This is a genomic window from Kribbella sp. NPDC043289, assembly GCF_056436705.1.
In genome coordinates this window covers 1,708,176-1,822,319 of the sequence record NZ_JBWKCB010000001.1, presented here as the reverse complement: position 1 = coordinate 1,822,319, position 114,144 = coordinate 1,708,176, and the positions used below count along the sequence as shown (strand labels likewise).

Annotated in this window: 105 protein-coding genes (1 of these 105 cut by a window edge); 45 read left to right on the top strand and 60 right to left on the bottom strand. The window is 69.0% G+C overall.

The genetic code is table 11. The features are described 5' to 3' along the window. The 4 genes from AC0662_RS08620 to phnA form a co-directional block, all read right to left on the bottom strand. Nucleotides 1-18: the beginning of an aldehyde dehydrogenase family protein gene (locus tag AC0662_RS08620; protein WP_452196687.1), read on the bottom strand. 1,446 nt of this gene lie to the left of the window's left edge; only the first 18 of its 1,464 coding nucleotides appear in the window; its start codon is at nt 16-18; its stop codon lies off the left edge, out of view. After that, nucleotides 15-1,136 carry a zinc-binding dehydrogenase gene (locus AC0662_RS08615; RefSeq protein WP_452196686.1) on the bottom strand — a complete coding sequence of 374 codons (1,122 nt, stop codon included), beginning with the start codon at nt 1,134-1,136 and terminating at the stop codon, nt 15-17. The genes AC0662_RS08620 and AC0662_RS08615 overlap by 4 nt, the downstream gene beginning before the upstream one ends. 25 nt (nt 1,137-1,161) lie before the next feature. Then, a complete protein-coding gene (locus AC0662_RS08610) occupies nt 1,162-2,466 on the bottom strand; it encodes an MFS transporter (RefSeq protein ID WP_452196685.1) in 1,305 nt (434 codons plus the stop codon). Nucleotides 2,467-2,558: 92 nt separating this feature from the next. Beyond that, the gene (gene phnA, locus AC0662_RS08605) at nt 2,559-3,917 is read right to left on the bottom strand and encodes a phosphonoacetate hydrolase (RefSeq protein WP_478299417.1); all 1,359 of its coding nucleotides are present in this window, start codon (nt 3,915-3,917) and stop codon (nt 2,559-2,561) included. A gap of 173 nt (nt 3,918-4,090) precedes the next feature. Between phnA and AC0662_RS08600 the strand changes: the two genes are divergently transcribed. Then, on the top strand, nt 4,091-6,301 hold the full coding sequence (locus tag AC0662_RS08600) for an alkaline phosphatase family protein (protein ID WP_478299415.1): 2,211 nt from the start codon (nt 4,091-4,093) through the stop codon (nt 6,299-6,301). 12 nt (nt 6,302-6,313) lie between these two features. On the opposite strand, the gene AC0662_RS08595 is transcribed toward AC0662_RS08600, so the two are convergent. The 3 genes from AC0662_RS08595 to AC0662_RS08585 form a co-directional block, all read right to left on the bottom strand. Beyond that, entirely contained in the window at nt 6,314-6,643 is a 330-nt protein-coding gene (locus AC0662_RS08595; RefSeq protein ID WP_452196682.1) for an STAS domain-containing protein, read from the bottom strand. Then, nucleotides 6,640-8,730: a SpoIIE family protein phosphatase gene (locus AC0662_RS08590; RefSeq protein WP_478299413.1), complete on the bottom strand. Its 2,091-nt coding sequence runs from the start codon at nt 8,728-8,730 to the stop codon at nt 6,640-6,642. The genes AC0662_RS08595 and AC0662_RS08590 overlap by 4 nt, the downstream gene beginning before the upstream one ends. A gap of 288 nt (nt 8,731-9,018) precedes the next feature. Next, nucleotides 9,019-9,594 (bottom strand): CGNR zinc finger domain-containing protein, encoded by a 576-nt coding sequence (locus AC0662_RS08585; protein WP_452196680.1) that lies wholly within the window; start codon nt 9,592-9,594, stop codon nt 9,019-9,021. Nucleotides 9,595-9,687: 93 nt separating this feature from the next. On the opposite strand from AC0662_RS08585, the gene AC0662_RS08580 reads away from it, so the two are divergent. After that, nucleotides 9,688-10,851, top strand: a complete 1,164-nt coding sequence (locus AC0662_RS08580) for an epoxide hydrolase family protein (protein WP_478299411.1) — start codon at nt 9,688-9,690, stop codon at nt 10,849-10,851. A gap of 318 nt (nt 10,852-11,169) precedes the next feature. Beyond that, entirely contained in the window at nt 11,170-13,929 is a 2,760-nt protein-coding gene (locus AC0662_RS08575) for a helix-turn-helix transcriptional regulator (RefSeq protein ID WP_478299409.1), read from the top strand. A 27-nt stretch (nt 13,930-13,956) separates the two neighbouring features. Here AC0662_RS08575 and AC0662_RS08570 read toward each other — a convergent pair whose 3' ends face one another. The 4 genes from AC0662_RS08570 to AC0662_RS08555 form a co-directional block, all read right to left on the bottom strand. Continuing rightward, nucleotides 13,957-14,634 carry a sigma-70 family RNA polymerase sigma factor gene (locus AC0662_RS08570; RefSeq protein WP_478299407.1) on the bottom strand — a complete coding sequence of 226 codons (678 nt, stop codon included), beginning with the start codon at nt 14,632-14,634 and terminating at the stop codon, nt 13,957-13,959. A gap of 123 nt (nt 14,635-14,757) precedes the next feature. Next, nucleotides 14,758-15,177, bottom strand: coding sequence for a DUF4345 family protein (locus tag AC0662_RS08565; protein ID WP_452196675.1), 420 nt, complete (start codon nt 15,175-15,177; stop codon nt 14,758-14,760). Then, the gene (locus AC0662_RS08560; protein ID WP_478299405.1) at nt 15,174-15,899 is read right to left on the bottom strand and encodes an SDR family oxidoreductase; all 726 of its coding nucleotides are present in this window, start codon (nt 15,897-15,899) and stop codon (nt 15,174-15,176) included. Before AC0662_RS08560 ends, AC0662_RS08565 begins: the two co-directional genes overlap by 4 nt. A 68-nt stretch (nt 15,900-15,967) precedes the next feature. After that, nucleotides 15,968-17,698: an L-aspartate oxidase gene (locus AC0662_RS08555; RefSeq protein ID WP_452196673.1), complete on the bottom strand. Its 1,731-nt coding sequence runs from the start codon at nt 17,696-17,698 to the stop codon at nt 15,968-15,970. A 188-nt stretch (nt 17,699-17,886) separates the two neighbouring features. Between AC0662_RS08555 and AC0662_RS08550 the strand changes: the two genes are divergently transcribed. From AC0662_RS08550 to AC0662_RS08530, 5 genes are all read left to right on the top strand, one after another. Further along, nucleotides 17,887-20,040, top strand: a complete 2,154-nt coding sequence (locus tag AC0662_RS08550; protein ID WP_478299403.1) for an AAA family ATPase — start codon at nt 17,887-17,889, stop codon at nt 20,038-20,040. Between the two features lie 138 nt (nt 20,041-20,178). Beyond that, nucleotides 20,179-20,625, top strand: a complete 447-nt coding sequence (locus AC0662_RS08545) for a helix-turn-helix transcriptional regulator (protein WP_478299401.1) — start codon at nt 20,179-20,181, stop codon at nt 20,623-20,625. A gap of 137 nt (nt 20,626-20,762) precedes the next feature. Further along, on the top strand, nt 20,763-21,644 hold the full coding sequence (locus AC0662_RS08540; protein ID WP_478299399.1) for an aminoglycoside phosphotransferase family protein: 882 nt from the start codon (nt 20,763-20,765) through the stop codon (nt 21,642-21,644). Nucleotides 21,645-21,664: 20 nt separating this feature from the next. Beyond that, nucleotides 21,665-22,087: an SMI1/KNR4 family protein gene (locus tag AC0662_RS08535; RefSeq protein WP_478299397.1), complete on the top strand. Its 423-nt coding sequence runs from the start codon at nt 21,665-21,667 to the stop codon at nt 22,085-22,087. Nucleotides 22,088-22,120: 33 nt separating this feature from the next. Further along, nucleotides 22,121-22,747, top strand: a complete 627-nt coding sequence (locus AC0662_RS08530) for a DUF2461 family protein (RefSeq protein ID WP_478299395.1) — start codon at nt 22,121-22,123, stop codon at nt 22,745-22,747. Nucleotides 22,748-23,559: 812 nt separating this feature from the next. On the opposite strand, the gene AC0662_RS08525 is transcribed toward AC0662_RS08530, so the two are convergent. From AC0662_RS08525 to AC0662_RS08510, 4 genes are all read right to left on the bottom strand, one after another. Beyond that, a complete protein-coding gene (locus AC0662_RS08525; protein WP_478299393.1) occupies nt 23,560-24,135 on the bottom strand; it encodes a nucleotidyl transferase AbiEii/AbiGii toxin family protein in 576 nt (191 codons plus the stop codon). A gap of 338 nt (nt 24,136-24,473) precedes the next feature. Next, nucleotides 24,474-25,079 (bottom strand): response regulator transcription factor, encoded by a 606-nt coding sequence (locus tag AC0662_RS08520; protein WP_478299391.1) that lies wholly within the window; start codon nt 25,077-25,079, stop codon nt 24,474-24,476. Then, entirely contained in the window at nt 25,076-26,179 is a 1,104-nt protein-coding gene (locus tag AC0662_RS08515; protein WP_452196667.1) for a sensor histidine kinase, read from the bottom strand. Before AC0662_RS08515 ends, AC0662_RS08520 begins: the two co-directional genes overlap by 4 nt. Then, nucleotides 26,176-27,297, bottom strand: a complete 1,122-nt coding sequence (locus tag AC0662_RS08510; protein ID WP_478299389.1) for a sensor histidine kinase — start codon at nt 27,295-27,297, stop codon at nt 26,176-26,178. The genes AC0662_RS08515 and AC0662_RS08510 overlap by 4 nt, the downstream gene beginning before the upstream one ends. Nucleotides 27,298-27,393: 96 nt before the next feature. On the opposite strand from AC0662_RS08510, the gene AC0662_RS08505 reads away from it, so the two are divergent. The 3 genes from AC0662_RS08505 to AC0662_RS08495 all read left to right on the top strand — a co-directional run bounded on the left by AC0662_RS08505 (nt 27,394) and on the right by AC0662_RS08495 (nt 30,533). Next, entirely contained in the window at nt 27,394-27,783 is a 390-nt protein-coding gene (locus tag AC0662_RS08505) for an SgcJ/EcaC family oxidoreductase (RefSeq protein WP_478299387.1), read from the top strand. Nucleotides 27,784-27,860: 77 nt separating this feature from the next. Then, nucleotides 27,861-30,017: a glycosyl hydrolase family 95 catalytic domain-containing protein gene (locus tag AC0662_RS08500; RefSeq protein WP_478299385.1), complete on the top strand. Its 2,157-nt coding sequence runs from the start codon at nt 27,861-27,863 to the stop codon at nt 30,015-30,017. Nucleotides 30,018-30,113: 96 nt separating this feature from the next. Continuing rightward, nucleotides 30,114-30,533 carry an RNHCP domain-containing protein gene (locus AC0662_RS08495; protein WP_478299383.1) on the top strand — a complete coding sequence of 140 codons (420 nt, stop codon included), beginning with the start codon at nt 30,114-30,116 and terminating at the stop codon, nt 30,531-30,533. Nucleotides 30,534-30,536: 3 nt separating this feature from the next. On the opposite strand, the gene AC0662_RS08490 is transcribed toward AC0662_RS08495, so the two are convergent. The 6 genes from AC0662_RS08490 to AC0662_RS08465 all read right to left on the bottom strand — a co-directional run bounded on the left by AC0662_RS08490 (nt 30,537) and on the right by AC0662_RS08465 (nt 35,008). Beyond that, the gene (locus AC0662_RS08490) at nt 30,537-31,433 is read right to left on the bottom strand and encodes a M56 family metallopeptidase (protein WP_478299381.1); all 897 of its coding nucleotides are present in this window, start codon (nt 31,431-31,433) and stop codon (nt 30,537-30,539) included. After that, nucleotides 31,430-31,804, bottom strand: coding sequence for a BlaI/MecI/CopY family transcriptional regulator (locus AC0662_RS08485; protein ID WP_478299379.1), 375 nt, complete (start codon nt 31,802-31,804; stop codon nt 31,430-31,432). The genes AC0662_RS08490 and AC0662_RS08485 overlap by 4 nt, the downstream gene beginning before the upstream one ends. A gap of 68 nt (nt 31,805-31,872) precedes the next feature. After that, nucleotides 31,873-32,583, bottom strand: a complete 711-nt coding sequence (locus AC0662_RS08480; protein WP_478299377.1) for a class I SAM-dependent methyltransferase — start codon at nt 32,581-32,583, stop codon at nt 31,873-31,875. 214 nt (nt 32,584-32,797) lie between these two features. Then, entirely contained in the window at nt 32,798-33,265 is a 468-nt protein-coding gene (locus AC0662_RS08475) for a cupin domain-containing protein (protein ID WP_452196658.1), read from the bottom strand. Between the two features lie 26 nt (nt 33,266-33,291). Next, nucleotides 33,292-34,419, bottom strand: a complete 1,128-nt coding sequence (locus tag AC0662_RS08470) for an SLAC1 family transporter (protein ID WP_478299375.1) — start codon at nt 34,417-34,419, stop codon at nt 33,292-33,294. Nucleotides 34,420-34,438: 19 nt separating this feature from the next. Continuing rightward, nucleotides 34,439-35,008 (bottom strand): peroxiredoxin family protein, encoded by a 570-nt coding sequence (locus tag AC0662_RS08465; RefSeq protein WP_478299373.1) that lies wholly within the window; start codon nt 35,006-35,008, stop codon nt 34,439-34,441. 170 nt (nt 35,009-35,178) lie between these two features. Between AC0662_RS08465 and AC0662_RS08460 the strand changes: the two genes are divergently transcribed. The 3 genes from AC0662_RS08460 to poxB are packed head-to-tail and all read left to right on the top strand — an operon-like array spanning nt 35,179 to nt 38,764. Beyond that, nucleotides 35,179-36,447, top strand: a complete 1,269-nt coding sequence (locus AC0662_RS08460; protein WP_452196655.1) for an acetamidase/formamidase family protein — start codon at nt 35,179-35,181, stop codon at nt 36,445-36,447. Continuing rightward, nucleotides 36,447-36,974 carry a hypothetical protein gene (locus AC0662_RS08455; protein WP_478299371.1) on the top strand — a complete coding sequence of 176 codons (528 nt, stop codon included), beginning with the start codon at nt 36,447-36,449 and terminating at the stop codon, nt 36,972-36,974. The genes AC0662_RS08460 and AC0662_RS08455 overlap by 1 nt, the downstream gene beginning before the upstream one ends. Before the next feature lie 53 nt (nt 36,975-37,027). After that, the gene (gene poxB, locus AC0662_RS08450) at nt 37,028-38,764 is read left to right on the top strand and encodes a ubiquinone-dependent pyruvate dehydrogenase (protein WP_478300207.1); all 1,737 of its coding nucleotides are present in this window, start codon (nt 37,028-37,030) and stop codon (nt 38,762-38,764) included. 6 nt (nt 38,765-38,770) lie between these two features. On the opposite strand, the gene AC0662_RS08445 is transcribed toward poxB, so the two are convergent. From AC0662_RS08445 to AC0662_RS08400, 10 genes are all read right to left on the bottom strand, one after another. Beyond that, nucleotides 38,771-42,157: a beta-N-acetylglucosaminidase domain-containing protein gene (locus AC0662_RS08445; RefSeq protein WP_478299369.1), complete on the bottom strand. Its 3,387-nt coding sequence runs from the start codon at nt 42,155-42,157 to the stop codon at nt 38,771-38,773. Nucleotides 42,158-42,309: 152 nt separating this feature from the next. Then, a complete protein-coding gene (locus AC0662_RS08440; protein ID WP_478299367.1) occupies nt 42,310-43,473 on the bottom strand; it encodes a nitric oxide synthase oxygenase in 1,164 nt (387 codons plus the stop codon). A 6-nt stretch (nt 43,474-43,479) separates the two neighbouring features. After that, entirely contained in the window at nt 43,480-44,025 is a 546-nt protein-coding gene (locus tag AC0662_RS08435) for a DivIVA domain-containing protein (protein ID WP_452196650.1), read from the bottom strand. Continuing rightward, nucleotides 43,973-45,277, bottom strand: coding sequence for a globin domain-containing protein (locus AC0662_RS08430; protein WP_478299365.1), 1,305 nt, complete (start codon nt 45,275-45,277; stop codon nt 43,973-43,975). The genes AC0662_RS08435 and AC0662_RS08430 overlap by 53 nt, the downstream gene beginning before the upstream one ends. Nucleotides 45,278-45,697: 420 nt before the next feature. Then, nucleotides 45,698-45,934 carry a hypothetical protein gene (locus AC0662_RS08425; protein ID WP_452196648.1) on the bottom strand — a complete coding sequence of 79 codons (237 nt, stop codon included), beginning with the start codon at nt 45,932-45,934 and terminating at the stop codon, nt 45,698-45,700. Next, a complete protein-coding gene (vanX, locus tag AC0662_RS08420) occupies nt 45,931-46,542 on the bottom strand; it encodes a D-Ala-D-Ala dipeptidase VanX (protein WP_452196647.1) in 612 nt (203 codons plus the stop codon). The genes AC0662_RS08425 and vanX overlap by 4 nt, the downstream gene beginning before the upstream one ends. After that, nucleotides 46,539-47,576, bottom strand: a complete 1,038-nt coding sequence (gene vanA, locus AC0662_RS08415) for a D-alanine--(R)-lactate ligase (protein ID WP_478299363.1) — start codon at nt 47,574-47,576, stop codon at nt 46,539-46,541. Before vanA ends, vanX begins: the two co-directional genes overlap by 4 nt. Next, nucleotides 47,567-48,610, bottom strand: coding sequence for a D-isomer specific 2-hydroxyacid dehydrogenase family protein (locus AC0662_RS08410; RefSeq protein WP_452196645.1), 1,044 nt, complete (start codon nt 48,608-48,610; stop codon nt 47,567-47,569). The genes vanA and AC0662_RS08410 overlap by 10 nt, the downstream gene beginning before the upstream one ends. Before the next feature lie 79 nt (nt 48,611-48,689). Beyond that, nucleotides 48,690-49,832 carry a lipid II:glycine glycyltransferase FemX gene (locus tag AC0662_RS08405; RefSeq protein ID WP_452196644.1) on the bottom strand — a complete coding sequence of 381 codons (1,143 nt, stop codon included), beginning with the start codon at nt 49,830-49,832 and terminating at the stop codon, nt 48,690-48,692. Continuing rightward, nucleotides 49,829-50,440 carry a M15 family metallopeptidase gene (locus AC0662_RS08400; protein ID WP_478299361.1) on the bottom strand — a complete coding sequence of 204 codons (612 nt, stop codon included), beginning with the start codon at nt 50,438-50,440 and terminating at the stop codon, nt 49,829-49,831. The genes AC0662_RS08405 and AC0662_RS08400 overlap by 4 nt, the downstream gene beginning before the upstream one ends. 87 nt (nt 50,441-50,527) lie before the next feature. Between AC0662_RS08400 and AC0662_RS08395 the strand changes: the two genes are divergently transcribed. Then, a complete protein-coding gene (locus AC0662_RS08395) occupies nt 50,528-51,211 on the top strand; it encodes a response regulator transcription factor (RefSeq protein WP_478299359.1) in 684 nt (227 codons plus the stop codon). Next, complete coding sequence (locus AC0662_RS08390; RefSeq protein ID WP_478299357.1) at nt 51,204-52,289, top strand: sensor histidine kinase; 1,086 nt, start codon at nt 51,204-51,206, stop codon at nt 52,287-52,289. Before AC0662_RS08395 ends, AC0662_RS08390 begins: the two co-directional genes overlap by 8 nt. Before the next feature lie 22 nt (nt 52,290-52,311). Here the strand turns inward: AC0662_RS08390 and AC0662_RS08385 are convergent, their stop codons facing one another. After that, on the bottom strand, nt 52,312-53,049 hold the full coding sequence (locus tag AC0662_RS08385; RefSeq protein WP_452196640.1) for a VOC family protein: 738 nt from the start codon (nt 53,047-53,049) through the stop codon (nt 52,312-52,314). Nucleotides 53,050-53,155: 106 nt separating this feature from the next. Between AC0662_RS08385 and AC0662_RS08380 the strand changes: the two genes are divergently transcribed. The 5 genes from AC0662_RS08380 to dhaK all read left to right on the top strand — a co-directional run bounded on the left by AC0662_RS08380 (nt 53,156) and on the right by dhaK (nt 57,083). After that, entirely contained in the window at nt 53,156-53,716 is a 561-nt protein-coding gene (locus AC0662_RS08380) for a DJ-1/PfpI family protein (protein WP_478299355.1), read from the top strand. A gap of 67 nt (nt 53,717-53,783) precedes the next feature. Beyond that, complete coding sequence (locus tag AC0662_RS08375) at nt 53,784-54,641, top strand: class II fructose-bisphosphate aldolase (protein WP_478299353.1); 858 nt, start codon at nt 53,784-53,786, stop codon at nt 54,639-54,641. Further along, nucleotides 54,638-55,441 (top strand): HAD-IA family hydrolase, encoded by an 804-nt coding sequence (locus AC0662_RS08370; RefSeq protein WP_478299351.1) that lies wholly within the window; start codon nt 54,638-54,640, stop codon nt 55,439-55,441. Before AC0662_RS08375 ends, AC0662_RS08370 begins: the two co-directional genes overlap by 4 nt. Further along, entirely contained in the window at nt 55,438-56,091 is a 654-nt protein-coding gene (gene dhaL, locus AC0662_RS08365) for a dihydroxyacetone kinase subunit DhaL (protein ID WP_452196636.1), read from the top strand. The genes AC0662_RS08370 and dhaL overlap by 4 nt, the downstream gene beginning before the upstream one ends. After that, on the top strand, nt 56,088-57,083 hold the full coding sequence (dhaK, locus tag AC0662_RS08360; RefSeq protein WP_452196635.1) for a dihydroxyacetone kinase subunit DhaK: 996 nt from the start codon (nt 56,088-56,090) through the stop codon (nt 57,081-57,083). Before dhaL ends, dhaK begins: the two co-directional genes overlap by 4 nt. Before the next feature lie 28 nt (nt 57,084-57,111). On the opposite strand, the gene AC0662_RS08355 is transcribed toward dhaK, so the two are convergent. Then, nucleotides 57,112-58,374 carry a GAF domain-containing protein gene (locus AC0662_RS08355; protein WP_478299348.1) on the bottom strand — a complete coding sequence of 421 codons (1,263 nt, stop codon included), beginning with the start codon at nt 58,372-58,374 and terminating at the stop codon, nt 57,112-57,114. Between the two features lie 131 nt (nt 58,375-58,505). Between AC0662_RS08355 and AC0662_RS08350 the strand changes: the two genes are divergently transcribed. Beyond that, on the top strand, nt 58,506-59,333 hold the full coding sequence (locus tag AC0662_RS08350) for a sugar phosphate isomerase/epimerase family protein (RefSeq protein WP_478299346.1): 828 nt from the start codon (nt 58,506-58,508) through the stop codon (nt 59,331-59,333). After that, nucleotides 59,330-60,391, top strand: coding sequence for a Gfo/Idh/MocA family protein (locus tag AC0662_RS08345; RefSeq protein ID WP_478299344.1), 1,062 nt, complete (start codon nt 59,330-59,332; stop codon nt 60,389-60,391). Before AC0662_RS08350 ends, AC0662_RS08345 begins: the two co-directional genes overlap by 4 nt. A 21-nt stretch (nt 60,392-60,412) precedes the next feature. Here the strand turns inward: AC0662_RS08345 and sigJ are convergent, their stop codons facing one another. Beyond that, a complete protein-coding gene (gene sigJ, locus AC0662_RS08340; RefSeq protein ID WP_478299342.1) occupies nt 60,413-61,276 on the bottom strand; it encodes an RNA polymerase sigma factor SigJ in 864 nt (287 codons plus the stop codon). A gap of 74 nt (nt 61,277-61,350) precedes the next feature. Between sigJ and AC0662_RS08335 the strand changes: the two genes are divergently transcribed. After that, complete coding sequence (locus tag AC0662_RS08335) at nt 61,351-62,508, top strand: NAD(P)/FAD-dependent oxidoreductase (protein ID WP_452196630.1); 1,158 nt, start codon at nt 61,351-61,353, stop codon at nt 62,506-62,508. On the opposite strand, the gene AC0662_RS08330 is transcribed toward AC0662_RS08335, so the two are convergent. Beyond that, nucleotides 62,501-63,697, bottom strand: a complete 1,197-nt coding sequence (locus tag AC0662_RS08330) for a GAF domain-containing protein (protein ID WP_452196629.1) — start codon at nt 63,695-63,697, stop codon at nt 62,501-62,503. The genes AC0662_RS08335 and AC0662_RS08330 overlap by 8 nt on opposite strands. Nucleotides 63,698-63,844: 147 nt before the next feature. On the opposite strand from AC0662_RS08330, the gene AC0662_RS08325 reads away from it, so the two are divergent. From AC0662_RS08325 to AC0662_RS08315, 3 genes are all read left to right on the top strand, one after another. Next, the gene (locus AC0662_RS08325) at nt 63,845-65,674 is read left to right on the top strand and encodes a flavin-containing monooxygenase (RefSeq protein ID WP_478299339.1); all 1,830 of its coding nucleotides are present in this window, start codon (nt 63,845-63,847) and stop codon (nt 65,672-65,674) included. A gap of 441 nt (nt 65,675-66,115) precedes the next feature. Continuing rightward, nucleotides 66,116-67,432, top strand: coding sequence for an SNIPE associated domain-containing protein (locus AC0662_RS08320; RefSeq protein ID WP_478299337.1), 1,317 nt, complete (start codon nt 66,116-66,118; stop codon nt 67,430-67,432). 96 nt (nt 67,433-67,528) lie between these two features. Beyond that, a complete protein-coding gene (locus AC0662_RS08315) occupies nt 67,529-69,487 on the top strand; it encodes an APC family permease (protein ID WP_478299335.1) in 1,959 nt (652 codons plus the stop codon). Between the two features lie 3 nt (nt 69,488-69,490). On the opposite strand, the gene AC0662_RS08310 is transcribed toward AC0662_RS08315, so the two are convergent. Continuing rightward, nucleotides 69,491-70,243, bottom strand: coding sequence for a MerR family transcriptional regulator (locus AC0662_RS08310; RefSeq protein WP_452196625.1), 753 nt, complete (start codon nt 70,241-70,243; stop codon nt 69,491-69,493). A gap of 38 nt (nt 70,244-70,281) precedes the next feature. Between AC0662_RS08310 and AC0662_RS08305 the strand changes: the two genes are divergently transcribed. Then, a complete protein-coding gene (locus AC0662_RS08305) occupies nt 70,282-70,551 on the top strand; it encodes a hypothetical protein (protein WP_478299333.1) in 270 nt (89 codons plus the stop codon). 64 nt (nt 70,552-70,615) lie between these two features. Next, nucleotides 70,616-71,629, top strand: a complete 1,014-nt coding sequence (locus AC0662_RS08300; RefSeq protein ID WP_478299331.1) for a LacI family DNA-binding transcriptional regulator — start codon at nt 70,616-70,618, stop codon at nt 71,627-71,629. A gap of 88 nt (nt 71,630-71,717) precedes the next feature. On the opposite strand, the gene AC0662_RS08295 is transcribed toward AC0662_RS08300, so the two are convergent. Together AC0662_RS08295 and AC0662_RS08290 are read right to left on the bottom strand one after the other, a co-directional pair. Continuing rightward, nucleotides 71,718-74,543 (bottom strand): alpha-glucuronidase family glycosyl hydrolase, encoded by a 2,826-nt coding sequence (locus AC0662_RS08295; protein WP_478299329.1) that lies wholly within the window; start codon nt 74,541-74,543, stop codon nt 71,718-71,720. Then, nucleotides 74,540-76,780, bottom strand: coding sequence for a family 43 glycosylhydrolase (locus tag AC0662_RS08290; RefSeq protein WP_478299327.1), 2,241 nt, complete (start codon nt 76,778-76,780; stop codon nt 74,540-74,542). The genes AC0662_RS08295 and AC0662_RS08290 overlap by 4 nt, the downstream gene beginning before the upstream one ends. Nucleotides 76,781-76,951: 171 nt before the next feature. Here AC0662_RS08290 and AC0662_RS08285 point away from each other — a divergent pair, with 171 nt between their 5' ends. Next, nucleotides 76,952-78,067 (top strand): heavy-metal-associated domain-containing protein, encoded by a 1,116-nt coding sequence (locus AC0662_RS08285; protein ID WP_478299325.1) that lies wholly within the window; start codon nt 76,952-76,954, stop codon nt 78,065-78,067. A 121-nt stretch (nt 78,068-78,188) separates the two neighbouring features. Then, entirely contained in the window at nt 78,189-79,616 is a 1,428-nt protein-coding gene (locus tag AC0662_RS08280; protein ID WP_452196619.1) for a GntT/GntP/DsdX family permease, read from the top strand. Nucleotides 79,617-79,666: 50 nt separating this feature from the next. Here the strand turns inward: AC0662_RS08280 and AC0662_RS08275 are convergent, their stop codons facing one another. Together AC0662_RS08275 and AC0662_RS08270 are read right to left on the bottom strand one after the other, a co-directional pair. Continuing rightward, nucleotides 79,667-80,773 carry a mandelate racemase/muconate lactonizing enzyme family protein gene (locus AC0662_RS08275; RefSeq protein WP_452196617.1) on the bottom strand — a complete coding sequence of 369 codons (1,107 nt, stop codon included), beginning with the start codon at nt 80,771-80,773 and terminating at the stop codon, nt 79,667-79,669. Further along, nucleotides 80,770-81,711: a LysR substrate-binding domain-containing protein gene (locus tag AC0662_RS08270; RefSeq protein ID WP_452196616.1), complete on the bottom strand. Its 942-nt coding sequence runs from the start codon at nt 81,709-81,711 to the stop codon at nt 80,770-80,772. The genes AC0662_RS08275 and AC0662_RS08270 overlap by 4 nt, the downstream gene beginning before the upstream one ends. A 300-nt stretch (nt 81,712-82,011) precedes the next feature. Between AC0662_RS08270 and AC0662_RS08265 the strand changes: the two genes are divergently transcribed. Then, a complete protein-coding gene (locus AC0662_RS08265; protein WP_452196615.1) occupies nt 82,012-83,949 on the top strand; it encodes a LuxR C-terminal-related transcriptional regulator in 1,938 nt (645 codons plus the stop codon). Between the two features lie 6 nt (nt 83,950-83,955). On the opposite strand, the gene AC0662_RS08260 is transcribed toward AC0662_RS08265, so the two are convergent. Further along, complete coding sequence (locus AC0662_RS08260; protein WP_452196614.1) at nt 83,956-85,320, bottom strand: dihydrolipoyl dehydrogenase family protein; 1,365 nt, start codon at nt 85,318-85,320, stop codon at nt 83,956-83,958. Between the two features lie 186 nt (nt 85,321-85,506). Between AC0662_RS08260 and AC0662_RS08255 the strand changes: the two genes are divergently transcribed. From AC0662_RS08255 to AC0662_RS08245, 3 genes are read left to right on the top strand one after another with little or no spacing between them, the layout of a single operon-like run. Continuing rightward, nucleotides 85,507-85,803, top strand: a complete 297-nt coding sequence (locus AC0662_RS08255) for a muconolactone Delta-isomerase family protein (RefSeq protein WP_452196613.1) — start codon at nt 85,507-85,509, stop codon at nt 85,801-85,803. Then, complete coding sequence (locus tag AC0662_RS08250; RefSeq protein ID WP_478299321.1) at nt 85,800-87,326, top strand: DHA2 family efflux MFS transporter permease subunit; 1,527 nt, start codon at nt 85,800-85,802, stop codon at nt 87,324-87,326. The genes AC0662_RS08255 and AC0662_RS08250 overlap by 4 nt, the downstream gene beginning before the upstream one ends. A gap of 32 nt (nt 87,327-87,358) precedes the next feature. Then, nucleotides 87,359-88,087, top strand: a complete 729-nt coding sequence (locus AC0662_RS08245) for an SDR family oxidoreductase (protein ID WP_478299319.1) — start codon at nt 87,359-87,361, stop codon at nt 88,085-88,087. On the opposite strand, the gene AC0662_RS08240 is transcribed toward AC0662_RS08245, so the two are convergent. The 9 genes from AC0662_RS08240 to AC0662_RS08200 form a co-directional block, all read right to left on the bottom strand. After that, nucleotides 88,084-90,870: an ATP-binding protein gene (locus AC0662_RS08240; RefSeq protein ID WP_478299317.1), complete on the bottom strand. Its 2,787-nt coding sequence runs from the start codon at nt 90,868-90,870 to the stop codon at nt 88,084-88,086. The two genes, AC0662_RS08245 and AC0662_RS08240, sit on opposite strands and share 4 nt — an antisense overlap. A 74-nt stretch (nt 90,871-90,944) precedes the next feature. Beyond that, nucleotides 90,945-91,631, bottom strand: a complete 687-nt coding sequence (locus AC0662_RS08235; protein ID WP_452196609.1) for an urease accessory protein UreD — start codon at nt 91,629-91,631, stop codon at nt 90,945-90,947. Beyond that, the gene (gene ureG, locus AC0662_RS08230) at nt 91,615-92,331 is read right to left on the bottom strand and encodes an urease accessory protein UreG (RefSeq protein WP_452196608.1); all 717 of its coding nucleotides are present in this window, start codon (nt 92,329-92,331) and stop codon (nt 91,615-91,617) included. The genes AC0662_RS08235 and ureG overlap by 17 nt, the downstream gene beginning before the upstream one ends. Continuing rightward, on the bottom strand, nt 92,324-93,352 hold the full coding sequence (locus AC0662_RS08225) for an urease accessory protein UreF (RefSeq protein WP_478299314.1): 1,029 nt from the start codon (nt 93,350-93,352) through the stop codon (nt 92,324-92,326). Before AC0662_RS08225 ends, ureG begins: the two co-directional genes overlap by 8 nt. Then, complete coding sequence (locus tag AC0662_RS08220) at nt 93,352-95,049, bottom strand: urease subunit alpha (RefSeq protein ID WP_452196606.1); 1,698 nt, start codon at nt 95,047-95,049, stop codon at nt 93,352-93,354. The genes AC0662_RS08225 and AC0662_RS08220 overlap by 1 nt, the downstream gene beginning before the upstream one ends. Beyond that, entirely contained in the window at nt 95,042-95,626 is a 585-nt protein-coding gene (gene ureB / locus AC0662_RS08215) for an urease subunit beta (protein ID WP_452196605.1), read from the bottom strand. The genes AC0662_RS08220 and ureB overlap by 8 nt, the downstream gene beginning before the upstream one ends. Before the next feature lie 11 nt (nt 95,627-95,637). Next, the gene (locus tag AC0662_RS08210) at nt 95,638-95,940 is read right to left on the bottom strand and encodes an urease subunit gamma (RefSeq protein WP_452196604.1); all 303 of its coding nucleotides are present in this window, start codon (nt 95,938-95,940) and stop codon (nt 95,638-95,640) included. After that, on the bottom strand, nt 95,937-97,574 hold the full coding sequence (locus AC0662_RS08205) for a purine-cytosine permease family protein (protein ID WP_452196603.1): 1,638 nt from the start codon (nt 97,572-97,574) through the stop codon (nt 95,937-95,939). The genes AC0662_RS08210 and AC0662_RS08205 overlap by 4 nt, the downstream gene beginning before the upstream one ends. Nucleotides 97,575-97,676: 102 nt before the next feature. Then, nucleotides 97,677-98,072 (bottom strand): MarR family winged helix-turn-helix transcriptional regulator, encoded by a 396-nt coding sequence (locus AC0662_RS08200; protein WP_452196602.1) that lies wholly within the window; start codon nt 98,070-98,072, stop codon nt 97,677-97,679. A gap of 106 nt (nt 98,073-98,178) precedes the next feature. Between AC0662_RS08200 and AC0662_RS08195 the strand changes: the two genes are divergently transcribed. Then, entirely contained in the window at nt 98,179-99,240 is a 1,062-nt protein-coding gene (locus tag AC0662_RS08195; RefSeq protein ID WP_452196601.1) for a substrate-binding domain-containing protein, read from the top strand. Nucleotides 99,241-99,274: 34 nt separating this feature from the next. Next, nucleotides 99,275-100,087 carry an alpha/beta fold hydrolase gene (locus AC0662_RS08190; protein ID WP_452196600.1) on the top strand — a complete coding sequence of 271 codons (813 nt, stop codon included), beginning with the start codon at nt 99,275-99,277 and terminating at the stop codon, nt 100,085-100,087. Here the strand turns inward: AC0662_RS08190 and AC0662_RS08185 are convergent. Beyond that, nucleotides 100,026-102,206, bottom strand: a complete 2,181-nt coding sequence (locus tag AC0662_RS08185) for a glycoside hydrolase family 2 protein (protein WP_452196599.1) — start codon at nt 102,204-102,206, stop codon at nt 100,026-100,028. The two genes, AC0662_RS08190 and AC0662_RS08185, sit on opposite strands and share 62 nt — an antisense overlap. 55 nt (nt 102,207-102,261) lie before the next feature. On the opposite strand from AC0662_RS08185, the gene lhgO reads away from it, so the two are divergent. Beyond that, complete coding sequence (gene lhgO, locus AC0662_RS08180) at nt 102,262-103,455, top strand: L-2-hydroxyglutarate oxidase (protein ID WP_478299310.1); 1,194 nt, start codon at nt 102,262-102,264, stop codon at nt 103,453-103,455. Between the two features lie 347 nt (nt 103,456-103,802). Beyond that, nucleotides 103,803-104,624 carry an amino acid-binding protein gene (locus AC0662_RS08175; protein ID WP_452196597.1) on the top strand — a complete coding sequence of 274 codons (822 nt, stop codon included), beginning with the start codon at nt 103,803-103,805 and terminating at the stop codon, nt 104,622-104,624. Nucleotides 104,625-104,634: 10 nt separating this feature from the next. Here the strand turns inward: AC0662_RS08175 and AC0662_RS08170 are convergent, their stop codons facing one another. Continuing rightward, a complete protein-coding gene (locus AC0662_RS08170; RefSeq protein WP_452196596.1) occupies nt 104,635-105,132 on the bottom strand; it encodes a flavodoxin domain-containing protein in 498 nt (165 codons plus the stop codon). Between the two features lie 250 nt (nt 105,133-105,382). Between AC0662_RS08170 and AC0662_RS08165 the strand changes: the two genes are divergently transcribed. Continuing rightward, nucleotides 105,383-105,904 (top strand): pyridoxamine 5'-phosphate oxidase family protein, encoded by a 522-nt coding sequence (locus AC0662_RS08165; RefSeq protein ID WP_452196595.1) that lies wholly within the window; start codon nt 105,383-105,385, stop codon nt 105,902-105,904. 158 nt (nt 105,905-106,062) lie between these two features. Here AC0662_RS08165 and AC0662_RS08160 read toward each other — a convergent pair whose 3' ends face one another. After that, nucleotides 106,063-106,266 carry a hypothetical protein gene (locus tag AC0662_RS08160; protein ID WP_452196594.1) on the bottom strand — a complete coding sequence of 68 codons (204 nt, stop codon included), beginning with the start codon at nt 106,264-106,266 and terminating at the stop codon, nt 106,063-106,065. A gap of 199 nt (nt 106,267-106,465) precedes the next feature. On the opposite strand from AC0662_RS08160, the gene AC0662_RS08155 reads away from it, so the two are divergent. Continuing rightward, a complete protein-coding gene (locus AC0662_RS08155; RefSeq protein ID WP_452196593.1) occupies nt 106,466-106,741 on the top strand; it encodes a DUF1876 domain-containing protein in 276 nt (91 codons plus the stop codon). Between the two features lie 17 nt (nt 106,742-106,758). Here AC0662_RS08155 and AC0662_RS08150 read toward each other — a convergent pair whose 3' ends face one another. The 3 genes from AC0662_RS08150 to AC0662_RS08140 form a co-directional block, all read right to left on the bottom strand. Next, complete coding sequence (locus AC0662_RS08150) at nt 106,759-106,965, bottom strand: hypothetical protein (RefSeq protein ID WP_478299307.1); 207 nt, start codon at nt 106,963-106,965, stop codon at nt 106,759-106,761. A 155-nt stretch (nt 106,966-107,120) separates the two neighbouring features. Then, nucleotides 107,121-107,330, bottom strand: a complete 210-nt coding sequence (locus tag AC0662_RS08145) for a hypothetical protein (RefSeq protein ID WP_452196591.1) — start codon at nt 107,328-107,330, stop codon at nt 107,121-107,123. 128 nt (nt 107,331-107,458) lie between these two features. After that, the gene (locus AC0662_RS08140) at nt 107,459-108,472 is read right to left on the bottom strand and encodes a lysylphosphatidylglycerol synthase transmembrane domain-containing protein (RefSeq protein ID WP_478299305.1); all 1,014 of its coding nucleotides are present in this window, start codon (nt 108,470-108,472) and stop codon (nt 107,459-107,461) included. Between the two features lie 150 nt (nt 108,473-108,622). Here AC0662_RS08140 and AC0662_RS08135 point away from each other — a divergent pair, with 150 nt between their 5' ends. Genes AC0662_RS08135 through AC0662_RS08120 form a run of 4 tightly spaced genes read left to right on the top strand, consistent with a single transcriptional unit; the run spans nt 108,623 to nt 111,168 of the window. Further along, nucleotides 108,623-109,048, top strand: coding sequence for an Hsp20/alpha crystallin family protein (locus AC0662_RS08135; protein ID WP_452196589.1), 426 nt, complete (start codon nt 108,623-108,625; stop codon nt 109,046-109,048). A 59-nt stretch (nt 109,049-109,107) separates the two neighbouring features. Beyond that, nucleotides 109,108-110,352 (top strand): type III sulfide quinone reductase, selenoprotein subtype, encoded by a 1,245-nt coding sequence (gene sqr / locus AC0662_RS08130; protein ID WP_478299303.1) that lies wholly within the window; start codon nt 109,108-109,110, stop codon nt 110,350-110,352. After that, nucleotides 110,349-110,642, top strand: a complete 294-nt coding sequence (locus AC0662_RS08125; protein WP_452196587.1) for a TusE/DsrC/DsvC family sulfur relay protein — start codon at nt 110,349-110,351, stop codon at nt 110,640-110,642. Before sqr ends, AC0662_RS08125 begins: the two co-directional genes overlap by 4 nt. A gap of 16 nt (nt 110,643-110,658) precedes the next feature. Then, the gene (locus AC0662_RS08120) at nt 110,659-111,168 is read left to right on the top strand and encodes a DsrE/DsrF/DrsH-like family protein (protein WP_452196586.1); all 510 of its coding nucleotides are present in this window, start codon (nt 110,659-110,661) and stop codon (nt 111,166-111,168) included. A gap of 19 nt (nt 111,169-111,187) precedes the next feature. On the opposite strand, the gene AC0662_RS08115 is transcribed toward AC0662_RS08120, so the two are convergent. The 4 genes from AC0662_RS08115 to AC0662_RS08100 are packed head-to-tail and all read right to left on the bottom strand — an operon-like array spanning nt 111,188 to nt 113,939. After that, complete coding sequence (locus AC0662_RS08115; protein WP_452196585.1) at nt 111,188-111,940, bottom strand: SDR family NAD(P)-dependent oxidoreductase; 753 nt, start codon at nt 111,938-111,940, stop codon at nt 111,188-111,190. Next, nucleotides 111,927-112,364 carry a hypothetical protein gene (locus AC0662_RS08110; RefSeq protein WP_452196584.1) on the bottom strand — a complete coding sequence of 146 codons (438 nt, stop codon included), beginning with the start codon at nt 112,362-112,364 and terminating at the stop codon, nt 111,927-111,929. Before AC0662_RS08110 ends, AC0662_RS08115 begins: the two co-directional genes overlap by 14 nt. A 1-nt stretch (nt 112,365) precedes the next feature. Then, nucleotides 112,366-113,148 (bottom strand): universal stress protein, encoded by a 783-nt coding sequence (locus AC0662_RS08105; RefSeq protein WP_452196583.1) that lies wholly within the window; start codon nt 113,146-113,148, stop codon nt 112,366-112,368. Continuing rightward, nucleotides 113,145-113,939, bottom strand: a complete 795-nt coding sequence (locus AC0662_RS08100) for a 2-oxo acid dehydrogenase subunit E2 (RefSeq protein ID WP_452196582.1) — start codon at nt 113,937-113,939, stop codon at nt 113,145-113,147. Before AC0662_RS08100 ends, AC0662_RS08105 begins: the two co-directional genes overlap by 4 nt. Nucleotides 113,940-114,144 lie beyond the last annotated feature (205 nt).

Sequence of the window (114,144 nt, the reverse complement as noted above, 5' to 3'; positions counted from 1 at the left end):
CTTGAAGTCGAGGCTCACGAGGAGTGGCTCCTTGCTGAGAGTGGGAACGCGATGGCGATACGCGGGGCGTCGGCGGTCTTGGCGCGGGCGACCGCCGCGTCCACCTGGTCCAGTGGGTACGGCACCGGGATCAGGTCGGCGAACAGTTGTTGCGCCGTGGACCGCTGCAGGAAGTCGACTGCCTCGGCGAGGTCGTCGAGCCGATAGTTGTGGCTGCCGACGACCGTGGTGAGGTTCTTGACGAAGCTGCTCGGTTCGAAGCTGATCTCGGGAGCGGGGGAGACCGAGCCGACCAGCGCGATCCGGCCGGCCAGGGCGACCACCTCGAATGCCGACTGGACGGCGCGACTGTTGCCGGACAGTTCGAAAACGACATCAGCGCCGTACTGCGTTGCCGCGTCGGCCAGCTCGTGCGGTTCGACGGTGTGCGTCGCGCCGAAGCGTTCGGCGAGTTCCCGGCGTACCGGATCGACGTCGGAGGCGATCACCGTGGTGCAGCCGCGGTCGCGAGCGTAGGCAACGGCGGTGAGGCCGAGCATGCCGCACCCGAGCACCACGACTGTGTCGTCGGCATCCAGCTCGACGCGGCGGGCTGCGCAGACCACGGTCGCGGTGGCGCAGTTGGCCGGCGCGGCTACCGCAGCTGGGAGGTCGTCCGCGAGTCTGACTACTCCGGTTCCGGCGAGGAGATGGACGTGGGTGCCGAATCCGCCGTTGAGCTGCCAGTGGTCGTCGATGGCCTCGTGACCGTACTTGCGGACAGTCAGACACTTCTGCGGAGTACCGCGTCTGCAGCGCCGGCACGTGCCGCACGACGTACCGATGGTCCAGGTGATGCGGTCGCCTACGCGAATCTGCTGACCGTCGGCGCCGGTGACGACGCCACCCGTGCCAACGACATGACCGATGGCCTCGTGTCCGAGGACTGTCGGCAACGGAGTCGGGCGGTCACCGTTGATCGTGTGCAGGTCGCTACCGCAGATGGTCGCGAGCTCGGTCCGGACCAGAATCTCGCCCAGGCGCAGGTCGGGCAGGGGCAGTGGGTCGACCGAGAAGCCCTCGTCGACGCCGGACCACACCGCAGCCGCGGCGTGTGCTGTCGACCTGCTGCTCGTGCCGTTCGCTGTCGTGGTCATTGCGCGGTCCTGTCAGGTTGGTGGTTCAGCGGCGGATGGTCGAGGCGACCAGCGCGCTGGCGGTGCAGGAGACAGCCACGATGGGGAAGATCAGGCCGGCGTCGCCGCCGTTGCTCTCCATGATGTGCCCGATGAGCGGTTCCGCCGCGCCGGCGAAGAGGTAGGCGAAGAAGTTCACGACGCCGGTCGCCGTACCGGCCATCACCTTGCCGGCCAGGTCCGGGCAGAGCGCCCAGAACGACGACTGCGGGCCGTAGACGAAGAACCCGCACAGGAACAGCAGGACGATGCCGAGCCCGATGCCGGGTTGCAGTACCCACATGAGTATGGAGCTGACCGCGCCGAGCAGCGTGAAGAGCATGATCGGACGGTCGCGGCGGGAGCCGAACAGGCGGTCGGACACCTGCCCGTTCACCAGAGCTCCGACGGCCATGCCGACGGGCAGCGCGACGGTGATCCAGATCGCGTTGTCCGTGGCCTTCCACTTGTCGCCGAGGAAGTAGACGGGTACCCAGACGAGCAGGCCGTACCGCGCCGCGTTCTGGAAGCCGATCGAGATGCCGGTGAGCCAGATCTTCGTGATACCGAGGACGGTGCGGTAGCGCTGCATCGAGGTGGCGTCGTCGACCGCGGGGCCGTCGTACGCGACGTCGTCCTTGTCGCGGGCGAACGACGGCGGCGGGGTGACGCCGGCGGCTGCCGGGGTGTCGCGGGCGAGGAGGTAGAAGACGACACCTCCGAGAAGCATCAGGAGTACGGGGAGGCGGAACAGCCACTGCCACCCGTCCTTCCCGAAGGCGTTGATGGTCAGGGTCGACGTCACGTAGACCAGGACCGAGGAACATCCGGCGGCGAGGGTGTAGAAGCCGAAGCTCTTGCCGCGTTCGTGGTGACTCCACCAGTTGGAGATCACCCGTCCACCGGCCGCCCAGCCCATCGCCTGGACGAATCCGTTCGCCGCGAGCGCCAGCGCCATCCCCACGAAGGAGTGCATGAAGCTCGCCAGGAGGCAGAACGTGGTCGACAGGATCGCGCCGAGGGCCATCAGCCGGCGTCCGCCGAACTTGTCCGCCAGGTTGCCGTTGACCATCTGACCGATCGCGTACGACCACAGCGCGATGCCGCTGATCGTTCCGGTCGTGGTCTTCGTCCAGCCGAACTCGGCCTGAATTCCGGGGATCGCGAAGCCGAAGGCCTGCCGGCCGGTGTAGAAGAACAGGTAACAGAACATGGCGGCGAGCAGCATCCGCCAGGCAAGACGCCGGAACGCGGCGTCGTCGAGGGGTTTGCCCTGCTGGGGTCCGGTGGTGGCGTCAAGGCGGCTGGACATTGTCGCGGGCCTTTCTCAAGCGGAGGAGGGCGGCCTCAAGGGTGAGGCGGGCGGCCTCGAGGGGAAGGCGGGGCGGCACCCACGCCGGTGGTTCAGCTCGGCGACGTGGTCGCGAGCGCTTGTTCGGTGACGAGCGTCGTAGCGGCCCAGAACGCGTCGTAGTTGTGGATGAACGCGGGCCGGCCCCACGGCTCGTCGAGCTGCTCGGGCCGCGGCAGCACGCGATTGATGAGGAACGGGATCTGCAGTTCGCCGAGCGCCCCGTGGGAACGCAATGGGGCGTCGCTGAGACCGGTGAGGTCGTGCCAAGCGGCGTACCGTCCCACGGCGGTCCCCGCTTCGCCGAGTACGACGATGTCGCCGATCCGGTCCGGCGGTAGCGCGAAGGTCGACGCCGCTTCGGCGCGGTCGTACGCCGCCTGCACGCCGTCGAGCGCACGCAAAGCCTCGATCGTGGAGTTGAGGTCGGCACCATCCGGCAGGTAAACACTGGCGAAGGAACCGAGTGCGCCGTGGTGAACGGTGTACGGGTCGGTGATCGGAAGGACGACCCGCAGGCCATCGCTGCCGGGTTCGGCGTCCGTGCTGCCGAGGATCTCGCGGACCGCATCCTCCACGAAGAGAACGTTCGCCGTACCGTCGGCGCCGGTCTTGGCGCTCATGCCGTGATCCGCGGTGAGGACCACGATCGCACCGAGTGCCTCGAGCTGACCGGCGTAGTGGTCGATCTGGGCGTAGAGGTCGTTGGCGGCCTCGGTGCCGGGTGCGTGTTTGTGCTGGATGTAGTCGGACAGCGAGAGGTACATCAGGTCGGCGCCACGAGTCCTGAGAATCTCGACACCCGCCGCCAGCGCGAAGATCGAGAGGTCGGCGGAGTAAACACTCGGCAGCGGTTTGCCAACCAGGGCGAGAACATCGTCGATACCGTTGTCCTCGATCGTTGCCTCGTCCGCCTTCTCGGCCGACAGGCAGATACCGCGGCGCGCGGGCGTGACGAACTCGCCGGATCCGTCCAGGGCCGGGCCGTCCTCCACGAGTCCGGCGCCGAGCAGGCGGCGGAGCTTGTCCTTGGCGGTCACCACGACGACGTCGAGTCCGGCGTCGTTGGCGGCGGCGAACAGCGTGGGGGCGCGCAGGAACTTCTTGTCGTTCATGAGCACCTCTTCGCCGGTGCTCGTGTCGAAGATGTAGTTCCCGCTGATGCCGTGCACGGCGGGCGGTCGGCCGGTCGCGATCGACACGTTGTTCGGGTTGGTGAGGGCGGGCATCGCGCAGTGCGCCTCCCACGACGTACCGCGGCCACTCTCGAGAACCCCTGCCAGCCAAGGCATCCGGTCTGCCTTGATGGCCTCGAGGTGGTACTCCGGCTCGCTGCCATCGATGCAGATCACGACGACCGGGGCACCCGGAGTCGTGTACGTCCGGTTGTTGACGCTGAAGGTGGTAGTCAAAAGAGGGCTCCCGCGCTGGATTGTTCGGTTGCGACGAAGCGTCCAACGCCGACGACGCCGACCGGAACCCCGGAACGACCTATCGCGCCCATAACCAAATGCGGCGTACTGCCGCGGATCTTTCGGTGCCAGGGTTGCCGCATCATCCGTCTGCCGGCCTAAGGAGCCAGTTGATGCGATTACGTCTCGCCGCGTTGCCCACCGCGGTCGCCTTGCTCTTCGCAGGGCTCGTGGCGCTCCCAACCACCGCCACCGCCGCCACTGTCGGTACAGAGAACTTCGACAGCCTGACCTCCGCACTCCAGCCCAGGACCACCGAGACCGGCATCCCGGCCGGCCTGCTCGGGTGGACCCGAGCCACACCCAACGGGTGGACGATCACCTCCGCGGACACCATGACCGGAAAGGGCATGGACGAGTGGCGCGGCTGGTCCTTCCCGACACCGCAGTTCTGGTCAGCAGCGCAGACCGGTCAGGGACGGGAGAACTTCACCAAGTCCAGTGGCGTGCTGGCCGTGGCCGACACCGACGAATGGGACGACGCCAACAGTCCCGGTGACCAGCGCTTCGAGAGCACCTTGACGTCGCCCGCCTACCCGGTAGGCGGCAAATCGACGGTCTACGTCAACTACGACCAGAACTATCGCCAGACCGGTCCCCAGGTCGCGGCGCTCGACATGTCGTTCGACGACGGGACACCGCAGCGGCAGTTCACCTACAGTACGGCGACCCTCGGTAACCAGGTGTACCGCGAGAACGAGACCATCGCCGTACCGGTGAAGGTTCCGGCCGGTGCTCGGTCGGTGAAGATCAGCTGGGTCATCGAGAACGCACACAACGACTGGTATTGGGCGATCGACAACATGAGCGTGAGTGACGAGGCGCGCGCCGGGGCCATTCCGCCGCTGCCGAAGGTACAGACCCCCGACGACCTCCCGGACGGGACGAGCCGCAGCAAGGTCCTGTTCGTCGACATGGACGGCATGCGGTGGGACAGGATGCAGCAGGCTGGTACGCCGAACCTCGCCGCGGCCGGTGCGGCGGGACAGTTCGGGCCGGCGTACATCCAGGACAACGCGATCGCGGGCACCAACTCCGGTCCGGGGCACAGCAGCATGCTGACCGGTGTGTGGCCGGACAAGCACAACGTCCTCGACAACTCGTTCAACGGCTATCGCAAGAGTCAGTACCCGGACTTCATCACGCGCGCTGAGGGTCTCCGCCCCGAGCTGTCGACGTTCACGACGCTGGACTGGACGCCGCTGAACACGTACCTGATCGACCGCCCGGACGTGAAACTGCAGCAGAACGGCGCCAACCAGCAGATCACTGACCGGCAGAGCACGGACGCCGCGCTCGACGTGCTGAAGAACCACAACCCCGACCTGATGATGGTCTATCTCCACGACGTCGACGCGACCGGCCACAGCCTGGGATCGGACAGTCCCGACTACATCGACGCGATCCGCCGGGTGGACGCGAAGTTCGGCGAACTCGTGGCGGGAGTCAAGGCCCGCGCCACCTACCGCGACGAGCAGTGGCTGATCGTGGCGGCCACCGACCACGGTCAGACCGGCTTCGGCCACGGCGGCGACCAGCACACCTCACGGCAGGGCTGGATCCTCGCGACCGGACCAGGAATCCCCAAATCGTCAACGCTGCGGCGGGAGTGGCGGCAGGTGGACATCATGCCCACCGTGTACAGGCACCTCGGCCTCCCGATCGACCCGAACTGGGGACTCGACGGCGTCGCCATCGGCAGCAAGAGCGCCGACCCCTTCGACACCGTGAAAGCCACGTCGGGTGTGGTCGACGAGTCGCCTAAGCCGGCAGGCGTCGGGGGCTGGACTACCGCCGTACCCGAAGGGTGGTCGCGCGTCGACAAGACCCCGGTGGACAGTGGCGTGACGGAGTACCGCGGGTGGCGGCTGATGACCGGCGAGTTCTGGACGACGTCGGAAGAGGGACAAGGGCGCGGCTCGTTCGTCCGCGGACGGGACGTGATCGCTGTCGCGGACCCGGACGAGTGGAACGACAAGGGCGATCCGGCCGCGAACGGTGCGATGTTCGACAGCACGCTCACGACGCCGTGGATGTCGGTGCGTGGCGAGTCAGGGGTCCAGGTCGACTATCTGAGTCACTACAAGCAGGTCGCCGCCGGTCAGCCACAGAAGGCCGAAGTCGTCGCGGAGTTCGACAACGGCGTGCAGCGGGTGCTCTGGTCCGCCGATGCGGCTGACGGCGCAACCTTCGACATCAGCAAGGCGATGCATCTGGTCACAGCGGTGCCGTCAGGTGCGAACAGGGTCCGCGTGAGTTGGCACCTGACCGCCGGCAACAACGGCTATTGGGCCATCGACGGGACCAGACTCCGGGCGCTCTAAACGCAATATGCATCATTCGAGCGTGGGCTGGACCGGGATGGTCTGAGGGACGCCGGTCAGCTCGAGAGCGGCTCGGAGCGGGGAGTCCAAGGGGACGACGAGGCGGAGTTCTTGGCGGCGGTGGGTGACTCGTTCGGCGAGCCGGAACAGCATCGCGATTCCTGAGCTGTCGAGGTACGACGTTCGGCTCAGGTCGACCACGATGACCCGGACGTCGGCGGAGGCGACGCGGCTGATCGCGTCGCGCACCTCGACGGCGTTTGTGAGGTCGACTTCGCCACACACTCGCACAACCTGTACGCCGTCAATCGTTCGAGCGTCCACCACCGCGTACTCGGTCACTCGTCGTCCCCTGCCACCACGGTGCGCCGCATGCGGACCGTCGTGCCGTCCGGGCTGCTCTCGACGTGCACGGACTCCATGAGTCCGCGGATCAGCGTGAGGCCCCGGCCTCCGCCACGGTCGGCTGGGTTCCGCCACTGACCGTGGTCGCGCACGGTCAGCTCAACCGAGCTGACCACGAGTCGCGCCTCGACATGCAGGTCGCCAGGCGAGGCGCCGTACGCATGCCGTACGACGTTGCTGCAGGCCTCCCCACAAGCAATCGCGATCTCGCCGGCTTCGCGCGCGCCGACGCCCGATTCGCGCAGCCAGCGGCCCAACGCGTGCCGGACCTGGAAGAGCACGCGGGCGTCGGCCGGCACGTCGAGGGTCAGGGGCGTTCCGGCCAGCACCAACGACTGGAGCGCGACCAGTGCGATGTCGTCGGAGGCCTCGCCGTTCTCCGGGACGGCTGCCAGAACCTGGTCACAGAGCGCGTCGAGGTCGGCCGAGCCGACGCCCGACGCTTCGGCGCGCAGCCGATCGAGGCCGTCCTGGATCGACAGCGCGCGCTTCTCGACCAGCCCGTCGGTGTAGAGCAGGAGAGTGGCGCCCGGCCGCAGTTCCTGTGTCACCTCGGAATAGTCCCGCTGGGCGAGTACGCCGAGCGGAGGGGCCAGGCCACCCTCGAGGTACCGCGAGCCCTCGGGGTCGATCAAGAGGGCGGGCGGATGACCGGCGTTCGTGAACCGGATCGTGCCGATGTCCGGGTCGTAGAGGACGTAGAGCAGCGTCACCATCTCGGCTACGGGCAGCTCGCGAGCCAGCTCGTGCAGGCCGTTCATCACGCTGACCGGCGAGGGATCGTGTACGGCGTACGCCCGGACCGCCATCCTCAGTTGTGCCATCGCTGCCGCTGCCTGCAGACCGTGCCCTGCGACGTCACCGATGACGAGAGCGATCAGGCCGCCGCGAAGCTGGATCACGTCGTACCAGTCGCCGCCCACATGCAGGTCAGCGGTCGCCGGGACGTAGCGGACGGCCACTGCCACGCCGGGGATGTCGGGCATCCGTTCGGGGAGCAGGCTGCGTTGCAGTGTGTGGGCGATCTGGTGCTCGCGCCGGGTCTTGGCCTCCTCCAGGTTGAGCTGCTGTTGCGTCGCGTGCCGCTCGTGGATCTCATGCCGCAGGCGGTCGCTGGTCGCCGAGAGCTCGGCCGTGCGGTTCTTGACCCTGCCCGCCAGGTCGGCGGCCGCGGACATCAACGCGCGAGCGAACTGCAGACGCTCCGTCACGAGCGCCGCGAGGAAGAACGACGTGAGCGCGACGGTGGCGTTGAAAGCCTGCAGGGTGAGCATCTGCCCCAACAACGGCTGACCCGCAAACGCGCCGCGCCCGTGCGTTGCCGACCAGGTCGTGATCAGTGAGGCGATCAGCGCGGCAGGAGCCGCGCCGCGCAACTGCAGACGCCACGAGGCCCATCCCAGTAAGGGCAGCACCAGGAACAACAGAGGCAGGGTGGTGTACGCCGCCCACGACGCCAGCACCGTGGTGAGCGCAAGGATGACCGCCGCTTCGAGCCAGCGCAACGCCGGCCATCGCTCGAGCTCCCAGAACAGGGGGATGCACAGCAGGAAAGGGGCGACGGCGAGCACCCCCATCGCGTCGCCGGTCCACCACACCACCCAGGCGCCGACCAGCTTGTCGGTGCCGATCGCCTTCGACGACACGAGCGCGAGTACGCCGATGGTCGCGCTGATCGTCATGCTCGCCAGCGCACCCAGGAAGACGATCGCGAGTGCGTCCCGCTGCCGATCCAGCTGACGCCGGAACCCGACGCGCTCGAGGATGATCGCCGCCACGAGGGGCGCGAGCGTGTTGCCGACGGCAGTGACCAGGGCGGGCGCCGGGCCGGTGCTGATCGGCAGGTTCACGGCCAGTGCGGCGAGCGTGACGCCCGGCCACACCGACCTCCCGAGCAGCAGGAAGGCCGCCAGCGCGATACCGCTGGGTGGCCACAACGGCGTGATGTTGCGCTCGACCAGCGACAGCCGCAGACCCAGGCGCGCACCGAAGTAGTAGGCGGCGCCGACCAGGACGATGGCCACAGTGGTCCGTCCCAGGTCCACCGGTAGGCGGAGCCTGAGCGCTTTCGAGGTCCACGACACTGGCGCGCGCCCAGCCATGGCTGTTCTACGGCGCCACCAGTCGCGGCACTGCCTGTGACGCGTCGAGGTCGGCCGGGGCGGCGTACCTGCTCGTCGCTTGGGGTGTAGTCACCTTGTTCAACTCTCCGGGTCCAACTCTCCGGCCGGGGCCCAGCGCCTCATTGCCTTAGCTCATAGGACGCTCGAAACCGGGCTACGTCAAGCACAGCACGAGCCGTACAGGAGGGGTTACTCCGCTGGGGCGGAGGCCTTGCGGTGGGCGGCGTTGTAGCGGGCTTTCTTCTGGCGGTTGCCGCAGATGCCCATGTCACACCATCTGCGGGTGCGGCTCTGGCTGGTGTCGAAGAAGGCTGCTTGGCAGGTTGGTGAGGCGCACAGCGCCAGCTTTCCGTCGCGTTCGCCGGCGATGATGCTGATCGCGTCGGCGGCGATCACGCTGAGCGCGTCCTCGACGGGGGATGTCGAGCTGAGCTGCCAGCGCCGCTGTCCGTCGTCCGTCAGGATCGCTGCGGCGCGGCCCTGGGCGCTGCGGTCGTTGATGACCTGGACAGCAGATGCGGGGAGAGCGTCCCGGACTGCGGCCGCGGTGGCGGCGGCGTGGATCGCTTCTCTCAGTTCCTGCGCGAGGGCGAGCTGGGCGGTGCTGCAGGAGTCGACGGCGAGGCCGCTCACGGTCAGCCAGTCGACGAGTCGGTGCGGCGTGGGAATGCGCTCCACGGCGTCGCCGTGACGCTCCGAGAGAGTCCCGGTGAAGCTCGTGGCCAGCACCGTACCTAGGCGAAAGTCGGGGAACGCGGGAGACATGGAACCACCTTAGCTGGTTGCGGCGTCGGTTGGGTGCGTGTTAGAACCGTCTTAGACGGTTCTCGACAGATTTCACGCTGACCAGGAGGTCTCATGTCCGGTCATGTCCAACCATTCGAAGCTCAGGTGACCGACGCGGAGCTTGGCGATCTACGCGCGCGTTTGGCCGCGGCGCGGTTGCCGGAGGCCGAGACGGTCTATCGCGCCGGGCCCGACCCTCGCCGGTGGGACCAAGGCGTTCCGCTCGCCGATCTGGTCGAGCTGGTGGAGTACTGGCGCACCGAGTACGACTGGCGGTCGTTCGAAGCCCGCCTCAACGAGATCGGTCAGTTCCGCACGACCATCGATGGGCTGGGAATCCACTTCCTGCACCGCAGGTCCGCGCGTGCGGATGCCACTCCACTGATCCTGACGCACGGCTGGCCGGGCAGCGTCGCCGAGTTCGTCGACGTGGTGGACGAGCTGGCGGATCCGAAGGATGCGGATGCGCCGGCGTTCCATGTCGTGGTCCCGTCGCTTCCGGGCTTCGGGTACAGCGACAAACCGACCACGACCGGGTGGGGGACCGAGAAGATCGCGGCTGCGTGGGTCGAGCTGATGGGGAGGCTCGGCTACAACAGGTTCGCTGCGCACGGCGGCGACTGGGGCGGCAACATCACCACGGTCCTCGGCGGCAGGTACCCGGCGCACGTTCTCGGCATCCATACGACGTTCGCGGAGTCGCCGCCCGGGTTGACGACGGACGGACTGACTGCGGTCGAGCGCGCGTGGACCGAGGAAACCCGTCACTTCTGGCGCCACAGAGCGGCGTACGCGAAGCAGCAGGCGACCCGGCCGCAGACGATCGGCTACTCGCTCGTCGACTCACCGGTCGGGCTGCTGGCCTGGATCCTCGACAAGTTCGCCGAGTGGTCGGACACCGCGGACAGCCCGTTCGAGACGATCTCCAGGGACCGCGTTCTCGACGACGTCACGCTGTACTGGCTGACGCGCTCCGGTGCGTCGGCGGCCCGTATCTACTACGAGAGCCACAACTCGCTCGATCCGGAACTGCGGGTCGACGTACCGTCGGCGATCAGTGTGTATCCGCGGGACATCGAGAGGTATCCGCGGCCGTGGGCGCAGCAGCGGTACCGGCAGATCGTCCGATGGGGGTCGCCCTCCAGCGGCGGGCATTTCCCGTCGCTGGAGGTTCCCTCATATTTCGTGAAGGACCTGCAGGAGGGCCTCGCCGCCGTGTTGGCCGCTCATCGCTGATCCGACAGTGCGATCGCTTCCTGGAACGCAGTCAGGATGTAGTCGGGCACCTTGAGCCCTTGCCGTCTGTTGTTCACCCCGACCGGCTTGAACGATCGACGAGTCGCGAGTAGGCCACCACCGCCGCGAGCGCTCGGTGGCAGCGCCGGTGAGGTAGTGCTGGACGTTCCGGCTCGTCTGCTCACGTAGTCGGGTCATGGTCTCCGGTCCTTGCAAGTTGCCCAACGCAACGGTTAGCCCCCGGTGTTCAGGAAGACCGCGGTCGGGCCCGTTCTGTGACGCATGGCGCGAGCGAGGTGGCCGCAGTACGCTCGGTCGGTGGCACCGAGCCGGTCGGGCGCCGGGCTGGTTGGGCGGCGAGACGAGTGTCGGGTCCTGGACGACCTTGTCGCGGGCGCCAGGGCGGGTCGTAGCGCGGCCCTGGCCTTGCGTGGCGAGGCGGGCATCGGCAAGACCGAACTGCTGAATTATCTGCTCCAACGGTCCGCCGGCTGCCGGATCGTGCGGGCCGCCGGCATCCAGTCCGAGATGGAACTCTCGTACGCCGGTCTGCACCAGATGTGCTCGCCCTTGCTCACCGGCCTGGACCACCTTCCGGAGCCGCAACGCGACGCCCTTGCCACGGCGTTCGGACTGCGCGCCGGGACCCCGCCGGCACCGTTCCTCGTCGGCCTGGCCGCACTGAGCCTGCTGGCGCAGGCGGGCGGGGACAAACCGCTGGTGTGTCTGGTCGACGACGCGCAGTGGCTTGACCATTCGTCGGCGCTGACGTTGGGATTCGTCGGCCGCCGGCTGCTCGCCGAGTCGGTCGTGCTGGTCTTCGCCGTCCGGGAGCCGACGCAGCGTGAAACGCTCGCCGGTCTCCCCGAGCTGCCACTCAACGGGTTGCTGGAGCGCGACTCCCGGAGGCTGCTCGACTCGATCGCCGCGGCGCCGCTCGACGAGCAGATCCGGGACCGGATCCTCGCCGAGGCTCGCGGCAACCCGCTCGCCCTGATCGAGCTGCCACGCCGATGGACGGCGGCGGAGTTGAGCGGCCTCACCCCGGTTCGGGCACAAGAGTTGTCGAGCCGGCTTGAGCGCGAGTTCGGCCGCCGGCTCGAGTCGCTTCCGGCGCAGACCCGGTCGCTGATGCTGATCGCGTCCGCCGAACCGGTCGGCGACGTCGAGCTGTTGCGCCGCGCGGCCGGGCGGCTGGGCGTCGACGTCGACACCGCGGCAGCCGGCGCCGCCGAGCTGATGACCCTGAACTCTCGCGTGCGGTTCCGGCATCCGTTGGTGCGCTCGGCGACGTACCGGACCGCGTCGGTGACCGATCGGCGGGCGGTGCACCGGGTGCTGGCCGAGTCGATCGATCCGGATGTGGATCCGGATCGCCGCGCCTGGCACCGTGCACAGGCCGCCTCCGGCTCCGACGAGGACGTCGCGGTGGAACTCGAACGATCGGCAGCTCGTGCCCAGGCGCGCGGAGGCCTCGCCGCGGTCGCCGCGTTCCTTGAACGGGCGGCCGAGCTGACCGGCGATCCCGGCCGGCGCTCGGCGCGTGCGCTCGAAGCCGCGCAGGCGAAGTACCAGGCCGGAGCGTTCGAAGCCGTGACCGAGCTGCTCGCGACGGCGAGCGTGGCTCCGACGGACGAGTTGGCGCGCGCACGGATCGAGGTACTGCACGCCGGCCTCGCGTTCGCGCAGGGCCGCGGCCTGGAAGCGCCGGCACCCTTGCTCGCTGCGGCGCGGCGGTTGGAGAAGCTCGACGTACACCTGGCTCGTGACACCTATCTGGACGCTGTGTCGGCGGTGATCTTCGCCGGGCATCTCGCCCGGCACCCGGGACGCCAGGAGATCGGGACGGCGGCGCGGGCTGCGCCGCCGTCGCAGGTACGGCGTGCAGCGGACGAACTGCTCGACGCGTTGGGGGTCCGCCTGACCGACGGCTTCACGGCCTCGGTGCCGATGATCGAGAGCGCCCTGACCGCGTTCTCGAGCGACGACCTGGCCGTCGACGAGTCGCTGCGATGGCTGCTGCTCGCCGGTGTCATCGCCGCCGATCTCTGGGATCTCGAACGCTGGCAGGCGGTCACGACCCGGCACGTCGCACTCACCCGGCAGACCGGTGCGTTCAGCGGGCTCCCGCTGGCCCTGGACTCGTCGGCCGTCGTCCTCGTGTTCGCCGGCGAGCTGACGGCGGCCGCGTCTGCGGTCGAAGAGGTCCGAACGGTGAGTACGGCGATGGGCACCGTCCAACCGCCCTTCGGGGCACTCGCACTCGCGGCGGTCCGGGGTCGCGAGCGCGAGGCCCGCCCGCTCATCGAGGCCACCGTCACCGAGGGGGCGTTGTACGGCCAGGGCCTCGGGATGACCGTCGCGAACTGCCATCACGCAGTGCTGTGCAACGGCCTGGCGCAGTACGACGAGGCGATGACCGCGGCTCGTGCCGCGGCGAGGCATCAGGATGCGTTCGGTGCGCCGCGATGGGCGCTGGCCGAGTTCATCGAGGCGGCGGTGCGGCGTGGCTCGCCCGATGACGCGCCGGAGGCGCTGGAGCAGCTGTCCGAGGCTGCCAGGGCCAGTGGCACGGACTGGGCGCTCGGCGCCGAAGCGTGCGCGCGGGCGCTGCTCAGCAAGGATGCCGTCGCCGAGGACCTCTACCGCGAGGCGATCGACCGACTCGGCCGGACCAGGGTCCGCGTGAACCTCGCTCGCACGCACCTTCTGTACGGCGAATGGTTGCACCGGGCGAACCGTCGTACCGACGCTCGCGAGCAGCTCACCACCGCCTACGACATGTTGAGCACATTCGGTGCGGACGCGTTCGCGGAGCGCGCCCGTCGTGAGTTGGCGGCCGCCGGGACGAAGGTCCGGGAACGCCGCGTGACGAAGTACCTGGCGCTCACTGCTCAGGAGGAGCAGATCGCTCGGCTCGCCGGTGACGGGCTGACGAATCCCGAGATCGGTGCCCGGTTGTTCCTCAGCCCGCACACCGTCGACTGGCACCTTCGCAAGGTCTTCTCGAAGCTCGGCATCGCCTCTCGCCGGGAGATCGCGCACCGACTGACGCAGGGGGCCGTCGCAGGATCGTGATCCGACCGCCTGGTGACACCTGGTCGGTCAGCCGGCCAGGTCGGCGGCGAGGACGTGTTCGAGATTCGCGAGTTCACCGGCCCGGGAAGCTTCGAGGAAGGCGAGCAAGAACGCCGGGTGAGTCCTGGGCGCGCTGGTCACCGGTCGCACGGCGGCGAGTCGCCGGCGGGCGCGGCTGACCACCTGCCTGGTGTTCGCCGGGTGCAGGTGGAGGAAGTCGGAGAGCTGTCCGTACGGGTAGCCGAAGGCGTCGTGCAGGACGAGTGCGGCGCGCTGTCTCGGATCGAGGCTCCCGGCGACCAGCCTCAGCGCCTCCTCGACGGCGACGCGTTGCTCCGCGCGGGCCGCCGGGTCGTGGCTGGAGTCGGCCAGGTCTCGGTCCGGGGCTGTCATCGCGGTCTCGTGGCGGTGGTGCGCGGATCGGCTGACGTTGATCGCGAGCCTGCTGGTCATGGTCACCAGCAGCGCCTTTGGATCCACGATCGTCGTCCGGTCCAGGCGCTGCCACCGGATCCAGATCTCCTGGACGACGTCCTCGGACTCGTTGGCATCGCCAAGGATGCGGTGAGCAACCGCCACCAGGAGCGAGCGGAGCGTGAGGAAGATCGCGACCGCCTCCTCGAGATCGCCTCCCAGTGCGTGCTCACCGCCTTCGACCGCGGCTCGTCCAGCCTCGGCCCGCTGCGTCGACTGTCTTGTGTCCATTGCGTCCGGCCTCCCGTCGATGACAGGGTTCGCACCACCTTGTGCTTCACACTGCAGTGCGATTGCCGGGACTGCACCACGTTCGGTACGTAGGACTCCGCGTGGTCCTGGCCGGTCACGTGGTCATCGTGACCACGTGGGGGAGCGGTCGCCGGCGTCCAGGTGGCGGACTCCCGGGAGGGCGCTCACGGGGAGGACGAACATCAGGCTCACCGCCAGGCCGAGCACGACCGACCAGCCCACCGCGTCGGCACGCAGGTGACCGAGGTGGAAGATCATGTGCGGCAGCGCGAACGCGGCGTACGCGATCAGGGCGACGCCCACGAGGTACCGGTCGAGCCGGATCGCGGCGGCGGCCATCACCAGGCCGAGGCCGAGCGACGCACTGCCGAAGTCACGGAACGCGTGCTCGGCGTACGGCGGGTCCCAGTCGACTGTCGGCACGTTGTCGTAGAACGACCGCGGGGCGAACGTCAGCCAGACGCCGAGGGTCAGCTGGAGGGCCGCCAGGATCACCAGGACTGCCCGGACGTACGTTCTCATCCGAAGTACTCCGCGAACGTGATCCGGCCGTACGTCGGGCCGTCGACCATCGCCTCGCCGTTCGCGAACGCGCGGAAGACCTTGCCGCCGAGCCGCACCGGGACGATCGGGCGGCGCGAGCCCTTCGCCTGCTTCCAGATCCGGGCCAGGTCGTGCACCGTCCGCCGCTCGGGACCGCCGATGTCGGGCGCATGACCCTTCAGCGGTACCTGCCCGACCAGTTCGGTCAGTCTGCTCGCCACGTCCTCGACCGCGATCGGCTGCAGGGACATCGTCGGCGCGAACAGGACCGGCGAGTAGCGCTGTGCGCTGAAGACGCGATCGATCAGGTCGTGGAACTGGGTCGCGCGCTGGATCGTGTACGGCACGTGCGACTCGCCGACGATCTGTTCGACCGCGAGCTTGGTCTTGTAGTACGACAGCGGGATTCGGTCGATGCCGGCGATCGACATCACCACCAGGTGCCGGATGCCGGCGGCGGCCTCGACCAGGTTGCGGGCCTGCTGCACGTCGCCGCGGCCGAGGCTGGTGGCCAGGTGCACGACGACGTCGACGCCGTCGAACGCGGTCTGCAGGCCGACGCCGGTGGTGAGGTCCGCGACGGCGCGGTCCGGCCCCTGCTTCCGGCTCAGCACGCGGACCCCGTGCCCGGCCGCGCGCAGGTGGCTGACAGTAGGGCGACCGAGGTGGCCGGTGCCGCCGGTGACGAGGATGGAACTCATGTCGGTGTCCTTTCTTTGCCAGTGAAGATCGGACAGCCCCCCGATTTGTGACAGCCGCTCCAGGACGCTCATTCGACCAACTTGCCCTCGGACGAGACCTGCCGCATCAGCTGCCGGAGCTCGGCCGGGATCGGTGGGATCGGCTCCTTCGTGACGTCACCCGGTCCCGACCAGACCAGGTTCACCTGGAGCGACGGGTCCAGATCGGGGAAGTCCGCACGGTTGTGGCAGCCGCGTGACTCGCGTCGTGCCAGAGCCGCGTCGAGTGTCGCCCGGGCGGCCAGCACCGACGCCTTGAGATCGAAGGCATGGGCCAGGTCCTGGTAGCCCGCGATATCGGGATGCACGCCGAGATCACCGATCCGCTCCTCGAGGTCGGCCAGCTCCGAGAGACCGGCCAGCAACCCGGTCTCGTCGCGGACGACGCCGGCGCGCGCCGTCATCGTGTCCCGGAGGGCCCGCTGCAGAACGCGCGCGTTCTCCGGCCCGTCGACGGCCAGCAGCCCATCGATCTCCGCGCGCGCCTCGGCCACGGCCGCGGCCGATCGCACCTGCGCCGGCCGGCCGATCGAGTACTTCGCGGCTTCGCCGGCCACGATCTGCCCGTACACCAGCAGTTCGATCAACGAGTTCCCGCCGAGCCGGTTCGCGCCGTGCAGACCGCTGGCGGCCTCACCGATCGCCCACAGGCCGTCGACGCCGGTGCCGTGGTCGTCGGAGCGGACCCAGACGCCGCCCATCGAGTAGTGCGCGGTCGGCGCGATCTCGATCGGCTGCTGGGTGATGTCGAGCATCTGCAGCTCGAGCAGTGTCTGGTAGACCCGCGGCAGCCGCCGCATGATCGTCTCGCGGGGGAGCTGGGACACGTCCAGCCAGACACCACCGTTCGGGGTGCCGCGGCCTTCCTTGATCTCGATGTACTCCGCGAGCGCGACCCGGTCCCGCGTCGACAGCTCCATCCGCTCGGCGTCGTACCGGGCCATGAACCGTTCGCCGAGCGCGTTGCGTAACTGACCGCCCTCGCCACGTGCGGCCTCCGAGACCAGGGTGCCGGCCGCGTTCTCGGGCTCGAGCAGGCCGGACGGGTGGAACTGCACGAGTTCGGGATCGCGGAGTTTTCCGCCGGCCAGCAGCGCCAGCCGGAACGCGTCGCCGGTGTTCTCGTCGCGCCGTGACGACGTACGGCGCCAGATCCGGGTGTGCCCGCCCGCCGCCAGGATCACCGCGTCGGCGTGGATCACGTACCGCCGGCCGGTGGCGAGGTCGAACCCGTAGGCGCCGAACACCGCGTTGTCCTTCACGAGGATCCGCGTCACGTAGACGGTGTCCAGGATCGGTACGCCGAGCTGGACCGCGCGATTGATCAACGTGCGCTGGATCTCCAGACCGGTGTAGTCACCGGCGAACGCGGTCCGGCGGTACGTGTGTGCGCCGAAGAACCGCTGCGAGATCCGCCCGTCGCCCTCCCGTGCGAACGGCATCCCCCAGCGCTCCAGGTCCTCGATGCCGCGGACGGCACCCCGGGCGACGATCTCGACCGTGACCGGGTTCGCGAGCAGGTAGCTCTCCTGGAGCGTGTCGGCCGCGTGCTGCTGCCAGGTGTCCTCCGGATCCATCGTGGCGAGCGCGGCGTTGATGCCGCCGGCGGCGAGCGACGTGTGCGCGTCCGATCGCGGTCGTTTGCCGAGGGCAAGGACCTCGACGCCTTGCTCGGCGAGCTCGATCGCTGCGCGGAGACCGGCACCACCGGTCCCGATTACGAGGACAGAGGTGGCGATCTGCTGTTCGGCGTTGCTCATCTGATCTCCTTCGGAGCGCGGGGTCCCTCATGGATGAGGACAACGCCGAGTGGCGGTTTGTGACTGTCGCTCGCGCGAATGCGTCGGACGTCACGTGTCCGAAGCGGTCGAGGCCGGATTACGGAACCCGTCGGTCTCTGTGCCGGCGCGACGACCACCCCTAGTCTTCGAGGTTGGGGGGTGGACCCTTGACCAGCACGGTGCCGGAGCTGCGCGGACGGCGTACGGAGTGTGCGCGCCTCGAGCAGCTGGCCGGCGGGGTGCGATCCGGTGCGGGACAGGTGCTGGTCGTCCGTGGCGAGGCCGGCATCGGCAAGTCCGCCCTGCTCGAGTACCTGGCCGCGCACGCCGACGGCTGCCGGGTGGTTCGGGCGTCCGGGGTCGAGTCCGAGATGGAGCTGCCGTTCGCCGGCCTGCACCTGTTGTGCCTGCCGTTGCTCGACCTGTGTGACCGGCTGCCTGGGCCGCAGGCGGAGGCGCTGGAGGTCGCGTTCGGAGTGAGCAGCAGTGGTCCGCCGGACCAGTTCCTGATGGGCGCGGCGATGTTGGGCCTGCTGTCGGCGGCCTCCGATCGAGAGCCGTTGGTCTGCGTTGTCGACGACGCACAGTGGCTCGACCAGGCCTCCGTCCGGACCCTCACCTTCGTCGGCCGCCGGCTCTTCGCGGATCGCATCGGCCTGGTGTTCGCGGTGCGCGAGCCGGTGACCGGACCCGAGTGGCACGGGTTCCCCGAACTGACGGTCACGGGTCTCACCGATGAGTACGCCGGTGCGCTGCTCGACTCCGTCGTACCCGGGCGGCTCGACACCCACGTCCGCGACCGCATCGTCGCCGAGACCAGGGGGAACCCGCTGGCCCTGCTGGAGTTGCCGAGAGGACTGACCGCGGCGCAGCTGGCCGGCGGGTTCGAGCGGCCGGACGCGCGTCTGCTCGCGAGTCGGATCGAGCAGAACTTCGCTCGCCGGGTCGAAGCGCTGCCGGAGGACTCCAAGCGCGTTCTGCTGACCGCGGCGGCCGAACCCGCGGGCGACGTACCGTTGGTCGTGCGCGCGCTCGCACTGCTCGAGCTGCCCTTGAGCGCGGCGGCGCCCGCGGAGGCCGCAGGGTTGATCGACTTCGCCTCCCGGGCGCTCTTCCGGCACCCGCTTGTGCGCTCGGCGACGTACCGGGCCGCGGACCCGGCGGACCGCCGTACCGTCCATCGGGCGCTGGCTGCGGCCACCGATCCGGGACAGGATCCCGACCGCCGCGCTTGGCATCGAGCGCAGGGTGCCGACGGACCCGACGAGGAGATCGCCGCCGAGCTGGTCAGCTCCGCCGACCGTGCGCGACGTCGCGGTGGTGTAGCGGCCTCGGCGGCGTTCCTGCAGCGATCGACGGCGCTCACGCCCGATCCGATGACGCGCTCGATCAGGGCGCTCGCTGCTGCCCAGGCGAGCCTGGCGGCGGGTGCGTTCGAGACCGCGCTCGGGCTCCTGAACATCGCCGAACAGCGGCCGGCCGACGAGCTTCACCAGGCCCGGGTGAATCTCCTGCGCGCGCAGGTCACCTTCAGTTCTGGGCACAGCCTGGAGGCTCCGCCGCGGCTGCTCGAAGCCGCCCGGCGACTGGAACCGCTCGACCTCGGGCTCGCCCGCGACACCTACCAGGAAGCCTTGGCCGCCGCTCAGTTCGCCGGCCGCTTCGGCGGTCGGACAGGGATCGCGCAGATCGCCCGAGCCGCCAAGACGGTCCCCAGCGCGACACCGGAGCGGAAGCGGGACCTCGTGTACCGGGCAGTGTCGACGCTGTTCGCCGACGGCCACGCTGCTGCGAGGACACACGCCGCGGAAGCGATGGCTGCGTTCGCGACAGAGGACGACACGACCGACCTGGACGACCTGCCCTGGATGTGGCTGGCCGCGCTGCTGCCGATCAATCTCTGGGACGACGAGCACTGGCATCTGCTCACCGCACGGCATCTCCGGATCGCTCGTGAGCTGGGCGACCTCAACCAGTTGCCACTCGCGCTCCACCATCGCGCGATGCTGAACCTGTACGAGGGGGAGCTGACGGCCGCGGCGGCGCTGCTGACCGAGGTACAGACTGTCAGCGAAGCGACCGGCGCCGGTCTGGCGGCGTACGGCCAGATAGGACTGGCGGCCTGGCGCGGACTGCCCGGTGCGGGGTTGATGATTGCCGCGAGCATCGAGGACTCGGAAGCTCGCGGTGAGGGCGGTGCGGTGACCTTCGGGCAGCTGATCAATGCGGTGCTGCACAACGGGCTGTCGGAGTACACGGTCGCGTTGCGGTCGGGACTGGAGGCGACCGCTTATCCCGCGGAGCTCAGCCAGTCCAGCTGAGCGCTGCCGGAGCTGATCGAGGCCGCGTCCCGCGCCGGACAGCCGGATGCGGCGGCCGATGCGTACGCCAGGTTGCAGCTGCAGGCTCAGGCTTGCGGTACCGACTGGGGTCTCGGGGTGCTAGCACGGTCGACCGGGTTGCGATCAGGCGGGAGCGCGGCGGAGGCGGCGTACCAGGAGGCCGTCGAGCGCTTGGGGCGGACGCGGATGCGGATGGAGCTGGCGCGGGCACATCTGGTGTACGGCGAGTGGCTGCGCCGCGAGCGGCGCCGCGAGGACGCGCGAGGCGAGCTGCGGGCGGCCCACAAACTGTTCGCGGCCGCCGGTGCCGAGGCCTTCGCGGAGCGCGCCGCTCGACAGCTGGCGCAGGCAGGGCAACCGGTAGGCGACCCGCGCGCCGGTAACGGGTCGGCCCGGGACCTGCTCACTGCGCAGGAGGCCCAGATCGCCGAGTTGGCCGGATCTGGCCTGACCAATGTGGAGATCGGCACCCGGCTGTACCTGAGCCGGCACACCGTCGACTTCCACCTCCGCAAAATCTTCACCAAGCTCGACATCACGTCCCGCAAACAACTCCGCCCTTAATTGCTGCACCTTGCCGATGGGGAGCGCCTCGGCATGAGCCTGTCGGTCACCTACGATCGCGGCGCGGATGGGTGGCTCCGGAGCGGAGGATGACGGTGAAGACGGACAATCGCACGCAGTTCCGCGGCTGGTGACCCATGGCGCACAAGGTTGAGTTTCGGTTGTCGGAGAATCCGTGGGCGCCGACGGCGGTCATCGAAGAGGTGAACGCACGCACGGGCAGCGGTCTCCTGCTGACCGGGCTGGCGGATCAGGTGGGTGGCTCCAGCAGCGCCGCGTTTGTGGCGTGGCCAGATGGTCGCGAGTCAGCGATGACCCGCACTCTCACTCCGTTGCCCGTTATGCGACAGACGGCGGCGGTGCTCAACGACGTACGCCGACTGGGGTTGCCTGTTCCTGCGCACGAGCTCGTGATGGAGCTTTCTGATGGGTACGTCGTTGTGGTGCAGGAGCGACTGCCCGGTCATCACGTTGATGCACTCGACCAGAACACGGCAGCCGCGATCGTTGCGATGAACAATCGCTTTGCCGGGGTGTTGCGTGATCATCCACAGGTTCCGCGGCCGCGAGCCTTTCCGGACACGACTCGCGGGTACGGCGCCTTCGGGCACACCGTCGGGCGTCTTGGCGAACGGGGTCGACGGCTGCTGGAGCGACTGCTCGCAGTCGACGGCGGGCGACCGTTTCGCATGCAGGGCGACGACCTGGTGCACACCGACTACACGCCAGGCAACGTCCTGTTCGATGCCGCAGGCAACGTCACCGGCGTAGTCGACTGGAACGCAGGAGCATCCCGCGGCGATCGGCACTACGCACTCCTCGGCCTGCAATGGGGCAGCAGCGGCGAGACGGCCGGCGCCCACCAGGTCGAGGCCGAGCTAGCCACCCTCACCCCTGCCACCAGACGCACCTACGAGGCCCACTGGATGATCGACAAACTCCACGACTCAATCCTCAAAGCCTTCCCACCGGACCGCATCGAGACCGACCTGACCCGAGCCGAGCAAACCCTCGGTTGAGGCATGAAAGGCTGATCGGCATGTGTGGGGTGGACTGGCGGGGGATTTTGCAGGATCACGATCGGCTCGAGTTGCAGCGGGCCGCTGATCCGCGCGAGATCGCGGCCGCCGAGCGTCGGCTCGGGATCAGGTTGCCGACTGAGCTGCGAGAGCTGTACTCCGCGACGGACGGCATCTTCGACAACTCGGGTCAGTGGTTCGTCGTGTGGCAGCTGGCCGACGTCGTGCGGTGGAACCTCGATGCGTGGAACGGAGGGGAGCCCGCGGCGCGGCGGAGGTTGCTCGGGTTCGGGGACGACGGGACCGGCGATCCGTTTTGCGTCGCGTTGGATGGTGAGCCTGGCGTCTTCATCTGGTCTCCGATCGGGCAGGAGGCGCGCCTGCTCGCGGCAGATTTGCGGGAGTTCTGGTTGAGATGGCTGGCGGGGAAGATCACGACCTGATGGGTGGGCACGAGGCTCGGTAGGGTGCTGGGTGTGGGATTTGAGGGGTGGCCGCGGGCGGCGTTGGAAGTGTTGGTGCGGCTCGAGGGGGAGCCGTCCGTGGCGGTCCGGCGGGAGTGCCGGCGGGAGCGGGAGGAGTTGGTTCGGCAGCCGATGATCGGGTTGCTGAATGCGGTGGCCGACGCGGATCCGGAGTACGAGGACTTCTCGGTCTGGGGTTATGGCGAGGTGCTGCTGCAGGCGTGGCAGCGGCAGAACGCGATCATCCGGCTGGCTCGGAACGTCGAGTTGGGGGTCGGGTTCGATCTCGACGGTCTCGAGGTCGGCGTGGCGTGGTGGTACGGGCCGTCGGCGCAGATCGAGCGGTACCGGGCCGCGGTGGCGGATCCTGGGTCCGGGCGGCGGCTGGTAGCGATCGTCTGGCGGCTCGAGGAGCAGGGCTTCGTGATCTCGGGCGACCTACTGAAGCGGCCACTGCGTGGATACCCGGCCGATCACCCGCGGGCCGAGTTGCTGCGTCACAAGTCCCTCATCGCACGCCGGCCCCTCGGCTGCGACGAGTGGATCCACACCCCCGCCGCAACCGACCGAGTACTAGCCACCCTGTCCGAGCTACGCCCACTCGCCCACTGGCTGGTCAAACACGTGGCAAATCCGTAAACCACCCGCCCGCGGTGTCGGCTTGGACCGCGCTGGCCACACAGCCGTCCGGACTTCCCAGCAGCCGATCGCGCCAACCAAACCAGCCCGCACTACCCACACCGGCCCGCGCTGCCTGCCAACGCGCATCACTCACACCAGCCCGCGCTGCCTGCAGACGCGCGCCGCCCACGCCTAACGTGCGCCGCCGACGCCCAGGTCAGCATGGCGTCGGGCTGCGGATCGACATCATCCATCAGGTGCGACGCGATCGCGGACACGACGTACGACGCGGCGTTCGACGACGATCGCGAACGGCGCGGTGAGGACGCCCGCGCTCTGTCTGCCAGCCTGCCGCCCACGTCAGCCCGCGTCGCCTGCCCGACGCGCACCATCCACCCGCGATCTCGGAGGGGATAACCCCGCGAGGTGGGGGTTCTGCCTTCCCGCACCAACAGACAACCCCCAACGTCAACGGATATCCCCGGCTCGCGCACCGTGCGGCGAGGCCCTGGGGTGCGCTGCGGCTGTCGATGTTCGAAGTCGTCTGCGCAGATGTCCGTACTCGTGGGCAACGGGCGATGCGGAGCTTGCTGCCGCTGGCTAGCTCGGGAGTAGTCCTGGTGGGAGTTCGTGGTTGCGACGGCCCATTGCGAGGTTTCTGCTGCTTTCAGCCACTGCCCTGGTGTCATCGGCGGAAGTACGGTGAACGGCGTTGCAAGCCCAGAGTGTCCAGCAATGAGCGGCGGGCCCGCCCTCGTACGGTCGTGATCGCGGTGATGGATGCCGCTTGCGACCGGGCTGCTGCCTGATGCAGGTTCACCGCGCGAACCTCAAGGAGCGCTCAGCCAGTTGTCTAGTGCTGCCCCGAGATCCCGTCCGCGATGGTAGCCGCGCTGGGTGATCACAGCTGTGAGGTGACGTGCCTCCTCCAGATCCTCAGCGTTGGCATGCTGGAGCAGCGTGCGGAGGTCTCGGTCCCTTTTCTCACTGGACCGCCAGAGCAACTTGACCGCGATCAGGTGCCCGATGCGAGCGACGGGGATGTTCAGGTCCGGTGGAACTTGCAGGGGTTCCGCCGCTTCCGCAACTTCGGCTTCGACGCTGCAACTCGCGAAGAACAAGTCGAGGGCCACGTCCTCGTGAACGGCAGTGCAGTCCAGCCGCACGGTCGCAAGGCGGCCGGTCTGGTCGTGCACGATCGCTTCCTTCAATCGGTAGCCGACGGCGAGTAAGTCGTCGACACGCGCCTTCGCCGTCGCGTCGTCGGGTACGGCGACGGCGATGTCGATATCCGCGGTGGGTCGTGGCTCCGCCCGTACGCATAGGGCGAGTCCACCGACCAGCGCCCAGGGCGCCCCCAGGTCATGAAGATCGCCAACGACATGTGGGAGGGCCTCTTCGATCATGGCCAGAAGGATTCACCCAAGGGGTCGGACACGGCAAGAGAGTTCACGCGACCTTCTCAACGGTCCGCATGTCCGACAGCACAAGCCGCTCGCGGCCGCAATCGTGACCGATCCAAGGCGCGGCGCTCGCGGTACGTGGTGCGGCCGGAGCATGCGGGCTGGGTGGGGTGGGAGCGTCGCGGACCGGCAGCTCGACAGGAGGTGTCTGGTGCTGGGGTAGTGCACTTAGGCGTGGAACGGTTGGCGTGTACGGCGTCTCGCAGGTGTACTACCTGTCGAGCTGCCGACTGAACCCGCCGACTGAACCCACCGAGCAGCTCGGGTGTGGCGTCGTGGGGTTAGATCCAGCCGGCGTCTTGGGCTATGCGGATTGCGTCGAGGCGGTTGCGGGCGCCTACTTTGGTGATGGCGTGGGAGAGGTAGTTGCGGACGGTTGCGGGGGAGAGGGCGAGTTCGTGGGCCATCTGCTCGGTCGGGTGTCCGCTGCGCGCGGCGCGCAGTACGTCGGTCTCGCGGGTGGTGAGGGGTGAGTCGCCGACCTCGATCGCGGTGGCGACGAGTTCGGGGTCGATGACGCGTTGTCCGGCGGCGACGCGGCGGATGCCGTCGATGAGGTCGGAGGCGGGTGCGTCCTTGACGACGAAGCCCCGAACGTGTGCCTTGAGCGCGCGCAGCAGGTTCCCCGGTTGCCCCAGTCCGGTGAGGATGACGACCCGACAGTCCGGTACGTCGACATGGAGCCGCTCGGCTGCGGTCAGACCGTCGAGCCCGGGCAGGTCGATGTCCAGGACGGCGATATCAGGCTGCAACTCGCGAGCGGCGTCCAGAACCAAATCACCGCGGTCGAGCTCGGCGACGACCTCGAAGTCGGGCTGGAGCGACAGCAACGCAACCAGCGCGGCGCGAATGATGTGCATGTCCTCGGCGATCAGCAGCCGAATCATGGCGTGTCCTCCGCGATCTCGACTGTCAACCGAAACTGGTCGCCGCTGCGACTGGTACGCACCGAACCGGAGAGGTCCGCGACCCGCTCCGCCAGCCCCGCCAGCCCACTACCTCCGACACTCCCTTGTACGTCGGGAGCGCCATCGTTCACGATCTCGAGCCGGACCGTTCGCCCGGCCGATGACGTTGTGAGCGAGCAGGTGCTGGACCGACTGTGCCGGAGCAAGTTCGTGACCCCTTCGCGGATCGCCCACCCGAACACCTGCTGGCCGACCGCGGTCGACGGCAGTACCGCGGCATCGACGGACACCCGAACGTTCGCAGCGGTCAGCAAGCGCGTGGCCCCGGCGAGCTCCGTCTCCAGCGAGACCTCGTGATCGTCGCGGGTGACCGCCTGCAGGTCGCGCAGCGCGTGGCGGCTGACTTCGGCGGCCTCGGCGATCTCACGGCGCGCGCGGACCGGATCCTGATCGAGCAGTGCGAGTGCGAGGTCACCTTTCAGCGAGACGGCCGACAGGCTCTGTCCGAGCAGGTCGTGCAGATCGCGGGAGAGCCGGAGCCGTTCGTGCTCGACGGCCGAGTCGGCGAGGGCGAGGCGACTCGTGCGGAGCTCTGCGGAGAAGCGGACGAGTTGCGGAGCGGCGTACAGCGAACCGGCGGCGACCGACAGTCCGACGAGGTCGTAGATCACCTGCAGCACAACGGTGGACGAACCGCGGTTGTTGATCGTGTCGGCGGCGACCGGTGCTATGAGCAACAAAGCGGCGACCACCAGCCGTGCGCGGCGATGACGCCGGAGCACCATCGCGGACGACGCGGCGGCGAAGCACTGCATGCTGATCCAGTTCCAGCTCCACCACGGCAGCGGGGCGTAGACAGCCATCAGCAGTACTGCGTAGATCACCGGCCAGCCCCGCGGGAGGCCGCCCTTCGACGCCGCGACGGCGAGGCGGAGTTGGGCGATGCCGATGATCACCGCGAGGGCCAGAACGAGGAGCGGTTGTCCGGCCGTCGCGTCGGTCGCGTTCAACGTATACGTCACCGGAGGCACGAGCCAGGCGAGCGTGACCGCGACGACAGGCCAGGTATGCCGGCTCACGTCGAGCCCTCCTGGTCGACGCGCACGCCATCGCGCGTGACGGTCAATCGGTAGCTGCCGGAACCCTCGGCCAACAGGCGGCCGACCGCCACGCGCAACTCACGTCCGATGCGCGCAGCGTCCTCCGGGTCGAGATCGTCGATGCTCGCCGTGACCTGCACCCGTACGCCGCCCGCGCTCAGCAGCTCGACGGCGCTGTCGATCGAGGCGGCGACCGATGGTTGCCGGTAGCTCTTGATCAGGCGCCGCGCGCGGGTGAGCGTCGTCCGCGCGATCTCGACGGTTCCTTCCACCGCCGACCGCGTGGTCGCAGGGTCGGCGAAAGCCCGGTCCGACCGATGCGCGATGGCGACCAGCTCGGTCCCTACCGTACGACGCAACTCCTCGTCGATCCGGAGACGCTCGGTGACGACCGCGTCCGCGGCCAATCGCCGGCGGGTGGCATCGAGCTCACGCGCCGAGTCGATCAGCCGCAGCAACACGTATGGTCCCAGCACCGCGTTGACCGGGAGCACACCCCACACCCACAGCTCAGGGTGCCCGGACCAGCGCGCGAGCGGGATCGGCGCGAGCCACAGAACGGCGTACAGGATCCATGACCAAGGCGTCGGTACGACGATCAGGACTGCGAGGGCCAGCGCGGACAGGGCTCTCGGCCACCACGGGCTGGCCCAGGGGAGCGCGCCGACGATGAGGACGGCGATCGCGGCGAGCAGACCGTACGCATACGTTCGCGGCCGCTGATCGAGTCTGCCGGTGATCCGCATCCAGACGAGGTGCAGGAACAGTGGGACGTACAGGACGGTCGTGACCACGTCGACGGTGAGGACCGGCCACGGCGTGCCGGCGAGTGCGGCCGCGGTGAGGCTGACGGCGGGCAGGCAGATGCTGAAGGCAAGCACACCGGCGCTCGTCAGCCGGATCAGCCGATCTTGCCGCGGCTCGGCCGCCATCGCCCCCACTCCGGCCCCCGTCTCTTCCGGCCGGCCGCCCGTGCCGGATCGCGACCAGGATGACATCCCCGGCCGGGCGAGGGCGAGAGCTGCGGTCATCCCGGCAGCATGCCGCGACACCAGTTGTCCGCGGTAGACGCCGATGTCGCCGGGCGGTGATGGCATTTGTCATCGCCAACTGGGGACATCGCGATCTCCCGCGCGCACCGGGTGCCGATCGAGAGTGGTGCACGTATTTCCAATACTTCGAAAGGCATCACGATGACCACCGTGCTCGACACCGACCTGCAGGCAGTCTTCGACCAGATCTACACCGCCTGGGCGGCGGGCGACGCCGACGCGTTCGCGGCCGTCTACACCGACGACGCCACCGTCACGATGCCCGGCGTCTTCCACCAGGGCCGCGACGCCGTCCGCGCGAGTATGGCCGCCGGCTTCGACGGCCCGTTGAAGGGCAGCCGCGGCGTCGACACCCCGCAGGACGTCCGGGTCGCGGGCGACACGGCGATCGTCGTGAGTCGCGCGGGCATCGTGCCGGCGGGCGCGACCGACCTACCCGCCGGGCGTGACGTGGTCGCCACCTGGGTGCTGACGAAGCAGGACGAGCGCTGGCTTGTGGCGGCGTGCTGCAACACCCCGGCGCAGCGGTAAGCAGCCCTTCCGGCCGGCCTGTGCGCGGGATTAGTTGACTGCGTAAAGTATGGGCAGCCGGACTGGAGGGGCGTTTGATGGTGAGCTGGAAGCAGCAGGCGGGGGAGTGGCGCGACGAGGCGTACCTCGGGGCGGTGTCGCACGCCATGCCGGATACCGCGTTGCTCGGGAACGGCGATGTGGGCGTGACGTCGGTCGGGAAAGCCGGCGTGAAGGCCTTCAGCCTCTCGAAAGGCGATTTCTGGAATGCGCACCCGGAGCCGCTGCCGGCCGTGCTCGGGGGCGTGGCACTGAGTGGTTCGTGGTCCGGGTTCCACGAGACGCAGCACATCGTGGAGCCTCGGATCGTCAGCGAGCTGGGTACGTCGCTGCGGATGGAAACGTGGCTCGCGGCCGAGCGGAACGTGCTCGTCACGGAGATCACGTCCCGCGATGAGGCGCCGATCGAGCTGACCGTTCGGGTCTGGCCTGGCCCGTGGCGGGAGAAGGACGAACAGGCGGCGTACCGGAATGCCTGTGGTGCCTCGGGCGATGTGCTGTGGGCGTCACGCGCGACCGCGGAGGGCGGCGCCTGGGTGTCTCGGGCGGCGTTCGCGACGCGGCTGCTCGGCGCTGCGGATGCGGGCCGGCCGCAGGTTGTGGGAGCGGGGATCGAGCAGCGATTCACGGTGGCGGCCGGCGCCACGATGTGGGTAGTGACCTGTGTCGCGGGTGGTGGGCGGGACGCCGTCGAACCGGAGCTCGACGCCGTCGCCGAGGTCACGGCGCTCGGTGTGCGCGACCTCGAGCGGGTACGGCGTGACAGCCGCCGCTGGTGGGAGACCTATTGGCAGCAGTCGTCAGTGGATCTCGGGGACGACCTGATGGAGCGGTTCTACTACGCCGCGCAGTACTTCCTCGGTGCGTCGAGCCGCCCCGGCAAGGTTGCACCCGGGCTGCACGGGATCTGGACCACGACCGACTTCCCGGTGTTTCACGGCGACTACCACCTGAACTACGACGCCCAGGCGCCGTACTACGGGGTCTACTCGAGCAACCGTCCCGAGCTCGTGCTGCCGTTCTTCCAGGTGATCGAGGACTACCTGCCGGAGGCGCGACGTCGTGCGCGCGAGGATTTGGCGCGGGTTCAGCTGGAGTACATCGCGACGCGCTTTCCCGACGGTGGTCTGCCCGGGGGAGCGCTGTTCCCCGTTGGCCTCGGACCGTACGGTTCGACGACCGACGACGTGTACCTGAACCAGGTGTCGAACGTGCTGTTCACCGCATCGCAGTACGTCGAGTACTTCGACCACACGCAGGACACCGAGTTCCTGCGCGACACGGCGTACCCGTTCTTGCGGGACGCCGCCGAGTTCTTCGCGCACTATCTCGAGTGGGACGAGGGTCGGTATCGCCTGTGGAGTGGGCCGCACGAAGGCTCGTGGGGCTCGAACTCGTCGGTCGACATCGCACTGCTGCGCCAATTGCTGACGTTGCTGGTCGAGCACGAGGCGGATCTGACGGCGGTTGATCCGAAATGGCGGCACATGCTCGAGCATCTGCCGTCGACGCCGACCGCGGTGGTCAACGGCCGCATCGTCTACGCCCTCGCGGACGCGGGCACGCTCAAGGGTGACGATCCCCGCGACATCCGGCCCGGCGACAACACCGTGAACTTGGAATTCATCCACCCGGCGGGTCAGAGTGCCGATCGGCAGATCGCGATCGACACGCTCGACGCGATGGATTCGTGGGACCAGGAGAACAGCTTCCCGAAGGTCTTCACGCAGGCCGTGCGTGGCGGTTACCCGGCGGAGAAACTGCTCGACATCCTGCGCTCCGTCATCGAGCGCCGGCAGGCCCGGAACCTGCGAATCACCGACGGCTGGCACGGCATCGAGAAATCGGGAGCGACGGAGGCGATCAACAGCATGCTCGTTGCCACCCGCAACGATGTCGTCAGTGTCTTCCCGCACTGGCCGACGACCCGCGACGCGTCCTTCACAACGCTGCGCCAGAAAGGCGGTTTCCTGATCTCGGCGGCGCAGCAGGACGGGCGAGTGACGTTCGTCGAAATCGTCAGCTTGGCCGGCCGTCCGCTGCAAGTCCGCAATCCGTGGCCCGAAGCCGCCGTACTCCGCAATGGGCAGCCCGAGCCGGTGAGCGATCAGGAGATTCTCCGGTTCGACACGGATCCGGGCGACCGGATCGAGCTCACCGCGGTTAATCAATTGACGTCCACTGAGGCGTCCTGATCTGCTGAGGGTACGTACGCCGGACCAGCCGGCGGGAACCGGAAGGAGGAAGCCGATGTCTGTTCTGTCCAGCTTCGCTCTGAAAGGTTCTCTGGTTTGGTATTCGCACGTTCGTTCAGCTGTGAACACTGTGGCGTAGAGGTTTCCCTCGACGCCCCCGGCACCACCCATCGCAATCATTGCCCGAGTTGTCTGTGGTCGCGGCATCTCGACCGCAACGTGCCGGGTGATCGCAAGGCCGACTGCTCCGGCGGGATGGAGCCGATCGCGGTCACGGTCCGCGGCGAGGGCCGGTGGGTCCTCATCCACCGATGTACCAATTGCGGTCGGCTTCGCCTGAACAAGACCGCCGGCGACGACAACGTCCTGCTGCTGATGCGGCTGGCCGCGCTGCCCCTGACGATGCCCTTCATCCCGTTCGCCGCGGAGCCCGCGACCGCCAGCAACGGCAACGGCAACGGCAACGGCGCGCCCCCACCCGCGAGGAAGCCGAGGGCGCGGAAGGCGAAGACCTGACGGTCAGAAGAACACGTCGGCCGCGGAAGTTGCCAGCACCAGCGGTACGCCGATCAGCAGCGGCGTCAGCGCCGCGATCGCGATGACCAGTGGCGACCATCGCCGCGGTGGCGGGTCGAGCAGGCGCTCGACCCGGACGAGGGCCTGGCCGCCCGTCGCGGCCAGGCTGCCGTTCGGTGTGGCCGGGCCGAGCAGCCCGATCGCGGTAGCCAGCGAGCTGCCGTCCACCTGGCGACGAGCGCTGTCATCGGCGAGCAGTTCGACCAGGTCGGACGTCGCGGCGCGCAGCTGTTCGAGCGCCGTGATCCGCGGAAACGCCTCGACGAGCAGCGTGGCCCAGCCGACCAGCAGGTGATGGCGCCCGGTCAGATGTGCACGTTCGTGGGCGATGACGGCGTCGAGCTGCCGTGGTTCCAGCAGCTTGACGGCGTCCTCGGTGATCACCACGTGACCCGTGCCTGCCACGCAGTACGCGGCTGGTGCCGGCGCCGCGATGACGGTCGCGTCGAGCTCCGGGTCATGACGGCCGAGCAGCGACAGCAGGTCCAGGTGGCGTTGGCGCGTAGTACGGCGGGTGCGCCGCAGGCTGATCGCCGCGCGGACGAGCCGGCCGGACACGATCAGCGTGATCAGCAACCCGGCCAGGACCGGGCTGAGCACGTCGATCAGCGTGAGGGCGTGGACGTGCTTGCCGTGCGGCAGGTAGCGCACCGCGGACATCAGCTTCAGTGCCGCCAGGCCGATCGCGAAACCGGCACAGCCGATCGAGGTGTGCCACAACCCGAGTGCGAGCGCCGGCGAGCGGCGCGCGAGGCTCGACCGGGACAGCAGTCGCGGTCCGACGGTGGTGACGGCGGCGGCGTAGCCGGTCAGCAGCACCGCGTGGATCGCGACGTTCATGGTGCACGCTTGTCTGTGCGCTGCCGGCTCGACAGGGCTTCCCGCACCGCGGTCGCCTCCTCTTCGGTCATGTGATCCACGAAGCGGAACAGCGTGGCGATCTCGTCGCCGCTGCCGGCCAGGACCTGGCGCATGAGTTCGGCGCTGTAGTCCTGCCTGGTCGAGACCGGCCGGTACCGGTAGGCCTTGCCTTCGAGTTCCCTCGACAGCCAGCCCTTCCGGTACAGGTTGTCCATCACGGTCATCACCGTGGTGTAGGCGAGCTGACGCTCGGCGGCGAGGTCGTCGAGGATCTCGCGGACCGTCGCCGGATCGTCCCGGCTCCAGAGCCGATCCATGACGACTGCCTCGAGATCGCCGAATCCACGCACCCGCTACCCGCCCCCGGTCTCGCTGTCATCCCCGTTGTGTCACCCCGCGCTGACCCCGGCCGTACGGCTCACTTGGTGCGGAAGACCAGCAGTTCGGTCCGGCCGTCGCTCAACGGCACGAACTCGCTGCCGACCAGCTCCAGGCCGCGCCGGCCCAGGAACTCCACCACCCAGTCGCGCGGTGTCAGTTGATAGATGTTCGCACGCGACGGCTCGTCGAGCCAGGTCTTCGTCACCACGTCGTTCAGGCATTCCTCGGTGATCACGTCGAACGCGACGACGCCACCCGGCCGGACGACCCGGGCCATCTCCGCGATGTAGCCGAAGGAGACGACGAAGGGGAGGTAGACGAACACCTTGTGTGCATGCACCAGGTCGACCGACGCGGATGTCGTCGCGTCCAGCGAGTGACCGTTGGTCGGCCTGATGATGAGCTGCGGCCGGAGTTGGCGCAGGTACCGCACCCAGTCAGGCGCTGTTTCATACACCTCGTACGCGTCAGGTTGCAGCGCGTCCATCACCCTGGTCAGGTACCGGCCCGAGCCGGCACCGATCTCGCAGACCCGGCCGATCCCGCTCTCGAGCTGCCCGAGCCGGAGCATCGCGGCGACGGTCTCGGCCGTCGAACCGGGCTCGGCGCTGAACGCATCGAGGTAGTCGCCGACCGACACTCCGGCCTTGTCTGCCGCCGCGATCGTCTTCCGTGCGGGCAGGAACGCCCCGACCGCCGGATCGCTGCTGTACCCCCGAACGAGTTGTACCCCCGCCGGCCGGAGCACTCGATTCACCCCGGTCCGTGCACTCGCCAATAACGACATAACGCCCCCTAGAAAACAGCGGCCTCGGCCGCACCCCCCTGGCCCACCGTCCAGTCCCCACCGCAGCAAGCCAGCTGTCTACGATGCAGGATAGTACTAACATCCATAGTTGATGCAAGACCCACATCGAGAGCAGCAACGGGACCGAAAGCTGCCAGGAGTACCTGCAAGTGGGTCAGCCGGGCGATCGCCCGTCGGGGAGGTCCGCGAAGTGCACGTCGTACCGGTCCCGTTCGGGGATCAGGGACGGGAACTCTGCTTCACCACGGCTGATCGCGGCGAGCTGCTCGACGTACCCGAAGCGTTCGATACCAGGGCTGAGTACGACGAACACGTCGGCGACCTCGCCGTGGGCCGCACCGAAGACATGCACCAGTCCGGGCGGGACGATGACGAGCCCGCCCTTGCCGACGGTGGTCAGGGTCTCGCCGAGACGGAAGAGCATGGTCCCGTCCAGCACGTAGAAGACTTCGTGCGAGAGCTTGTGGTGGTGCGGCGGTGCACCGTCGGCGCCGGTGGTCAACGTGAGCCGGCTCGCGCTGACCGCACCGCCGTCGGCGAGCAGTTCGAAGGCGCCGTCCGAGAGCGATGCTCCGGTGGCGGAGCCGGGTTGCACGACCAGGGCGGGGTTCTGGGCTTCCATGGGTGCCTCCTACGGTTGGAGCCCGCTCACGCCGGGGCGTCGGCGTTGGTCACGGGCTTCAGCTGGGTTGGTGCGGCGGCGGGGAGGTTGCGGTTGAGGAGAGCGCGGAGGGTTTGCGGCCAGGCGTAGAGGAACAGGGCGCAGAGACCGGCGTAGCAGACGACTGTGAACCAGCTGAGCGCTTCGATCCCGGTATGGCGGCTGATGACGGCCATGCCGGTGACGATGGTGCCCCAGGAAAACGGTGTTGCCCACCAGGCCATGGAGAACGTCAGGCCCTTGCCGAAGGCCCGGACGAGCATGGCCACGCAGACGGCTGCCCACAACAAGGTGAAGCCCATGATCGGTACGCCGGCGACGACGGACAGGGTTTGCAGACCGGTGTCGAACGGGGCGGGGAGACCCGCATTGGTCGCCTGGTCGCCCAGGTTCCCGAGGGCGTTGACGGCTTGCCCGAACGGGGCGATGGCGATGAACAGCAGCGGCGTCAGCTGGATCGGCAGCGGCCCGTGGACGAACAATCGCTGCATCACGAGCGGCAGGACCACGAGCGTCATGATCAGGTCGAGGCCGAACATCGCGTACAGGCACACGACGAACAGCGCCTTGCCCTGGCCGGCGGACTGGTGCTGGAGAAGCGGCAGGGCGAACGCGGCCGAGACCATGGTTCCGGTCGGCGGCAGGAGCCAGGCGGGGGACTGGCCGACGATGCTCAGGTCCTGCTTGATGATCATCAACAGCGTCAGTCCCACTGCGCACTCGAGACCCACGACGGTGCCGATCGTCCACAACGTCGCGCTGAGCCCGATCGCCAGGCTGTCCGGGAGGAACGTGTGCCCGACGGTGTAGCAGACCAGGCCGGTGGCGAGGAAGGCCAGTGACACGCACGCGTAGAACGGTGCGACCGTCGGGTCGAGGAGGTCCGCGCGCGCCTGGTCGGTGTGGACGTACCAATGGATGCAGCGCGCGATCACCACGGCCAGGAGCTCGACGAAGGCCAAGACGGTGAAGACCTGCCAGACCTGCAACGCGCCGGGGAACTGGTGCGGCAGCATCACCCCCGCGCCGGGAATGATGGCCGTTCCCATGACCACGGCGTACCAGTTCGGGCCGACGTAGCGGAAGGCCGTCAGCCGGGCATTGTCAGTGCTCACCACGCACGTCCTTCTGGGATTACTCCTTGTTCCAGCCGTGGAAGGGGCTGTGGTCGCCGGACTCCCACGCCTCCCGGAGGCCGGGGGTGCTGAGGTCCCAGTCCGGGCGTACTTCGCTGCTCGCCGCGCGGAGGTCGCGCCAGAGGTCGGCGATCGACGGGCGCCCCCAGAACCAGTAGCCGTTGTAGATGCTGTGCACCACGAGCCCCGGTTTCAGGACGATCGTGTACGGGATCATCGGGTCGTTGTCGGGATCGGTGTACTCCTGGATGTCGAGGTCGCGCTGCACGATCCGCCCGGGGTCGGACAGGAACGGCCACTGGGCCCCGACCGAGGCCCGGAACTCCTGCAGCGTGTGGTGCTCGTCGGTCGCGATCGTCACGATCTGCGTGTAGCTGACCGCGATCTTCGGGTAGAACGCCGCGAGCTCGAGGTGCTGCTGGTGCTCCTTCGGGCAGTAGTGCCCGCGGGCCAGCGTGAGGATCATCGGGTCGTCGCCCTGCAGGTCGCTCAGCTTGCGCGGTACGTCGTCCTGGTCAGGCAGCTGAAAGTCCGGGAAGGTCGCACCCGGCACGATGTCAGGTCGCATGAGCCTCACGGTAGACCCGGTCGACCGCGACGGCCCGTGGTCGACTCCCTGGTGCGGACCCGGGATCACCGGTCGACCGGACCAGGGAGTCACCCGGGTGTGGCCGGGAGGTCGCGCGGAGCATCGTCGGTGGCACATCGCGGTCCTCTGCCCTGGGAGGAGAACAGCCCATGTGTTTCGCTCACTCGGCCACGGCCAGCGACTCGCTGCACGTTCAGGCAGGAGTCGGTCCGGAGGCGGCCCAGAGTTTCGCGCAGCTGGCGGACGCCGGCGGGCTGGGCGCGGTCGAAGTCGCCGGATCGGGTACGCCGGACACGCTGGCGGCTCCCCGCGGCGATCGGATCCTCGACGGGTACGGCCGGGTCCTGCACAACCGCTGGAACCGCGACCTCGAGCCGGCCGTGACGGTCCGCCCCGGTGAGGAGATCCAGCTGCTCTGCCGCGACGCCCTGGACATCGGCGACCAGGCGCGAACCATCACGCCGGAAGGCACGATGACGCTCGATCTCGGCCGGATCCACCCCCTCACCGGCCCGGTCTACATCGAGGGCGCCGAGCCGGGCGACATCCTCGAGGTCGAGGTGCTCGACGTCAGCCCGCTGGTCGACTTCGGCTACACGACCGTCAGTCCCGCGCTCGGGCTGTTCGGGACGCTGCGCCCGGAGAGTCTGGCCGGTTTCGCTCCTTGGCTCGAGGCATCGCAGCTCAGCGATCCGAGTCCCGGGGCGGTGCCGTCGGCCCTTCCCGAGGGGCAGCCGTTCGGCAGCGGGGCGGCGTACGTGCAGCTGTTCCACTTCGAGCGTGGGCAGTCGACCGGGGCCGCGACCTTCGTCGGCTCGGACACCGGTACGCGGGCCCGGATCCCGATCGCGCCGTTCCTCGGCATCATGGGTAACGCGCCGATGCGGAAGGGCATGTACCGGACGTTTCCGCCCAGCTTCAGCGGCGGGATGGGCGGCAACATCGACGTCCGGCAGATCACGCCGGGCTCGCGGCTGCAGCTCCCGGTGTACGCCGAGGGCGCGCTCTTCTCGGCCGGCGACGGGCACATGGCCCAGGGCGACGGCGAGATCTCCGGGACCGCCATCGAGACGTTGATGTCGGCGACCCTGCGGTTCCAGGTCGTCAAGAACACCGTCATCGGTGCTCCACGAGCGATCGTCCCGGCGGCAGACCCGACTCAGCTTCGGTTGTCCACGGAGATGGCGGCACTGGGGTACTACGTGACGACCGGCGCCGGCCCGGATCTGATGGAGAACGCCAAGAACGCCGTCCGCGACATGATCGACTGGCTGGTCACCGACCAGGGCGTCAGCATGCACGAGGCGTACGCGCTGTGCAGTGTCGCCGGCGACCTGAAGATCAACGAGGTGGTGGACCTCCCGAACTGGCTGGTCTCGATGACCTTGCCGCGGGGAATCTTCGAAGGAGCGGCCTGATGAAAAGCATCACGCCCTTGGGAGCAGTCGTCGGCGGGCTCTTCGCCGGCACCGTCGGCACCCTGGTCATGGACCTGGTGCTGTACGCCGAATATCGCCAAGGCGGCGGCAAGAGCGAGTTCACCCGCTGGGAGTTCTCCAGCGACATCGAGAGCTGGGAACAGGCTCCGGCGCCCGCGCTGGTGGGCAAGCGCCTGTACGAAGGCCTCTTCGATCGTGAGCTGCCCGACCACCGGGCGGCGCTGGTCAACAACATCACCCACTGGGCATACGGGATCGGCAACGGCGCGGCGTACGGCGTGGTCGCCGGCTCCGCCCCGAAACCACGGATCTGGTACGGCGCCCCGTTCGGCGCGACCGTGTGGGGGACCGGGTACGTCGTACTCCCGGCCGCGAAGTTGTACCAGCCGATCTGGAAGTACAGCCCGAAGATCCTCGCGAAGGACCTCGGCGCGCACCTCGGCTACGGACTGGGTACGGCGGCCGCTTTCAAACTCGCGACACTCGCCAGGAGGCTCCGGCGATGACTCAGGACCCGACCGCCCAGCACCAGCCCGTGCGGGGTTCCGGTCTGCTCGGGATGCGTCGGAGGACGGTGGCCGATCTGCTGGTCGCGACCCTCAAGGCGTCCGGTGTTCGGCGCGTCTACGGGTTGCCCGGCGATTCGCTCAACGGACTCACCGACGCGCTGCGACGCGACGGTGAGCTGGACTGGCAGCACGTCCGGCACGAGGAGGCGGCAGCGTTGGCGGCCGCCGGCGAGGCCGCGACGACCGGCGAGCTGGCGGTCTGCGCGGCGAGTTGCGGGCCGGGGAACCTGCACCTGATCAACGGGCTCTTCGACGCGCAACGCAGCCGCGTGCCCGTGCTGGCCATTGCCGCGCACATCCCGTTGGCAGAGATCGGCAGCGGGTACTTCCAGGAGACTCATCCCCAGGAGTTGTTCCGCGAGTGCAGTGTGTACGTCGAGTTGGTGAGCGCTGCCGAACAGTTTCCGCGGATCCTGCGCGTGGCGATGCGCTCTGCTGTCGAGCGGCGTGGCGTGGCGGTGGTCGTCGTACCGGGTGAGGTGTTCAAGGCCTACGCTCCGGAGAACACTGTGCACCCCGTCTGGGCGGCCTCGGCTCGGGTGCTTCCTGCTGACGACGACCTGGCCAATGCCGCGGGCGTTCTGAACGACGCGAAGGCGGTCACGATTCTGGCCGGCGCGGGCTGCGCGGGTGCACACGACGACGTGGTCGCGATCGCCGAGCGGTTGAAGGCCCCGGTCGTGCATGCCCTGCGAGGCAAGGAGTTCGTCGAGTACGACAACCCGTACGACGTCGGCATGACGGGCCTGCTCGGGTTCGTGTCCGGCTATCGCGCGATGGAGCACTGCGATGCGTTGCTGATGCTCGGCACCGACTTCCCGTATCGCCCGTTCTACCCGGAGCACGCGCACATCGTCCAGGTCGACGTCCGCGGTGAGAACATCGGCCGCCGTACGCCGGTCGACGTACCGCTGGTGGGAACGGTGAAGGACACCGTGCAGGCGCTGCTGCCACTGCTCGCGGAACACTCGGACGGTGAGCACCTGAAGACCATGACCGCGCACTACCAGCGGACCCGCAGCCGCTTCGACAAGCTGGCCGAACCGGGCCGGCGACGCGGCGCGCTGCATCCCGAGACGGTCGCGACGGCGATCGACCGGTTGGCCGCGGACGACGCCGTACTGATTCCAGACGTCGGTACGCCGACCTTGTGGGCCGCGCGGTACTTCCGGATGAACGGTCGGCGCCGGCTGATCGGTTCGTTCACCCACGGCACGATGGCGAACGCGTTACCGCAGGCGATCGGTGTTCAGTCCGCCTTCCCGCAGCGACAGGTCGTCGCGTTCTCCGGCGACGGCGGGCTGGCCATGTTGATGGGCGAGCTGCTGACGTTGCGTCAGCTCGGACTGCCGGTGAAGGTCGTGATGCTGAACAACGGTGCGCTCGGCTTCGTCGAGCTGGAGATGAAGGCCGACGGCATCGTCAACTTCGGCACGGACCTCGACAACCCGGACTTCGCGGCGGTGGCGGAGGCCGTCGGCGTGCACGGCCTCCGCGTCGATGACGCGACCCAACTGGACGACGCGCTGCAGAAGGCGTTCGCCCATCCTGGTCCCGCGCTGGTCGACGTCCACACCCTGCGCCACGAGGTGGCCATCCCGCCGCGCATCGCGCTGAACCAGGCCGCCGGTTTCACGCTCTGGGCGACCCGCAGCGTGCTGAACGGCGACGCCAGCGCAGTGCTCGAGGTCGCCCGCACCAACCTGCGGCAACTCGCCCACGAGTAGCCCGGTTCACACCGCCGGGTAGACCTCCGCTTCGTAGAGCGAGTAGCCGTACTGCGTTGCGCGGTGGACGCCCTGGACGCGGACATAGCGTCCGGCGGCATCGAGCCAGACGGTGTCGGTGCCGCCGTCGCCGTTGGTGACCTCGGCGGCCGTGGTCCAGGTGTTCGCGTCGTCGGAGACCTGGATCTTGTAGGCGGAACCGTAGGCGGTCTCCCAGCGGAGCACGACCTTGCCGAGGCGGGTGGGCGAGCCGAGGTCGATCTGGAGCCAGGACGCGTCGTCGTACCCCGACGCCCAGCGGGTGCCGGCGTTGCCGTCGACGGCCAGGTCCGCGGTGAAGGACGTACCGGGTTCGGTGCTTGAGGCAACGACCGGGCGGTGCAGTGCGCTGTTGGTGTCCGAGGTGCGCGGGCGGACCGCGACCCGGAGTACGGCGCTACTCGTGGTGCTGCCGGTCAGAGTCGCCGGGATGTCGACGTCGGCGAGAGCCGCGTCGGCCGGCGGCGTCAGCTTCACGGTGACCGACTGGGTGAAGCCGCGCCGCACCGCGATCGGGGTCGTGATTGGAGCGGCGGACCAGCCGGCCGGAGGAGCGATCTGGAGAGTCCCGGTCACGTCCTTGCTCAGACCTGCAGCGACGTCGATCACGAAGCTCGACGCCACTCCGCGCACCACATCGGTCCGATCCTCGCTCGTGCGCAGCGTGACCTGCGGGGTGTCGGTCCACAGCGGTACGAGCTCGGCGACGGCGGCGGGGCTGCCGCCCTTCCACACCAGGCGTACGGCCTCGGCCGGCAGATCGCCGACCGGCACCTCGGCGTACGCGGACGAGAAGCTCCCGACTCGCTGCCACACGCCGCCGACCCGGACCTCGATGTCAGCGGAGCCCACACTGGACGACGGCTGCAGGACTGTCAGCCGAGCCAGCGCCCGCGGCGCCGACAACGTCGCGACCAACGCATCGCCCGCGTTCGGTGCGGTTGCAGGGACATACGCGGTCTCCACGTTGCCGTCCACGGCCCGCTGGTACGACGAGCCCGCGGCCGGCGTCGGCGTACCGCTCGCGGTCAGCGTCGTCGTCGTACCGCCGATCGTCTCGACCGAGAACTCGCGGACCACGAGCCAGAAGTCGCTCGCGGTCAACGACCGGTACCGCACGTACCGCGCCGTGGTCCCCGCCGGAGCGGTGAACCGTACGTCGGCGGTGGTCGCGCGGGTGAGCTCGGTCCAGCGCGTACCGTCGACGGAGTACTCCAGTGCACCCGAGTGGATGTAGTCGTTCGGGCTCGACGTCTTGCCCATCAGGACGGCGATGGCGCCGATCGAGACCGCCGAGCCGAGATCGACCCGGATCTCCGAACCAGGACCGGGGTTGCCGTTGCTCCAGTAAAAGGTGTTCGCGTCGCCGTCGACCATGCGCGCCGGCACATTGTCCTGGTAGGTGCCCAGGTTGGTCGTCGCGGTCTTGCCCGGGGTGACGCCGAGCCAGCGGTCGTGCACGCGGCCGGTCTCCGCGATCAGTTCGTCGACGACCCGCTCACCGATCCGCGGGTAGGTCCCGTCGTGCGGCGCGCGGCTGTCCCGGATCGCCTTGGCCTGCGTGACGAGTGCGGTCATCTGCTGCCGCGCGGTCCAGGCCGCCGGACCGTTGCCGGCCTCGAGTGCAGTCAGCAGGTCGAGGGCGCGGCTCATCGCCTGTCCCCAGAGTTCGGTTGCCTTGAGCCACGATTCCGCTTCGTCCCCGAACGCCGGATCGGCGACGCCGGCCCGGATCGTCGCCGGTGCGGTGGTGATCGCGGCGACCTTCGGCTGCAGGAAGGCGATCGCTTGCGTGCGTTCGCCGGCGCGCCACCGCTGCCAGAACTCGTCGACCGCGGCGCCGAAGACCGGTGCGCTGTCCGAGTGCAGGGTCCCGTCGTAGGTGTTGAGGTCGGCGAAGACCCGCAGCGCGTCGATCGTGCGCGGATCGCCGCCGGCGCGTTCGCTGATCGCTCGCAGCCAGACGGGCGTCGCGTCGTACCGCGCCGGGTTCCAGCCGAACTCGGCGAACGAGTACAGCGCGAGCTTGCTCACCGCCGCCTGGTTCATCGGGTTGGAGATCACGCCGACGACGCTGTCCGCGATCCCCGCTTCGCGGCCGGTGTACGGCGCCAGCAGCAACCGGCCCGCCGCGTAGTCGTTGACCGGGTAGTTGTCCCAGATCAGGATGTCGTGGCCGAACACGGCCTTCGCCTGCGCCGCCTGTGCCGCCGTGATCGTCTTCGGTACGACGCCGATCCCGGTCCAGTGCACGACGACATCGCTGTCGAGCTGCTCGCGCAACGCCTTCTTGTACGGCGTTTCGCTGACGTTGTAGTACTCGGTCGGCACCATCTGGAGCGGAGCGACGTCCGGCTTGGACTCGACCCACTCGCGCTGCACCCGGTTGAGCAGATCGCTCTGCGCCCGGCCCGCGGCCGCGCCTCCGGTGCCGTACTTCGCGCGGTCCGCGTCGCAGTGCCAGGTGTTGTAGTCGATGTCGTCGAGCGGCACGTTGAACGATCGGGCGCCCAGTGCGTACAGCGACTCGAACTTCGCGATCAGGGCCTGGAAGTCGGCCTCCGAGGTGTAGCAGATCGACAGACCGGGGGAGAGGGCGAAGGTGAAGTCGACCTTGTTCTGCCGGGCGCGGGTCACCAGCTCGCCGAGTTGCGCGAGCTTGTCGGCCGGATAAGCATCCCGCCAGCGCTCCCGGTGGTACGGGTCGTCCTTCGGTGCGTACTCGTAGGTGTTCATCCGGTGCGCGCCGAGGTAGCTGAGGTGATCGAGGCGGTCGGCGTTCGACCACGGCGTACCGTAGAAGCCTTCGATCGAGCCGCGGTAGCGCATCGTCGGCCAGTCCCGGACGGCGATCCCGGGCATCCAGTCCTGGCCCGGCCGCGCTTGCACCAGCTGCGCGAGGGACTGGGCGGCGTAGAACGTGCCGTCGCCGTCGACTCCGTCGAGCACGATCTGGGCGCGGTCGTTGCGATCGCGTCCAGCGGCGAGCACGTAGCCCTCGGCGGGGAGCCCGGTGCTGTCCTTGACCTGCAGCGCGGACAACACGGGCGCGGAACGGCCGAGCCAGATGGTGGTTGGCGTACCGGGATCAGTGCCGTCCGTCGTCTGGACGGTCTTCACGCCGGCACGCTTCAGCGCTTCGCGGACGACCCGCTCGGCGTCCGCGTCGGAGCGCGACGTACGGACGAGGCCGACGACGGGAGTGACCGGGAAGCCGTCACTGCGTTCGACGACCTGCTGCGGTTGTGGAGTGATGGCCGGCTTCGCCGCGGGTACGGCGGTTGCTTCCGGCGCGACCAGTGCGAGGGGCCAGGCCAAGGCGAGCAGGCTGACAGCGGACACGAGAAGGCGCATCGAGTCTCCTCAGGCGGGGGGAGTGCAGCGAGGGCGTGTCTTCCAATCCCCCGCCTACTGCGCGGGATTGGAAGACACGCCCTAGTTAGCCCCTGCGCAGAACTGCTCGTCAAGGCGTCGGGTCGGTCAACTCCAGGCAATTTCAGCGGGAGTCAGCGAAATGCGGTTGGGGTGCCGTGTAGTCCCCGCTGGGTGGTCTCGCGATCGGCGGTGAAGTTCGGTCCGTCGACCTCGGTGTCGTAGTACCGATGGAAGACCGGGGTCTGCGCGCCGGACATCGGCGGCACGATCCAGCTCCAGTCGGCCGGGCACTGGCGGCCCTCCCGTTCCTCGCGTTCGAGATGCAGGAGGAACCGGCGGGACTCGGTGTGATGGTCGGTGATGGTCACGCCGTGGACCTGGTACGAGTGCAGGACCGCACGGTTGATCTCGACCAGCGCCCGGTCGCGCCACAACGTCGACTCGTCCGAGGTGTCCAGCCCCATCCGTTCCGCGACCTCCGGAACCAACGCGTAGCGGTCGTTGTCGGCGAGGTTGCGGGCCCCGATCTCCGTGCCCATGTACCAGCCGTTGAAGGGCGCGGCCGGGTAGGACACCCCGCCGATCTCCAGCGTGTTGTTGCTGATCACCGGCACCGCGTGCCACCGGACTCCGAGACCGGCGAACCACGGCAGTTCGGGGTGCTCGAGCGGAACCTCGTGCACCGCGTCGTCGGGGAGATGGAACATCCGCGGTCCGTCCTCGACGGTCTCCACCACGAGCGGGAGGACGTCGAAGTCGCCGGTGAGGACAGGCGGCTGCCATCCGCGCCGGATCAGTTCCTCGGTGAACGACTGGTAGCGCGGGTCCCCGATCACGCGTCCGGACGGCTGCGCGTATCCGGCGTACCGGATGAGCTGTTCGTTCCAGATCCTAGGGGCAGGCCGGAACGGCGTGTCGGGGGCGAACACGCTGATCATCGGGCGGATCTTGCCGCCGTTGTGTGCGGCGCGGAGATGGTCGAAGCAGTGCGCGGCCACGTCGCCGGCGTCGGAGACGGTCCGCAGGTCGCGCACCCGCAGGCTGCGCCAATACAGCCGGCCGATGCAGCGCGAGTTGTTCCGCCAGGCGACCCGGGCGCCGAACGCCAGCTCGGCGGTGGTGTGCCAGTAGGTTCCGGTCAGGTCGATCTCGCGCATCACCGCCGCGATCCGCGGTGCGGCCGGACCGCTGTCGGGGTTCTCCGCGTGGAAGAGTTCGAGGAAGTCCGTGGCCTTGGTCCGGACCGACTGGATTTCGGTGCTCCAGGGACAACGTTCGGGGGCGGGCTGGCTCACGGCCGATCAGTCCGAGCCCGGAAACTCCGGTCCACTCCCGTGCCGGGAGCGGATCTGCCGGTCGTGCAGGTCGTCGTACAACGGATCCTTCTGGTACGCCGGATCCGGGGTCGCCGGCGAACTCCCGAGCCGATCCACCTCGCTGGCGAACGAGTCCACGAGCGACTGCATCTGCACATGGGCCGTGCGTGCGTACGACCGCACCTGCTCCCCGGCGGTGTCCATCGCCTCCGCGACGATCTGGCGCTCGTGGGCGCGCGCCTGGCTGATCCGCTCGCGAGCGTCCCGGCTGACGTCCTGGACCATCTCCTCGGCCACCAGTTGCGCCTGGCTGAACAGCTGGACGACCTGCTCGTTCACGCGCTCGCCGACCTGCTCGTACTCCTCGAGCTCGCCCCGGACGCGCTGCAGTTCGCCCCGCACGCGCTGCAGTTCCACCTCGAGGCGTTCCTTCTCGTGCTGGGCCGTTTTTCGCTCCTGCTCCGCGGCCTGTGCCTGGTCAGCCAGCTGATCGAGGAATCCGTAGACCTGACCCGCGTCGAGGCCCCGCATCCGGCGCTGGAAGGTCGTACCCCGGATCGTGTCGGGCGTCTGGGAGCGCGGAGAGTCGCGTCGGTGGCTGCTGTGCGTCACTTGATGTCTCCTGACCTGAGAGCGCCGGTCCGGCGGTGTGGTCGTCCGCGGCGGCGTAGTAGAAGTTCTCGTACTGGATGTTGTCGGGGCGCATACCGGCCGCGGACAGCTGTTCGAGCGTGTGCGCGACCATCTGCGGGCCGCCGCACACCATCGCCAGCCGCCCGTCCAGCGCCTGCCGGGCCGCGACAGCGCCGACCTTCCCGCGGGCGCCGGGGTAGGAGGGGTCTCCCGACACGACCTCGGTGTAGTCGAACCACGGCCGCTTCTCGGCCAGCTCCCGGAGCCGGGGCCGTTCGTAGAGGTGCCAGGCCATCCGTACGCCGTGCAGCAGCTGGACCCGCGGTGCCATCCGGGTGCGCTGCCACTGGTTGTCGATCTCTTCGAGGACCGCGAGCAGCGGGGCGAGTCCGGTACCGCCGGCGACCATCAACAGGTCCCGCGGGTCGTCCGGGCGCCGCGTCAGCCGCTCACCGACCGGTGACCCGAGCTTCACGGTGTCGCCGACCTGCAGGGTCCGCACCACGGTCGGGCTCACCTGACCGCCGTCGATCTGCTGGACGTGCAGGTCGATCGAGCCGTCCCGGCGCGGGGCGTTGGCCGGGCTGAAGTACCGCCACATGCGTGGGCGCTGCGGGATCTCCATCGACAGCGACTGGCCGGGAAGGAAATCGAACGCACTGCGGGGCTGGACTCTGAGCAGGGTCAGGTCCATCGTCCGCCGCTCGACCGAGACCACGTCGGCGTCCCACCACCCGGGACCCGTGTCCGAGGACGTCTCGGCCGCCTCGACCATGATCCGGGCGACCACCTGGTACGCGGCCGTCCACTGCATGGCGAGGTCCTCGTCCCACTCCGACCCCAGAAAGTGTTTCAGGGTTGCGCACAACGACACGCCGACCACGTTGTAGTGCTCCGCGATGACGGCGTACTTGCGGTGGTCGCGGCCGAGGTGTCGCAGGAACGCCTCGTCGCGCTCGATCTCGTCGACATGGCTGACGACCCGACCGAGCGCGCTGACGAACTTGTCTCGCTGGTTCGACATCGAGATCGGGAACATCGCCCGTACCTCGGGATGTGACACGAACAGATGTGAGTAGAAATACAGCGCGACCTGGTCCCCGTGCTTCGTTACCTGGTCCCAGCTGCGTTGGAGGGCGTAGGAATCCATGGCGCTATCCGTCTCGGGGAGGTCGCTCCTCGACCGGAATCGACGATCCGTCAGGGGGCATCACGTACTGCTTGGCATCGGCGGGTGCCGACGGGTACCGCGTTGACAAGGGTTCCCTCCCATTTCCAGTTCCCCGAGTCTGTGTCTGTCGTGCGCCTCTCGGACCTACCCTCGGCCCACCGGCTTGAAACCGGCGCACGGACTCTATCGTCTCGGATAACTCCCCAGAACCACGGGAACCCCTGTTACTACAGCGTATTGCGACCCATCGCAATGAACCCACTACGCGACGTGCTGGTAACAATCATTGGCCCCGCCAACAACCATTCAAACGATTGTTGGCGTCGCCAACACAGTGCCCTATATCACCCACGTGCCGTCTCGTCAGAGCGCCACGCCGGTGCCTCCGGGGTGTCAAGGTCACGGAGAAATCGGGAGGAGATCCCGCGCTGGTCGGCGTACCCACGTCAGGTGTACTGCGATCAGGCCGAGTAGGTCGCCGTCGTCATCGGCCACGTACGCCGCGCCGGCGGAGTCGTCACTCCAGTCCTGGATTCGGCCGGCCGTGGTCGCCGTACCTTCTTGTGGATAGCCCAGCTGGCGCAACAGTTCGTTGACAGCCGTGGCGTCGGCGGCGTGGGCCGGTCGGATGTTCATGGGGTGATCGGGAAGTCGAAGTAGGTGTCGGGGTAGGGTTCGTTTCTCAGCGTGTAGTGCCACCACTCGTAGTCGTAGGAGTCGAAGCCGTTGGACTCCATGACGGTGCGGAGGTGCTGGCGATTGCGGGCCTCGGTCGGTGTGATGCCGTGGGCGTTGTGGTGTGAGATGGAATCCATCAGGTCGTGGTCGCCGCCCATGCGGGCGATCTCACCAGTGGCCAGGTGGTAGAGGGTCAGGTCGACCGCGCTGCCGCGGCTGTGGCCGGACTTCGCGGCGACGTACCCCTTCTCGAACATCTCGGTCCGCTCGATGTTCGGATAGTGCCGCCGCTTCGTGCGGCCGTCCTCCGGCTGCCGGGACCAGCGCAGAAACCGGTCCACGGCGCGTTGCGGGCGATAGCCGTCCCAGAGCAGCAGACCGAAGCCGAGCGTCTCGGCCTGCTCGCGTGCCGCGTCCAGCGCGACGCACAGCGCCTTCGTGCCGACGATCCGGTTCGCCAGGTAGCCGTCCACCGGTTTCCCGGTGAAGTTGTCCCAGACGGCGTACTTCGCGTCCCAGCGGATCCCGCTGACGAACTCGTCCACGAAGACGAAGTCGGCGTTCACCGGACCCTCGGCGACACTGCCAGCGACACCATCCGGTCGATCAGCTCGGTCAACGACACCCCGGCGGCCGCCATCATCCTCGGGTAGCGGCTGTACGACGTCATGCCCGGGAACGTGTTGACCTCGTTGAGCATCACCGTCCCGTCGTCCTTGAGGAACATGTCCACGCGGGCCAGCCCTCGGCAACCGAGGGCGCGGTAGATCGCCTGCGCGGTCTCCCGGACGAGCGCGCGAGACTCGGCGGAGATGTGCGCGGGAACGGTCACCGTCGAGTTCTCGGAGCCGCTCTCGGGATCGAGCTCCTGATGGATCTTGAAGAAGCCGTGCGTCAGGTTGATCTGGTCCAGCTCACCGAGCGTCAGCTCGTCCTCGTTCCCGAGGACCGCGCAGCCGACCTCGCTGCCGACGACGGCCTCCTCGATCAGCACCTTCGAGTCGTACTGCCGCGCGGTCTCGATCGCGCTCGCGAGCTCCGACTCGTCGGCGACCTTGCTGACGCCGAACGTGGACCCCGAACGGGCCGGCTTCACGAAGACCGGGTAGCTGAGTTGCTCGAGATCGACCTTCTCGTCGGGCGTGACGGTCCAGAACTTCGGTGTCGCGATGCCTGCGTCGGCGACGACCGTGTACGTCAGTGACTTGTCCATGCAGAGGGCCGAGCTCTGGATGTCGCAGCCGACGTACGGGATGCCGGCGAGTTCCAGCAGGCCCTGCATCGCGCCGTCCTCGCCGAGTGTGCCGTGCAGGACCGGGAGTACGACGTCCAGGCGGACCGTCGTACTGCGGCCCTCGTCGAGCACGAGCAACCCGTGTACGGTGCTGTCGGGTGAGAGCACCGCGGGACGGCACTCGCCGTTCTCCCAGTCGGCGGACGGGCCGTCGCAGAGCATCCAGGCGCCGCTCGTGGTGATGCCGATCCAGAACGGCTCGTACTTCCGGGTGTCGAGATCGGCGGCGATCATTTGCGCCGACTTGAGCGAGACGGGGTGTTCCTCGGACCGGCCGCCGAAGATGATGCCGATCTTCATATCCATTCCAGCTTTCTTCTGTCGAATTCCAGGCAGTTGACGAGTGAGTTCTCGACGGTGTCGCGCAGCGCACGGTCGGTGTAATAGGCGGTGTGCGGGCTGATGATCACGTTCGGCAGTTTCCGCAGTCGCGCCAGGGGATCGCTTTCGATGGCGGTATTCCTGCAGTCGGAGTAGAAGATTCCTTCCTCTCCTTCGACGACGTCCAGGGCCGCGCCGCCCAACCTGCCGCTCTCCAAAGCCGCGGTCAGCGCGTCGGTGTCGATGAGTGCGCCACGTGCGGTGTTGATGACAAAGGCGCCGCGTCGCAATTGGTTGATCCGCCGGCGGTCGAGAAGATGGTGAGTGTCCGCGGTCAGTGGCGTATGCAGCGTGATGATGTCGCTGAGTTCCAGCAGATCCTCGAGAGGCACATAATCCGCGGTCGTTCTGGCGTGCTTGTCATAGGCGAGCACCCGGCAGCCGAAACCCCGCAAACGGTCCAGTACGGCGGCGCCGATGCGTCCCGTTCCGATGACTCCGACGGTCAGATCGCGCACGTCCTTGCCGCGTTCGGTGCTCAGTCGGTAGTCCTGAGCGGCCACGCGATCAAGCATTGATTTCGCGTTGCGGACCGCCATCAACATCAGCATCAAGGTGTAATCGGCGACACTGTCCGGCGAATACGCGACGTTCTCGACGGTGATGCCGACACTCACTGCATAGTTCACGTCGAGATGGTTGTAGCCGATGCTTCGCGTCGAGATGTATTCCACCCCGGCCCGACCGAGGGCGAGCAATGTCGCGTTGGTGATCCGGGTTTTGTGGCCGATGCTGATGCAGCGGTTCCCGATCGCCAGTTCGACGGTCGCCTCGGACACGGCGGCCGTGGTGAGCGTCGGTACGACGCGAAAGCGCGGCGCCAACTCCCGGAACAAAGCGGCCTCGTCGGGCTCGCAGCCGTAGATCGTGATTCCCCGTTCCGGGACGGCCGCGGAGCACCAGGACGCCAGCGATCCGGCGGTGCCGGTTCCCGATCGTGCTGGTTCGCTGTAGTTCATGTCTCCAGTCAATTCAGTGTGGTGTTGCCAAGCTGTATGAGGTTTTTGATATGCGGACGAAATGTCAGGGCATGTCAGCTCAGCGACCGCGCCGCCGGAGGACCTCGCGCCGCTTCATGTAGAGGTCGAAGGCGCGGTACACCAGCGGTCGCAGTGGCAGGTCCCACTCGCCGACGTACCTGACGGCCTGACCGCCGGTGCCGACCTTGAACTGGATCAGCCCGAGGTGCGAGTCGTCGGCGTCGACGGTCGGCGTGATGCCGCGCAGGTTGTAGACCTCGCAGCCCGCCGCCAGCGAGTCGCGGATCATCGCCCACTGACACGCGTTGGAGCCGCGCACCTCGCGTTTCTCGGTGGACGAGGCGCCGTACGAGTACCACGCCTGCGCGCCGACGCGGACCAGGATCGTCGCCGCGACCAGGTCGCCCTGGTGGTGCGCGAGATAGAGCCGGATGCGCTCGGGGTCCTCGGCACGCAGCTCCGCGAACATGGTCTCGAAGTACCGCAGCGGCCGCGGCGTGAAGTGGTCTCGTTCCGCGGTGTGGACGTAGAGATCGTGGAACGCCTTCAGGTCATCGCCGGTCGTGACCTCGACACCTTCCTTGGCGGCCTTCTTGATGTTGCGGCGCCAGAGCTGGTTCATCCCGCGGAGCAGACCGTCCTCGGTCGCGCCGGCGAGTGGGAGCTCGAAGGTGAACTGCGGATGCCCGGTCCCGAAGCCGACGTCCGGGTTCTGCGGAAGCCATCCGGCGTTCCGAAGCTGGTCGGTCACGCGAGCGCCAACCGGGTCGATCTGCTGGCTCGGGATGTCAGTGAGCCGCTCGACTCCCGGGTCCGCGATGCCTTCCTTGACCTGTACGGCGCTCCACGCGGTCGTGCGCACCGGTGGACCGAGCCGGATCGCGAACGCGCCCTGCGCTCGCAGGTACGCCGCCAACGGTTCGAGCCACGCGGTGAGGTCGCCGGACCAGTCGATGACCGGGCCCTCGGGCAGGTAGGCCAGCGTGTAGCGGTCGAGGCGCGGGACCGGGCGGTGCAGGACGAGTCCGGCGCCGACCAACCGCGGGCCGTCGTACCAACCTAGGGAGTCGCTGTTCCACTCGGTTTTGACGTGGGCCCAGGCCGGGGTCTGCAGGAAGCTGACCGATCGGCGGGTCCGGACGAACGCGAGGTGCTCCGCGGCGCTGATCGGCGCGATGGTCAGGTCGTGCGCAGTGGTCACCGTTGCATCCGCGGGTCGTGCGTCGGGTCGGCGTACATGGGTGGGCAGCCGTGATCGATCGCCGCCAGGCGGAGCTCGTAGTGCCAGGGTTCGTTCTTGTAGATCTGGCAGAGCCCGTACCTGGCGCCGTGCTCGGACAGCCACGCGGCGGCGTTCGGGCGCCCGATGTCGACCGCGAGCCCCGCCACGTGCGGCGACGTCTCCGTGGTGGCGACCCAGCGCGCGGCCTCCTCCCGCGAGCCGTACTTCGAGACCGCCTCGCGGAGCAACTGTTCCTGGTACGCCGGGGAACGCCAGCCACTGTTGACGAAGAACTCGATCCCGTCGCCGGCGGCATCCTTCGCGGCCGTACGCAGCGCACCGAGCAGGTCCGGATCGAGATTGCTCACCGCGGGCACCGAGTCGAAAACCGTCACGCCCTGCGGAACGACACCGTCGGCCTCGCCGAGGGACTGCCGGGTGCTGCTCGGCGATGCGGTGGGGAAGGAGGACGCGAGGGTCTGGTGGACGAACACGCCGATGAGCGCCACGTTCGCGACCACGAACGCCGCGCGGAGGGTCATTTTGGTACGGCGGCCCGCCGGGGCTGCCGATTCGCTCGCGGACATGCCGTCAGTCAACGCAACGCGCTGTTAACAGCACGTATGAGGTTTTCGATATGCCGACGATATGGTCGGCCTCGTAGCATCTGTAGGGTGCGGGTACTGATCGTCGAGGACGAGTCCGACATGGCGGACGCGATTCGTGATGGCCTGCGTCTGGAGGCGATCGCGGCCGACGTCGCCGGGGACGGTGACACCGCGCTGGAGATGCTGAGCGTCAATGCGTACGACATCGCGGTTCTGGACCGCGACATCCCGGGGCCGTCGGGCGACGAGATCGCCGAGCGGATCGTTGCCTCCGGCAGCGGTATGCCGATCCTGATGCTGACCGCCGCGGACCGTCTCGACGACAAGGCCTCCGGGTTCGAGCTCGGCGCCGACGACTACCTCACCAAGCCGTTCGCGCTCCAGGAGCTGGTACTGCGGCTCCGGGCCCTGGACCGCAGGCGCGCGTACAACCGGCCGCCGGTGTGGGAGATCGCGGGCCTGCGGCTGGATCCGTTCCGCCGCGAGGTGTACCGCGACGGCCGCTACGTGGCGTTGACCCGCAAACAGTTCGCCGTACTCGAGGTGCTCGTCGCGGCCGAGGGCGGAGTGATCAGCGCCGAGGAACTGCTGGAACGGGCCTGGGACGAGAACGCGGACCCGTTCACCAACGCCGTACGGATCACTGTCTCGGCACTGCGCAAGCGGCTCGGGGAACCGTGGATCATCGCGACGGTCGCCGGTGCCGGTTACCGGATCGACGCCGAGCGGGGGGACGACAAGCGTGGATAGGGAGCCCGGGCTGAGCGTTCGGCTCAAACTCACCCTGAGCTATGCCGGGTTCATCATGCTCGCGGGTTTCCTGCTGCTCGCCGTGGTGTGGCTGTTCCTGCTGCGGTACGTGCCCGACGTGATCGCCGGTTCGATGCGGATGCCGGATCGGAACGACCTGCTCCGCGCGTTCGTGCCGAAGGCGACCCTGATGATGGTGTTCCTGCTGGTCTTCGGCCTGGTCGGTGGCTGGATCCTGGCCGGCAGCATGCTCTCGCCGTTGACCCGGATCACCAACGCCACCCGCCTGGCGGGGAACGGATCGCTGTCGCACCGGATCCAGCTGGAAGGTCGCAACGACGAGTTCCGGGAACTCGCGGACGCCTTCGACACGATGCTCGCCCGGCTCGAGGCGAACGACGCCGAACAGCAGCGGTTCGCGGCCAACGCCTCGCACGAACTGCGGACTCCGCTGGCGATCACGCAGACGCTGCTGGACGTGGCGCGCAAGGATTCGAACCGCGACACCGGCGAGCTGGTCGAGCGTCTGCACTTCGTCAACACCCGGGCGATCGACCTCACCGAAGCACTGCTCCTGCTGAGCCGGGCGAACCAGCGATCCTTCGCCCGCGAACCGGTCGACCTGTCGTTGATCGCGGAGGAGGCCACGGAGACGCTCCTCCCGCTCGCGGAGAAGCACGGGCTGACGCTCGAGACGTCGGGTGACGTCGCTCCCACGCTCGGCTCCCATGCGCTGCTGCTGCAGATGACGACGAATCTGGTGCACAACGCCATCGTCCACAACCTGCCGGAGGGCACGGTGTGGGTGACCACTACGTTCAGCCCGCAGACAGTGCAGCTCACGGTCGAGAACACCGGCGGGAAGCTGCACCGGCATGTGGTCGCCACGCTGGTCGAGCCGTTCCAGCGTGGCTCGGCCCGGATCCGCACCGACCACGCCGGCGTCGGCCTGGGCCTGGCCATCGTCAAGAGCATCGCCAAAGCCCACAACGGCACCCTGACCCTCACACCCCGCCCCACGGGAGGCCTCCGGGTAGCAGTCGAGCTACCCACTGCCGCGGCCCGCAACGACCGCTGAGCCCGCGCGAGACGGCCTCGTGTCAGCGGGGGGCGAGGAGGCAGAACTCGTTGGTCTCGGGGTCGGCGAGGACCGTCCACGGTACGTCGCCCTGGCCGACGTCGGCGTCGGTGGCGCCGAGCCCCCGGAGCCGGTCGGCCTCGGCGGCCGGGGCGTCGCCGGGATACGGGCGGACGTCGAGGTGGAGGCGGTTCAAGCCCACCTTCGGGTCGGGATTGCGGAGGAACTCCAGGTACGGCCCGACACCCTTCGCGGAGCGCAGCGTAGCCTGGTCGTTGGTCACCTCGTGCACGGTCCAGTCCATTGCCTGACCCCAGAAGCGGGCCATCTCGCGCGGGTCCGCGCAGTCCACGACGACCGCAGCGATCGGGCCGGTGTCGCGGTAGATCTCCCGCGGCTCGAGCACACAGAACTCGTTGCCCTCCGGGTCGGCGAGCACCGTCCACGGTACGTCGCCCTGTCCGATGTCGACGGGTGTCGCGCCGAGGTCCTGCAGCCGGGCGACGAGCTCCTGCTGATGCGCCGCGGAGGTGGAGGCGAGGTCGAGATGGATGCGGTTCTTCACCGTCTTCGGTTCCGGGACGGGAAGGATGTCGAGGCAGACGGCACTCGGATCGGGATAGTCGAACCCCGCCGGCTCCAGGCTGGTCACACCGGGTTCGTCACCGGTGACGTTCCACCCGAGCGCGGCCCCCCAGAACCGCCCGAGCGCGGCATCGTCGCCCGCCTTCATCGTCACCTGGACCAACCGCGTCGTCATACCGCGGATCCTAAGCCCGCCCGGTCCCCGAGCCCGGCGTTGACGCCTGAGCGGTCGCGGCGGAGGCTGACGAGTGAGAGGAGTCGCAGCGAGAGGAGATGGCGTGATGGCGAAGGTACTGATTCTCACGGGGGACGCCGCGGAGGATCTGGAGGTCATGTACCCGTACCAACGGCTGCTGGAGGAGGGGTACGACGTAACGGTGGCCGCGCCCGAGGCGCGGAAGCTGCAGTTCGTGGTGCACGACTTCGTGGACGGGTTCGACACCTACACCGAGAAGCCGGGGCACACGTGGCCGGCGGACGTGGCGTTCGCCGATGTGGATCCGACGGAGTACGTCGCCGTAGTGATCCCGGGCGGTCGCGCGCCGGAGTACATCCGGAACGACCCGGACTGCCAGCGGATCGTGAAGCACTTCTACGGCGAGTCGAAGCCGGTCGCCCAGCTCTGTCACGGACCGCTGATCCCGGCGGCCGCGGGGGTGCTGAGCGGGCGCAAGACGTCGGCGTACCCGGCGCTCGCGGTCGACATGCGGGCCAGCGGAGCGGAGTGGGTCGACGGTGACGCGGTGGTCGACGGCAACGTGGTGTCCGGTCGGGCGTGGCCCGATCACCCGGGCTGGATGCGCGCGTTCATGGCGATCCTGAAGGAGCACGCACCCGCCTGACCCAGCGTGCAGCGTTCGTGCAGCGTTCGGAGAGGCAGGGTGGACGCAGCCGACGGGGGGAGTGAGTATGCCTGTCGCACCGTTGAAGGAGCTCGTCGACGAGGCACTGGCCAAGGGGTACGCCGTGCCCGCGATCAACGTGGTCGACGAGCTGAGCCTGCGCGCCGTGGTCGACGCCGCGGTCGAGCTGCGGTCGCCACTGATCGTGCAGACCTCGGTGAAGACCGTGAAGTCGGTCGGGCGTGACGTCCTGAAGGCGATGTTCGACGCCACCGTCGCGCCCGTACCGGTGCCGGTCGCGCTGCACCTCGACCACTGCCCGGACCGCGCGGTGATCAGCTCGTGCCTGGAAGCCGGCTGGAACTCGGTGCTGTTCGACGCCTCCTCGCTCCCGGTCGAGGAGAACCAGCGCCAGACCGTCGAGGTGGTCGCCGAGGCCCGCACGTACGGCGCCCACGTCGAAGGTGAGATCGAGGGGATCACGGGGGTCGAGGACGGGGTCGGATCGGACACCGAGTCGGAGCGTCAGTCCCTCGACGTGGCGACGTGGTTCGTGACGACAACCGGCGTCGACGTGTTCGCGCCGGCGATCGGCAACGCCCACGGCATGTACCACTCGACACCGGAACTCGACTCGCAGCGGATCACGGATCTGGTCGCGGCGACCGGGATCCCGATGGCGCTGCACGGCGGCTCGGGTCTGACACCGGCGCAGTTCCAGGACCTGATCGGCCGCGGCTGCTCGAAGGTGAACATCTCGACGGCGCTCAAGGTCGCGTACATGACGTCCTCCCTGGAGCACCTCGAGCACGCGCGGGCGACGGACAAATGGGACCCACCGTCGTTGTTCGGCCACATTCACACCGCCGTACGGACGATGGCGGCCGAGCACATCGAGATGTTCGGGAGCGGTGGCCGGGTATGACCGCGCTCGTGTTCGACTGCGACGGCGTACTGGGTGACACCGAACGCGACGGGCACCTGCCGGCCTTCAACGCGACGTTCGAGCAGTTCGGCCTGCCGGTGCGGTGGTCGGTGGAGGAGTACGGGCGGCTGCTGCGGATCGGGGGCGGCAAGGAGCGGCTGGCGACGGCACTCGACGACCCGGCCGTGTGGCGTGCGGCGGGGTCGCCGGCGACGCCCGAGGAGCGTGCCGACGTGGTGGCGACCTGGCATCGCGCCAAGACCAAGACGTTCACCGACCTGATCGCCGCGGGCGTGGTCCCGCCGCGTCCCGGCGTACGGCGGACCATCACCGCCGCGCTCGCCGCGGGCTGGACGGTGGCCGTCGCGTCCACGTCGGCCGAGCCGTCGGTACGGGCGGTGCTCGCGGGAGCGGTCGGTGCGGATCGGGCGGCGACGATCCCGGTGTTCGCGGGGGACGTCGTACCGCGGAAGAAGCCCGACCCGGCGGTGTACGAGCTGACGGTGCGGGAACTCGGGCTCGATGCGGCGGAGACGCTTGTCGTCGAGGACTCGCGGAACGGCCTGCTGGCGGCGACTGGTGCCGGGTTGCGAACCGTGGTGACGGTCAGCGGCTACACGCGGGACGAGGACTTCACCGGGGCGGCGCTGGTCCTGAGCAGCCTGGGCGATCCGGACGGCGAGGCGCTCGAGGTACTCGCGGACCCCTTCGGGATCGGTCCGTCCGGCGCGCTGGAGCTCGCCGATCTCACTCGGCTGCTGGATCGGTCGAGTACGGCATTCAAGGAGGGGCTGACGTGACGGATAGTTCTGACAGCTGGAGTGACATCGACCTGGTGATGAACACGATCATCGACACGTGCCTCGCCAACGAGAAATACTTCGGTGACCTCGATTCGGTGGTCGGTGACGGCGACTTCGGGTACTCGCTGGCGCGCGGTTTCGAGAAGCTGCAGGCGCAGTACGGCGAACTCGACCGGACCGACATCGGGACGTTCCTGAAGAAGGTCGGGATGCTGGTGACGTCGCGGATCGGCGGGACGTCGGGTCCGATCTGGGGGACCGGGTTCCTGCGCGCGGGGATGGCGGCCGGCAACGCCACCGCACTGGACGGGGCGACCGTGGTGGCGATGCTGCGGGCCGCGATCGAGGGGATCAAGGCGCGCGGCGGCGCCGAGTTGGGCGACAAGACACTCCTGGACGCGCTGGTGCCGCTGACCGACGCCGTCGAGGAGGGGTTGGCGGCCGGGCTGAGCAGCGCCGAGATCGTGGACCGTGCCGCGGTGGCCACCCGGTCGGCCGCGGACGCGACGGTCGGCATGGTCGCCAAACGCGGCCGGGCCGCCTACACCGGCGAGCGCAGCCGGGGATCCGTCGATGCCGGGGCGATCGCGGTCGCGGTGTTGATGGAGCAGATCGCACAGAACTGGAAGGGGAGGGACTCGGGATGAAGAAGTTTGTCAACGATCCCAAGAACTACGTGCCGGAGATGCTGCAAGGTATCGCGCTGGCCAATCCCGGGACGCTGCGGTACGTCCCGGAGTACAACCTGATCATGCGGACGGACGCGCCGCGCGACGACAAGGTGTCGATCGTGCAGGGCTCGGGCTCTGGGCACGAACCCGCGCACGTGATGGCCGTCGGCCCAGGCATGCTCGACGCGGCCTGCCCGGGGGACGTGTTCGCGGCGCCGCCGATGGAGTACGTGTACGAGACGACGAAGCTGCTCGCGTCGCCGAAGGGCGTGCTGCTGCTGGTGAACAACTACACCGGCGACCGGATGGCGTTCGACATGTCGCAGGAGCTGAGCGCCGCGGACGGGCTGGACGTGCGGACGCTGATCATCGACGACGACGTGTCGGTGAAGGACTCGACGTACACGGTCGGCCGGCGCGGGGTGGCGGGCAACTTCTTCGTGATGAAGGCGGTCGGCGCGGCGTCCGAGCAGGGCGCCAACCTCGACGAGCTGGTCCGGATCGGGGCGAAGGTCAACTCGGTCACCCGCACGATGGGGATGGCGCTGACGGCCTGTACGCCGCCGGCGAAGGGCTCGCCGCTGTTCGAGCTCGGTCCCGACGAGATGGAGATGGGCGTCGGCATCCACGGCGAGCCGGGGCGCAGCCGCGAGAAACTTGCCTCGGCCAACGAGATCATCGACTACATGCTCGAGGCGGTCCGCTCCGACCTGCCGTACGAGTCCGGTGACAATGTCGCGCTGATGATCAACGGGCTCGGCGGTACGCCGATCAGCGAGCTGTACCTGCTCTACGGGCGCGCCCACCAGGTGCTGACCGACCGGGGCATCAACGTACGGCGCAACTACGTCGGTGAGTACTGCACCTCGCTGGACATGGCCGGGGCGTCGGTGACGTTGGTGAAGCTGGACGACGAGATCGAAGGACTGCTCGAGGCACCGGCCGAGATCGCCATCCGGGTGTTCTGAGTTCGTCCCGGGGGACCGTGGGTGCTGCTCAGCCCTCGGTCCCCGCCGCGTCGACTCCGTAGTCCGCGCGCAGTCGCCGTACCTCGGACTGCGTCGACGGCCACAGCGGTGAGGCGGGTGAGAGCAGCGCCAGCTGGTGTTCCCACGCGCTCAGGTCGGTGACGCCGGCGTACGAGCGGGTCCACGCGACGACGAGGTCGACGTCCTGCGTCCGCAGTACGGCGGCGCGCACGCGGTTGTCGAGACGGTTCCGGGACGCCACGACTCCGGGCGCGTCGGACTGCGGCAGCAGCGGACCCGGGTAGCGGCGCAAGGCCGACGACAGCAGATGCGAGTCGAGATCGTCGCCGACTTCGAGCCAGTCCGCGGCGATGTCGTGACGCAGCCGGTACGGGCGTGATTCGACGACGCCGGAGCCGAGGAGGGCGCGCAGCCGGGTCATCTCGCCGCGGAGCGAGGAACGATGGTCGGCCTCGCCGTACCGGGCGCCGTACAGCGCCTCCGACAACTCCTCGGCGGTCAGGCCCTCGGGGTGCTCGGCCAGCAGTACGACGATGTCGCTGTGCCTGCGGCTGAGCCGGAGGTCCCGCCCGTCGCCGGACACCTCGGCGTCCGGTCGGCCGAGCGCGACGATCCGCATCCGCCGGGCGGACTCGCCGGTGAGCCTGCGCAGGATGGTCAGCCGGCCGAGTTCGGCCTCGGCCATCCGGGCGGCCGCGCGGACCAGGGCGAGCGACTGCGGTGATCCGGCGTCGACGCCGCCGGTGATGTCGACCACACCGAGCACACGCTGCGTGTCCGGGTCGTAGATCGGAGCCGCCGCGCAGGACCACGGCTGCACCAGGGCCGTGAAGTGTTCGGCCGACCGGATCTGCACCGGTGTCGCCACCTCCAGTGACGTGCCGAGCGCGTTGGTCCCGACCTGCCGTTCGGCCCACCACGCGCCCTCGCTGAAGTGGATGCTGTCGGCGGCGCGCAGTACGTCGGGGCGCCCGCATACCCACAGCAGACGCCCGTCGCTGTCACCGACAGCCATCACGCACTCGCTGTCCACCGCGGCCCGGCCGAGGACGTCGTACAGCATCGGGAAGACCGCCGACAGCGGGTGTTCGGCCCGGTACGCCGCGAGCTCGTCGGCCCGGAAGGCGAACGGCGCCGCGGTGTCGGCGTGCAGCCCGGCCGCGACCGAGCGGTCCCAGGAGGCCGCGACCAGGCCCCGCACGGGCTGTTGCCCCGCACCCCCGAGGAAGTCCTCGTGTCGCCGATGCAGCCATCGGTCGATCGATTCCACCTTTCCAAGGGAACTGCCGAACCCGGCCAAAGTCCAGGCCGCTCCGTAAGACGCACTGGAAAGCGATTTCCATCTGTGATTGCATGGACCGGCGATAGTCAGTCACCGGACGATGCGTGAAGGAACGGGATATGTGGACCCTGTCGGGATTCGCTGACGAGATCGACAAAGACTTCGAGACGCAGTTGCAGGTGCTCGGGAAGCTCGGCGTGAAGAACGTCGAGTTCCGCAGCGCCTGGGGTGTGAACGTCCTCGATCTCACCGACGAGCAGCTGGCGGAGGTGAAGACGCTGCTGGACCGGCACGGGATCGCTGTCTCGGCGCTCGGTTCGCCGATCGGGAAGATCGGGATCAACGACCCGTTCGAGCCGCACCTGGAGCGGATGCGCCGCGCGCTGGACGTCGCCGAGACGTTGCAGACGGCATACATCCGGATCTTCTCGTTCTTCATCCCGCAGGACGACGACCCGGCCCAGTACCGGGACGAGGTGCTGCGCCGGATGGCCGCGCTCGCGGCCGAGGTCGGTAACCGGCCGGTCGTGCTCGCGCACGAGAACGAGAAGGAGATCTACGGCGACATCCCGAGCCGCTGCCTCGACCTGATCGAGTCCGTCGGGTCGGAGAAGCTGCGGACGACCTGGGACGCGGCGAACTTCGTGCAGTGTGGCGTGCGGCCGCACACCGAGGGCTTCGCGCAGCTGCGTCCGTACCTGGAGTACGTGCAGATCAAGGACGCGATCCTGGCCAGCGGCGAGGTCGTGCCTGCCGGCGAGGGCGACGGCGAGATGCTGGACACGCTGCGCGCGCTGAAGGCCGACGGGTTCGACGGGTACTTCTCGCTCGAGCCGCATCTGCAGTCGGCCGGCAAGTTCGGCGGCTACTCCGGCGCCGACCAGTTCGAGCGCGCGCACAAGGCGTTCACCGGCCTGCTGACCGCCGAAGGGATTGAGTTCGCGTGACGGTGCGATTCGCGGTCCTCGGCTGCGGCGTGATCGGCAAGCATCACGCGGCCGTGATCGACGGGCTGGCCGGTGCCGAGCTCGCGGCGGTCGTCGACATCGACCCGGAGGCGGCGCGGGCGCTGTCGGAGAAGTACGGCGTCCCGGCGTACGGGAAGCTGGACGATGTGCTGGCGCTGGGCGACATCGACGGTGTCGCGGTCTGCACCCCGAGCGGCGATCACGCGGGCCAGGCGATCGCCGTACTGCGGGCCGACAAGCATGTCGTGGTCGAGAAGCCGATCGACATCACCGCCGAGGCCGCGGCCGAGCTCGCCGAGGCGGAGCGGACGTCGAAGGGCAAGGCGACCGTCATCAGCCAGCACCGCTTCGACCCGGCGAGTCAGGTCGTTCGATCCGCGGTCACCGAGGGCAAGCTCGGTGAGCTGACGTCCGCGGTGGCGAGCATCGCGTGGTGGCGCAGCCAGGAGTACTACGACTCCGGCGCGTGGCGCGGTACCAAGGAGATCGACGGCGGCGGCGCTCTGATGAACCAGGGCATCCACACCATCGACCTGCTGGTCTGGATGCTCGGTCAGCCGGTCGAGGTCACGGCGCACGCCGCTCGCCTCGCCCACGACCGCATCAACGTCGAGGACACCGCGGTCGCGATCGTCAAGTTCGCCAACGGCGCGCTGGCGACGATCCACGGCACGACCGCGGCGTACCCAGGGGTGAGCGCCCGCGTACAGGTGCACGGCACGCGCGGCTCGGCGGTCATCGACGGCGACAAGCTGGAGTACTTCCACGCCGCCGGTGGCGCCAAGGAGGCCGGTGCGTACGGCGGTGGCGACACCAACCAGGCCGCACAGGTCCTCGCGGCCGACGCCCCGGCGCAGACCGCCGGTGCCGATCCGTCGGCGTTGTCGAACGCGCACTCGACCCAGTACGCCGACTTCCTCGAGGCGATCGCCACGGGCCGGGAACCGCTGGTGACGGTTGCCGAGGGCAGCCGGACGCTGGACCTGGTGCTGGCGATCTACGAGTCGGCCGAGACCGGGAAGCCGGTCTCGCTCTGACCCACAGCTCCGGCCCCGGACTCAGGTCCAGGGCCGGAGCTTTCCGGGGTTGCGGACACCCCAGATGTGTTTGATGCGGTCGCCGGAGATCTCGAAGGCGTAGACCGTGACGGTGACGCCGTCGCGCTCGGCCACGAGACCGGGCTGACCGTTGACGGTGCGCTCCACGAGCGTCAGGTCGCTGAACTTTCCCGCGAAGCTGACCATCGAGCGGGCGATCTGTTCGCCGCCGGCGATCGGCCGCAGGACCGCGCCGACGAGACCGCCGCCGTCGGCGATGACCGAGGCGTCGGGGTCCAGGAGAGCGACGAGGGCCTTGAGGTCCTTGGCTTCCCAGGCCTGCTTGAAGTCCCTGACGACGCGGGCCTGCCGGGCGGCCGGGGTCACCGGGGCCTGGGCGGCGCGGATCCGGCGGCGGGCCGATGACGCCAGTTGCCGGCAGGCCGCGGGGGAGCGGCCGACGATCTCGGCGACCTCGGCGAACGGGTAGCCGAAGACGTCGTGCAGGACGAACGCGACCCGCTCGGCCGGCGTCATCGACTCGAGGACCACGAGGAACGCCATCGTGACGGACTCGTCGAGCGTCACCCGGTCGGCCGGATCGGCGCGCGCGGTGGTTCGGTCCGTGGGGTCGGGGAGTGGCTCGGGGATCCATGCGCCGACGTAGGTCTCCCGCCGTACCCGGGCCGAGGTGAGCTGGGTCAGGCAGATCCGGCTGGTGACCTTGGTCAGCCAGGCGGCCGGGTTCTCGATCGACTGCTGCTCGGCCGGTGTCATCGCGTACCAGCGTGTGTACGCCTCCTGGACGACGTCCTCCGCGTCGGCGAGTGAGCCGAGGAGCCGGTACGCCACGTTGATCAACTGCTTCTGCTCGCTGACGATCATGCCCATCCGACACGGCAGCGCGGCGAAATGTGACGTCGGCCTGACGTTTCGCGGGGTTGCCTGGTCGGGTCGGTATGACTCACAAACACAAGGTCATCGTCATCGGCGGCGGGTACGCCGGAACGCTCGCCGCCAACCGTCTGCGGGTTCGTGACGACGTCGACGTCACGCTCGTGAACCCTCGCCCCGACTTCGTGGAACGCATCCGCCTGCACCAGTACGTCGCCCGCACCGGCGAGGCGACTCTCGACTACGGCACGCTGCTCGGCGACGGTATCCGGCTCGTGGTCGACAGCGTCGCCCGGATCGACGCCGGTGCCCGGACCGTGCAGCTTGCCTCGGGCAACGTTCTCGGCTACGACTACCTGATCTACGCGGTCGGCAGTCGGGCGGTGCCGCCGACGGTTGCGGGGGCGGCCGACTTCGCGGTCTCCTTCGCCGAGTTCGAGTCCGCGCAACTGCTGCGCGCGAAGCTGGACGATCTGCCGCTCGATGCCCCGATCACCGTCGTCGGTGGCGGGCTGACCGGCATCGAGACGGCCGCGGAGCTCGCGGAACAACGGCGGAAGGTCACCCTGGTTTGTGGTGGGGCGCTGGCTTCGACTTTCAGCTCTGGAGCTCGGCGGCACATCGCGAAGTGGCTCACCCGGAATCACGTCGACGTCCGGGTCGCCGACTCGGTGACCGAGGTGCGTGCGGACGCCGTTGTCCTCACGGACGGGAGCGTGCACGCGAGCGCATTGACCGTCTGGACCGCCGGATTCGGCGTACCGGAGTTGGCGGCCGCGAGCGGGCTGCGGACGGACGCGATGGGTCGCCTGTTGACCGACGAGACGCTGACGAGTGTTGACGACGAGCGCATCGTGGCGGCGGGTGATGCGGCCGCGCCGTCGGGGCGTCCGTTGCGGATGAGTACGTACGCCGCCGGCCCGCTCGGGGCGCGGGCCGCCGATACCGTGATCAGCCGTATCGCCGGAACTGCGCCGGCGCCGCTGGACCTTGCCTTCACCGGAGCTTGCCTGAGCCTTGGTCGCCACGCCGGGCTTCGGCAACTCGCGCGCAAGGACGACACTGCGGTGAATCTGTACATCGCCGGCCGTCCCGGAGCGTTCATCAAGGAGACGGCCTGCCGGTTCGTGGTGGACAAACGCATCCGGCGGGAGGCCAACGACCCCGGCTCGATGAGCTGGCCCAAGGCAGCGCCCCGCCACGCCACGCAGACGGTCAGTTGATGACTTGGAGGTCGACGCCGTTGGCGATGCGGTAGGGGTGGGTGGAGACCAGAGCGCCGGCGACGCGGCGGAGGCGGGAGATCTCCGCGCGGATGGTCACCTCGTGCTGCGAATCGCCGTACAGCCTGGTGCTGAGCTCGGCGGCGGTCAGACCGTGCGGGCCGGCCGCGGCGAGTGCGGTGAGGATCTCCGCGTGCCGGCGCGTGAGCGACGTACGCCACGGCTCGCCGTCGCGGACAACCTCCAGGCGCGGCTCGGGGCCGGGGCACAGCCGGGCATGCACGGTGACGCCGGGCTCGCGAGGCCGCACCAGCCACCCGGCCCCCAGGCGTTCCGGCAGACACAGCCCGAGACCCGGTACGGCGACCGCGCGGTCGGCCCGCGGTACGTCGATGCGGTCGCGCGCCGCGATGCCGGAATGGTGCGCGACCCAGCCGTGATCGTCGACGACCAGCAGCGGACCGTTCGTCGTACCGACGACTGCCTCGGTGGAGCGGCGAAGGCTCTCCAGGCGTTCCTGGTGATGGCGCCACAGCGACGTCTCGGCGAGCCGGACCGCGCTCTCGACCAGCGCGGCGATCGCGGGATGCAACGTGAGGGCCGGTCCGCTCACGTCGACGACGCCGAGCAGTTGCCCGTCGCGCGGGTCGTGGATCGGCCATGCGGTGCAGTACCAGGGATGTTGATAGTTCTCGTAGTGCTCGGCCGAGAACAGTTGCACCGGCGCGGCCTCCGCGAGCGCGGTACCGATCGCGTTGGTGCCGACCACCTGCTCGGTCCACACCATTCCTTCGAGGAACCCAAGCCGGTCCGCGGTCAGTTGCACCCGGGGCGATCCCTCGCGCCACAGCACGACCCCGTCCGCGTCGCACACGACCATCAGGAACAGCGACGCGTCCGCGACGCTCGTCAGCACCCGGCGCAGCTCGTCGATCACGAGCGACAACCGCGACGTACTGCGTCGGCGCAGCAGGTCCTCGCCGCTCATCGGCTTCCGCGCGTTGACGTGATCCGCGGCGAGCCCGAGGCTCATCACCCGCGACCAGGACCGGGCCACCAGAGCCCGCGGGCGTTCCGGGGGCCGGACGCCGCTGAGCACGGCGTCGTGGATCCGAACCAGTTCCCGGGCGCGGAGCGACAGGTCGGTCCCCGGCATGATCGCTCCGAACGCGGGCGTCGCTGCGGTCATGGGCACTCCTCACTCCTGAGTGTCTTCAGTCGGAGGCGCGACTCAGGACACTGGCTCGATCATCGTAGGACGGTTTCGTGAGCGTCGTCACCGTGCAACGTGTTGCAACCCTGGTCCGTGTGGCGGTGCGAGCGGTGTCCTGACCCCATGACCCAGACCGAGGAGAAGCCGACGTCCCAGCTGTCGGCAGACGACCGGGCCACGAACTGGCTCACCGCCTTCGAGGACGCGTTGCAGGCGCGCGACGTACCTCGGGCCGCCGGCCTGTTCGCGACCACGAGCTTCTGGCGCGACCTGATCGCGTTCACCTGGAACCTGAAGACCGTCGAGAACCCCGACGGTGTCGCCGACCTGTTGACGCACACGCTCGACGGCACCGACCCGAGCGGGTTCCGGTTGTCCGAACCGGCGGGCGAGGACAACGGTGTCATCACCGCGTGGTTCGAGTTCGAGACCGGCGTCGGCCGGGGCTTCGGACTGGTGCGGCTCGTCGACGAGGACGGGCAGGACAAGGCGTGGACGTTGCTCACGACGCAGCGCGAGCTGAAGGGCCACGAGGAGTCTCGCGGCGTCCGGCGTCCGATGGGTGCACAGCACGGGGCTGACAAGAATCGCCGGACCTGGAAGGAGCAGCGGCAGGATGAGGCCGAATCGCTCGGGTCGACCGAGCAGCCGTACGTGCTGGTGGTCGGTGGCGGACAGGGCGGGATCGCGCTCGGAGCGCGGTTGCGGCAACTCGGCGTACCCGCGCTGGTCATCGACAAGCAGCCGCGGCCGGGGGACCAGTGGCGGAACCGGTACAAGTCGCTGTGTCTGCACGATCCGGTCTGGTACGACCACCTGCCGTACCTGAAGTTCCCGGACAACTGGCCCGTGTTCGCGCCGAAGGACAAGATCGGTGACTGGCTCGAGTCGTACGTGAAGACGATGGAGGTGCCGTACTGGTCCAGCACGGTGGCGAAGTCGGCGACGTACTCGGCGGAGACCGGTGAGTGGACGGTTCTCGTGGAGCGCGACGGTTCGCCGTTGACGTTGCGGCCTCGTCAGCTGGTGCTGGCGACCGGGATGTCGGGGAAGCCGAACGTGCCAACATTGCCTGGGCAAGAGGTGTTCCGCGGAGACCAGCACCATTCGTCGGCGCACCCCGGGCCGGACGCGTACGCCGGGAAGCGGTGCGTCGTGATCGGGTCGAACAACAGCGCCTTCGACATCTGTGGCGCACTGTGGGAACACGACGCCGACGTGACGATGGTGCAGCGGTCCAGCACGCACATCGTGAAGAGCGACTCGCTGATGGAGTACGGCCTTGGTGACCTGTACTCCGAGCGCGCGCTCGCGGCCGGGGTGACGACGGAGAAGGCGGATCTGATCTTCGCGTCGCTGCCTTATCGGATCCTGCACGAGTTCCAGATCCCGGCGTACCAGGCGATGGCGGAGAAGGACAAGGACTTCTACGCGCGGTTGGAGGCGTCAGGTTTCCGGCACGACTGGGGTGACGACGGGTCTGGGTTGTTCATGAAGTACTTGCGGCGCGGCTCTGGGTACTACATCGACGTAGGCGCCGCGGACCTGGTCGCGAACGGCGATGTGAAGCTGGCGCACGGGCAGGTCTCGCACCTGACCGAGGACGCGGTGGTGTTGGAGGACGGGACTTCGCTGCCGGCCGATCTCGTGGTCTACGCGACCGGGTACGGGTCGATGAACGGGTGGGCGGCCGACCTGATCTCGCAGGAGGTCGCGGACACCGTTGGCAAGTGCTGGGGTCTCGGGTCGGACACCACGAAGGACCCGGGTCCTTGGGAGGGCGAACAGCGCAACATGTGGAAGCCGACCCAGCAGGAGGCGCTCTGGTTCCACGGCGGCAACCTCCATCAGTCCCGCCACTACTCCCTGTACCTCGCGTTGCAGTTGAAGGCCCGTCACGAGAACATCCCCACCCCCGTGTACGCCCTCCAGCAGGTTCATCACCTGAAGTAGCTCCAGCCCCCCAGGTGCCCGTAGCAGGCGCGACCCCTCCTCCACGCGCCTGCTACGGCGTACACATGCGCCTGTCCAGTCCGCGTCGAGGGACGGGGTGTAACGGAGGGGTGGCTGGTTGCGATATGGAGGCAACGCGGGTGGTCGCTGTCGGGGAGGACAGCGGCTGGGGGTACGGGGCCTGCGCGGAGGCGATCGTGCCGATCGAGGCCGGTCCGTACTGGGGGAGTCAGCTGGATGTCGTTCCGATTCAATCCGCCGCCGAACTGGCCGCAGCCGCCCGCCGGATTCGTCCCCGGCCCGACATGGAAACCCGACCCGAGCTGGCCCCCGGCACCACCCGGCTGGCAACTGTGGATCCCAGACGCCGGCCAACCAGCCACCGCGCCAGTGAAGGTGGCGCCGGTTCAGGGGAGGCATGCGGCGCCGGTAGGTGCTGGAGTGGGGGAGGCGCGGATCCTCGTACCCTCGGTTGGTTCGGGTGGGCGTGATGGTGGTGGGTTGTTCGGTGGGAAGAAGCGGCTCGAGCAGGAGAACGAGCAGCTTCGGGGGCTTGTCGAGCAGCTCGGTGGGATGGACGCCTTGACGATCGCGGCCGAGACGGATCGCCTGCGGGGCGAGCTCGACCAGGTCAGGTCGGCGGTGAGCAGCGCCCGGCTCGATGTCGCCAACGCCCAGGCCGAGTTGGCCGCCGTACGGCAAGGCATCATCGAGACCAACGAGGTTGCGACGCTCCAGGAAGTCGGGCTCTACGAGTACTCGCATCCGTTGCAGGACGCGGTCGCGTACAAGGCGCGCCTCAGCGACCTGAAGGACCGCTACAAGGTTCTTGCCAGAGGCGACGGTGCGGTCACCGCGACGACGGACTGGCAGGTCAACAACTCGGCGCGGGCCGGCGCGAAGATGGTGCGCGAGGTCTCCAAGCTGATGCTGCGCGCGTACAACGCCGAGGCCGACAACTGCGTACGGACGGTCCGCCCGCACCGTCGGGCGGCCAGCGTCGAACGGCTCACCAAGGCCCGCGAGACGATCGCGCGGCTGGGTCAGAGCATGAGCATCCGGATCAGCGAGGGCTACCACGCGCTGCGCGTCGAAGAAGTCCTGCTCACCGCCGACTATCTCTCGAAGGTGGACGAGGAGAAGGAACGCATCCGCGCACAACGCGAGCAGCAGCGCGAGGAGGAGGCGGCCCGCCGCGAGTTCGAACGCGAGAAGGCCCGGCTGCTGAAGGAACGGACCCACTACGAGACGGCGCTGGCCCGCGTACGAGCGTCAGGTGACGCGGCCGCGATCGAGAAGCTCGAGGCACAGGTCGCCGAGATCGAGGCGTCGATCACCGGCGTCGAGGAGCGCGAGGCGAACATCCGCGCCGGGTACGTCTACATCATCTCGAACATCGGCTCCTTCGGTCAGAACATGATCAAGATCGGGATGACCCGACGACTCGATCCGCTGGACCGGGTCCGCGAGTTGGGCGATGCGTCGGTGCCGTTCAGGTTCGACGTCCACGCGGTGATCTTCAGCGAGGACGCGCTCGGACTGGAGAGCGCGCTGCACACCGCGTTCGCCGAGCAACGGGTCAACAAGGTCAATCTCCGACGGGAGTACTTCCACGCGACACCCGCGGAGGTACGAGACCAGCTCGCCCGCATCGCAGGCCAGCACCTCCTCGAGTACCACGACCTTCCCGAAGCCCTCGAATGGCGAGCCAGCGGCGGTCAGGACACGGCCGGCAGCACGACTGGCTCACCAGCCTGAGGGCTCTGCGGCGTCGACGTGGTTGTCCGCACAGGGGCGTTAGAGGTGTGTTAGAGGCGGCGGGTTCGGTGGCGAGCGCTGGCTAGGCTCCGGCCGGTGACAGAAACGCGTGAGAACGAGACGGTCGGCGGACCGGCTCCGGCGCACGGACGGTTGGCGGCCTGGCTGCTGCACGACCGTCCCGCGGGGCATTCGGGACCGCATCGACCGACGCCGCATCCCACGCACCGCTGGTGGAAGGTGATGTGCCTGACCGGTGTCGACTACTTCTCGACGCTCGGGTACCAACCGGCGATCGCGGCGGCGGCGGTCGGTCTGCTGTCGCCGGTCGCGACGTTGATCCTGGTGCTGCTGACGCTGCTCGGGGCGCTGCCGGTCTACCGCCGGGTGGCGGCCGAGAGCCCGCACGGCGAGGGATCGATCGCGATGCTCGACCGCCTGCTCGGCCGCTGGAAGGGCAAGCTCACGATCCTCGTGCTGCTCGGATTCATGGCGACCGACTTCATCATCACGATGACGCTGTCGGCCGCGGACGCGACGGCACACGTCGTCGAGAATCCGTATGTGCCGCACTGGCTCGAGGGCAAGGAAGTGATCATCACGATCGTCCTGCTCGCGTTGCTCGCGGGCGTTTTCCTGCGCGGTTTCGGCGAAGCGATCGGCATCGCGGTCGCCCTCGTGGTCGTCTATCTCGGACTGAATCTGGTCGTCGTCACGAATGCGCTGTGGAACGTGGTCACCGCGCCTTCGCTGGTCACGAACTGGCGCGGCATGCTGGTCACCGAACATTCGAATATCTGGGTGATGATCGGGATCTCACTGGTGGTCTTCCCGAAGCTCGCGCTCGGCCTGTCCGGGTTCGAGACCGGTGTCGCCGTGATGCCGCAGGTGGACGGTGCGGCCGGCGACGACCCCGCGCACCCGGAGACGCGGATCCGCAACACCCGCAAGCTGCTGACCACGGCCGCGCTGATCATGAGCGGCTTCCTGATCACCAGCAGCTTCACGACGATCGTGCTGATCCCCGAGGACAAGTTCAAGGACGGCGGCGAAGCGTCCGGCCGCGCCCTGGCGTACCTCGCGCACGAGCACCTCGGCAGCGTCTTCGGCACCGTGTACGACGTGAGCACCATCCTGATCCTCTGGTTCGCGGGCGCGTCGGCGATGGCCGGCCTGCTGAACATCGTGCCGCGGTACCTGCCGCGCTACGGGATGGTCCCGGACTGGGCCCGGGCGACCCGCCCACTGGTGATCGTGTTCGCGGTGATCGCGTTCGTGATCACGGTGCTGTTCAAGGCCGATGTGGAGGCGCAGGGCGGGGCGTACGCGACCGGCGTCCTGGTGCTGATCATGTCGGCGTCGATCGCGGTGACGCTGTCGGCGCGGCGCAAGGGGGAACGATTCCGCGCGGTCGGGTTCGGGGTGATCAGCCTGGTGCTGCTCTACACCACGATTGCGAACATCATCGAGCGGCCGGACGGTGTCCAGATCGCCTCGTTCTTCATCGTCGCGATCATCCTGACGTCGCTGATCTCCCGGGCGACGCGGTCGCTCGAGCTGCGTGCGACCGAGGTGCGGTTCGACGAGCAGGCGTGCCGGATCATCTCGGACGCGGCGAGTCACGGTGAGCTGCGGATCATCGCGAACGAACCGGACGATCGCGACGCCACGGAGTACCGGGAGAAGGAGGCCGAGCAGCGGGAGGTGCGGAACCTGCCGGTGGGGCCGCCGATCCTGTTCCTGGAGGTGACGTTGACGGACGCGTCGCAGTTCGAGACCGAGCTGGACGTGCGCGGCGAGGAGCGCTTCGGGTACCAGATCCTGTGCGTCGAGAGCCCCAGCGTGCCGAACGCGATCGCGGCGTTGCTGCTGAAGATCCGTGACGACTGGCAGATCATGCCGCACATCTACTTCGCCTGGGCCGAGGGCAACCCGTTGTACTTCCTGCTGCGGTACCTGATCTCGGGCGAAGGCGACGTACCGCCGGTCACCCGCGAGGTGCTGCGTCGTGCCGAACCCACTCGGTCCAACCGTCCGTGGGTGCACGTCGCCTGACGGTCAGCCCTGCCGCAGTCCTCGACGGATCAAGGTGTCGAGCCGTTCCCAGGCCGGCGACGACGCGTTGAGGCTGGACTGGACGAGGTGTGGGAGGTCGGTGTCGACCGCTTGGTCGTGGAGGTCGGCGGGGTTGTAGCGGGCCAGCGACGCGGTGACGATGCGGTCGGCGAGGTCGATGAGGGACGGGTCGTCGGGGTCGAGGTCGTGGGCCTGGTCGTACGCCAGGTACAGCCGGCCGAGCTCCGGGTCTGCTTGGGCTTCGGTCTGGTCGGTGAAGTAGCGGTGTGCGGTGTCCGGGTACGTCGCGTACGTGAGGATCCACAGGTCGCGTTCCATCGCGATCCAGCGCTTAGAGAATCCGAGGTCGTCGAGCCGTTGCAGGTGCTGCTCGACCTCGGCGGGCAGGAACGGGCTGTGGCCGGCTGCCAACTGCTGGAGCCTTGTCCGTGTGCTGACCAGCCGCTCGATCCGGGCCGTCAGCTCCGTCTCCGCCGCGGTGGCCGCGGACCGGAGCTCGGCGGGGGAGGCTTCAGCGAGCTGAGCGATGGTGGCGAGCGGCAGGCCGGCCTCGGCGAGGGTGCGGATCTTGATGAGCTCGACGAGATCCTGCGCGGAGTACCGGCGGTAACCGGACGCGTCCCGCGGCGGCTCCGGGAGCAGGCCTTTGGCGTGGTAGACCCGGATCGTCTTGGTCGAGACGCCGACGTACTGCGCCAGCTGGCCGATGGTGATCACGACCCCAGCGTCTCGCACTTGACCTCTCCCCAGGGGCAACGTCGCAGGATCGGGGTATGACGAGTTTTGACCGCGAAACCCTGCGCGCCTTGGCCGACGAGGGCAACGAGCGAGCCATGGACCGCCTCGCGGACCTCGCCGACGCGCGCGACGACGTACCGGAACTGAGCGACCTGCTCGACGAGGGCTGCCAGCACGCCGGCGAGCTGCTGACGCGCCGCGCGGCCGCGGCCCGCGATCTCCTCGAGCTGCAACGGATCGCCGAAGCCGGCTACGACGAGGCCGCCGACGTCCTCGACCGCCTACTGGCCGGCCAGAACGGCTGAGCGATCGCCTGGGGGCCGTAGGCAACCGCGGGGGAAAGGCCGCTTTCACAAGTATCGTGGCGGTATGAGCGTTCAGCGCCGCCCGACGATGTACGACGTTGCCGCCCTTGCCGGTGTTTCGCATCAGACCGTGTCGCGGTACCTGCGGGCCGATCCGACGGTGGGTGCGGACACGATGACGCGCATCAAGGCGGCGGTCGACGAGCTCGGGTACCGGCCGAACCTGATGGCCCGCGCGATGCGGACCCGGAGTACCGGGGTGGTCGCGATCATCCTGCCGGGGTGGTCCGGGCCGGAGCGGAGCGTGGCGGCGGCCAGCGAGGAGGCGCGGCGGCTCGGGTACGAGGTGGAGATCGTGATCGGGGTCGAGCAGACTCCGGCCGCGTTGAGCCGGCTTGCGGAGGACATCCTGGCGCGCGGTCAGGTGGACGGCGTGCTGTCGGCGACGCCGTTGATGGTGGGGGCGGCGGACGAGAAGGTCGTCGTACAGACCGAGGAGTTCGACGCGCGGCTGCGGTCGGTCGAGGCGGTGGCCGAGGACGAGGCGACGATGGACGAGATCATCGGCCGGCTGGCGGATCTCGGGCATCGCGACTTCTTCCATGCGGCCGGCCCGCAGGACTGGCTGTCGGCGCAACTGCGGCGCTCCGGTTACCTGAAGGCCTGCGAACGGCGAGGGCTGCGGTCGCACGGTGTGTACGACGGCCCGTGGGATCCCGAGACGGGTGTCGAGGCGGTGCGATCACTGCCGGACGACACCCCGGTAACCGCGGTGGTGGCGGCGAGCGACCACATCGGCGTCGGCGTCATGCACGCAGCGGTACGCCGTGGCTGGCGCGTCCCCGAGGACCTGAGCGTCACCGGATGGGACGACCTCAAGACCGTCCGCTACGGCACGCCGGCGCTCTCGACCGTGCGCGTGGACCGCGAGACCTCCGGGCGGCATGGCATGCGCCGCCTGATCGCCGCACTCCGAGGCGACCCCGACCCCGAACCGATGACCGCGGCACCCACCGAGATCCTCTTCCGCGAGACGACCGTCGCACCGCGCAGCACCACCGTCATTTCACGCCGGTGATCCAGCACCAGGTTGTTCGACGCGAGTGATTGGACGCCGGTGATCGGGAAAGGGGAGACCCGACCACCGGCGTCGTTCTAGGGGGCGCTCACGCCGCGGTGATCACCAGCGCGCCGAGGTGCCAGAACCGGTCGGGTTCGCTGTCGAGGATGAGGTCGACGGTGCGACCGGCTGCAACGCCGTCCAGTTCGGCGTGGACCCAGGTGAAGATGCCGCCCGGGAGTTCGGGTGACGTGGCGAGCACCGTCGTACCCTCGCTGATGATCGTCGGCGGGCAGTCGGGGCCGCCATCGCCGACGAGTGCCGAGAGCTTCTGGCGTCCGGCCGGGATCCGGATGCGGAGAGTCCGTGCGGGGTAGTCGCCGACGAAGTCGCGCTGCAGGGCGTCCCACAGGCTGCCCCGGTCGCGCGGTTGCGGTCCGGTCCCGACCCACCCGAACCCACGGGCCTCGCTCCACGCCGTGTTGTTCGCGAGCCGCGTGTAGCCCGGCACCAGCGGGCTGTCCGCGGTCCCGACATCCAACGCCAGATGGCACTGCGCGGGGTCCGGGGTGATCACGAAGGTCTGATGCCGAGAACCCAACGCCATCTGACCAGGCGTGATGTCGACAGCCAGGTCCACGTGATCGGCGATCAGCGGGGGAGTCACGGGTACGTCGACACTCGCCGACTGTGCCGAGCCAACCGCGACCGTCGCCGATCCGACCTGCCAGCTCGAGTCGACCGCGTGCACGGCGGCGGTGACCGATTGATCCGCCGACGTCGCGTTGGTGACTTCCACAGCGAGTTGATTGGCACGACCACCGAAGAGCAGCCGTCCGTTCGGGTAGGCCAGTTGCACCCACCCGGAGCGGCTCGACACGGTCCGCGACCACCCGAAGAAGTACGCGACGATCGTGTCCCGCCAGCGCTCCGCCTCGATGACGTGAGCGTCGAACGTGGCCGCGACATCGGCGTACCGCGCTCGATCGACCCGCCCGGCGAGGCGTTTCCACGAGCGCTGGAACTCGAGCACCCGCTCGCACCCGTCGAAATGGCTGTCGTAAATGTGCTGAATGACGGTCTTCCCGGAACGCAGTCGATGCGTGTACGGCACCCAATGCATGAACAGCAGCAACTCGTCCGGGCAGTTCTCCAGTGAACCGTAAATGTCCTGCCAGTGCTGGGGGAGAAGCCCGGTGAATCCGGAACCAGTGGCTGCCGTCCGGTCGAAACCTGTTCCTTCGGCCGTCGAGTGGTGGGACAAATTCTGGGTGGTCGTCGGCGCCGGCTGGAAATGCCCGCCGAGCGGATAGGTCAAGTACCCCATCCCCAACGGCGACGTGTAACTCTCGTACGTCTCCCAGGACTGCAGCATGATTGCCTTGAGCACCGACCCGACCTGCCGATCGCCGCCGAAGGTCAGCTCGATCCACTCCGTGACGATCTCGTCGGCCGACAGCTTCGGGTTCCACGCCAGCCGCGCGAACCCGTGCGTGTTCGCCGCGCCGAGCTGGTACCCGGTCCAGTCCCGGTCGTCGCCGAAGTTCAGCACGCCCGCGAACCCGACGTTCGTCTGCCCGTACGCCGTCCCGTCGACGACCTCGGCCACCGTCGGCCCGCTCCCGGACCCGGTGTACGTCGGGAAGTCGAGGATCGTCTTCCATTCCGGCACCAGATAGCACAGATGCGTCGAGTGCCCGGTGTACTCCTGGGTGATCTGCAACTCGACCATCTGGTTGGTCTTCGGCAGCCCACCGAACAACGGGTTCACCGGTTCCCGCACCTGGAAGTCGATCGGCCCGTTCTTCGTCTGGACGACGGCGTTGTCGTGGAACTGCCCGTCGAGCGGATGGAAGACCCGGTACTCGTACTCCGCCCAGTCGTCGAACCCCTCATGCACGAACGACCGCCAGACCAGCCGCCCGTCGTACGGCGCGAGGCGGTCGGCGAGCATGTTGGCGCCCTCGGCATGCGTACGGCCGTAGTCGAGCGGACCGGGCTGACCCTCGGAGTTGGCCTTCACCAGGAAGCCGCCGAAGTCCGGGATCAGCCGGTAGATCTCGTCGATCTTGTCCTGCCACCACTGCTGCACCCGCGCGTCGAGGGGATCGGCCACCTTGATCGGGTCCGGATCGCCGGCCGTCAGCGAGATCGGGCCGGCGTAGTTCGCCGAGATCCACAGCTGCACGCCCCACTTGCGCAGGAGTCCGGCGAGCGCGGCGAGACCGGGCAATCGTTCGGAGCGCAGGAACTCGACGCTGGCGTTGACGTTGTTGATGACGGTGTGGTTGATCCCGACCGAGGCGAGTGTGCGGGCGTAGTCGACGTACCGCTCGCGGAGGCCGGGGAGTTCGTCCCACACGAAGATCGACTTGCCCGCGAAGCCGCGTTCGATGGACCGGTTGAGGTTGTCCCAGTGGTTCAGCATCCGTAGCGGCGAGGCCGGGCGATCCGCTTGGTTGAGCTTCTCGAGCGGGTGTCCGAGCTGGAGATGCTGCAGGAGACGGAAGGCGCCGTACAACGCGCCGCGTTCGCCGGCCGACGTGATCTGCACGCGGTCGGCCTGACGCTTGATCGTGAAGCCCTCAGCGCCTTGTGGGTCGCCGGCGCTGACGGAGACGACGACCGCGCCTTTCGTGAGCTGGTCGTTCACCGGGATCGTGCGTCCGAGCAGACCGGACAGTCCTAGGGCGAGCTCCGAGCCGGCTGATTGCAGCACCGGGTGCTTGCCCTGGACAACGACGTGGGTGAGCGCGGAGCGGTAGCGCTCCAGAAGATCGCGGTCGGGGATGAGGCGGTAGCGGAGCCAGAGGTCGTAGCCGTCCTCGTCCGGCGGTACGGCGGCGGCGTGGGACGTCGTACCGGGGAGGAGACCGGCGGCGAGGGCTCCGGCTCCACCCGCGGCCAGCAGCGTGCGACGCGTGAAGGTCATGACTGGTACGTCCTGACGTAGTCGAAGCGCGCGGTGCTGCCGGCGCCGCCCATGGAGATCAGACCGAGCTTGAGCGGGCCGGAGTCCTTGGGCAGGTTCCAGTAGCTGCCCCACTGCCAGTGCTTCCCGTCCAGGCTGGTCGCCGCCTGGAAGAGGTGCTCACCGGTGCTCGGGTTCGTCGTGTGACGCAGCCGCAGCCACATCGTGTCCGCGCTCGGCCCGAGCTGGATCGCCTCAGCCCACGGCGTCGCGTCCGGACCAGGCCACAGGAACGTCTGCCGTACGGCGTTCGTGCGGGTCGGCGCGAGCTGCAACGAGTTGGTCCTGGAACCCCACGCGATCAGACCGGCGCGAGCATTACCGGTGCTCCCGGCGAACGGGAGCGAGACGCGGGTCTCGACGGTGTAGTCGCCTTGCGGTGCGTCGCGCAGGAGGACCGTGGCGAGGTTGTCTTCCTTGCTCAGGTCGTTGGCCTGCGTGTCCCAGACCAGCTGCCCGTTCTCCAGGTGGCCCTGGTTCGAGCCGGTCCACTGCCAGTTCGGATCCGCGCTGTCGAACTCGTCGCTGTAGTCCGTGAGTTCCTGGCCGAGCCGAGGATCCGGGATCTTGTGCGTGACCGGCTGGTAGAGCTGCGCGAGGCTCAGGTTGTCGCCCTGAGCGGTGCCGGTCAGGCCGAAGTTCGACGGGCCCTGCAGCGGCTTGGTCAGTGTGACGGAGAGTTCGCCGAGTGGGTTGTCGCCGAGCGCGGGCGCGACCTGGACGGTGGCCTGGTCACCGCGAGTCTCGACGCTGATCGAGTGCCAGGTGTCGTAGCGGAACCCGTTGTAGAGCTTGGTTTCCGACGTACCGACGATCTTCCCGGCGACACGTTGCTCGACGCGCAGCGCGCCACGGGCGGGATCGAGCCAAGCGGTCGCGTACGTCGACGGTGAGTGGTAGCCGAAGACGAGTCCGGCCGGGCCGCTCGTGGTTCTGAGGTCGGCTTCGATGCGGTAGTTCGCCGAGCCGGTCTTGCTGCTGACGAGGAGCCCGGACTGATCGGCGGACTCGACGTACCCGTCGTTGGTGACCGTCCAGTTGCCGTTGACCGTGCGCCAGTCGGCGAGGTCGGTGGGCTTGCTGAACGAGCCGCCGAGCTTGGGCTCCGAGGCAGGAGCGGCTTGTGGTTGGTCGGAGGTCCATTGGCCGGCGCGGACGGTCGGCCAGCCGTTGACCCAGTCGAGGCGGTCCATCGACTGCGGGCGGCCGCCCCAGGTGTGGTCGGCGCGGATGTCGGAGTTCACCAGGTTCCACTCCTGACCGGAGCGGTCGACGGTGATCGCGTTGTGGCCGGTGGCCGTGAGCGAGTTGCCGTTGTACGAGTTCACGATCGTGCCGCCGGGCTGGTCGGCCGTCAGCGAGACCCCGTTCTCGTCGAGGAACGGGCCGACCGGAGACTTCGAGCGGCCGACGAGCAGCGGGTAGCCGCCACCGCCGACGTCGCCGATGCAGCAGCCGTAGCCCGAGTAGAACAGGTAGTACCAGGGCCCGTGCTTCGTGACCCAGGTGCCTTCACCACGCTCACCGGCGACGACCTGGCGCGATTCCCCGACGGTACTGCGGCCCTCGGCGGACAGCTTCACGACGTGGATGCCACCGCGGCGGAACGAGCCGTAGTACAGGTACTTCGTGCCGTCGTCGTCGATGAACATCATCGGGTCGATCTCCATCACCTCGCTGTCGGCGACGAAGTTCACAACCGGGTGGCCGATGTCGGTCCACGGACCGGCCGGGGTCGGCGCGGTCGCGAGGCCGATGGCGGCGCCGAGCGAGGTGGAGCCGGGGGCGGAGTAGTACATGTAGTACTGACCGTCGACGTACCGGACGTCCGGCGCCCAGTAACCCTTCTGCGGCCAGCCGGCCCACTGCGGGTGGTTCGCCTCGCTGAACGCGTCACCGAGGAACTCCCAGTGCACGAGGTCGGTCGTCTTCATCATCGGCAGCAGGTGCGCCGGACCGTGGTTGTCGGCGTTCTCGCGGGTCAGGCTGGTGTTGGTCGCGTAGGAGTACCACGCGCCGTCCTTGGCGCGGATCACGCCGACGTCGGAGAACGCCTGCGCGACGTCCTGCATCAGCGGGTTCGTGTACGTCGCCGGCGCCGCTTGGGGTGCGGCGCTGGTCGTGAGGGTCGGGAGCAGGCTGGCCGTCACCGCTACCAGGCCGGTGACGATCAGACGCAGGGGGGCTTTTCGGGGCATGACGACAGGTCCTCACTGGGCGGGGGAGGTACCGGATTATCGATCACCCAGACAGTAAGTGATCGATAATTTGACCGCAAGACCTGACCGGACGACACGCTGTGTAGCGAAGCGGGCGTGGCGTGTGTTGCCTAGCATCGGAGGTGGTGCCGCCGAGCTGAGGAGCCCGTCGTGACTGCTGAACTCGCCCCGGCCGACCTGTCGGACCGCGCGGTGGCCGCGCGACTGCTGGTTGGCGTGGCCCACGACCTGTTCGACACACCGGTCGCGGTCGCCCCGATCCGGATCGGTTGCCGCGAAGAATCGGTCGATGGTGACGTCGAGGAGTTCCTCCGAACGCGGCTGGCCGACTGCCCGCCCTGGCTGATCACCCGGGCGCCGCGCCGGGTGTCGTGGACCGACAGCGACGGCGTCTCGAACGTCGCGCACACCGGATCGCTCGGAGCGGTCGTGCCGATCGTGGCGCGCGAGGCGACACTCGCGCTCTGGCGAATGCTCGACACCGACCCCAGAGCGGGCGCCGACGCGTTGGAGCCCGCGGACCGGGCACTCCTCGAACGCGTGACGACGGACCGGGAACCGTTGGCGATCCTCCGGACCGGGATCGACGCGGCGGCGCGCGTCCTGGTCCAGCACGCCTACCTTGCCGAGCGGACGCCGTACGACGATCCCGCGGCCTTCGCCGGCGTACTGCGGGACAGTGGGATCTTCACGACCGTCGCGGGGACCTGGCACTGGGGTCTGCAGGCGTCGACGTACCGGCGCGGACTGATCCCGGTGCAGCTGATCAGCTTCGGTGGGCGAGTCGCGTACTCGGCGGACAGCGTGGCGGCGTTGCGCGCGATGAAGGAGGCGCGAGTGGCCGGCGCCGCGGACGGGACTGATCCGAGCGCGACGCAGTACGCGGCACTCGAGAGCGGCGAGCAGCCGCGCTGTCTCGCGCACGCGCCGCAGGTGATCGACGGTCGGCGGATCTCGCTGGTGACGCGCGTCGCCGACCGCTTCGTCGAGACCTTCACCCGGCTGCTCGACGTCGTCGAGATCGTGCCCGCCGACCAGGCGCCGACGGACGATGGCGAGGCGTCGGCCTTCGAGGTTCCGGACATGACCTGTCAGCACTGCATCAGGACGATCACGAAAGCGGTGGCCGAGTTCGGTGTCGAGCCACCCGAGTTCGACCTGGTCAGCAAGCGCGTCACCGCGGTCTTCGCCTCGCCCGAGATCCGTGCGCGGAGTTTCGCGGCGATCCGCGCTCGCGGGTACACCGTCGTACCGCTGCCGGATTGACCGCAGGCCATGGCGATCAGGCGTGTCGCGGGAGTAGTGTGACCGAGGCCCCTCAATAAAGTTGCCGCCGACAACATGTGGCGCGGCGGCCGGTGACTGGCGGCCAGGGAGCGGTGAAGCTATGGGTCTCGCTTACGAAGTCGGTCTGGTGGCCGAGGCGGATTTCAACGCACCGTGGAACGGGCACGACACCCGGGTGCTGGTGGTCGCCGCGATCGGGATCGCGATCATCGTCGCACTGATCGTCGGGTTGAAGATGCACGCGTTTCTAGCGCTCACGATCGGCGCGCTGTTCGTCGGCCTGGGCTCCGGAATCGCCCCCGGCCTGGTCACGAAGTCGTACGAGGCCGGTGTCGGCAGCGTCCTCGGGTACGTCGGCGTGCTGATCGCGCTCGGTGCGATGGTCGGCAAGCTGCTCGCCGACTCCGGCGGTGCCGATCAGGTCGTGGACACGCTGCTGCGCGGCAGACCCGCCGCGCTGCCGTGGAAGATGGCGCTGATCGCGTTCATCATTGGTATCCCGATGTTCTTCGAGATCGGCCTGGTGCTGCTGATCCCGGTCGTCGTCCTCGCGGTACGGCGGACCGGCGCCCGCGCGATGCTGCTCGGGATTCCCGCGCTGGCCGGCCTCTCGGTGCTGCACGGCTTCGTGCCGCCGCACCCGGGTCCGCTGGCCGCGATCGGCGTACTCAAGGGCAACGTCGGTATCACGCTCGCGCTCGGTCTGCTGGTCGCGATCCCGACGGTGATCGTCGCGGGGCCGCTGTTCGGCCGGCTCGCGGCCAAGTGGGTGCCGATCGGCGCGTCCGGCGCCGCGCTCGAGGTGAGCGGCGGCGCCCCGGAGGAGGGCGCGGGCGGCACGCAGGTCCGGACGCGGACCCGGACGCCGAGTTTCACCGCGACGCTGGTCACGGTCCTGAGCCCCGTGGTGCTGATGCTGCTCAAGGCCGCGTCGGACGTCTGGATGAGCAAGGACGCCGCGCTCTTCCCGGTGCTGCAGTTCATCGGTGACCCGGTCGTCGCGCTGCTGATCGCCGTACTGCTCGCGATGTACACCTTCGGTACGTCGGTCGGCTTCGGCATCCCCGAACTGAGCAAGAAGATCGCCGCGAGCCTGCTGCCGATCGCCGGTGTGATGCTGATCGTCGGCGCCGGCGGTGGCTTCAAACAGGTCCTGGTGGACGGCGGGACCGGGACGGCGATCGCCAAGATCGCGATCGCCGCGAACCTGTCCGCGCTGCTGCTCGGCTGGATCGTCGCGGTGCTGATCCGGCTGGCGACCGGCTCCGCCACCGTCGCCACGGTGACGGCCGCGGGGATCGTGGCGCCGCTCGCGACCGGCGAGAGCGCCACGCACGTCGCGCTGATCGTGCTCGCCATCGGGGCCGGCTCGTTGTTCTTCTCGCACGTGAACGACGCCGGCTTCTGGCTGGTCAAGGAGTACTTCGGGATGACCGTTGGCGAGACCATCAAGACCTGGTCGGTGATGGAGACCATCATCTCGGTGATGGGTCTCGGGCTGACGCTGCTGTTGTCAGCCTTCTTGTGACGCGTCGAGGACGAAGCCGCCGCAGGCTGCGATTGCGGTAGCCGTAGCCGTCAGCTCCTGTCCTGGCGGTAGCGCGCCAGTTTGTCCGGGTCGATCTCGACGCCGAGCCCGGCGCCGGGGCGGACGGCCAGCGTGCCGTCGCAGATCTGCAACGGTTCGGTCAGCAGGTCGTCGCTCATGTCGAGGAAGTTGGACAGCTCGCCGGCCCGCTGCGTGGTGAGCCGGAACGCCGAACCGAAGGCGACCGTGCACATCGTGCCGAGCTGTCCGTCGATCTGGTTGCCCATCACGACCTCCACACCGAGGCCCTCGGCGAGGTGATGGACACGTTGCGAGTAGGTGAATCCGGTGCGCGCGGTCTTGATGCTGACCGCGGTCGCCGCGCCGCCGAGGATCTCCCGCGTCACGTCGGCCGGCGTGACGGCGGACTCGTCGGCGATGAACGGTACGTCGCACTGCCCGACCAGCCAGCGCCGTCCGAGCACGTCGTCGGCCGGGCACAGCTCCTCGGCGAACAGCAACCCGAGGTCGGCCATCTCATGCATCGCGCGGGCGGCGATCGAGGCCGACCAGCCACGGTTGCCGTCGACGTACAACTCGACGTCGTCGCCGAGCCCTTCGCGCAGCGCCCGCACCACAGCGGTGTCGAGCTGGTACGGCGTCCGTCCGACCTTCACCTTGAAGGTGCGGACGCCGTACTGGTCCCGGATTCGTTCGGCCTCGGCGACCATTGCGGCGGGTTCGTCGAACCCGAGCATGTGCGAGACCCGCATCCGATCGGAGTAGCCGCCGAGCAGTTCTGTGACGGGGACGTCCAAGCTTCGGCCGAGCGCGTCCCAGACCGCCATGTCGACGGCCGACTTGGCGACCGGGTTGCCGACCGTGCGGTTGAGGCGAGCCATGATCGTCTCGCGTTCGAGCAGGCTGGTGCCGACGATCGCGGGCGCGAAGAGCTGTTCGATGACCGCGATCACGCCGGCCTGCGTCTCGCCGTACGTGAAGGGGCGCGGGGGAGCCTCGGCGATGCCGACGACGCCGTCGTCGGTGTGCACGCGGACCAGGACGTGCTGGGCGACCTCGACGGATCCGCTCGCGAAGTACAGCGGCTTGCGGTACGGGATCGCGAAGGGGATCGCTTCGATCGCGGTGATCTTCATCGGGGCACCTCCTGTGCATCTTCTTGGGCATCTTCTTGGGCATCTGCTTGATCAGAGTTGAAGAGGCCGGCGCCGTCGAGCTCGGCGAGGACGGAACGGACGAGCGGTGAGGACTCGTCGCGGCGCCAGGCCAGCGCGAGCTCGATCGAGCCGGCGCCGTCGACCTCCCGGAACACCACGCCGTCGAGCGGGACGGCCCGGACCGATCCGGGGACGAGCGCCACGCCGAGCCCGGCGGCGATCAGCGGCAGCAGTACGGCGGTGCCAGGCGCCTCGTGCTCGCGGCGCGGCGTGAAACCCGCCTCCTGGCAGACCCGCTGCACCGCGTCGTTCACCGCGGAGTTCTTCGACGAGTAGAAGACGAACGGCTCGGTCGCGAGGTCGGTGACCGCGATCTCGGGCTCTTCGGCGAGCCGGTGATCGACGGACAGTGCGAGCACGAGCGGCTCGATCTCGATGGTGCGGACCTCCAGGTCGCCGCCGGGCAGCGGCGGCCGGAGAACGGCGAGATCCAGGCTCCCGTTCTGCAGGCCCTCGGTCTGCGCGGGGGTGAGCATGTCGGCGTGCACCTCGAGCGCCACATCCGGAAGGCGGTTCTGCAGGATGCGGGCGAAGCGTGGGAGTTGCGTGAAGGCCGCCGTACCGGTGAAGCCGACTCTGATCAGGCCGCGGTGGCCGTCGGCGACCCGGCGTACCCCGCTCACCGCGTCGTCGAGTTGCTGGAGGATGCGGCGGGCCTCGTCGTGGAAGAACTCGCCGGCCGGGGTGAGCCGGACCTGGCGGGTCGTCCGGGTGAGGAGGACGGCGCCGAGCTCGGCCTCGAGCTGGCGGATCGCCTGGGAGAGCGCGGGCTGCGCCATGTGCAGCCGCTCGGCCGCCTGCCCGAAGTGACAGGTCTCGGCCACGGCCGCGAAGTACCGCAAGTGGCGCAGTTCCATCGCTCGTCCTCCGGGTCTGCTGATGGGTGGATCGGGTGGATTGATTCACCGTAGATACGAATATTGAGTCAGGACAAGTACTCATTTCGGACGGATTGATCGGCAGTGCTTATTAATGCCTGCCTGGGTCAGGACTAGGCAGTGCCCTGGTGCCGGTCGTGTTCCGCTGCTGCCACGTTCTCCCTGCAGGTCCTGTCCAGCGCAGTTCGTCATCACCGCGACGCCAATCTCTTGGTCGTTCTCGGCGCCTCGCGGGAGCTGGAGGTTCGAGAGGCTGAGCACCGGTTGACCCTGGAACCGTTGACCGCGGGCGAGGTTGTGCTGCTCGCGGAGGCTCGTGGGGTGTGCCTGTCGGCTCGCGTGGCTGAACGGTTGCGCGTGCACACGGGCGGCCTGCCAGGTGCCGGCACGGCCTTGCTCGACGAGCTGCCGCGCGAGGTGTGGGACGAGGCAGAGCCAGTCCTGCCAGCGCCTGCGGAGGTCGTGGCGCGCGTACGGGAGGCGATGGGCAGTCTGTCGGCCGCGGCTCGGCGCTTGGTCCAAACCGTCGGCGTGGTGGGAGATCCAGAGCCGTTGAGCGTGGCCGCCGACCAGGCGGAGCTTGCGGGTGACGTGTGGGGCTTGGTCGACGAGGCGGAGCGAGCCGGGCTCATCGTTGTGTCCGGCGTACCCGGGGCGCAGCTCGTCCAGCCGGCTGATCCGATGGTCGCAGCTGCGGTACGGGCGGAGCTCGGGCGGCAGCGCACGGTGGAGATTCACCGGGCAGCGGCCGCGACGGCGACCGATCCAGCGGTGCGTCTGCGGCACCTCGTGGCGGCCGCGACAGGACCGGATGCCGAGCTCGCGGGTGAACTAGCCGCGCTGGCGGAGGACTGTGCTGCACAAGGCGAGTGGGGGAAGGCGGCAGCCCTGCTGACCGCGTCCAGCCGGATGACCGAGGATCGACTGCTGCGCGAGGCACGGCTGACGAGTGCCGTCGATGCGCTCCTCGGCGCCGGTGACGGACCGGGTGCGCGCGCGTTGATCCCCGCGATCGAGAGCCTCCGGGAGACGCCGCTGCGCAACGCCGTCCTCGGCTATCTCGCGATTCTCCGCGGCCGGGGCGCCGAGGCGGAGGTCTGGCTCGCGCGGGCCTGGGAGCTGACCAACGTCGAGCGATCGCCCGAGGTCGGCGCCGCGATCGCCCAGCGCTACGTCCTGCACTCGCTGGCTCGTTGCCATTGGCAAGAGCTCGTCACGTGGGCGGACCGGGCGCTCGAGCTGGCCGACCTGAGCGAGCCCGCCGGCGTCGAGGCGGCTGCTATTCGCGGACTCGGTCTGGTCGCGCGCGGCGAGTCCGCTGCGGCGCGGGCGACGTACGCCGATCTCACCGAGCAGGTGCGGCTCGGTGCGCAGGTGCAGCGGGTACGACTCGGCGCGGGCTGGCTGCAGCTCGCGCTCGACGACGTGGAGGCCGCGCGGGCGGAGCTGGAGAGCGCGGTGCCGACCGGCGTGCTCGGCGGGTCCGCGCGGATCTCGCTGTGGGCGAGTGCCTGGCTCGGCCGCACGCAGTTCCTGCTGGGTGAATGGGACCGCGCGCTGGACACCTGCACCGCCGCGGAGCCGCTGCTTCGCAGGAGCGAGATCGAGCTGACCGGCCCGATCATGGCCTACGCCACCGCCCTGATCGCCCTCAACAGGTACGACTACGCTGAAGCCGTTCTGAGTGCGCACGAGGAACGTGCCCGCGATCATCCCTCGGTCGTCGCGCGGCTCGCCCGTACCCGTGGTCGCCTCCAAGCCGCGCTCGGGAACCTCGACGCCGCCTGGGACTCGTTCGACCGTGCCCTGTCCGCGCTCGAGGATTCGCCGCTCCGCTTCGATCGCGCCCGGGTCGAGTTCGCCTACGGCCAGGCGCTCCGTCGCGCGGGCAAACGACGCCAGGCAAGCTCGTACCTCTCGTCGGCCCGCGAGGTCTTCGAGGCTCTCCGCGCCACCACGTACGTCGCCCGCTGCGACCGCGAACTCAACGCCGGTGGCTCCCGAACCGAACGTCGTACCGCGGATCTGACCCCGCAGGAGCAGACCATCACGGGCCTCGTCGCCACCGGATTGTCGAACCGTGAGGTCGCCGCCCAGCTCTTCCTGTCCACCAAGACCGTCCAGTACCACCTGACGCGCGTCTACGCGAAGCTCGGCATCTCCACCCGCGCCGAACTCGCCGCACTGCACGGCGCGGCCAACGAGAAGCACTCCTGAAGGACGTCAGGCGATGCGGCCGAGTTGCCTCGTGAGGTCGCGGACCGCCTGGAGGAAGGCCTCGGAGAACGTCGGGAACGGCTGGATCACGTCGAGCAGGACGGGCAGCGGCACCTTGGCCCGGACCGCCAGCGTCGCTTGCTGCAGCCATTCACCGGCTTCCGGACCAACGGCGTACGCACCCGTGAGCACCGAACCGTCGGACACCAGCGTGAGGAACCCAGGTTGCGTGTCGTAGGACCGCAGGTACGTCGAGGTTCGCGGCACGCCGGCGAGCTGGATCGTGCTCGTGTAGGCACCATCCGCCGCACCGACGGACGCCGCCTGCGGGTAGCAGTACACGACGCGGGGGACGGCCGCGTAGTCCGCCGTCCGTGGGGTCCCGAGGATGTTGCTCGCCGCCACGCGCCCCTGGTACTCGCCGACATGCGTCAACTGCCACAACCCGGTCACGTCCCCGATCGCCCAGATCCCCGGCGCGGCCTGGAGTTGCTCGTCGACCGGGATACCACGCGGGTTGGCCTCGATCCCGACCGTCTCCAGCCCGATCCCGTCGACCCGCGGCCGCCGCCCGGTCGCGACCAGCACCCGGTCGCCCTCGACCTGCGTCCCGTCACTGAGATCGATGACGTACGACGATCCCGCGAGCTGCACCCGCTCCGCCCCGATGCCGACCCGAACGTCCACACCGTCGGCGCTCAGCGCGACCCCGATCGCCTCGCCGACCGCGGCGGGCTCCCGCGGCATCAGGTGCTCGCTCATCTCGATCAGTGTCACGTGCGAACCCATCTGCGCCATCGCCTGACTCATCTCCACGCCAGTCGCGCCGCCACCGAGCACCAGCAGCCGACCCGGTACGTCGACCAGCCCGGTCACGTCGCGATTCGTCCACACCCCCGGTAGCTCCCGGAGCCCGGGTACGGGCGGGATGATCGGGTCCGCGCCGCACGCGATCACGACGGCGTCGGTGCTGTACGTGCGATCGTCGACCGCGACGGTGTGCGGACCCGCGAGCCGGCCATGACCCCGTAGTACCTCGATGCCGGCGCTCTTGGCCCACGACACCTGGCCGGCGTCGTCGTAGCTCGACACCATGAAGTCCCGCCACCCCAAGGCAGCCGGTACGTCGAGGGCGCCGGTCACCGCCTCGCGGGCGCCCGGCGCGTCGAGCGCCTCCGCCAGCGCCTCGCCCGGCCGCAGCAGGGTCTTCGAAGGAATGCAGGCCCAGTACGAGCACTCGCCACCGAGCAGTTCACGCTCGACGACGGCGACGCGGGCACCGCCCTTGGCCAATGTCGCTGCGCAGTGTTCGCCTGGCGCGCCGGCGCCGAGGACGATCACGTCATAGTCCCTGCCTGTCTCCCCAGCCATCGCGTGCTCCTTCCGCCGAGCTGATCGGCTCACCCTCAGGCTGCCGCGGGGGCCGCGCCGGTTGGGCCAGTGAGTGTCCCTGGTCTGCGGCGACCAGTGAGCGTCACCGGGGCCAACCCGGGGCGCGCGGGCGGATCGTGGACCAGACAGCACGGCCACGACGGCAGCCACCACACGGAGGCGGGAATGGAATTCCTGGTCACGATGACCACGCACGTGCCCGACGGCGTCACCGAGGCCGAAGTAGCCGAAGTACGTGCTCGGGAGGCCGCCCAATCCGCCGAGCTGGCCGCGCAGGGACGGGTCAAACGACTCTGGCGTCCGCCGTTGGCGCCGGGGGAGTGGCGCACGATCGGCCTGTTCGACGCGGACGACGCGGCCCACCTGGAGAAGGTTCTGGCCTCGATGCCGCTGCGGATCTGGCGCACCGACGACGTCCTCCCGCTGACCCCGCACCCCAACGATCCCGGCGCTCGGGCATGACCGCGCAGGACGACGAACCCACGGTCACCGGCGGAGCGTCGTACGGCGGCACGGGGAATGGCGGCATGGGGTATGGCGGCACGGGGGTCGCGTTGCGCGGGCGGGCCGGCGGGCTGCTCGTGGCCGCGACGGTGCTGGCGTCGATGGTCGGCTTCATCGACGCGTACATGATCAACGTCGCGATCCCGGCGATCGGGCGCGATCTGGGAACCGGGGTCAGCGGCCTGCAATGGATCCTGACGGGCTACCTGGTGACGGTCGCCTCGTTGCTGTTGCTGGCCGGCGCGCTGGCCGATCACTTCGGCTGGCGCCGGCTGCTCGTCGTCGGCCTGCTCGTCATGGTGGTCGCGTCGCTGTGCTGTGCGGCGGCACCGAACGTCGAGGCGCTGATCGCCGCGCGGGTCGTGCAGGGCGCGGGGGGAGCCATGGTCGTGCCGAGCAGCCTGGCGCTGCTCAACGGCACTCTGCGCCCGGAGGACCGCGCGAAGGGCATCGGCGTCTGGGCGGGCCTGTCGACTCTCGGTACGACGCTCGGCCCGTACGGCGGGGGTTGGCTGGTGGACCACGCGTCCTGGCGCTACGTGTTCCTGCTGAACGTGCCACTGATCGTCGCCGCGTTGTGGGTACTTCGCGGCGTACCGGAAGTCAGCCGCCCGCGGCGCCCGCTGTCGCTGGATCTCGCGGGGGCCGTGCTGGCTGTCGTCGGGTTGGGTGGCGTGATCTATGCGCTCACCGCGGGTCCCGCGTCGGGCTGGGCGAGCCCCGTCGTACTCGTGTCCGCAGTGGTTGGCGTGGCCTGCTTGGCGGCGCTGGTTCCAGTGGAGCAACGGCGGTCGGCGCCGATGCTGCGGACGGCGCTCTTCCGGATCAGACAGTTCGTGGCCATCAACGCCGCGACGATCTTGTTCTACGGCGCACTCTCGGCGGCCAGCTACCTCGTCGTACTGCAGTGCCAATTGGCGCTCGGCTACAGCGCGACCGCGGCCGGGGCGGCCCTGATCCCCGAGTCGGCGGTCTTCCTGCTCGTGTCGCCGTTCGTCGGCGGCCTCGTCGCCCGGGTCGGCGTTCGCCTGCCGATGACCCTCGGCATTCTCGTCGTGGCCGGCGGCTTCGCCTGGCTGTCGGCCGCGAGCCCCGGTCAGAGCTACGCCCAGGCGATCCTCCCGGGCGCGCTGCTCTGGGGTCTCGGCATCGGCCTGACCGTCGCCCCCCTCACCGCCGGCGTCCTCGCCGCGGTCGACGACGCGGATTTCGGCGAGGCGTCGGCGATCAACGACGCCGCCTCACGCGTCGGCGGTGTCGTGCTGATCGCGCTGATCCCGGCGCTGCTCGGTGTCGGCGGCTCCGACGACCTCGCGCAACCGCTCGCCGACCGGTACCAGGTCGCGATGCTCGTGATGGCGGCCCTCAGCGTCGTCGCCGCCGCGATCACCTTCGGGTACGTCGCCCGCGGCCGCCCGTCCACGATCCAGCTGCCGGCGACGCCGCGCGTGCACGGGTGCGCGGTACCCGTGACAACCTGATCTGAACAGGCCTGACGGAAGGGGAGAGGACGATGACCGAGAGTCTTGAGGGGCAGGTCGTGGTGGTGCTCGGCGGCAGTTCGGGCATCGGTCTGTCGACGGCCCAGCAGGCGCGCGCGGCCGGCGCGCGGGTGATCCTCGCCGGCCGCAACCAGGAGCGCCTCGACAAGGCCGTCGCCGACGTAGGCGCCGAGCGCGGCGTGGCGCTGGACCTGGCCGACCCGGCCCAGGTCGAGCAGCTCTTCGCGGGGCTGCCCGATCGGCTCGACCACATTCTGGTGAGCGGTAGCGGGCCCTTCTACGCGCCGATCGCGGAGATGGACCTCGACGAGGTGCAGCGCAACATCGACGAACATCTCGTCGGATCGCTACGCATCGCGAGACTGTGCATCGGCCGGGTGCGTGCGGGCGGCTCGCTCACGTTCATCAGCGGCACCGGTGCCCGGCGCCCCGGAGTCGGCCTCGTCCTGGCCGCCATCGGTACGGCGGCGTTGTCCGCGATCGTCGCGAACGCCGCGCTCGAGATCGCCCCGATCAGGGTGAACACGGTCGCGGCCGGCTTCGTCGACACGCCACTGTCCGCCAGGCTGCTAGGGGACCAGCTCGAGGAGCGCCGCGCGAACCTGCGAGCCACGCTGCCGATCCGGCGCGTCGTCGGCCCGGACGACGTCGCCGACCTGATCCTGCACCTGATGACCAACGGTGCGCTGACAGGTGCGACGTACGACGTCGACGGAGGCCAACAGTTGGTGCCGGGCTAACCGATCGCCGCCTCGTAGCCTGCCTCGGGCAGCGCCTCCCGCAACTGCCGACGAGAGCTGATGGAGAGCTTGTCGAAGATCTTGCGAAGGTGCCATTCGACCGTGCGCGGGCTGAGGAACAGCCGACTGCCGACTTCAGGGTTCGACAGCCCGTCGCGAACGAGTAAGGCGATCTGCAGTTCCTGTGAGGTGAGCTCGTCGCCTGCCGTCGGCGCGGCCGCTCGTTTGCGGACGGTCTCGCCGGTCGCCTGCAGTTCGCGACGTGCGCGCTCGGTGAACGCTTCCATGCCGATCGACGAGAACAGGTCGTAGGCGCTGCGCAACTCGGTGCGGGCCTCACCTCGTCGAGTCTTCCGCCGGAGCCATTCGCCGTACAGGAGGTGGGCGCGGGCCAGGTCGGGGCGCAGCCGGGTCGGTGTCAGCTGTTCGATCGATTCCAGGTACGCCGTCTCGTCGGCGTGCACCAGTCCGCGCGCGCGAGCTTCGATTCCGCGGCCCCAGGCCTCGTCGGTGTCGCCCGTCTTGTCCTGCAGCCGTTCCAGTGCGGCGACCGCCTCGCGCTGTCGTCCGCTGCGGACGGCGGCTTCGATCTGCTCGCTCAACGCCCAGGAGGACACGAACAGCTCCGGTGTGTCCTCGCTCGCCATCGTTGCCCAGAGCAACGCTTCGTCGTGCCGGCTGAGCCCGTTCAGGACGATCGACCGCGCCCAGCGTGCGTACTGGACCGCCGTACCCTGCCCCTCGGCGGTGCCGCTCGCGATCGCGTCGTCGATCAGCGGGAACGCCTCGTCCGGTCGCCCGCGGAGCCCGGTCAGCACCAGTGCGCCGTACGGCCCGACGTGGGTGCCGGTCGCCTCCCGGACCGCGTCGGCCTCGGCGCGCAGCGAGGTCGCGTCCGCGAAGTCGCCGGCGATCGCGATCACCTGCCCGAGCACGTTCACGCCGACCGCCAGTACGGCGAGCGCGCCGGCGCTGCGGGCGGTTTCGACTTGGCGGGTGGCGGTGGCGAGGCAGGCCTCGAAGTCCCACGCGGTCGCGGCCGCCGCGGTGGCCAGCCATCCCCAGCGCAGTACCTCCTCGGTCGTCGCGTCCGCCCCGCCGAACGCGACCGCGGCCTCCTTCAGCATCGGCACCGCCGGCTCGCGCCCCTCGGCGAACAGCAGCGCGAACCCGTCCAGCAGTACGTCGGAACTTCGCGGCACCGTCCCGGCTCGCGGAGCCTCCCGCGCGGCCAGCGAGACCTCGCGCAGCCCCACCACCTCGGCCATTTGCCCGGCGAACAACCCGGCGCTCCAGGCATCGAGGTAGGTGTCGCGAGCCAGTCGCCGGTCGAGCGGTTCGAGGGTCCGGGCGGCGCGTAGCAGGAGACCCGGCGCGTCCCGACCGCGTTGCTGTGCGAACGCTGCCTCGGCGCGGAGCAGGTCGATCCGCGCGCGGCCGAGATCGTCCAGGTGTCCGGCCTCGGCGGTGGCGAGCAGCGCCCACGCCGTACCGAAGGCTCCGGCCTGCAGGCTGGCGTGCGCTCCGGCGAGCGCGCGTTCGGTCCGGCGTACCGGATCTCGGGTCAGCGCGACGGCCCGCTGCAGGAAGGCGGCCGCCGCGGCGAACCCGCCGCGGGCCTGGGCGCGGTCGGCCGAGCGTTCCAGCTCGCGGGCCACTTCCTCGTCCGGCCCCGACGCGGCCGCGGCGAGGTGCCAGGCGCGTCGATCCGGATCGGCGGCCGAGTCCGTCGCGTCCGCCAGCGCCAGGTGTACGGCGCGCCGCTCGGTCGCGGACGCCGACCCGTAGAGGGCCGACCGGACGAGCGGGTGCCGGAAAGTGACCCGTTCACCCAGCGACAGCAGTCCCTCGATCTCGGCGAACACGGCGTCGATGCCGAGCTGGTCGGCGGCGCGGCGTACGAGGACCGGATCACCCACCGGTTCGGCCGCGGCGACGAGCAGCAATTGCCGGATCGGCGCCGGCAGCGTGTCGGCCTGCCGGAGGAAGCTCTGCTCGATCTGGCCGGGCAGACCCTGTCCGGTGAGCAGGCCGAACCCGGCCGCGAGCTGCGTCGCCGTCAGGCCGCGCGGCAGCTCGAGCAGGGCGAGTGGATTGCCGCCGGTCTCGGCCACCAGACGGTCGCGGATCGGCTCGTCGAGCAAGAACTCGACCGCGGACCCGAGCAACGCACGCGCGTCGTCGGCGGGCAGCCCGTCGACCTCGAGCTCCGGCAGACCGTGCAGCTCGACGCCGACCTCGCGCGCGCCGAACAAGAGTCCGACCGCCTCCGCGCCGACCCGCCGGGCGACGAAGCCGAGCGTCTGCGCGGTCGCCGTGTCGAGCCACTGCGCGTCGTCGACGACCACCAGTACCGGCTGTTCTTCGGCGAGGTCCGAGATCAGGCTGAGCACCGCGAGTCCGACCATGAAACGGTCCGGCGCCGGGCCTGGAGCCAGCCCGAACACGGTCGCGAGCGCCCGACGCTGTGGTTCGGGAATCCGGGGCAGCCGGTCGAGCAGCGGCACGCACAACTGGTGCAGTGCCGCGAACACCAGCTCCATCTCGGACTGGACGCCGACCGCCCGCAGCGTGAACAGCTCCGGCGCGGACTCGGTCGCGTGGTGCAGCAGCGCGCTCTTCCCGACCCCGGCCTCGCCTCGGACGACGAGCACCCGGCTGGTACCGCTACGAACGTCGGACAGTAACCGATCGAGAACGGCCCGTTCCGAGCGCCGGCCAAGCAGTCTCGATCCCCGTGCTCGTCCCGCGTCCAGGCCGCGGAATCCGCTGCCACGTTCCACCCGTCCGCCGCCTTCCCAAGCGGTGCGCACACGCACCGATCCGGACACCCCGCGGTCCGCCGAACCGCACCAGCCTAAGGCCGTCGCAGCTCCGTTGACCACTGGCTCAGGGTGCTGTCGTGCTGGTCGTGCACGAGTTGCCGCGCGATCGAGCCGGGACCTTCGAGTTGGAGCGTGTGCGGATGGTCGGGCAGGCGGTAACCGAGGGTGGTGACAGTGTCCAGACACCGAGCCTGGCCGAGGATCGCCCAGTTGACGCGCGCGTCGGGAGACAGGTCGAGATCCTCGGCGAGCAAGAGGTTGTGGTCCAGCCAGGCGCGGGTCACGGTCTGCAAAGTGCCACCCACCTCGCCGTGGCGACCGAGCACGAGGGACTCGCGCAGGTGCGCGGTGCAGCCGGCTGCGAGACGTGCCGTCGTCGTACGGGTCACGTCGGCGCCGGCGGATACGACGAACGGTTCGGCGTACCACTGGAGGCTTGCGCCGTCGGTCAGTTGGATGTCGACGTCCCATCTCGCGGCGCCGCCGCGCATCCCGTAGGCGACGGTGCCGGCGGTCTCGACTATCTCCAGCCGGACCGGCCCTTGAACGACGATCTCGATGCGTACTTCGTCGCCGGCGAGCAGCAGTGCGCCCGCCGCCACGAGAGCAACGCGTACGACGCCGGCCCGGCCGGGCAGCTGCCGCGGCGACAGGTGATCCGTAGTCAGCAGACAGCGGTCCCGGATCGGGTCGGCGGCGACCTCAATGCGTGTGGGCATGGGTGTGCGTGATCAGCTCGCCGTCCTCGCCGACATGCGAATGCGGCGCCATCGGCCCCGGATCGACGGGCGTGTGCTGTCCGTTCCGTACGACGTTGGTCATCGAACGCACCCAGTCCTTGAGCTTCGCGACCGATGCCGGATCCGTCCGCGACAGTGCGAGGACCGGCTTCCCCTCGCGCGCCGCCTCGGCGTCCTGGACCATCCGGTCGACGTCGACACCGACGTACGGTGCGAGGTCGGTCTTGTTCACGACGAGCAGATCAGCGCGGGCGATGCCCGGGCCACCCTTGCGGGCGACGTCGCCGCCGCCGGCCACGTCGAGCACGAAGATCTGCGCGTCGACGAGCGCGGGGGAGAAGGTCGCGGTCAGGTTGTCGCCACCGGACTCGACCAGTACGACGTCCAGCGGCGCGAAGTCCCGCTCGAGGTCCTCGACGGCGATCAGGTTCGGGGTGACGTCGTCGCGGATCGCGGTGTGCGGGCAGGCGCCGGTCTCGACGGCCCGGATCCGTTCCGGGTCGAGGACACCGGCCGAACGCAGCAGCCGCGCGTCCTCGTCGGTGTAGATGTCGTTCGTGATCACACCGAGGTTCAGCTCGTCGGCGAGCTCGCGGCAGACGGTGGCGATCAGCGAACTCTTACCGGTGCCGACCGGCCCGGCGACGCCCAGCCGGAAGGAGCGGGTCTCGTCATGCATGGAACAACCTCATTCTCTCGATCGAATGGTGGTGGGCGAAGACGTCGATCTGCGGTGCGCCGGTGGCGGGGATCTTCTCGGCCTCGGTCAGCGGCGCGACGTCGGCCACCAGCTGCTCGATCTCGTCATGCAACCCCGCCACCCACGTCGCCGCCTCCGCCGGATCCACCGGAAGCAACTTCAACGACGCCGACACCACGGTCTGTACGTCGTCGTACGCCACAACCCGCGCCAACTGCTCGGCGGACATCCCGGTCACGGCACCCACAACCCCGAGCACCACAGGCCGCGCGATCTCCGCATCACGCGGCAAATACCCGAACACCGCAGGCCAAACCCGCCCCACCACCCGCAACAAAACCCGCCCCTGCCACCGAGCCACCCCCCGCAGCACCTGACTAGGAGTCCGAGCCGCCCAAGCCCCCTCAACCCCAACAACCCACTCCACCCCGCCCCCACCCACACCGACCCGACCGTCGACACCGACCCGACCGTCCGCCGCGGCCCGACCGTCGAAACCGGCCCGACTGTCTGGTCCGTCCGCACCGTCCGCGCCAGCCCGACCGTCTGCTCCGGCTCGACCGTCCGCTCCGGCGGCACCATCTGCTCCAGCCGCACCGGCCCCATTGCTCGCCCCCGCGCCTTCCACCCCAGCCGCCTCCGCGCTCTCCACCCGTCCCGCGGCCACCTGCTCGTCGAGTCGTGAGTCGTGGTCCGGGTTTTCGAGCCGTGCCCCACGACTCGACGCAGCCGACTCCCGCCTTAACGCACGACTCGGCGGCTGGTGGTGGGCGGCGGTGGCTTGCAGGGCGAGGTGGCGGGTTACTACGGCGACCGCGGCGTCGGTGCGGGTGACCGTGCGGAGGCGGGCTCGGGCGTACGCCGCCACGTCAGCCAACTCCTTGCCTTCAGCACCCAACCCTGCGCGCACCGCGGGCTCCAGACCGGCGGACTGCGTGTGCCCGCCGGTCGGCAACCTCCCGTCGGCGAGCATCAGCGCGACCAGCTCCGCGGCGCCCATCAGAACATCGCGTAGAGCTGAGCGAGCGGCAGTACCTCGGCCGGCGCCGGCTGCACCAGATCACCGTCGATCTGGATCGCGAACGTCTCCGGATCGATGTCGATCGCCGGCAGCGCATCGTTGTTCTTCAGGTCCGCCTTGCCGACGTCCCGCGTCGGACGAACCCCGAGCAGCTGTCGCCGCAGCCCGAGCCGTTCGCCGAGCCCGTCCTCGAGCGCGGCCGGAGACACGAACGTGTACGACAGATCCGCCCCGATCGCGTCGCCGAACGCGGGCCGCATCAGCACCGGCTGCGGTGTCGGGATCGACGCGTTCGGATCGCCGAGCGCCGCCCACGCGATCGCCCCGCCCTTGATCACGAGACTGGGCCGAACACCGAAGTACCGCGGATCCCATAGCGTCAGGTCCGCGAGCTTGCCGGTCTCGACCGAGCCGACCAGGTGATCGATGCCGTGGGCAATCGCCGGGTTGATGGTGTACTTCGCGACGTACCGGCGTACCCGCTCGTTGTCGGCGACTGTCCCCAGCGCGCCGCGGCGGTGCTTCATCAGGTGCGCGACCTGCCAGGTGCGGGTGATGACCTCGCCGATCCGGCCCATCGCCTGGGCGTCCGACGAGGTGATCGAGAGCGCGCCGAGGTCGTGCAGGATGTCCTCGGCCGCGATCGTGGTGGCCCGGATCCGCGACTCGGCGAACGCGAGATCCTCGGGTACGTCGGGGCTCAGGTGATGGCACACCATCAGCATGTCGAGGTGCTCGGCGACCGTGTTGACGGTGTGCGGCAGCGTCGGGTTCGTCGAGCCGGGGATGACGTGCGGATACGACGCGATGGACAAGATGTCGGGGGCGTGTCCGCCGCCCGCGCCCTCGACGTGGAACGCGTGGATCGACCGCCCGGCGATCGCCCCGAGTGTCGACTCGACGTACCCGGCCTCGTTCAGGCTGTCGGCGTGCAGCGCGACCTGCAGCCCCCACTCGTCCGCGGCCCGCAACGCGGCGTCGATCGCGGCCGGCGTCGACCCCCAGTCCTCGTGGACCTTGTACCCGGCCGCGCCCGCGAGCGCCTGCTCGGCGAGCCCTTCGGCGCTGACCGTGTTCCCCTTGCCGAGCAACAGGATGTTCAGCGGTACGGCGTCCAGCGCGCGATGCATCTGCTCGAGGTGCCATGCCCCGGGAGTGACCGTGGTCGCTTTGGAGCCCTCACTCGGGCCGGTGCCGCCGCCGACGATCGTGGTGATCCCGGTCGCGAGCGCTTCGTCGAGCTGCGACGGCGACAGCAGGTGGACGTGGGAGTCGATCGCCCCGGCGGTGAGGATGCGACCCTCGCCGGCGATCACGTCGGTGGATGGGCCGATCCGCAGCTCGGGGTGGACGCCGTCGGCGATGTCCGGGTTGCCGGCCCGGCCGAGTGCGACGATGCGGCCGTCGCGGATCCCGACGTCGGCGCGGACGATGCCCCACCAGTCGACGACGAGCACGTTGGTGATGACGGTGTCGGGGGCGCCCTCCGCGCGGGTCGTGGTGCCCTGCGCCATCGACTCGCGGATGGACTTGCCACCGCCGAAGACCACTTCCTCGCCACCGACGGTGAGGTCCTGCTCGACCTCGATCCACAGGTCGGTGTCGGCGAGCCGGACCTGGTCCCCGACGGTCGGGCCGTAGAGGGCGGCGTACGCGGAGCGGGAGATCTCAACCACGGCTCACCTCGCACTGGATCTCGTTCGCGACGCCAGGCCGAACAGCGTCGGCGGGTGGCGCGGGCTTCACCTGGATCCCCGGCACTCGACGGTTGCCGCGGAGCGTGACGAGTGCGACCTCGCGCGAGGCACCCGGTTCGAAGCGCTGCGAGGTACCGGACGGGATGTCCAGGCGGAACCCGCGGGCGGCGTCGCGGTCGAAGGACAACGCGCTGTTCGCATCGGGCAGGTGCAGGTGCGAGCCGATCTGGATCGGCCGGTCGCCCGTGTTCACGACCACCAGCCGTCGGCGTTCGTCGTCGGTGCGGTCGGCGTTCAGTTCGATCGTGCCGGGCCGGACACGAACGGCTCCGGGGGCGTCTGTACGCGCGGGCGCACCGACGGCCACCTCGACGGATGCGTCGTCGGCCGACGTTGCTCCGGCGGTTGCGGCGTCGGCCGGTGTCGGGCTGGCTGCTGCCGTGGTGGGGGTTGCGGCGTCGGCTGCTGTCGGGCTGGCTGTTGCCGTGGTCGGGGTTGCGGTTGCTGGTTTGTCCGCGCCCTGTTCTTCCTTGCTAAGTCTAACGTTGTCGGCCATGGAATCTGCCTTCAAATGATCGGGCTGTGGATAGTGACGAGTTTGCGGCCGTCGGGGAACGTTGCTTCGACCTGGACGTCGGTGAGGAGGTCGGCGACGCCGGGCATGACCTGGTCGCGGGTGAGGACGGTGCGGCCGGACTGCATCAGGTCGGCGACGCGGGCGCCGTCGCGGGCTCGTTCGATGACCCAGGTGCTGAGCAGGGCGACGGCTTCGGGGTGGTTGAGCTTGACTCCCCGGGCCAGCCGGTCGCGGGCGACCATGCCGGCCACGGAGAGCAGCAGCTTCTCGACGTCGGCGGGGGTGAAGTTCACGACGGCATCGGGAGGACGTGGTCGGACACCTTGTCTGTGCTCAGGCAGAGTGAGCACACGGCCGCGTCGTGCGTGACGCAGGCGGTCATGTCGGGGCGTTCGTAGTCCTGGCGGCACACGTGACAGGTGAGGATCTCGCCGGAGGGGTTCCCGTGTTCGTCGTACATCGGCAGGTCGAGCCCGTCGTCCACCCGGCGAAGGTAGTACTTGCCACGCGTGATGACGGCCAGGACGGGCGGCAGTACGACGGCCAGTCCGATCGCGACGAGTGGTGAGTACGGCTTGATGGTGTCGCCGAGTCCACCGAAGAACACCAGGATCGACACACCGGCCGCGACCGCCATCGACACGAAGCCGACCGGGTTCACGGCGTACAGCATGCCCCGCCGGAACTCGGGGGCCTTGGGCGACAGCTTCAGCAGGTACTTGTTGAACACGATGTCCGAGGCAACGACCACGATCCACGCCATGCCGCAGTTCGCGTAGAACCCGAGGATGGTGTTGAGGAAGTCGAACATGTTCGCCTCCATCAGTACCAGCGCGATCACCAGGTTGAACCCGAGGAACACGAGCCGCCCGGGGTAGTGCCGGGTCAGTCGCGTGTACGAGTTCGTCCAGGCCAGCGAACCGGAGTACGCGTTCGTCACGTTGATCTTCACCTGGCTGATCACGACCAGTACGACGGCCAGCGTCATCGCCAGCCACCCGGGCAGGAACCCGCGGTAGATCTCGAGGAACTGGTGCACCGGCTGGTTCGCGATCGACGACGAGTCGGCGACGTTGGCGATGATGTAGACGGCCAGGAAGAGACCGATCACCTGCTTCAGCGCGCCGAAGATCACCCAGCCGGGTCCGGCGAGAAGCATCGCGGTCCACCAGCGGCGCGAGTTCTCCGGTGTCTTCGGCGGCATGAACCGCAGGTAGTCGATCTGCTCGGCGATCTGCGCGATCAGCGACAGGCAGACGCCGGCGGCCAGCAGCATCGAGCCGAAGTCGGCGTCGGGTCCGTAGTCGAAGAACGTCGACACTGACGACGGGTGCGACACGAGCAGGTAGCAGAACGGCAGCACCATCAGGATCAGCCAGAGCGGCGTCGTCCACACCTGAAGGGTGGAGAGCACCTTCATCCCGTAGATGACCAGCGGGAAGATCACCAGCGTCGACACCGCATACCCGAGCCAGAGGGGGATGTGCAGGCCGAGTTGCAGGCCCTGCGCCATGATCGAGCCTTCGAGCGCGAAGAAGATGAACGTGAACGACGCGAAGATCACGTTGGTGACGACCGAGCCGTAGTACCCGAAGCCGCTGCCGCGGGTGATCAGGTCGAGGTCGATGTTGTACCGCGCGGCGTAGTACGCGAGCGGCAGACCGGTCAAGAAGATCACCACCGCGAAGATCGCGATCCCCCACAGCGCGTTCGTCGTGCCGTAGGAGATCCCGATGTTCGCGCCGATCGCGAAGTCGGCGAGGTACGCGATGCCGCCGAGGGCCGAGACGGCGACGACGCCGGTCGACCACTTCCGGTAGCTGCGGGGCGCGAAGCGGAGCGTGTAGTCCTCGAGCGTCTCGCGAGTGGCGGTGGTGGGAGAAGGAGTGGTGGTGGTGCGGTGGTCGAGCGAGGGTTCAACAGCCATGGGCGAACTCCTGCGGCACCTTCGGGCGAGCGGTGCTCCGGCGGACCGGCGACGTTGCCGGCGGGGGATGCACCCGAATGGAAGGAACCTAGGAACGCCGTGTTACCGGCGTGTTGCCGAGTTGCTACGTTCGTGTATTTCCATCTGGAAGTACTTCGTGAGGTCGCGCTCGAGCAGTCGCTGCGTGGCGGCGAGGCGATCGGCGACCGTGCCGCCGACGGGGGAGAGCGCGGTGACGATCCGGCGCTTGTCGTCCGGATGGGTGCGGCGCAGTACCAGACCGCGCTCGACCAGCTTGTCCACGTGCCGGGTCAGACTGGCGGCCGGCAGTACGGCGGACTCCGCGAGCACCGACATCGGTTGACCCGGTTCCTCGCGCAGCGCCGCCATGATCCGCCACTGCTCGACGGTCAGCCCGAACTCGTCCAGCAGCGGCTGCAGCCCTAGCTCGATCTCGCGCTCGATCCGCTTGAGCGCCAGGAGCAGGTTCGACGCCATCCGCACCCCCCTCCTCGGTTCAGGTGCTGGGAAATATAGCCGTTCGGTCGAACTTCCGCCTCCGGTTCGGTCACACTGACCGGATGTACGGCGGGAGGAGGTGACCGTGCGGCGTACCGACGTACTGCCGATCGCCTTCGTGGTGCCGTTGCAGGGGCCGACCGGGATCTACGGTCCGTCCTGTCTGGCCTGTGGACAACTCGCCGTCGAGCAGCTGAACGCGCGGAACGGGATCGCCGGGCGACGGGTCGAACTCGTCCAGGTCGATGCCGGTCGACCGCCGGAAGTCGTCGCCGAGGAGGTCGGGCGGCTGGTCGACGCGGGGCGGGTCGAGGCGGTCGCCGGGTGGCACATCTCCGCCGTGCGGGTCGCGCTGACCCGGCGGATCGGCGGGCGGGTCGTGTACGCGTTCGCCGCGATGCACGAGGGTGGCGACGACACACCCGGCGTGTTCATGCTCGGGGAACGGCCAGTGAACCAGTTGCTCCCGGCAACACACTGGCTGCGCGAGCACCACGGCGCCCGGCGCTGGGTGGTCGTCGGCAACGACTACGTTTATCCGCGCGTCACCGGCGCGGTGGCGCGGGAGGCTCTGCAAGGTACCGGGTCCGAGATCGTCCGATCGGCCTACGTTCCGCTGGGTACGGCGGACTTCGGGGCCGTGATCGACGGGCTCCGGGCGACCGATGCCGACGGCGTGATCATGCTGTTGATGGGCCAGGACGCGGTGCATTTCAACCGCCAGTTCGCGGACGGCGGGCTGAGTGAGAGCCTGCTCCGCCTCAGTCCGGCGATCGAGGAGAACACGCTGCTCGGCGCGGGCCCGGGCGCGAACCACGGGGTGTACGCGGCGGCGGCGTACTTCGACGGCTTGACGACCGTGGAGAGCAGCGAGTTCGCCCGCCAGTACTACGGCCGCTTCGGCACGTTCGCGCCCGCGCTGAACGCCGTCGGCGAATCCTGCTACGAGGCGATCCGGTTCCTCGCCCGCCTCGGTGAGATCAGCGGCTCGGTCGCGATGTCGGCCGCGCTGCCGACCGGCCACTTCTACGACAGTCCGCGCGGCCTGCTCCGTCTCGACGGGAACCTCGTCGACCAGGACGTGTACCTCGCGGTCGCGGACGGGCTCGAGTTCCGGATCCAGGAACAGATCGCCCACACCCACTAACCACTATGAACCCATTTGATGGTTAGCTAGAGCCATGGAGGTCGAGGAGCGGTTCGAGTGGGAAGGCCGATCGATCGCATGGGGCCGGGCGGGTGACGGCCCGCCGGTGGTGTTCTGCCACGGGACGCCGTTCTCGTCGCGCGTGTGGTCGAAGTACGCGGACGCGTTGAGCGCCGACTTCACCGTGCACCTGTGGGACATGCCGGGGTACGGCGCGTCCTCGAAGGATCCCGCCCACGCGGTGGACTTCGGCGCACAGGCGAAAGCGTTCGCGGCCTTGCTCGATTACTGGGAGCTGGACCGGCCGCAGGTGGTGGCGCACGACTTCGGTGGCGCGGTCTCGCTGCGCGCGACGCTGGCCGAGCAAGCGGCGTACTCGTCGCTGATGCTCGTTGATGTGGTCGCGATTCCGCCGAGCGGGTCGCCGTTCTTCCAGTTCGTGAAGCGGCATCCGACGACCTTGGACGAGTTGCCGACGTACATCCATGAGGCGATCCTGCGGGCTTACGTGACCGCGGCGAGCCATCGCGGGTTGCGTGAGCCGGAACTCGAGGAGCTGGTGGCTCCTTGGCGCACGGAGGAAGGACAGTCGGCGCTCTACCGGCAGATCGCGCAGTACGACGAGACGTTCCTGGTCGAGAACGAGAAGGCGCTGGGCAAACTGGCGATCCCGGTCAAGGTGGTGTGGGGCCGCGACGACGCCTGGATCCCGACGGCGACCGGCCGACGACTCGCGGGGCTGATTCCGGGAGCGTCGTACGTCGAGGTTCCGGACGCCGGCCACCTCATGCAGTACGACGCCCCGGTGGCGCTGGCGACTGTCCTGCGGGAGTGGCTCTCACGATGACTGCCGCGTCGCCGAGGTCCGCGTGGTGAGCTGTGAGCCGGATCTCGCCGGCGGAGGACGCACCTAGCCAGAGCGCGGCAGCACCGCCATTCGACGCCAGATCGAACGAATTGCACCCGACGAGCCGGCCAGGTCCCTCAACTTCGAGGGTCACCGGACCGCTCACGGACGGCCGGAGATTGCCGTACCGATCGGTCGCCCGCAGGACGACCCGGGTCAGGTCGGTGCCATCAGCAACTATCTCGTTGTCATCGGCAAGGAGGTCGAGGCGGTCCTTGGTGCGGTCGAGGGAAAAGGACCTGATCAGGACGCGGCGGTCGTGCAGATAGCCGTCGATGCGGAGGTCCGCGGTCGCCGACAAGTGGATGAACGACGGCGGGTGCTTCAGAGCGCCGAAGCGGGTGGTGTCCGGGCGGATCGTCGCGACGTGGTCGGTGCCGAGGTAGATCTCGAGGTGCTGGAGATTCGAGCAGATCATCAGCTCGTCGTCGAGCGGCGCGTCCCAGTGGAAGGCCGGCGCGATGACGGGACGGTGCTCGGGATCGACCTGGGCTTGATAGATCGCAGCGCCGAGCTTGGGGATGCGGAAGGTGTCGGCGACTCCGTTGCATTTCAGCCGGTGGTCGACCCAGCCGTTCTGTGAGTCGTAGTCGAAGGCCTGCCAGGCGAGTACGCCGAGGTAGCGGTCGTCGGCCGCGGCTTGCTGGTGGACCTGGGCGTGCAGGAAGGCTTGGCGTGCCTGCACATCCTGGGGATCGGTACGGCGGTAGAAGTGCGGTCCGGCGAGGGAACCGATCGCTTCGGTGACGAGGTACGGGACGTCGGGCAGCGGTGCGAGGAGGGTCGCGCCGGTCTCGTCGTGGGCGTAGTCGTTGTAGGCGAAGACGTCCTGGTGGAAGTCGACAGTCGAGTACTCCGAGGCGACCATCGCCCCGCTGGTTGCGCGGTCGGGATCGAGACGTTGCGCGACTTCCTGAGTGCGGCGGTACAGCTCGGGGTGGTTGGCGGACTCGTTGACGCGGACGCCCCACACGACGACCGACGGGCGGTTCCGGTCGCGGCGGATCATCCGCTCCACGTCCGCGACGACCAGGTCCTGCCAGGCGGCGTCGCCGACGTACTGCCAGCCGGGGATCTCCTCGAAGACGAGCAGCCCGAGTTCGTCGCAGGCGTCGAGGAAGGCGGGGGACTGCGGGTAGTGGGCGCAGCGGGCCATCGTGCAGTTCAGCTCGTTCCGGAGGATCTCGGCGTCGCGTCGCTGGACCCGGTCCGGCATCGCCATCCCGGTCCACGGGAAGATCTGGTGGCGGTTGAGCCCGAACAGTTCGAGCCGGTCGCCGTTCAGGTAGAACCCGTCGACCTCGAACCGGGCCTCCCGGAATCCGATCCGCACCTTCCGTTCGCTGCTTTGGTTGCCCAGGTCGAGGCGCGCGATGACGTCGTACAGGACGGGGGAGTCGGGTGCCCAGAGCTGGATGTCGTCGAGGCCGGTCAGGGTGAGTTCGCCGGTGGTGGTTGTGCCCGAGGTGATCAGCCGACTGTCCGACGCTCGGAGTTCGACGGTGAGCTGGCCGGCGCCTTCGACGGTGCAGCTGACGTGGAGGCTTCGCGAGGACGGATCGAGGACGTTCAGTGGGCGGGCGTGCAGGTCGGTGATGAACGCGTCCGGCTCGCAGCGGACCTTGACGGAACGGGTCAGACCGCCCGGCTGGAAGTAGTCGACCGCGCCGTGCCCGTCAGGGTGACCATTCGGCGGGACGGGCAACCAGCGGGAATCGAGCGCGATCGCCAGCAGATTCCGGCCGGGCTTCACGAGGTCGGTCACCTCGTGCGTGAACGGCAGAAACCCGCCGAGTTGCGTGCCCGCGCTGATCCCGTTGACGAAGACCTCCGCCGCCTGCAGCGCCCCGTCGACGTCCACGAACACCCGCCGCGCGTCCGCCGGGATCTCGAACCACCGCCGATAACACCAGCGCCGCTCCCACGCGTCCGCCTCCCAGTCCCGCCAGGACAGCGGTACGACGGTGTGCGGGAGCGTGACCGGCTCGAAGCCGCTGTCGTCGTACGACGTCCCGACCGCGGACTCGTCGACCAGTTCACCGAACAGCCACCTGTCCATGCCCACGACCCTAACGATGTATTTATTGCGGCGCCTGTCGTCTCTCTTCGGGGTGATGAGATCTGCGGTAGTGGTCGGTGGCGGCATCGTCGGGCTGGCCGTCGCGCGCGCCTTGCAGCGTCGCGACCCCGGCACGACGGTCGTCGTACTCGAGAAGGAAGCGGCGGTCGGCGCGCACCAGACCGGGCACAACTCGGGCGTCATCCACTCCGGTCTGTACTACCGGCCCGGTTCCCTCAAGGCCCGGTTCGCCGTGGCCGGCGGGGCGGCGCTGCGGGAGTACTGCGACGAGAAGAGCATCCCGTACGACGTCCCGGGCAAGGTGGTCGTGGCCACGACCGAGGCGGAGCTACCGCAGCTTGATCGGCTGCTCGGCATCGGCCGGGAGAACGGCGTACCGGTCCGGCGCCTGACGCTCGACGAGGTGGCCGAACGCGAACCCCATCTGCGGGTGAAGGGCGCTCTCGCGGTCGACTCCACCGGCCGGGTGGACTTCGGCCTCGTGGCGGCTGCGCTCGCCGATGACGTGCGGGCCGCGGGCGGGGAGATCCGTACGGGCGTGTCCGTGACGGCCGTGGAGAACGCCGGTGCGTTGATCCGGGTCAGGACCACGGACGAGGTGATCGAGGCCGAGCGGGTCGCGGTGTGTGCCGGTCTGCAGAGTGATCGTCTTGCGCGGGCGTCTGGGCTCGAGCCGGGGGTGCGGATCCTGCCGTTCCGGGGTGAGTTCAGCGAGATCGTTCCGGAGCGTGAGTTCCTGGTGAAGGGGCTGGTTTATCCGGTGCCGGATCCTGACCTGCCGTTCCTCGGTGTGCACCTGACGCGCGGGATCGACGGGACTGTGCACGTCGGCCCGAACGCCGTACCTGCGTTGGCGCGCGAGGGCTACTCGTGGTCGAAGATCAAGCCACGGGATGTCTGGGAGGCGGCGACGTACCGCGGTACGTGGCGGCTCGCTCGACGGTACGGGCGGACCGGGGCGAAGGAGATCGCGCGCTCGCTGACCGGGCGGGCGCTGGTCCGCGAGGCGCGGCGGATGCTGCCCGAGCTGCGGGTTTCCGACGTACGGCGGTCTGGTGCCGGCGTTCGCGCGCAGGCCGTCACGCGAGCGGGGAAGCTCGTCGACGACTTCCTGTTCCTCCGCGATGGGCGGGCGCTGCACGTGCTCAACGCCCCGTCGCCCGCGGCCACCGCATGTCTGGTGATCGGCGAGCGCATCGCCGAGGAGCTGTCTGCGGACCGCGCCTGAGATTGGCGGCAGCTCGACAGTACGTATACGTCCACTGCCCGCGATCCGGCCGGTCGCTCCGGCGTGAACCGACGGGGTACTACAGGTATACGTACTGTCGAGATGCCGCGCCGCTCGACGATTCGACCGCCTTGGTGATGGTGGTGTGCACGGCGGTGCCTACGACGGTGGCGCGGCCGGCTCCGTCGCGATGGGGCGGGTAGCGGGGAATCTTTGGCCGCCTGGTGGCAATTGAGTTCCCTTGATCTGGAGAGGTGGGCTGCCATCCGGGCCGGCCTGATCGAGCCCTGACCGAACGTCATATCCAGGCAACAGCGGGGCAATCTTCAGGGGTCACCCTGGTGTCTATGGACTCGTTGCGAACGACGCTGACCGGTGGGACGGCGTGTGAGGTGTGTGGACGGCTCCCGCATCCTCGGCGGGCGCGGTTGACGCTGGCGAAGCTGGTGGCGGTCGCGCCGGTGGAGTTTGCGTTGCATGCGGTGGTGCTGGCGGCGCATCCGCCGTACCTGGTGTCGGTGGCGGTGCTGGCGAGTGTGACGACGGCGTTGGTGATCTGGGTGGTGGAGCCGTCGACGATGCGGCTGCTGCGGTCGTGGTTGCATGCACCGACGGTTCACCCGCGGCGGGGGATCGGGACGTTGTGGCGCATCCGGGTGACGCTGGACGACCGGGCGGGGGCTCTGGAGCGCCTCACCCGGCGGCTCGCGGTGCTGGACGCCAACATCCTGGGGTTGCACGTCCATCCGATCGACGACGGAGTACGGGACGAGTTGGTGGTGTCCACACCGGACGAGATCACCGCGGCCGACCTGGAGGTCGCTGTCGAGTCGGCCGGCGGCCGGGAGACCCACGTCTGGCCGACGACCGCACTGGCGTTGGTGGACGGTCAGACGAAGGCATTGAGCCTGTCGGCGCGGGTCGTCGCAGATCCCGCTGAGCTGCCGCACGCGGTCGCCGAGTTGCTCGGCGCCCAGCTGGTCACCGATCGGGTGACGCTCGCAGGTCAGTTCGCCGACGACGGCACGGTCCTCAAGGTGCCGTCACCCTGGACCGGCTTGTTCGCGTTCAGCCGCCCGGGGGAGCCGTTCACCCCGGCAGAGTCCGCCCGCGCCCACCGCCTCGCGGAACTCGCCGAGGCAGCCCAAACCCTCACGAAGTCCCGCTGACCGGTGGGCTTCAGGTCGTCTGCCGGGCGTCGTGGAGGGCATCGGCGATGTGATCGGCCCACTCGCGGATCTCCTCCCAGTCGCGGGCATCCTCGGCCAGACCCTCGAGCTCCGGGTGCCGGGCGACGGCGTCGTCCTGGAGATCACCGGCGAAGGTCTTCACCGGCGGCGCGTGGACGAGCTGCACGAGGTGCGCGACGTCCGGCGGAACGGGCTGCTCCTCCTGCCGGTCGACGCCGATCGGCCCGGACTGGAACAGCCACACCGGCCGGGAACGCAACTGCACCTCGTGCTGCCGCAAGAACCGCACTGCCTCCGGACGCCATTGCCCCTCGTAGATCGCGCTGCCGAGCAGCACGGCGTCGTACGGTGTCACCGCTTGGACCGCGCCGACCTCGCGAACGTCGACCTCGACGCCGGACGCCCGGAGCCTGGCCCCGATCGCAGCGGCGATACTCGCGGTCGCGCCCATCGACGTTGCGTAGCTGACAAGTACTTTCTCGGACATGCCTCCAGCGTGTCGACGCTGCCGTCACGCGGTCAGGGTCATCCGGCCCGGATCGGCGGGGCCGGATGTCAGCGCGACGAGGTGTGCCGGCCGCGGCGTGATGTGTGTGGGGGGATGCGCGGCCCTGGGTTGGGAAGAGCGGGCCCACGGGGCCCCGCGCGGGGACTTCTGTCTCCCCGAGTCGGGCCGGAGGTCTGTGGTCCGGTTCACAGTTGCAACCGACAATCGAAGCAACTGATGGGAGGCTGCGATGAGCACGGCGGTCAGAACCAGCAAGCACGCGCGCCGGCGGCCGAGCCGGGCCGAGATCTGGAGGCAGCTCGAGCGGGCGTCGTTCCTGGTACTCAGCCATGTGACACCGAGTGGCCGGCCGCGGTCGAGCGGGGTCGTCTACACGGCCGGTCACGGCAGGCTGTACGTCGCCGTCGCGCCGCACAGCTGGAAGGCGCTGCACATCCCGGCGATCGGCCAGGTCGCGGTCACGGTGCCGATCCGGCGCGGCGGCCTGCTCGCGCTGCTGTTCCCGATCCCGCCGGCGACCATCAGCTTCCACGGCTGGGCGGTCGTCCACCCGCAGGGCGCGCCGGACGTCAACTCCCTGTCACCCGCGCTCGCCAGACTCGTCCCGGCCGAACGTCTCGCGGACTGCCGAATCGTCGAGATCTCTCCCGAAGGCGAGTTCCTCACCTACGGCATCGGCATCCCCCTCCGCAAACTCCGCAACCCAGCAGCCGCCCGCGCCCACATCCCGGTCGAGGGCGGACCGGCGTAGCAGCCCTCGGACTGCTCGGGTGGGTGTGCGACGACGAGAGGAGCCAACGGCGCCTTCAGCACGGTTCGCGGTGGGGTTCCGCCACATCATGCTGCGTTCGGCTCCCCTCGCCTGGTTTCAGTGCACCTAGGCCGGTGACGTCCCCCCAGAGGCGAAGGTCACCGGTCGGCCGATCCATTCGCCGGTTGTTCGTCGGCTGAAGGCTCCGGTGTGGGTCCGCCGCCGCGGCGTTCCTTGTAGAACTCGATGCCGAGGTGGCGAAGGATCGCTTGTTCGGGGCTCGCCGAACCGGCTCCCGAGCGGCGAGTGGCGACGGTACGCCGGGCATCCCGCTCGGCGCGGCTCTTCTCGAGATCGCTCATGGCTCGCTCCTCTCACCCACCTCCAGCACACGCCCGGCGGCCCCGGCCGGGCAAGGCAGAAGTTCCCGTCAGCTGAGGACCGGACGGCCCTGGTTCTGTCGCCGATGGACTGCGGAGGATGGCTGCGAGAGCAGAAAGCCCAGCACGGAAGCCCAGCACGGAAGCCCAGCGCGAAGTCCCCCAGGTGGAAGGACCGGACATGACCACTAGTAGGCGGTGGAGCGTCGACATCTACCTCGACGAGCATGAGGACGAGCGAACCACGCATGCGGAGGCTCGGCTTCGCACCAACGACAAGACGCACCTACTCGGCCGCGGTGCCGCGCACCGCAACCCGGCTGACACCGAGATCGCCGAGATCGGCGACGAGCTGGCGGTGGCGCGCGCGTTGTCGGACCTGGCCCACAAGCTGCTGCACACAGCGGCCTCCGACATCGAGGCCATCACCCACGAGCGCGTCCGCCTGCACGGCTGAACCCGGCAGCCGCGGATTCATCCCGTCCGCGAAGCAGGCCCGGCTTCGGCATGCCGTTCGGTGAACCAGCCTCGCCAGCGCAGGAACAGCAGCGTGCCGCCGATCAGTAGCGCCGGTATCCAGTACAGCAACGCGGTCAGCGCCACCGCCCCGAACGGCCTCCCGCCAGGCAACGCCGATGGCGGCCAGACCAGCCACCAGCGCTTCTTCGCGTGGGCTCGCACCGTGGACTGGACCGCCGTACGCCGGTGGTCTCGAGGCGGTGCACGCGCCACTGGTCCGCGCCGGCGTGCCACGGCGAGATCAGGCCGAGGACCTCGCTCTCGGCGTACGCGCGCAGGTGCCGGCGACGCGAGCGGCCACTCGTCGAGATCGCATGTCAGCGCAGCGGGCAGAGGATGCACTTGCCGATCGCGAACGGCACCAGCCCCAGCACGGCTGGTAACACAGCGGTGTGCGGAACGCGGTCCACGTGCCACAACGAGACCGCGACAGCGACCATCAGCGCGGCGACGCGCACGCCGCGATGGCCGATCACAGTCTGTGCGCCTCGCGCCAGCCGCACGGCAAACTCCCGGCCCAATTGCATGAGGGGTCCTTCCAAGGGCCTCCGGTACGGCGCGGTGCGGCGCGTCGGACCGGCATCTTCGAAATGCGGCGACGCTAACCGGCCGGGTCGAGAACGGCATCTCGAAGCGCGTCGGGCCCGCTGGTGGTCTACCGCCTCGCCAGGAAGCGGCTCTCGGCGCGCAGGCTCAGGTAGCACAGGCCGGCCAGCGGAACCGGTGCCCAGAACTGGAGCAGCCGCCAGGACAGGACCGCGAGTACGGCGGTGTCGGCGGGGACGCCGAATCCGATCAGTCCCGAGATCGCGACCCCTTCGACGACCGCGATGCCGCCAGGGGTGAGCGGTACGACGGCAGCCAGGTTCGCCGCGCAGTACGCGAGAAGCACCGGAACCGGGCTGATCACCTCGCCGTACGCCGCGAGGAAGGTCCAGAGCACCGCGGCGTCGAGCAGCCAGTTGAGCGTCGCCCAGACCAGGAACGCAGTACGTACCGCGGGATCGGCGAGCAGGTCGCGGAGCCTGACGGCGGTCGAGGCGATCCACGGGCGGACCCGTTGCGGGAGGCGCCGTTGGGCTGCCCGGACCAGTCGCGCGGCGAAGCGTTCGAGCGTCGATCGCTCCCGGACAGCGAGCGCGCCACAGGCGATAACTGCGAGCCCGACGAGGAACATCGTCAGGTAGGCGGGTGTTGCGGTCTGCAGGAACAGCGCCGGAATCGACACCAGCCAGGCGATCAGGACCAACGCGAGCGGCGAGCCGACCGCCTCGGCCGTGACGGTTGCCGTCACGTCCGCCGGATCCGCGCCACCCATGACCAGCAGCCGGAACCGGATCGCGGTGGCGGTCGCCGCACCACCGGGTACGACGTGACTCACGCCGTACCCGGTGAGGTCCGAGCGGAGGATCCAGGAGAACCGGGGCCGGCTCGTGCCCAGCAGAGCGCGGCTGAACAGCGAGTAGCAGACCAGGCTGCCTGCTTCGAGGGTGGCTGCGGTGAGCACCCAGATCGGGCGCAACTGCGAGACGCGGTGCAGCGACTCGCGAGCGAGCGAGAGCTTGGGGAGAACGACGTACTCGATGAGCGCGAAGAGGACGATCAGTGAGATCGCCGACCAGAGCCGACGGTGCCAGGCAGGCCGGGACGCCCCGGTCGCACTGTCCATGCCGCGCTCCCTCCCACCAGCAGTCTGCGCTGCCGAACGGCGAGCTGGGAGGGCCGAAGGTCCGCCCGGTTCCGGTGCGGACGCCCCTGCTCCCGAGCTGGCCCGCGAGCTGAGCTGGAAATACAGGAAGGGCGAGCGGAAGGAGACACGATGGCGAGCACACTGCAGCACCGGGACAGCCGGCGGCAGTTCGCGGACCTGTTCGACTGGGCCGAGGGTCTGCCAAGCCTGTTCCCCATGCCGGCCACGATGCGTGGCGTCCGGATCGAGGAGTTCGCCGATGACGACAAGTACGTCGTCCGCGCGGAGCTGCCAGGTCTGGACCCGGGTAAGGACATCAAGGTCGAGATCGCGAACGGGATGCTGACCATCTCGGCGACTCGTCACGAGGAGGAGCACGACGGCGGCCACTCCGAGTTCCACTACGGCACACTCACCCGCCGGGTGCTGCTCCCGGACGGAGCTGACGAGCAGAACGTCGTCGCGAAGTACACGGCCGGAATCCTCGAGGTGACCGTCCCGATCGTGGCGAAGGCCGCGGAGGCGCGGACGATCGCGATCGAGCACACCGACTGACGACATGCCATGCCTGGCCGGCCGCATCCGGCCGGGCGACGGTGTGAGAGGGGACGATGATGAGGCGGTTGGTGATTCTCGGTGGTGGTACGGCCGGGACGTTGGTGGCCAACAAGCTGCGGCGTCGGCTGGCAACTGCCGACTGGCAGATCACGGTGATCGACCGAGACCACGACCACGTGTACCAGCCCGGTTTGCTGTTCGTGCCGTTCGGCGGCCGAGGAGACCTGCGTCGGCCACGCCGGAGCGTGCTGCGCCGGGGCATCCAGTTGCTGCTCGGCGAGATCGAACGCGTCGATCCGGAGCGGAAGAACGTCCGGCTGGCCGGCGGTGACGTGGTCGGCTACGACTACCTGATCATCGCGACGGGTACCAGCCCGCGCCCGGACCAGACGCCGGGGATGCTGGGCCCGGAGTGGCGCCGGAGCATCCACGATTTCTACACCTACGAGGGTGCGTTCGCGCTGCGTGACGCCCTGAACCGTTTCACCGGTGGTCGGCTGGTGGTGCACGTCGTCGAGCAGCCGGTCAAGTGCCCGGTCGCGCCGCTGGAGTTCGTCTTCCTGGCGGAGGCATTCTTCCGCCGGCTCGGGATGCGGGACCAGGTGGAGTTCGTCTACGTGACGCCGTTGGACGGTGCGTTCACGAAACCGATCGCGTCGCGGTACCTCGGTAGGCTGCTGGACGAGCGGAAGATCACGGTCGAGACGGACTTCATGGTCGAGCGGGTCGACGCCGAGCGCACGACTCTGGTGAGCTATGACGAGCGTGAGATCGGGTACGACCTGCTGGTCACCGTGCCGCTGAACATGGGCGCCGACTTCGTCGCCGCGTCCGGACTCGGCGACGAGCTGAACTACGTTCCCGTCGACCGGGGCACGCTGCAGTCGGCGGTGTACCCGGACATCTTCGCCATTGGCGACGCCAACGATCTACCGACGTCGAAGGCCGGCTCGGTGGCGCACTTCTCCGGCGAGATCTTCGTCGGCAACTTCTGCGAGTACGTCGCCGGGCAGCCGATGACCGGGCGGTTCGACGGCCACGCGAACTGCTTCGTCGAGACCGGCGACGGCAAAGGGCTGCTGATCGACTTCAACTACGACACCGAACCGCTGCCCGGGCGTTTCCCGCTCGGCCGGCTCGGACCACTGTCCCTGCTCCGGGAGACGCGAGCGAACCACTGGGGGAAGCTCGCGTTCCGCTGGGTCTATTGGCACCTGCTGCTCCCGGGCCGCCGGCTGCCGGTGCCGGCCCGGATGTCGATGGCCGGCAAGCACCGGCCGCACGAGGAGGTAGCACCATGACCACCGTCCACGTCGATGCCGAGGGTTTCCTCACCGAGTACGGCGAATGGACCGACGACCTCGCGGTGCAGCTCGCCGCCCGGATCGGGATCGAGCTCACCGACGAGCACTGGAAGGCGATCCGCTTCCTGCGGGAGGACTACCCCACGCACGGCGAGACCGCCACGCTACGACGGGTGTCGACGCTGGCCGGCATCCCGGTGAAGCAGCTGTTCGTGCTGTTCCCCGGCAAACCGGCCAAGAAGATGGCGTACGTCGCCGGTCTGCCGAAACCGCGTGGTTGCGTGTGAGACAGGAGGCACCGCCATGACCACCACACTGCCGCAGGTCGTCCCGGACTTCGACGACGTCGCGACCGTCGGCCGCAAGCTGGCCGTGATCTGTTCCAAGGGCAACCTGGACATGGCCTACCCGGGCCTGATCCTGGCCAACGCCGCGCTGGGGGAAGGTGTCGAGACGCACCTGTTCTTCACGTTCTGGGGGTTCGACATGATCACCCGGTCGCGGATGCACGACCTGAAGTTCACGATGCTCGGCAACACCGCGACGCATAAGCCCCAGGGCCTTGGCGGTCTGCCTGGCATGACCGCGATGGCGACCCGCCAGATGAAGAAGCAGATCCGCGAGATCGGCGTCCCCGACGTACCGGAGTTTCTCGACCAGATCGTCGCGTCCGGCGGTCACCTGTGGGCCTGCCGGATGTCCGCTGACCTGATGCACCTCGACGAGAGCGACCTGTACGAGGCCGTCGAGGGCATCATCAGCGCCGCCGACTTCATCGAGAAGACCGACGGAGCCCAGATCATCTTCATCTGAACCGTGACCGGCCCCGCCCTCAGCGGGCGATGTAACCGCCGTCGATGTACAGCTCGAGACCGGTGACGAACGAGGCGTCGTCACCGGCCAGGTAGGCCACGCCGGCCGCGATCTCGTCCGGTCGGCCGAGCCGTCCCATCGGCGTGAGCTCGGTCATCGTCGTCCAGAACGGCGTACCGCGGGCTGCGTCCAGGATCGGGGTGTCGATGAAACCGGGATGGATGGAGTTGACCCGGATCCCGTCGGCCGCCCAGTGCAGGGCCGCGTTCTTGGTCAGCGTCCGCACCGCTCCTTTCGCCGCGTGGTACGCCGGAGAGGTGCCGAAACCGCCACTGGTGCCGAAGATCGAGCTGATGTTGACGATCGATGCGTGCGCGGACGCCTTCAGGTAGGGCGCGGCGGTTCGCATCCCGAGGAAGACGCCGGTCTGGTCGACGTCGAGGGTGTGCTGCCAGTCCTTGAGCGTCGTCTCCTCGATCGTCGCCAGGTCTCCCAGGCCGGCGTTGTTGACCAGGATGTCGATGCCACCGAGCCGTTCGGCCGCGAGCATGCAGACGCGCTCCCAGTCGGACTCGCTCGCGACGTCGTGCTGGGCGAATTCCGCCTGCGCACCGGAGTCCCGCAGCGCTTCGGCCACGGATTCACCGGCGTCGACGGCGATGTCGGTGAGCAAGACCGCGGCGCCTTCGGCTGCCAGCCGCCAGACGGTCGCCTTGCCGATGCCGCTTGCCGCGCCGGTGACCAGCGCGACCCGATCGTCAAACCTGCCCATGGCGTTCTCCTTCGTAGGTGTGGGCCGTGCCGGCCCGGGCGGTATGCATTGCTGCAGGTACGGCGAGCGCGAGGGCGGGTACGGACCAGAGCCAGAAGCCCCAGCCGAACAGCATCAACGCCAGGTGGAAGAGCACGACGGCGACGTAACCCGCGAGCGGCGCCGTGACGAGCAGGGCCGCGATCGTCAGTTCGGCGGCCGCGAGGAGCAAGGCCCACCGGGTGGGGTGAGCCATGAAGACGCTCTGCCAGTCGTTCTCGATCCAGCCGAACAGGCCGGCGTTGGCGAATCCGTCGTACGAGCGGGGAGTGGTGAGCGCCAGGACCACGTGGACGCAGGCGCCGGACGCGAAGAGCGCGACGAAGCCCCAGTGGATCGCCCGCCAGATGGTCGCCGGGCCAGTGTGGGTAGCCGGGGCGGTCATCTCAGCCGCCGGTGGCGGCGGCGGGGATGACGGCGACGGGGCAGTCTGCGTGGTGCAGGACAGTCTGGCTGACGGAGCCGATCAGCATGCCGGTGAAGCCGCCGCGGCCGCGGGCGCCGAGGACGATGAGGGCGGCGTCGGACGCGAGCCTGAGGAGGTGTTCCGCGGGGTGGCCGGTGATCTGGACGAGCTCCGCGTCGTGACCGTCGCGTTTGTGAACCGCTGTCCGCAGCTCGTCCTCGCTGATGCGGTGCAGGCCGGTGCCGGCGGGTTGCGCCGCGACGACGCGGACGTCGAGGTCGTGCCGGTGGGCGTAGTCGAGGCCGACGTCGAGCGCGGTGTCGGCGGCCGGCGAACCGTCGTACCCGATCACGACCCGGATGCCGGCCAGGCTGCCGAGGTCGGGGCGTACGACGACCACGGGGCACCGGGCATTGGCCACCAGGTCGAGTCCCGTCGAACCGAACAGCGCGCCGACCATCGTCCCGAAGCCGCGGGTGCCGATCACTACCGTCGAGGCTTCGGCCGATGCCCTGACGAGGATCGTCGACGGTGCACCGCGGTCGAGGTGCGCGTCGATCACGAGATCCGGTTGCAGATCGCGGGCCAGTTCGGCCGCGCGGTTCACGATGTCGCCGGCGTCGGCGGGCGTGCGCCCGGGGGCGACCACGTGCAGCAGCCGGAGGTCGCTGCCCAGCGACGCGGCTTCGGCGGCCGCCCACTTGACCGCGACGTCGGCAGCCGGCGACCCGTCGATCCCCACGACTACGGGGCGGCGCTTCATGCGGGCTTCCTCGACGGGACCGACTGAAGGATTCCGTCGCCCGCCACCATCAGCTCACGCAGCCGTGCGACGAATCGGGCGGCCGGTGCGCCGTCGACCACGTCGTGATCGAGACTGACGGTCAGCTGCAGGAACTCGCGCTCGACGAGGACGCCCTGGAACAGGACCGGCCGCCGGGCGATGCCGCCGACGACCACGCTCAGCGTGTGCAGCTGGAATCCGATGCCCCAGCCCGCGCCCGCGCCGAACATCCCGACGGCCGTCACCCCGACGGTCCCGGCCAGGGCCTGCTGACGGTGCGGCAGCCGATGCAGCCCGCCGAGCAGTGCGACCCGGACAAAGCCGGGCAGCAGCAGATATCCCCGGACCCACGGAGCCTTGCGAACCGACGCGCTGCGCTGTGGATCCGCCTTCACCGCGTGGATCTCGTCGGACAGATCCTCGACCGTACGCCGGGCCGCGTCGCGCAGCACGTGGGTGAACGCGAACGGGACGCCGTCGACGTCGACCTCCACCGGGAACCCGATGTCGACCTGGCCGAAGACGATCTCGCGGCCGCGCAGGTCGCGATAGGCCTGCACGGCGGGGTCGGCGGCCACCGCCGCGGCCACACAGTGCACGACGAACGCCGTGAACAAACGATTGCCCTCGATGCTGCGAAGCATGCCGCGGGCGGACGTCACATCGACCTCGAACAGCCCGTGGATGGCGTGCCGGCGACGAGCGGCGCGCCCGGTGTCGATCACCAGTTGCCGGACCCACGGCGCCCGTCGTACCTGCGCGTCCTGCACGAGGCCACCTCCCGAACCGCCCTGGTCCGAGCATGCGCCGGTGCGCGGCCCGCCCGCACCGGTCGATCGGTCCCGAGGGCGCGGGACTTTGGACTCTCAGCCGCCCCACTCTCAGCCGCCCCAGTCTCAGCCGCCCCAGTCTCAGCCGCCCCAGTCTCAGCCGCCCCAGTCTCAGCCGCCCCAGTCTCAGCCGCCCCAGTCTCAG

Excerpts from the sequence above, each read along its gene's own strand:
- AC0662_RS08615 (WP_452196686.1), bottom strand. The coding sequence starts at position 1,136 with ATGACCACGACAGCGAACGGCACGAGCAGCAGGTCGACAGCACACGCC.
- AC0662_RS08610 (WP_452196685.1), bottom strand. The coding sequence starts at position 2,466 with ATGTCCAGCCGCCTTGACGCCACCACCGGACCCCAGCAGGGCAAACCC.
- AC0662_RS08600 (WP_478299415.1), top strand. The coding sequence starts at position 4,091 with ATGCGATTACGTCTCGCCGCGTTGCCCACCGCGGTCGCCTTGCTCTTC.
- AC0662_RS08585 (WP_452196680.1), bottom strand. The coding sequence starts at position 9,594 with ATGTCTCCCGCGTTCCCCGACTTTCGCCTAGGTACGGTGCTGGCCACG.
- AC0662_RS08580 (WP_478299411.1), top strand. The coding sequence starts at position 9,688 with ATGTCCGGTCATGTCCAACCATTCGAAGCTCAGGTGACCGACGCGGAG.
- AC0662_RS08570 (WP_478299407.1), bottom strand. The coding sequence starts at position 14,634 with ATGGACACAAGACAGTCGACGCAGCGGGCCGAGGCTGGACGAGCCGCG.
- AC0662_RS08565 (WP_452196675.1), bottom strand. The coding sequence starts at position 15,177 with ATGAGAACGTACGTCCGGGCAGTCCTGGTGATCCTGGCGGCCCTCCAG.
- AC0662_RS08560 (WP_478299405.1), bottom strand. The coding sequence starts at position 15,899 with ATGAGTTCCATCCTCGTCACCGGCGGCACCGGCCACCTCGGTCGCCCT.
- AC0662_RS08555 (WP_452196673.1), bottom strand. The coding sequence starts at position 17,698 with ATGAGCAACGCCGAACAGCAGATCGCCACCTCTGTCCTCGTAATCGGG.
- AC0662_RS08540 (WP_478299399.1), top strand. The coding sequence starts at position 20,763 with ATGGCGCACAAGGTTGAGTTTCGGTTGTCGGAGAATCCGTGGGCGCCG.
- AC0662_RS08535 (WP_478299397.1), top strand. The coding sequence starts at position 21,665 with ATGTGTGGGGTGGACTGGCGGGGGATTTTGCAGGATCACGATCGGCTC.
- AC0662_RS08525 (WP_478299393.1), bottom strand. The coding sequence starts at position 24,135 with ATGATCGAAGAGGCCCTCCCACATGTCGTTGGCGATCTTCATGACCTG.
- AC0662_RS08520 (WP_478299391.1), bottom strand. The coding sequence starts at position 25,079 with ATGATTCGGCTGCTGATCGCCGAGGACATGCACATCATTCGCGCCGCG.
- AC0662_RS08510 (WP_478299389.1), bottom strand. The coding sequence starts at position 27,297 with ATGCCATCACCGCCCGGCGACATCGGCGTCTACCGCGGACAACTGGTG.
- AC0662_RS08505 (WP_478299387.1), top strand. The coding sequence starts at position 27,394 with ATGACCACCGTGCTCGACACCGACCTGCAGGCAGTCTTCGACCAGATC.
- AC0662_RS08500 (WP_478299385.1), top strand. The coding sequence starts at position 27,861 with ATGGTGAGCTGGAAGCAGCAGGCGGGGGAGTGGCGCGACGAGGCGTAC.
- AC0662_RS08490 (WP_478299381.1), bottom strand. The coding sequence starts at position 31,433 with ATGAACGTCGCGATCCACGCGGTGCTGCTGACCGGCTACGCCGCCGCC.
- AC0662_RS08475 (WP_452196658.1), bottom strand. The coding sequence starts at position 33,265 with ATGGAAGCCCAGAACCCCGCCCTGGTCGTGCAACCCGGCTCCGCCACC.
- AC0662_RS08465 (WP_478299373.1), bottom strand. The coding sequence starts at position 35,008 with ATGCGACCTGACATCGTGCCGGGTGCGACCTTCCCGGACTTTCAGCTG.
- AC0662_RS08460 (WP_452196655.1), top strand. The coding sequence starts at position 35,179 with ATGTGTTTCGCTCACTCGGCCACGGCCAGCGACTCGCTGCACGTTCAG.
- AC0662_RS08455 (WP_478299371.1), top strand. The coding sequence starts at position 36,447 with ATGAAAAGCATCACGCCCTTGGGAGCAGTCGTCGGCGGGCTCTTCGCC.
- poxB (WP_478300207.1), top strand. The coding sequence starts at position 37,028 with ATGCGTCGGAGGACGGTGGCCGATCTGCTGGTCGCGACCCTCAAGGCG.
- AC0662_RS08445 (WP_478299369.1), bottom strand. The coding sequence starts at position 42,157 with ATGCGCCTTCTCGTGTCCGCTGTCAGCCTGCTCGCCTTGGCCTGGCCC.
- AC0662_RS08435 (WP_452196650.1), bottom strand. The coding sequence starts at position 44,025 with ATGCGGGGCCTCGACGCGGGTCAGGTCTACGGATTCCTCGATCAGCTG.
- AC0662_RS08430 (WP_478299365.1), bottom strand. The coding sequence starts at position 45,277 with ATGGATTCCTACGCCCTCCAACGCAGCTGGGACCAGGTAACGAAGCAC.
- AC0662_RS08425 (WP_452196648.1), bottom strand. The coding sequence starts at position 45,934 with ATGAACATCCGACCGGCCCACGCCGCCGACGCCACGGCTGTCAACGAA.
- vanA (WP_478299363.1), bottom strand. The coding sequence starts at position 47,576 with ATGGATATGAAGATCGGCATCATCTTCGGCGGCCGGTCCGAGGAACAC.
- AC0662_RS08410 (WP_452196645.1), bottom strand. The coding sequence starts at position 48,610 with ATGAACTACAGCGAACCAGCACGATCGGGAACCGGCACCGCCGGATCG.
- AC0662_RS08400 (WP_478299361.1), bottom strand. The coding sequence starts at position 50,440 with ATGTCCGCGAGCGAATCGGCAGCCCCGGCGGGCCGCCGTACCAAAATG.
- AC0662_RS08385 (WP_452196640.1), bottom strand. The coding sequence starts at position 53,049 with ATGACGACGCGGTTGGTCCAGGTGACGATGAAGGCGGGCGACGATGCC.
- AC0662_RS08380 (WP_478299355.1), top strand. The coding sequence starts at position 53,156 with ATGGCGAAGGTACTGATTCTCACGGGGGACGCCGCGGAGGATCTGGAG.
- AC0662_RS08375 (WP_478299353.1), top strand. The coding sequence starts at position 53,784 with ATGCCTGTCGCACCGTTGAAGGAGCTCGTCGACGAGGCACTGGCCAAG.
- AC0662_RS08370 (WP_478299351.1), top strand. The coding sequence starts at position 54,638 with ATGACCGCGCTCGTGTTCGACTGCGACGGCGTACTGGGTGACACCGAA.
- dhaK (WP_452196635.1), top strand. The coding sequence starts at position 56,088 with ATGAAGAAGTTTGTCAACGATCCCAAGAACTACGTGCCGGAGATGCTG.
- AC0662_RS08350 (WP_478299346.1), top strand. The coding sequence starts at position 58,506 with ATGTGGACCCTGTCGGGATTCGCTGACGAGATCGACAAAGACTTCGAG.
- sigJ (WP_478299342.1), bottom strand. The coding sequence starts at position 61,276 with ATGATCGTCAGCGAGCAGAAGCAGTTGATCAACGTGGCGTACCGGCTC.
- AC0662_RS08335 (WP_452196630.1), top strand. The coding sequence starts at position 61,351 with ATGACTCACAAACACAAGGTCATCGTCATCGGCGGCGGGTACGCCGGA.
- AC0662_RS08330 (WP_452196629.1), bottom strand. The coding sequence starts at position 63,697 with ATGACCGCAGCGACGCCCGCGTTCGGAGCGATCATGCCGGGGACCGAC.
- AC0662_RS08325 (WP_478299339.1), top strand. The coding sequence starts at position 63,845 with ATGACCCAGACCGAGGAGAAGCCGACGTCCCAGCTGTCGGCAGACGAC.
- AC0662_RS08305 (WP_478299333.1), top strand. The coding sequence starts at position 70,282 with ATGACGAGTTTTGACCGCGAAACCCTGCGCGCCTTGGCCGACGAGGGC.
- AC0662_RS08300 (WP_478299331.1), top strand. The coding sequence starts at position 70,616 with ATGAGCGTTCAGCGCCGCCCGACGATGTACGACGTTGCCGCCCTTGCC.
- AC0662_RS08295 (WP_478299329.1), bottom strand. The coding sequence starts at position 74,543 with ATGACCTTCACGCGTCGCACGCTGCTGGCCGCGGGTGGAGCCGGAGCC.
- AC0662_RS08290 (WP_478299327.1), bottom strand. The coding sequence starts at position 76,780 with ATGCCCCGAAAAGCCCCCCTGCGTCTGATCGTCACCGGCCTGGTAGCG.
- AC0662_RS08280 (WP_452196619.1), top strand. The coding sequence starts at position 78,189 with ATGGGTCTCGCTTACGAAGTCGGTCTGGTGGCCGAGGCGGATTTCAAC.
- AC0662_RS08275 (WP_452196617.1), bottom strand. The coding sequence starts at position 80,773 with ATGAAGATCACCGCGATCGAAGCGATCCCCTTCGCGATCCCGTACCGC.
- AC0662_RS08270 (WP_452196616.1), bottom strand. The coding sequence starts at position 81,711 with ATGGAACTGCGCCACTTGCGGTACTTCGCGGCCGTGGCCGAGACCTGT.
- AC0662_RS08260 (WP_452196614.1), bottom strand. The coding sequence starts at position 85,320 with ATGGCTGGGGAGACAGGCAGGGACTATGACGTGATCGTCCTCGGCGCC.
- AC0662_RS08255 (WP_452196613.1), top strand. The coding sequence starts at position 85,507 with ATGGAATTCCTGGTCACGATGACCACGCACGTGCCCGACGGCGTCACC.
- AC0662_RS08250 (WP_478299321.1), top strand. The coding sequence starts at position 85,800 with ATGACCGCGCAGGACGACGAACCCACGGTCACCGGCGGAGCGTCGTAC.
- AC0662_RS08245 (WP_478299319.1), top strand. The coding sequence starts at position 87,359 with ATGACCGAGAGTCTTGAGGGGCAGGTCGTGGTGGTGCTCGGCGGCAGT.
- AC0662_RS08235 (WP_452196609.1), bottom strand. The coding sequence starts at position 91,631 with ATGCCCACACGCATTGAGGTCGCCGCCGACCCGATCCGGGACCGCTGT.
- ureG (WP_452196608.1), bottom strand. The coding sequence starts at position 92,331 with ATGCATGACGAGACCCGCTCCTTCCGGCTGGGCGTCGCCGGGCCGGTC.
- AC0662_RS08225 (WP_478299314.1), bottom strand. The coding sequence starts at position 93,352 with ATGGGCGCCGCGGAGCTGGTCGCGCTGATGCTCGCCGACGGGAGGTTG.
- ureB (WP_452196605.1), bottom strand. The coding sequence starts at position 95,626 with ATGGCCGACAACGTTAGACTTAGCAAGGAAGAACAGGGCGCGGACAAA.
- AC0662_RS08205 (WP_452196603.1), bottom strand. The coding sequence starts at position 97,574 with ATGGCTGTTGAACCCTCGCTCGACCACCGCACCACCACCACTCCTTCT.
- AC0662_RS08200 (WP_452196602.1), bottom strand. The coding sequence starts at position 98,072 with ATGGCGTCGAACCTGCTCCTGGCGCTCAAGCGGATCGAGCGCGAGATC.
- AC0662_RS08190 (WP_452196600.1), top strand. The coding sequence starts at position 99,275 with ATGGAGGTCGAGGAGCGGTTCGAGTGGGAAGGCCGATCGATCGCATGG.
- AC0662_RS08185 (WP_452196599.1), bottom strand. The coding sequence starts at position 102,206 with ATGGACAGGTGGCTGTTCGGTGAACTGGTCGACGAGTCCGCGGTCGGG.
- lhgO (WP_478299310.1), top strand. The coding sequence starts at position 102,262 with ATGAGATCTGCGGTAGTGGTCGGTGGCGGCATCGTCGGGCTGGCCGTC.
- AC0662_RS08175 (WP_452196597.1), top strand. The coding sequence starts at position 103,803 with ATGGACTCGTTGCGAACGACGCTGACCGGTGGGACGGCGTGTGAGGTG.
- AC0662_RS08170 (WP_452196596.1), bottom strand. The coding sequence starts at position 105,132 with ATGTCCGAGAAAGTACTTGTCAGCTACGCAACGTCGATGGGCGCGACC.
- AC0662_RS08165 (WP_452196595.1), top strand. The coding sequence starts at position 105,383 with ATGAGCACGGCGGTCAGAACCAGCAAGCACGCGCGCCGGCGGCCGAGC.
- AC0662_RS08160 (WP_452196594.1), bottom strand. The coding sequence starts at position 106,266 with ATGAGCGATCTCGAGAAGAGCCGCGCCGAGCGGGATGCCCGGCGTACC.
- AC0662_RS08155 (WP_452196593.1), top strand. The coding sequence starts at position 106,466 with ATGACCACTAGTAGGCGGTGGAGCGTCGACATCTACCTCGACGAGCAT.
- AC0662_RS08145 (WP_452196591.1), bottom strand. The coding sequence starts at position 107,330 with ATGCAATTGGGCCGGGAGTTTGCCGTGCGGCTGGCGCGAGGCGCACAG.
- AC0662_RS08140 (WP_478299305.1), bottom strand. The coding sequence starts at position 108,472 with ATGGACAGTGCGACCGGGGCGTCCCGGCCTGCCTGGCACCGTCGGCTC.
- AC0662_RS08135 (WP_452196589.1), top strand. The coding sequence starts at position 108,623 with ATGGCGAGCACACTGCAGCACCGGGACAGCCGGCGGCAGTTCGCGGAC.
- sqr (WP_478299303.1), top strand. The coding sequence starts at position 109,108 with ATGAGGCGGTTGGTGATTCTCGGTGGTGGTACGGCCGGGACGTTGGTG.
- AC0662_RS08125 (WP_452196587.1), top strand. The coding sequence starts at position 110,349 with ATGACCACCGTCCACGTCGATGCCGAGGGTTTCCTCACCGAGTACGGC.
- AC0662_RS08120 (WP_452196586.1), top strand. The coding sequence starts at position 110,659 with ATGACCACCACACTGCCGCAGGTCGTCCCGGACTTCGACGACGTCGCG.
- AC0662_RS08115 (WP_452196585.1), bottom strand. The coding sequence starts at position 111,940 with ATGGGCAGGTTTGACGATCGGGTCGCGCTGGTCACCGGCGCGGCAAGC.
- AC0662_RS08110 (WP_452196584.1), bottom strand. The coding sequence starts at position 112,364 with ATGACCGCCCCGGCTACCCACACTGGCCCGGCGACCATCTGGCGGGCG.
- AC0662_RS08105 (WP_452196583.1), bottom strand. The coding sequence starts at position 113,148 with ATGAAGCGCCGCCCCGTAGTCGTGGGGATCGACGGGTCGCCGGCTGCC.